The organism is Micromonospora inositola (genome assembly GCF_900090285.1).
In the GTDB taxonomy this organism is placed as follows: Bacteria; Actinomycetota; Actinomycetes; order Mycobacteriales; family Micromonosporaceae; genus Micromonospora; species Micromonospora inositola.
In genome coordinates this window covers 56,214-169,510 of record NZ_LT607754.1, presented here as the reverse complement: position 1 = coordinate 169,510, position 113,297 = coordinate 56,214, and the positions used below count along the sequence as shown (strand labels likewise).

Genomic DNA, 113,297 nt, shown 5'->3' with positions numbered 1-113,297 from the left:
CGGTCGTTGCTCACCCATCGTGCAACATCCTTGTCGGGCCCTGCCTTCCCTGTGTGCCCGCGGGGGACCGAGGTCACACATGGCGTGGAGACAGTGTGCCGTGCACCAAGGGTGCCACGTCAACGATCACAAACGGGCAACCGACCGATCACCATCGAGTGTTGTACGGCTGGTGATCAAAGCGACACGACTGGTTGACGTGTACGGCTCAGTCCAGGTAGTCGCGGAGCACCTGGGAGCGCGACGGGTGCCGCAACTTGGACATGGTCTTGGATTCGATCTGCCGGATCCGTTCCCGGGTCACGCCGTACACCTGGCCGATCTCGTCCAGGGTGCGCGGCTGGCCGTCGGTCAGGCCGAAGCGCAGGCGTACCACGCCCGCCTCACGCTCGGAGAGCGTCTGCAGCACCTGCTGAAGCTGGTCCTGCAGCAGCGAGAACGAGACCGCGTCCACCGCGACCACGGCCTCCGAGTCCTCGATGAAGTCGCCGAGCTGGCTGTCACCCTCGTCACCGATGGTCTGGTCGAGCGAGATGGGCTCCCGGGCGTACTGCTGGATCTCCAGCACCTTCTCCGGTGTGATGTCCATCTCCTTGGCCAGCTCCTCCGGGGTGGGCTCGCGGCCCAGGTCCTGGAGCAGCTCGCGCTGGATCCGGCCGAGCTTGTTGATCACCTCGACCATGTGCACCGGGATGCGGATGGTGCGGGCCTGGTCGGCCATGGCGCGGGTGATGGCCTGGCGGATCCACCAGGTGGCGTAGGTGGAGAACTTGTAGCCCTTGGTGTAGTCGAACTTCTCGACCGCGCGGATCAGGCCGAGGTTGCCCTCCTGGATCAGGTCCAGGAACGCCATGCCGCGACCCGTGTACCGCTTGGCCAGCGAGACGACCAGCCGGAGGTTCGCCTCCAACAGGTGGTTCTTGGCGCGCTCGCCGTCCCGGGAGATCCAGAGCAGGTCGCGCTGCATCTCGCGGGTGAGCTTCTCCTCGCCCTCGTCGGCGGCGCGCAGCCGCTCGGCGGCGTAGAGGCCGGCCTCGATCCGCTTGGCGAGCTCGACCTCCTGCTCGGCGTTGAGCAGCGGCACCTTGCCGATCTGCTTGAGGTACGCCCGGACGGAGTCGGCGGAGGCGGTCAGCTCGGCGTCCCGGCGCGCCTGCTTGAGCGCCTCGGACTCCTCGTCGTCCCACTCGAAGTCGTTGTCCGTGGCGGAGGCGGCGGCGTCGGTCGCGGCGGCCTGGGCCAGCTCGGCCGGCTCCTCGACCACCACGTCCTCGATCTCGGCGGCCAGCGCCTCCGGGTCGATGTCGCCGTCGGCGCCCTCGCCCTTGGCGTCGGCCTTCGCCGGCTTCGCCGCGGCGGTCTTCGCGGCCACGGTCGCCTTGGTGGCCCGGGTCGCCTTGGTCGCCTTGGCCGGCGCGGCCGCATTGGCGGCCACCTCGGCGGTGGTGCCGGCGGCCTTGCGCGCGGTCGCCTTCCGCGGGGCGGGGGCCGGGGCCTCGTCGGCGGCGGGCGCCTGCTTCGGGGCGGGCGCGGCGGCCTTCTTGGTGGTCTTGGCGGTGGTGGCCCGGGACGCCGGCGTGGCGGAGCGGGCGGCGGCCACCCGACGGCGGGTGCTGGCCGAGCCGTCCACGACCACCGTCACGCCCGCCTCGGAGAGCGCGCGCAGGATCTTCTTGGCCTGGGCCGGGGTCACCTCAGCGGACTCGACGGTGCGCGCGAGCTGGGCCGACGTGAGCTGGCCGCCGGCGCTCTGCGCATGGGCGATCAGGGTGTCGGTGAGCGAGCGAACGTCGGCGCCGGTCTGGCGGGGTTCTGTCACGAATGACCTTCCGGAGGCGAAGAGCGAGCACGGCCGGGTCGTCCGGCGCAGCACGGAACGCCGTGCCGGGCGATGTCGTTGAGGGACCCCCGTGTCCCGGGCCGGCCGGTCGCTGGCGGTCCGTGGCGCGTGGGCAGGGTGAATTGTAACGCCGTCTGCCGCGATCATCCTGCGCCGCACGGCGTACCCGCGATCCGGACCGCCGAATTGGGCGCAGCTGTGGACTTTGTAAGGATGATACCCGCGCGCGACCCGGGAACACCCGGTCGCACGGGAAGGGGACGAACCATGATCCGCTCGGCGCCGCCGACGCAGGAACTGCTGGAGATCGCGATCGATGTCGCCCGGGACGCGGCCGCCACCGCCCACCGGATGCGGGCCGAGGGGGTTTCGGTCGCCGCGACCAAGAGCACGGTCACCGACGTGGTCACCGCCGCCGACCGGGCGGTGGAGCGGCAGGTGCTCGACGCCCTGCGCAAACTCCGCCCGGACGACGCGGTGCTCGGCGAGGAGTACGGCGCCGGGGACACCGGGCCGGTCGAGCCGGCCGGCGTGCGCTGGATCGTCGACCCGATCGACGGCACCGTGAACTACCTGTACGGGCTGCCCTACTGCGCGGTCTCCCTCGCCGCCGAGGTGGCCGGCGAGGTGGTCGCCGGCGTGGTCCGCAACGTGGCCACCGGCGAGGAGTGGACCGCCACCACGGGCGGCGGCGCCTGGCGGGACGGCGAGCGGCTGCGCTGCTCCACCGAGACCGACCTGGGCCAGGCGCTGGTCGCCACGGGGTTCGGTTACGACCCCGGCCGCCGGGCGCACCAGGCCCGGGTGGTCGCCGAGCTGATCCCGCACGTCCGGGACATCCGTCGGATGGGGGCGGCGGCGCTGGACCTCTGCCTGGCCGCCGAAGGTCGCGTCGACGCCTACTACGAGAAGGGGCTGGCCGCCTGGGACCAGGCGGCGGGCGGGCTGGTCGCCACCGAGGCGGGACTGCGGGTCGCCGGGCTGGACGGCCGACCCGCCGGCCCCGACCTGGTCATCGCCGCGCCGCCGGCGCTCTTCGCGCCGCTGCACACCCGGCTGGCCGCCCTGGACGCGTCCGGCGGCCCCTGACCCCGCCGGCCCCCGCCTCCCGCGGTGACCGCGGGTGGGTTACTTGCCCACCGGCATCGGGCAGGAGCCGGGGGGCGCCACCGGCGAGCCGAGGTCGCCGAGGGACTGGTTGACCTCGGTCGTGGTGGCCAGTTGCTGGAAGCCGTTGCCCAGGACCACGTCGACCGTGTCGTCCTTGCGGTTCGGGTCGTACTTCTGGTCGGCGTTGTCGAGGAAATAGGCCCGCAACAAGTGCGCGGAGCCGACGCCCTTCGGTCCGAAGCGGAGCACGGCGACGTCGTCGACGCCCTTCGGCGCGTTGCCCTCCTTCTTGACCTGGAACTTGCGGTTGCGGAAGTCGTCCGCCACGCTGCCGGCCAGCCCCGGCTCGTCGGTGGCGTTGTAGACGTTGATCTTCACGTCCTTCGGCTCGCGCAGGGTGACGTCGGCCAGCGGCCAGCCGTCGGGGCAACCCTCCGCGGTGCCCACCTTGCCCTGGCTGTCGCGTACCACGGCGACGACGACGAAGACCAGGGCGAGGACCGCCAGCAGACCGACGACAACGAGTGCTCGCACTCGCGCAAAACTCATCTGGGCGCTCCCGGATGTGTTGGGTGGCGGCGGCCGCTGGCGGTCGGGCCGCCCCGCCGGCCGTCGAGTACGCCGCTGAGGTTAACGGTTGTCCGGCCGTCGCGTGGAAACAGCCCGACATACCGGCGCGCCATCCGGGAACCGGGTAGTACTACCCCTATCTTCGTGTCGCCTGAGTCACATTGGGAACAACTTCGGGTGCAGGGGCGTACATCTCTGCCGCGAGGGCGGTATACATGCCTCGCCCAAAGGGGGGGTAAGGTTCCGCGCTCGCTGGGGGAGTTTCTCTGGCGGACTTGGCCCACCGGTCGTCGGGTCGGGTGACCGACCCAAATGGTGGCCGACCAGTGGAACCGAAACAGCGTCGTCCGGCGTTACAACCGGAAGCGACCATATCGATATGGGAGAGTGAAACCGATGGCCACCGACTACGACGCCCCGCGTCGCGACGAGGTCGACCTCGGCGAGGACAGCCTCGAAGAGCTCAAGGCGCGGCGGGTCGACTCACAGTCGGGCGCTGTGGACGTCGACGAGGCCGAAGTGGCCGAGAGCTTCGAGCTGCCCGGCGCCGATCTGGCCGACGAGGAGCTCACGGTCAAGGTGCTACCGATGCAGCAGGACGAGTTCCGGTGCGCCCGCTGCTTCCTGGTCCACCACCGCAGCCAGCTGGCGGTCGAGCGCAACGGCGAGCTGATCTGCCGCGAGTGCGTCTGATCTGGACGCGTGTCACCGGCGGCGGCCTCCTCGACGGGGCCGCCGCTGTTCGAGCCGCCGTGCGGTGACGGCGGAAAGCTGCTTGACTCGGATCGGACGGTTTCCACAGCCGGGGGGACTCGGGAGGTCGGACGGGTGAGCGAGCGCAACGAACGGGCCAGCGGACCCGACGCCGACGGCACGGGTGGGCGTGCCGGTGGTGACGTCGACCGGCCGGATGCCGGGACGCCGGCACCCGGGAGCGACGACGGCGACCAGCTCGGCGCGACCGTGGCGGCGCTCACCGCGGACGACCTCGCGCCGGCGAAGCGGCGGCAGCTGCTCACCCGCCTGGTCGGTCAGGCGCGCGCCCGCGGGCTCGCCGACCTGTTCAAGCCGAAGGCCGCCGTCCGCTGGATGGCGGACACCGTCGCCGAGGTCGCCCCGCACGTGCCGATCCGTGACCTGGCCACCCTGCGCCGGCACTTCCCCGGCCTGGACGACGAGGAACTGGCCGACCGGTTGGTGCGCAACGCCGCCCGGGCCACCGCCGGGGTCGGCGCGGCCGGCGGAGGGGTCGCCGCGGTCGAGTGGGCGGTCACCCCGACCCTGCTCTCCGCGCCCGTGCTGCTCGCCGCCGAGACGGTCACCGTGGTGGCGATCGAGCTGAAGCTGATCGGGGAGCTGCACGAGGTCCACGGCGTACCGCTGCCCACCGGCGGCACCCAGCGCGCCGTCGCGCTGGTGCAGTCCTGGGCCGGCCAGCGGGGGATCAACCCGATGATGCCGGGGGTCGGGGTGAGCGCGGCGCTCGGCACCGCCGCCCGCAAGGAGCTGCGGGACACCCTGCTCAAGCGCTTCGGCCGCAACCTCACCACGCTCGGGCCGTTCCTCACCGGGGCCGCGGTCGCCAGCTACCTCAACCGCCGGTCCACCCGGAACCTGGCCGAACAGCTCCGCCGGGACCTGCGCAAGCAGGGGCGGGAGCTGCCCGGTTCACGGCCCGCGCTGCCCTGAGCCACGGTTTCGGGCGGGGCGACGCGGCTCAGGCGGCGTCGCGGGCGGCCATGATCGCCGCGGCCAGCTCCACCGGGTGCCGGGAGCTGACCACCCAGAACGGGGTCGGGTCGGCCGGGTCGTCCAGCACCACCTGGACCGCGCCGCCGACCCAGGGCCGCTGCACGACGAAGGCGAGCGGGTCGGACCCCACGCCGAGCACCTCGCGGCGGCCGGCGGCGTCCAGCGGGACGGCGTCGGCGACGAACCGCACCGGCAGGCGGGCGTCGTCCACCCGCAGCTCGCCGTCTCCGACGGCGACCCGGATCCGGCCCAGCCACCACAGCGCGGCCACCGTCGCCGGCAGCAGCAGCACGAAGGGCAGCCAGGCGCGCAGCCCGGCGGCGCCCATCCACAGCTCGGTGGCGAGCAGCCCGGCCAGGCCGAGCGCGGCCAGCCAGTACCACCAGGGCAGGCCGAGCCGCTCGGCGTACGCCGGGGGCGCCGCCGACGGGGCCGGGGCGGGCGACGGGGATGGCGACAGGCTCACAGTCCGAGGGTACGGCGCACGACCGGCCCGCCAACCGGCAGGATGGCAGGGTCACCCGAGGACCGGACGGAAGAGGAAGACCGTGACAGACGTCGTACCCGTGCCCGTACGGCAGCTCGACCCCGAGCTGCCGCTGCCGACGTACGCCCATCCCGGCGACGCCGGCGCGGACCTGGTGGCGGCCGCGGACGTCGAGCTGCCGCCCGGCGGGCGGGCCCTGGTCCCGACCGGGGTGGCGCTCGCGCTGCCGGAGGGGTACGTCGGGCTGGTCCATCCCCGGTCGGGGCTGGCGGCCAGGCTCGGCGTGACGGTGCTGAACGCGCCCGGTACGGTCGACGCCGGCTACCGGGGTGAGATCATGGTCAACCTGATCAATCATGATCGGGACGTGCCGGCGAAGATCAGCCGTGGCGACCGGATCGCGCAGCTCGTCGTGCAGCGGGTGGCGCGGGCCGAGTTCCAGCCGGTGGCGGAGCTGCCCGCGTCCCGGCGCGGTTCCGGCGGGCACGGGTCGACCGGCGGGCACGCCGGGCTGGTCCCGGCCCCGGCGGGCGCCGACGGGCGGCGGGAATCGCCGAACCTGGCGGGCGGGCGGACAGAAGAGGTGGCAGGGTGAGTGCGAACAGCGGAGGGTGGGCGCAGTGATCTTCTCCCGAAAGCGGGCCGGTGGCGCGCGGCACGCGCGTGACGAGCGGACCACCGAGGTCCTCGACTCCTACGACGCCGAGGAGTCGACCCCCGCGGCGCCGTCCCGGGGCCCGTACGACGTCTCCGAGGCGCCCGACATGCCCCGGCTGGACCTGGGCAGCCTGCAGATCCCGGCGGTGCCCGAGGTCGAGGTCCGCGTGCAGGCCGACCCCCAGGGCGTGATCCAGCAGGTCGTGCTCGTGCACGGGGAGAACGCCCTGCAACTCGGCGTCTTCGCGGCGCCCCGCTCCGAGGGTATCTGGGACGAGGTGCGCGAGGAGATCCGGCAGTCGCTGATCAACGACGGCGCCGCCGCCCGCGACGTCGAGGGGGAGTACGGCACCGAGCTGCACGCCCGGGTCCGCACCCCGGACGGGCCGACCGACCTGCGCTTCGTCGGCATCGACGGGCCGCGCTGGATGGTCCGCGGCGTCTACCAGGGCGCGGCCGCCACCGATCCGACCGCGGCCGGCCCGCTGGCGATCTGCCTCGACGGCCTGGTGGTCGACCGGGGGCACGAGGCGAAGCCGGTCCGCGAGCCGCTGCCGCTGCGGCTGCCCCGCGAAATGGCCGAGCAGGCCACCCAGGAGAACCCCGCACCCGGCCAGCGCGAGGCCTGAGACAGTCACCCCGGGCCCGGTCCCGCCGGCTTCCGCCGGCGGCGCCGGGCCCGATGTGTGTGCCGGCCGCCGCTGCCGTACGCCGGGAAGGTGCCCCGCCGACGCCGACGCCGGCTCCGCCGCGCCGCCGGATCGGCGTACGCTGGCGGGACGGTTCCGGCATCCCGGGGTCGGGCCAGCGCCGGCGCGGACCGGCCAGCGTGGAGAGGGTGACGCGGAGGTCATGACGACCGACGAGGGTCGGGTGTCGCTGCGGCGCATCCTGCAACGGCTCACCGCGAGCGAGGCCGAGATCGAGGCGCAGGAGCTGCGCCGGGAGAGCGCCGAGTCGGGCGGCACGCCGGCCCGGCAGTGCCTGCGGGGCCAGGTGGTCTCCGTCGCCGGACGGCTCCGGACGGTGGTCTACACGCCGCGGACGAACCTGCCGACGCTGGAGGCGGACCTCTACGACGGCAGCGACGTGGTCACCCTGGTTTGGCTGGGCCGCCGGCACATCGCCGGCATCGAGCCGGGCCGGCATCTGACCGCCCGCGGCCGGATGGCCGTCCGGGACGACCGCAAGGTGATCTACAACCCGTACTACGAGCTGGAGTCGCCGAAGTGACGACCGGACCGCACCGGACCACCGAGCCGGACACCGGGCCGCCGGACGACGAACGGCTGCCCAGCCTCGCCGAGCAGATGGCCGACCAGCTCGGCGGCTGGCGTGGCCTGGTCGAGTCGAGCATCCCCGTGGTGGTCTTCGTGATCGCCAACGTGGTGGGCGAACTGCGCCCCGCGGTCGTCGCCTCGGTGGCGGTGGGGCTGCTCATCGCCGGCCTGCGGCTGGCCCAGCGCCGGCCGGTCCGGCACGCCGTCAACGGGCTCTTCGGCATCGCGGTCGGCGCGGCCATCGCCTGGCGCACCGGCGACGAGCGGGACTTCTACCTTCCCGGCATCCTCTACGGCATCGGCTACGGGCTCGCCCTGCTGCTCTCGGCGGCGATCCGGCAGCCGCTGGTGGGCTGGATCTGGTCGGTGCTGGTCGCCAAGGGGCGCTCCGAATGGCGGGACGACCCGCGGCTGGTGCGCACCTTCACCCAGCTCACCGTGCTCTGGGGCGTGGTCTGGCTGGCCAAGGTGGGCGTGCAGGCCGGGCTCTACCTGGCCCATCAGGACACCGCGCTGGGCGTGGCCCGGCTGGCGCTGGGCTACCCGCCGTACGCGCTGCTGCTGCTCATCACGGTCTGGACGGTGCGCCGGGTGACCCGGGAGACCGCGCCGGAGCCGCTGCCCGGCGCCTGAGCGCCGCCGGCCGCCCGGGGCGGCCGGCGGTGACCGGGTCGGGTCAGCCGGTGCCGCGGGTGCGCTCGACGCTGTCCGCGCCGAGGATCACCGCGCGGACCTCGTCCTCCACCTGGGCGGTGCACACGAAAATCAACTCGTCGCCGGCCTCGATCGGGTCGTCCGGGCTCGGCACCAGCACCCGCTTGCCGCGCAGGATCGCCACCAGGGCGGCGTCCCGGGGCAGCGGCACGGCGTGGATCGGCTGGCCGACGTACGGCGCGGTGGGCGGCAGCGTGATCTCGACCAGGTTCGCCTCGCCCTGCCGGAAGGTCATCAGCCGGACCAGGTCGCCGACCGTGACCGCCTCCTCGACCAGGGCGGCCATCACCCGCGGCTTGCTCACCGCGACGTCGACGCCCCACTGGTCGGTGAAGAGCCACTCGTTCTCGGCGCGGTTGACCCGGGCGACCACCCGGGGGACCGCGAACTCGGTCTTGGCCAGCAGCGAGACCACCAGGTTGACCTTGTCGTCGCCGGTGGCGGCGACCACCACGTCGCAGCCGGCGACGTTGGCCTCCTCCAGGCTGGCCAGCTCGCAGGCGTCGGCGAGCACCCACTCGGCGGCCGGCACGCGGTCCGGGCGGAGCATCTTGGGCTGCCGCTCGATCAGCATCACCTGGTGGCCGTTCTCGATCAGCTCCTGGGCGATCGACCGGCCGACGTTGCCGGCGCCGGCGATGGCGATGCGCATGCTCAGTGCCCTCCTTCCGGCGGCGTCGCCGCCGCCGTCGTGACCGACCCCATGATGTCGTCGGTCACCAGCATGAAGACCTGGTCGCCCTCCTGCACCACGGTGGAGGCGGTGGGCAGCGTGCCGATCCCGAAGCGGATCAGGTACGCCACCCGGGCTCCGGCGGACTCCTCCAGCTCCCGCAGCGGCCGGCCGATCCACTCCTTGTGCACCGGCACCTCGACGATCGACACGGTGCTGGTCGGGTCCCGGAAGATCTCGACGTTCCCCTCGGGGACCAGGTGCCGCAGCATCCGGTCGGCGGTCCACCGGACGGTGGCCACGGTGGGGATGCCGAGCCGCTCGTACACCTGCGCCCGGCGCTGGTCGTAGATGCGGGCGGCGACCCGGGAGACGCCGAAGGTCTCCCGCGCCAGCCGGGCCGAGATGATGTTGGAGTTGTCGCCGCTGGAGACGGCCGCGAAGGCGTCCGCCCGCTCGATGCCGGCCTGGCGCAGCACCTCGCCGTCGAAGCCGGCGCCGGTGACGGTGATGCCGCCGAAGTCGGGGCCGAGGCGGCGGAACGCGTCCGCGTCCTGGTCGATCACCGCCACCGAGTGCCCCCGGGACTCCAGGCTGTGGGCCAGGGTCGACCCGACCCGGCCGCAGCCCATGATCACGACATGCACGGTGTCCGCTCCTCCCACGGTGCCGCCCGTCGGGCCCGTCGTCTGCGAGCCTGCCACGTCCCCGCCGCGAGCGGGGGACCGACCGTACCGCGCCGGCGCGCGAGAGGTTGATCAGGCACCCCCGACGGCCGACGCGGGTTGGTCGTACCCTTAGCGCTTGTGGCCAGTCCCACCTCGCTGCTGAAGCGACTCCTCGTCGGTCGACCGTTCCGGTCCGACCGGCTCCAGCACACCCTCCTCCCCAAGCGCATCGCGCTGCCGGTCTTCGCCTCCGACGCGCTCTCCAGCGTCGCGTACGCGCCCGACGAGATCCTGCTGACGCTCTCCATCGCGGGCGCGTCGGCGTATCTGTTCTCGCCGTGGATCGCGCTCGCGGTCGTCGTGGTGATGCTCACCGTGGTGGCCAGCTACCGGCAGAACGTGCACGCCTACCCCTCCGGCGGCGGGGACTACGAGGTGGCGACGGTCAACCTCGGGCCCCGGGCCGGGTTGGCGGTGGGCAGCGCACTGCTGGTCGACTACGTGCTCACCGTCGCCGTGTCGGTCTCCTCGGGCGTGGCCAACCTCGGCTCGGTGGTGCCCTTCGTGGGCGCCCACAAGGTGATGATCGCGGTCCTCGCGGTGACGGTGCTGACCGCGATCAACCTGCGCGGGCTGCGCGAGTCGGGGACCGCCTTCGCGATCCCCACCTACGGCTTCATCATCGTGATGGTCGGGATGATCCTCACCGGGCTGATCCGGGTCTTCGTGCTCGGCGACGACCTGCGCGCCCCCAGCGCCGACCTGGTGATCCGTCCGGAGCACAGCGTGGCCGGCTTCGCGCTGGTCTTCCTGCTGCTGCGCACCTTCTCCTCCGGCTGCGCGGCGCTCACCGGTGTGGAGGCCATCTCCAACGGGGTGCCCGCGTTCAAGGCGCCGAAGAGCCGCAACGCGGCCACCACCCTGCTGCTGCTCGGCACCATCGCGGTGAGCATGCTGGTCGGCATCATCTGGCTGTCCCGGCTGACCGGCCTCCAGTTCGTCGAGGACCCGTCACAGATCGTCTCCGGGCCCGACGGGTACGTGCAGAAGACTGTCACCACCCAGCTGGGCGAGACGGTCTTCGGCTCCGGTTCGGCGCTGCTCTTCGTCGTCGCCGGGATGACCGCGCTGATCCTCTTCCTGGCCGCGAACACCGCGTTCAACGGCTTCCCGGTGCTCGGCTCGATCCTGGCCCAGGACCGCTACCTGCCCCGCCAGTTCCACACCCGGGGCGACCGGCTGGCCTTCTCCAACGGCATCGTCTTCCTCGCCCTCTTCGCGATCGTGCTGATCATCGGATTCCAGGCCGAGGTGACCCGGCTGATCCAGCTCTACATCGTGGGCGTCTTCGTCTCGTTCACGCTCTCCCAGGCCGGCATGATCCGGCACTGGAACCGGTACCTGCGCACCGAGCGGGACCCGGAGGCGCGCCGCCGCATGATCCGCTCCCGGGCCATCAACGGCTTCGGCATGGCGATGACCGGCACCGTGCTGGTCATCGTGCTGATCACCAAGTTCCTGCTCGGCGCCTGGATCGCGATCGCCGCGATGGCGGTGATCTACCTGCTGATGCTGGCCATCCGCCGACACTACGACCGGGTCGCCGCCGAATTGGAGCCGACCGAGGCGCGGGGGGTGCTGCCCGCCCGCAACCACGCCATCGTGCTGGTCAGCAAGCTGCACCAGCCCACCCTGCGGGCCATCGCGTACGCCCGGGCGACCCGGCCGGACACGCTCACCGCGGTCACCGTGAACGTGGACGAGAAGGACACCCGCCAACTCCAGGAGGAGTGGGAGCGGCGGGAGCTGCCCGTGCCGCTGACCGTGGTCGACTCGCCGTACCGGGAGATCACCCGGCCGATCCTCAACTTCGTGGCCTCCACCCGCCGGGAGTCGCCGCGCGACGTGGTCACCGTGTTCATCCCCGAGTACGTGGTCGGCCGCTGGTGGGAGAACCTGCTGCACAACCAGAGCGCGCTGCGGCTCAAGGGTCGGCTGCTCTTCGAACCGGGCGTGATGGTGACCAGCGTGCCGTGGCAGCTCGCCTCGACCGCCAGCAAGAACCTGGACCGGCTGGACGCCACGCTCAGCCGCGGGCCGGCGCGCGGGCCGCGGGTCGTCCCGCGCAGCACCCTCCCGCCGAGCGTCCCGCCGGTGGTCTCCGCCTCGCCCGGCGAGAGCGGCCCGGCCGGGGAGCGCCCGTGACGGCGGCGGCCGGCCGGACCGGCGCCCGGGACGCCACCGACGGCCGGCACGTCGACGAGATCGTCGGCGGGCGGCGGGGGCTGGAGGAGGCCGAGCGGGTCGAGCTGACCGTGGACGCGGTCGCCCCGGGCGGGCACTGCGTGGCCCGGTTCGACGGCCAGGTGGTCTTCGTGCGGCACGCGCTGCCCGGCGAGCGGGTGGTGGCCGAGGTGACCGAGCTGCACCGGGGCTTCGCCCGGGCCGACGCGGTGGAGGTCCTCGACGCCTCCCCGGACCGCGTCGAGCCGCCCTGCCCGTACGCGAAGCCGGGCCGCTGCGGCGGCTGCGACCTGCAGCACGTGGCGCCCGGCGCGCAGCTGGACTGGAAGACCGCCGTGGTGCGGGAGCAGCTCACCCGGCTGGGCGGACTCACCGACGCCGAGGTCGACGGGCTCGCCGTCCGGGTCGAGGCGCTGCCCGGCGGGCTGCTGGGCTGGCGCTCCCGGGTCCGGTACGCGGTCGACGGCGCCGGCCGGGCCGGGCTGCTCAAGCACCGGTCGCACGAGGTGGTGCCGATCGACCGCTGCCTGATCGCCCACCCGGCGATCCAGGAGCTGCCGGTGCTCACCCCCAGCGGCGCCCGCTGGCCGGACGCGGACGCCGTCGAGACGGTCGCCTCCACCGGCGGCGACGTCAGCGTGGTGGCGGTGGCCGAGGGGGTCCCGACACCGGTCAGCGGACCGGCCGTGGTGCGGGAGGTGGCCGCCGGGCGGGACTGGTCGCTGCCGGCGTCCGGCTTCTGGCAGGTGCACCCGGCCGCGGCGGACACCCTGGTCGGGGCGGTCCTCGACCTGCTCGACCCGCGCCCCGGCGAGACCGCCTGGGACCTGTACGGCGGCGCCGGGCTCTTCGCCGCGGCCCTGGCCGGCCGGGTCGGCGACGCCCGGGTCACCCTGGTCGAGTCCTCCGCGGAGGGCGTGGCCGCGGCCCGGGAGAACCTGGCCGACCTGCCCCGGGTGGAGGTGGTCGCGGCCCGGGTGGAGACCGCGCTGGCCCGCCGCCGGGTCACCGGCCCGGTCGACGTGGTGGTGCTCGACCCGCCGCGCTCCGGCGCGGGCGCCCAGGTGGTGCGGGACGTGGTGGCCGGTCGTCCGCGGGCGGTGGCGTACGTCGCCTGCGACCCGGCCGCCTTCGCCCGGGACGTGCGCACCTTCACCGGCCTGGGCTGGCGGCTGGCCGCGCTGCGCGGCTTCGACCTGTTCCCGATGACCCAGCACGTCGAGCTGGTCGGTCTGCTCCTGCCGCCGCCCCGCTAACCTGGCCCGATGAAGATCGTCGGGCTGATGTCGGGGACGTCGTACGACGGGGTGGACGTGGCCGCGGCCGAGTTCACCCGCGACGGGGAGACCCTGCGGCTGCGGCCGCTCGGCACGGCCAGCCTGGACTACGACGACGGGCTGCGGGCCGAGATCGGCGCGCTGCTGCCGTCCGGCGGCACCACCATCGAGGCGGTCTGCCGGCTGGACAACCGGCTCGGTGACGTCTTCGCCGAGGCGGCGGCGGCCGGCGCGGAGCTGGCCGGCGGCGCGGCCGACGCGGTGGTCTCCCCCGGGCAGACCGTCTTCCACTGGGTCGAGGCGGGCCGGGCCCGGGGCACGCTCCAGCTCGGCGCGCCGGCCCGGGTGGCCGCGCGGGTCGGCGTGCCGGTCCTGTCCGACCTGCGGTCGGCGGACGTCGCGGCGGGCGGGCAGGGCGCGCCGCTGGTGCCGGCCTTCGACGCGCTGCTGCTCGACCCGGCGGCCGGGCCGCGGGCCGCGCTCAACCTCGGCGGTATCGCCAACCTCACCGTGGTCGCGCCCGGCGCGCCCGTCCTCGGGTACGACGTGGGCCCGGCCAACGCGCTGATCGACGCGGCCGCCCGCCGCCTCCTCGGCCGCCCCTGCGACCTCGACGGGGCCCGCGCGGCGGCCGGCCGGGTGCACCCGGGGCTGCTGGAGCTGCTGCTCGCGGAGCCCTACTACGCCGCGGCCCCGCCCAAGTCGACCGGCAAGGAGCTGTTCCACGCCGGCTACCTGGACGGCAAGCTGGCCGCGCTGGGCGCGCCGGTGGCCGCCGACGACGTGCTGGCCACGCTGACCGAGCTGACCGCCCGGACGGTGGCCGCCGAGTGCGACCGGCTTGAGGTCACCGAGGTGTTCGCCGCCGGCGGGGGCGTGCGCAATCCCACACTCCGGGGCCGCCTCGCCGCGCTCGGCGCCGGCCGCTGGCGGCTGCGCACCACCGACGAGCTGGGCGTCCCGGCGCAGGCCAAGGAGGCGTACGCGTTCGCCCTGCTCGGCTGGCTCTCCTGGCACGGCCTGCCCGGCGCGATCCCGTCGGTGACCGGGGCGCGGCGGGCCGCCGTGCTCGGCTCGTGGACCCCGGCCGGGCCGGCGTACGCCGCCGTCCCGGCGGAGCCGCCGCGCCGGCTGCTGATCACCGGCTGACGCCGACCACCGGCCTGAGCTGGGCATACCCGCCTCGACCTGCGGGGATCTCGGGCCGAGCTGCGGGCTGTCGGCTGGCCGATAGACTCTTCCGTCATGAGTGTTGAAGAGGGCACGGCCAACCACGGTCGGCTGCTGGGCGCCGTCCGCGGTCCGCAGGACGTGAAGCGGATGACCGCCGAGCAGCTGGACATCCTCGCCGCCGAGATCCGTGACTTCCTGATCGCCAAGGTCTCTCGTACCGGCGGGCACGTCGGTCCGAACCTGGGCGTGGTGGAGCTGACCCTGGCCATGCACCGGGTCTTCGACTCCCCGCGGGACCGGCTCCTGTTCGACACCGGCCACCAGGCCTACGTGCACAAGATCCTCACCGGCCGCCAGGACGGCTTCGACAAGCTCCGCCAGCGCGGTGGCCTCTCCGGCTACCCGAGCCAGGCGGAGAGCGAGCACGACCTGATCGAGAACTCGCACGCCTCCACCGCCCTGTCGTACGCGGACGGGCTGGCCAAGGCGTACGCGCTGCGGGGCGAGCAGCGCAGCGTGGTCGCCCTGGTCGGCGACGGCGCGCTGACCGGCGGCATGTGCTGGGAGGCGCTGAACAACATCGCCACCGCCGGCAACCCCCTCGTCATCGTGGTCAACGACAACGGCCGGTCGTACTCGCCGACCATCGGCGGCCTCGCCGACCACCTCTCCTCGCTGCGGCTCAACCCCGGCTATGAGAAGGTCCTCGACACCGTCAAGGACGCCCTCGGCTCCACCCCGCTGGTCGGCAAGCCGATGTACGAGGTCCTGCACGCGGTCAAGAAGGGCATCAAGGACGCGGTCGCCCCGCAAGCCATGTTCGAGGACCTCGGCATCAAGTACGTCGGCCCGGTCGACGGGCACGACATCGCCGCGGTCGAGTCGGCGCTGCGCGCCGCGAAGAACTTCGGCGGCCCGGTGATAGTGCACGCGGTGACCCGCAAGGGCTACGGCTACCGCCCGGCCGAGGAGGACGAGGCCGACTGCCTGCACGGCCCGAGCGCGTTCGACGCGGAGACCGGCAAGCTGCTCGCCGTCCCGTCGGTGAAGTGGACCAACGTCTTCGCCGACGAGCTGGTCGCGATCGCCGACGAGCGTCCCGACGTGGTGGGCATCACCGCGGCGATGGCTGAGCCGACCGGCATCGCCACCCTCGCCCGCAAGCACCCGCACCGGGTCTACGACGTGGGCATCGCCGAGCAGCACGCCGCCACCTCGGCGGCCGGCCTGGCCATGGGCGGCCTGCACCCGGTGGTGGCGGTCTACGCCACCTTCCTCAACCGGGCCTTCGACCAGGTCCTGCTGGATGTGGCGATGCACAGGCTGCCGGTGACCTTCGTGCTGGACCGCGCCGGCATCACCGGCCCGGACGGGCCGAGCCACTACGGCATCTGGGACATGTCCGTCTTCGGCGTGGTGCCCGGCCTGCGGATCGCCGCCCCCCGCGACGCCGGCAGCCTCCGCGAGGAGCTGCGCGAGGCGATCGCCGTGGACGACGGCCCGACCATCCTCCGCTTCCCGACCGGCACCGTCGCCGCCGACCTGCCCGCCGTCCGCCGGGTCGGCACCGTCGACGTGCTCGCCGAGTCGGCCCGCACCGACGTGCTGCTGGTCGCCGTCGGCTCCTTCGCGCAGCTGGGCATGGAGGTGGCCGTCCGGGTCGCCGAGCAGGGCTACGGGGTGACCGTGGTCGACCCGCGCTGGGTCCGCCCGGTCCCGGCCGAGCTGGTCGAGCTGGCCGCCGGCCACCGGCTCGTGGTCACCGTCGAGGACGGCGTCCGGGTCGGCGGCGTCGGCGACGCCCTCGCCCAGGCGATGCGGGACGCCGACGTCCGGGTGCCGCTGCGCGACCTGGGCGTGCCGGCCGACTGGCACCCGCACGGCACCCGTGCGCAGATCCTCGCCGACCTGCGGCTGACCGCGCAGGACGTGGCCCGGGACGTCACCGGCTGGATCTCCGGCCTCGACGCCCAGCCCGGGGAGACGGTCCAGCCCGACGAGGCGGCCGCCAAGAACTGACGCCGCACGACGAACGGGCGGCCCGAGCACACTCGGGCCGCCCGTTCGTCGTTCCGGTCAGCGCCCGCCCACGGACCGGTACCAGGTCTTCTCGGTGCCGGCCAGGCTGAACGTCTGCTTCGTCGCCGGCTGCGGCGCCACCATCAGGCCCGGCCGGTCCACCAGGCGTGCCGTGCCAGGCGGCGCCGCGAACGAGGCGTCCCGGGTCGCCCGCCAGCTCAGCACCGCCAGCGGCTGCCCCGGCATCGGCAGCAGGTACGCCTGGAGCGTGCTGGCGCGGTCGGCGGGGGAGACCACCGGCGTCCCGCCGTCGGCCGGGCGGTAGACCACCGCGGTCATCGTGCCGGTGGCGCTCTCCCAGCTCAGCTGCTCCAGGTCCGCCGGCTCGCCGCCACCGAGGGCGACCTCGCCCAGGGAGCGGACGGCGAGCTTCGCCATCGGCCACGACTCCGGTACGGAGCGTGGGGCGTCCCGGTCGCCGATCCGGCGGGGGATGCTGCCGAACGGGCCCCGCTCGCCGGCGAGCGCGCAGGTGTCCAGCCCGGTCACGGCCCGCCGGCCGGCGCCGGTCTCGTCCCGGACCAGCGGGTACCGGGGGTCGGCGGTGGCCGTACCGAGGTCGAGCACGCGGTCCGCGGCCCGGCCGCGCGGCAGCGACCGGGTGGGCCGCAGGGTCGCGGTCAGCTCCACCGCCCGGCAGGCCGGCACGGCGACCGGCCCGGTGAGGCCGTCGGCGGTGGGCAGCGCCCGCCCGGCCGGGCCGAGCAGCCGCTCGACCCGGGCCGAAGTCAGGTAGCGCCGCCCGTCGGCGAGCTGGACCGGCAGCACATCCGAGTAGACCAGGTAGCCCGGGTCGGTGTACTCGGTGGCGTGGCGGACCGTCCACCGGTCGCCGTCCCGGGTGAGCTGCAGCAACCAGGACGCGCTCTCGCCGGGCACGTCCGCGGCGACCAGGGCCAGCGGCGTCCCGTCCACCTGGCCGGAGAAGAGGATGCCCGACGAGGGCAGGTGCACCCGGTCGTCGACCGGCGAACGCCAGTCGCGTACCGCCGCGGTGACCGCCGCCGTCGTGCCGGCGTCGCCGGCCAGGCTGCCGCGCGGCGGCCAGACCGCCAGCGACCCGTCGAGGGTGTCGTAGCCGACCGGCAGCGTCGTCGGCCCCCGGTCGGCGACCGGACCGCAGCCGGTCACGGTCACGAGCAGCAGGGTCAGCAGTGCGGTGGCCTTCGTGCCGCGCCGGCGGACTGAAGCCACCTGTACGCCCCCGATCGCGTCGCCGTCGTGTTTTCGAAGCCACATGGTACGAGATGTCCGGTCGGTGTACCGCGCCCGCCTCACCCCGGTCCGGGCACCACTGCGGACAGTGCCGTTCATTTCGTACCGGTTTCCCGCTCGGGTAGACTCCGCCGACTGTGACGTCTGCCGAGACCCGTGTCGACTCCCCACCGGACGCCGACGCCCCGACCGGCTCACCGCGCGTCACGGACGCCGGCCAGGTCACCGACGCCGACCGTGCCCGCGAGCCCGGCCGCCCGGCCGCCCGGCGGCGCTGGCGGTGGACGCCCCGCCGGCAGGACCTCGCGGTGCACGGCGTCTTCCTGCTCGCCGCGGTCTGGGTGACCAGCCGGATCTGGGCGGATCCGGCCGGTCGGGTCGCCTCGCTCTACAGCAGCGACCCGGCGCAGGTGCAGTTCTTCCTCGCCCACTCGGTGCGGGTGGTGCTGCACGGCGAGTTCCCGTTCTACACCGACCAGTTCAACTATCCCGACGGGGTCAACCTGATGGCGAACACCGCCATCCTGGCGCTCGGCATCCCGATGGTGCCGGTGACCCTCCTCTTCGGACCGGCCGTCTCCTTCGTGACGCTGGTGACACTCGGTCTCGCCGGCACCGCCGCCGCCTGGTACCACGTGCTCTCCCGGCACATCGTGCGGACCCGGCTGGCCGCGGCGGTGGGCGGCTGGTTCTGCGGGTTCTCGCCGGCGATGCTCGCGCACGCCAACTGGCACCCCAACATCATCTCCCAGTTCCTGCTGCCGTTCATCGTCTGGCGGGTGCTGGTGCTGACCCGCGCCACCCGCCCGGTCCGCGACGGCGCGCTGCTCGCCCTGCTGGTCACCGTGCAGGCGTTCATCAACGAGGAGATCCTGCTCTTCACCGCGCTGGCCTGCGGCGTCTTCCTGCTCGCCGTGCTCGCCCAGCGGCACGGCCGCTGGTCGGCCGCGTGGCGCCCGCTCGCCACCGGGCTGGCGGTCTGTGCGGTGCTGGCCGGGGCGCTGCTGGCGTACCCGCTGTGGGTGCAGTTCGCCGGGCCGATGGCGTACCACGGGCTCAGCGACACGGTCCGCGACTACGGCAACGACATCGCCGCGTTCTTCGCCCCCGGCTCGCCCTCCCTGGGCGGCAACGAGCGGGCCAACGTCAACCTCGCGCCGAACTACTCGGAGGAGAACGCCTTCTTCGGCTGGAGCCTGTCGCTGCTGGCCGTCGGCATCGTGGCCTGGCTGCGGCGCGAGGTGGTGGTCCGGGCGCTCGCGGTGACCGGGCTGTTCTTCGCGGTGCTCTCCCTCGGCGAGCGGGTGTCCTGGTGGGACCGGGACCTGGCCACCGGCCCGTGGGAGCTGCTCGTCCGGCTGCCGCTGCTCGACGCGGTGGTGCCCACCCGGTTCGGCCTGATCACCACCGTGGTGATCGGGGTGCTGCTGGCCCTGGCGGTCGAGCGGGCCTGGTCGCTGCGGACGGCCGACCGGCGGACCGTGCGCACGCTGACCGTCGCCGGCCTGGTCCTCGCCCTGCTGCCGATCGCGCCGATGCCGTTGCAGGTCACCACCCGCCCGGCGGTGCCCCGGTTCATCACCGCCGACCGCTGGCGCGACTACGTCGGCCCGGACCAGACCCTGGTGCCGGTGCCGGTGCCGAGCATGGGCAACACCCACGCGATGCGCTGGGCCGCCAGCACCAACCTGGACTTCAAGATCCCCGGTGGCTACTTCCTCGCCCCACGCAACGGCGTGACCGGCGACCCGGGCCGATTCGGTGGGCGGCCGAGCGGCATCGGCGACCTGCTCGAGGAGGTGGCCACCACCGGCCGTACGCCGAAGCTGGACGACCGGCAGCGCCGTCGCTGCCTGGACGAGCTGCGGCACTGGCGGGCCGCCGTCGTGGTGCTGCCGCTGGACCAGCAGAACGCCGAGCCGCTGCGGCGTACCGTCGAGCAGCTGGTCGGCCCCGGCCGGCAGGAGTTGGACGTGTGGTTGTGGGACGTCCGGACACTGACCGCCCCGTCGGCCTGACCACCGCCCCGCCGGCCGCCGTCCCGCCCGACGCCGCCCCGGCGGGCCGGCCCCGCCGCCGCGCGCCGCGCGGCGTCGACGTGCTGGTGCTCGCCGGCTACCTCGGGCTGGCCGTGCTGCTCACCGGCGGGCAGTGGGGCCGCCCGGAACGGCTCTTCCACCAGGCCGGCGACCAGATGCTCTTCGAGTGGATGCTGGCCCGGGCCGCGCGGGCGGTGACCGGCGCGGAGAACCCGCTGTACAGCACGGCCCTGAACGCCCCGGACGGGGTCAACCTGATGGCCAACACCTCGGTGCTCGGGCTGGGCGTGCCGCTGACCCCGGTGACCCTGCTGTTCGGCTCCCAGGCGGCCTTCCTGGTGGCCGTGGTCTGCTGCCTGGCCGGCACCGCCACCGCCTGGTACGCCCTGCTGGCCCGCCGGCTGGTCCGCTCCCGGGTCGCGGCGGCGGTGGGCGGGCTGTTCTGCGGCTTCGCCCCCGGGATGGTCTCGCAGGCCGGGGCGCACCTGCACATGGCCGCCCAGTTCCTGGTCCCGGTGATCCTCGGGCTGGTCTTCCGGCCCGCCGCCGACCGGGTGCGACGGGACGGGGTGCTGCTCGGGCTGGCGGTGGCGTACCAGGTCTTCCTCGGCGAGGAGGTGCTGGTCTTCCTCGCCCTCGCCGCCGGGGTCCTCGCCGCGGCGTACGCGCTGGCCGATCCGGGGGGCGCGCGGCGGCGGGCGCCCGCGCTGCTCGGCCGGCTCGGCATCGGCGCGCTGGTGGCGGGGGTGCTGCTGGCGTACCCGCTGTGGTTCCAGTTCCACGGTCCCGGCCACTATGCCGGGATGCCCTTCTTCGCGCAGGGCTTCCGCCTCGACGCGGCCTCGTTCACCGCCGCCGCCCGGCAGACCGTCGCCGGGGACGACCACTCGGCGGGGCTGCTGTCGCCGAACCCGACCGAGGAGAACTCCTTCTTCGGGCCGGTCCTGCCGCTGCTGGCCGTGCTGGTGGTGGTCCGGCTGTGGCGGCGGCCCCTGGTCCGCGCGCTGGCCGGTTGCGGCCTGCTCTTCGCCCTGCTCTCCCTCGGCACCGGCATCCGGGTCGACCACCACGAGACCGGGCTGCCCGGGCCGTACCGGCTGGTCAGCGGGGTGCCGCTGCTCGACCTGGTGGTGCCCGCCCGGTTCGCGCTGGTCTGCGTGCCGGTGCTGGGGGTGCTGCTCGCCCTCGCCCTGGACCGGGCGTCCGAACACCGTGTCGGGCGGGCGTGGCGGCTGCTCTGCACCGGGGCGGTGGCCGCCGCGCTGCTGCCGCTCGCCCCGACGCCGATCCGTACCGTGCCCGCCGGGCTGGTGCCGGCGTTCGTGGCCGACGGCGGCTGGCGGGCGTACGTGCCGCCGGGGCGGACGCTGGTGCCGGTGCCGCCGGTGACCGGGGCGGGGGTCAGCCCGGCCATGTTCTGGTCGGCCCGGACCGGGCTGGCCTTCACCGCGCCGGGCGGCTACTTCATCGGCCCGGCGAGCGCGGCCGACCCGACCGCGCACTGGGGCGCGCCGGACAACCCGACCTCGGTGCTGCTGCGCCGGGCCGCGGAGAGCGGCCAGGCGCCGCCGGTCGGCGACGCGGACCGGCGCCAGGCGGTAGAGGACCTGCGCCACTGGCGGGCCGCCGTCCTGGTGCAGGCCGGCTCGTCGCCGACCGATCCGGTCCGCGCGACGCTGGACGGCCTCGTCGGCCCCGGCCGCGACGTGCCCGGCGCCCACATCTGGGACGTCCGCCCCCTGGTCGGCTGACCCGGGCCGCCGGCTGCCCCGGGCCGCCGCGGCCGGTGGCCGTCACACCAGGCCGCGGACGTCCCAGAGCCAGACGTCGTCGACCCGCTGCGGCGGGCCGAGCAGGGCGGTCATCAGCTCGCGCAGGACGGGCTCGCGCGGGTTCGCGCCGAGCACCACCACCGAGGCCTTCCAGAAGCGCAGGTCCTCGACCGCCTGGCGACGGTTCTCCGCGGTGAGCGGCGGCACCCTGCCGGCGTCCATGGTGGCGTAGATCAGGGTGCTGGTCGGCCGGTTCGGCGCCCCGAAGACGCCCTCGCCCTGCTCGTTCGGGCCGATGAAGTAGCCACCGGGGATCGGGAACTGCTGCCCGGTCAGGGCGCTCCAGCGCAGCGTGGGCAGGCCGTGCACGTTGCTCGGGACGGGCACCGGCACCAGCGTCCGGCCGGCCGGGACGTACGGGCGCCAGCCGCCGGCCGTGATGAAGTGCGGCGGCGGGTCGACGTGCTGGGCGGGCAGCGGCCGGGGGAAGAGCGGCAGCACCGCGAGCGTGATCGCGGCGTACCCGATCGGGCGCAGCCACCGGCGCCGCGGCCCGACGGCCGGCGATTGCGCGGCGCCGGACTCGGCGGCGGTGCGCGGGGCCGGCACCGGCGGGCGGCCGTCGCCGGCGAGGGCGTTCCAGGCCAGCGCCAGCAGCACCCCGACCGCGGCGGCCACCACCAGGGAGAGCCGGGTCGGCATCATCATCTCGACCAGCGGCAGGTCGTCCGGGACGTACGCCCAGGGCCCGTCGATCGCGGTCTCCACCCCGTCGAACCGCACCTTCGGGCCGATCGCCGCGACGCTGAAGACCACCACCAGCACGGCGAGGATCCGGGCGGCGAGCGAGCGGCGGACCAGCAGCGCCAGGGCGACCAGCGCGACCAGCACCAGCGGCCAGCCGAACCAGGTGTTCTGCTCGGTCAGCCCGATGGTCCGCTCCACCGCCTCGTCGCCGGCGACGGTGTCCCGGGCGAAGGTGACGAACGCGGCAAGGTCCTCGCCCCAGCTGTGGAAGACGCCGCCCTGCAGGCCCCGGTAGGACTGCGGCCCGTTGAACTGGAACCAGATCGGGTACGCGGCCAGCAGCAGGGCGAGCCCGGCGCCGACGCCGCCGGCGGCGAGGAACGCGCCGGCCCGCGCCCACGCCGCCCGCGGTCGCTGCGCCACGTACGCGGCCACCACCACGAGGCAGGCCAGCGCGGTGAGCAGCAGCATCTCCTCGTTGATGAAGATCTGGTACGCGACCAGCACGCCGAGCGCGATCCCGTTGCGCCACCACCGGCCCGGCTCGCCGAGGCGCAGCACCCGCACCACGATCAGCGGGAGCAGGAAGTTGGAGACGAAGTTCGGCTGCCCGTTGGCGTGGTGCACGATGCCGGGCGCGAAACCGAGGAACGCGCCGCCGACGAAGGCCGCGCCCCGGGAGCGGACCAGGTGCCGCGACAGCATCCAGTACGACGTGCCGGCCGTCGCGGCGAGCGCCCCGCCCAGGTAGAGCGCGTACATCACCTGGGGGCCGAGGAGCAGGGTGAGCGGCGCCAGCGGCAGGGTGACCCCGAGCAGCGAGGTGTTCGCCATCATGTTCACGCCGTCGGGCGCGTTCTGCCGGGCGGTGAAGAGCGGGTTCTCCAGGTGCCGCACCGAGTAGGCGCCGTGCGCGAAGAGCCACTCGAACCAGCTGTGGTCGGTCGGCAGGTGCGACGACACCCGGTGCTGGACGTCCACCCAGTAGTTGAGGCAGACGAAAACGCCGAGCAACGCATAGGCTCCGATGGCCAGCACGTCGGCGCGGGCCGGCCGGCGTCGGGGCCGGCGCGGCGGGTCGGCCACGACGGGCTCGACCGCGACGGACGCGGAGTTCAACGAGGGGTCTACCACCGGCACGGCCACGACGGGCCATCGTACAGGCGGCGCGGCGTCGCCCCGGCCGGGCCGGTGCGTCCCGGCGGGCGCCGTCCGGGGGGGTGGGCGGGGGAGGGGTGGCCGTGACCGTCATCGATCTGGGTGAGCGTCGCGACGACCCGGCGCCGGCGCCGTCGACCCGACCGCCCCGGCCCGCCGCGCGGCCGTACCGGATCCTGGCGGTGCTGGCGGTCGCCCTGCTCACGCTCGCCGGCGGCGTTCCGGCGGCCGGCCGTCCGGCCGCCGCCGTGCCGGCCCGCCCCGGCGCCGAGGCCTTCCTCGTCGGCGACCGCCTCTACCTGGTCGAGCCGCCCGACCTGGACCGGAACGAGGGGCGGCAGCTCGTCGCATACCGGATCCCGGCGCACGGTCCGCCCACCCGGCTGTGGCGCAGCTCGCTTCCGGTGGGCAGTGGCGACATCGTCGGGCTGCTGAACCGGGCCGGGTCGGTGCTGCTCACCGGCCCGGTGGGCGGCACCGACGGCACCTACCGGACGTTCACCGTGGACGCCCGGACCGGCGCGCCCGGCTGGCAGCAGCCCGGCGTGGCGGTCGAGGCGGGAGACGGGGTGCTCATCCAGACCGTCGACGCGGTGGGGCAGGGCACGATCCGCCGGGTCGACGTGCCGTCCGGGCGGGCACTGTGGTGGGTGCCGACGCCGCCGGGCGGCGCCGACCTGCGCTACGGCCCGGCCGGGGCTGACCGGGTCGTGCTGGCGCCGGCCTCCGGCGAGGTCGAGGTGCGCGACGCGGTCTCCGGTGCCCGGCTGGTCACCCGCAACATCCGTCCCGGTGAGCTGCCCAACTGGCAGCGGACGGCGGTGGTCGACGACCTGCTGCTGGTGATCCGGGACAACGGCGCCACGGTCACCGGTTACGGCCTGGACCGCCTGGACCGGCGCTGGACCACCCGGCTCTCCCTGGTCGGCTACCTGAGCCCCTGCGGCGCTCTGCTCTGTGCGTACCAGCAGATCGGCGGGATGTGGGCGCTCGACCCGGCGACCGGCGCCATCCGATGGCGTGACGAGCATTCGCGGGCGGTGCTGCGGGTGAACGCCGGCCGGTTCCTGGTGACCACGGCCGACCCCGCTGGGGCCTCCCGGTACGCGGTGGTCGAGGCGGCGACCGGTCACCGGCTGGCCGACCTGGGCAGCTGGGAGCTGGCGAACTGGGCCGACCCGGACGTCCCGCTGATCGGCAGCCGGCGGGGCCCGGACGGGCGGCTGGTCGTGGCCGAGCTGGACCTGGTCGCCGCCCGGGCCCGGGTGATCGGCGCGCTGCCCGGCCTGCTCGGCGACTGCCGGGTCGGCGCGGGCGTGCTCGCCTGCCGGCGGGCCGACGGCGGGTTCGGGCTGTGGCGGTTGCCGTGAGCCCGGTCATCGAGCTGGGCGAGCTGCGGCACGGCGACGAGACCGAGCCGCCGCCCGACCCGCGCCGTCCCCCCTCCCGGTCGGCACGCGTCGCGGCGCTGCTCTGCGCCGCGCTGCTCGTGCTGGCCGGCTCGGCCCCCGCCCCGGGCCGGCGGCCGTCCGTGGCGGTGCCCGCCCCGCAGGGCGCCGGCTTCCTGGTGCTCGCCGACCGGCTGGTGGTCGCCGACGGGCCGGGCACGGTGGGCCGGGCGGGTCGGCTGGTGACCGGGCACCGGCTGCCCGGCGGGGAGCCGCTGTGGCGGTTCGTCCTCCCCACCGGCGACCACGCGCTCGGCCTCACCACGGTGGCCGGCGCGGTGCTGGTGATCAGCAGCCCCGCCGGGGCCGGCGACCCCGCCTCCACCTTGCTGGACCCGGACACCGGGGCGGTGCGCTGGCGGCAGCCCGGCTACCCGGTCCGGACGGAGTCCGGCGGCGTGCTCTTCGAGACGCCCCGGGCGGACGGGACGGGCACCGTGCGGGCGGTCGACCCGGTGTCGGGCCGGTCCCGGTGGTCGTTGCCGCTGCCCGGCAACGGGCTCGCGTACGAGGTCGGCGACCGGGGTGTGACGCGGGTGGTGCTGGTCACCGCCGCCGGCCGGGTGGAGGTCCACGACGCCGGCTCGGGGGCGCTGCTGCGTGCCGGGCGGGTGCCGCCGGCCGCCGACGGGGTGTCGTACCGGGTCACCCAGGTCGTCGGTGACCTGCTGCTGCTCGACGGGGCGCCGGGCACGGTCACCGCGTACGGCCTGGACCGGCTGGACCGGCGCTGGAGCATGCCGGTCGGCCCGTCGGCCGAGACCTGGTTCGCCGACTGTGCCGGGTCGATCTGCCTGCGCGACCGGGGCCTCGGAGTGCGGGCCGTCGACCCGGCCACCGGGCGTCTGCTCTGGACCGACGACCGCTGGCTGGGGATCGATCCGGTCGACGGTCGGCTCCTCGCCAGCGCCCCGGCCGTCGGCCTGGAGATGGACCTGTCGGTGGTCGACCCACGCACCGGCGGCACCCTCGCCCGGCTGGGCCGCTGGCGGCTGAGCGGCGGGGCCCGGTACGAGCCCGCGCTGCTCGGGCTCCGCCGGCTCGGCGAGGACCGCACCCTGGTCGCCGAGCTGGACGTCCCGGCCGGACAGGCCCGGATCCGGGCCGTGCTGCCGGGCTCGTGGGACGACTGCGCGGCCGCGGCCGCCGCCCTGGTCTGCCTGCGGCCCTCCGGCGGCCTGGTCGTCTGGCCGGACGGCCGCTGATCAGCGGTTCACCAGTTGGCCTGCGCGGGGGTGGGCGGCAGCGGCACCGACGCCGGCCGGATCACGTACGCCACGCCGCCGCTGCCGCCCAGCCAGGCGGCCTGGAACCGGTCCCGGTCCACGGTCCTGCGCACCCCGTCGTCGGTGGCGGCATACGGGTCGTTGAGCACCGGGTCACCGGTCTCCGTGAAGCCGACCAGCACCATCAGGTGGCCGTTGGTGTCGTAGTCGAGCCCGGGGATCTCCCCGCGCCGGAACCGCGCCGAGACGACCAGCGGCACCCCGGCCGCGACGAAGAGCTCGGCCTCGGCGAGGGAGCGCAACCGGGTGACGAACGCGTCCACCCCGTGCAGCCCCGCATACGCCGTGTTGAACGGCCAGTTCCCCGCGCCCGCGTAGGCGTGGTCGTAGCAGCCCCGGGCGGCGTGCACCACGACCGGCCGGGGGCCGGGCGGGGTCACCCAGGCGTACCGGTCCGGGGTCGGGCCGGCGCCCCAGAAGTCCAGCACCATCGACACGCTGGTGGGGCTGCACCAGGAGTCCCCACCGCCGCCCCAGCGGGTCTCCCCGCCGGCGTGCAGCCGCTGCGCGTACCGGGGCACGTCGAGCACCCGCCCCCGGGCCGCGCCGACGGCCGCGGAGGCCGCCGGCTGGTCGGGCGCGTTCCACTCCTCGGCCGAGGCCACCGCCCCGAGGGTACGCAGCACCGGGCCGGCCGCGACGTCGGTCCGGCGGAACAGGGTGACCCGCGCCTGCCAGCCGGTGATCGCCGAGCGCAGGGCGCCCATCGTGTCGACCTTCGCCCAGGCCTCGTCCTGGGTCTGGCCCGGCACCGAGGTGCGGTGGATCGTCGTGTCGTCGGCGGCCCAGCGGCCCAGCACGTACCAGTCGGTGGACGGCGAGCCCGCGTCCCAGCCGCGCAGCTCGATCTGGAGCCAGCCGCCCTCCGGGCTGTCCCCGGTCCAGGACGGGACGATCTCGTCGACGCCGAAGCCGGCCCACACCACCGGCGCGGTCCAGGTCGCCAGGTCGTACCGGTCGGTGCGGCCGGTGTGCGGGTCGGTGTGGTCGAGCTGCCCGATCGGCGCCCCGACAGCCAGGCCGCCCGGGACAGCGACCACGCCCTCGGCGGTGCCCAGGTCGAGGTCGGCCGGCAGGCGGAAGCACCGGTACGCCACGTTCCGCCCAGCTGTTCCGGTCATGGCAGCTCCTCCGCTCGTCGCCGGCCGCCGCGCCCGGAGCGTGGCGGTAGGTGCCGGGAAGCATCGCGTACCCGAAGGTTTTCTGCAACGACGGCGAGGGACGCTGGTTTGGTGGCCGGCACTAGGTTGTCGGGAGGTCACGAGGCGAGGAGGCCGGGATGCGGGTGCTGGTGGTGGAGGACGAGCGCAACCTCGCCGACGCGATCGCGCGGGGGCTGCGCAAGCGCGGCATGGCGGTGGACGTCGCCTACGACGGCAGCACCGGTCACGAGGCCGCCTTAGTCACCCGGTACGACGTGGTGATCCTCGACCGCGACCTGCCCGGCGTGCACGGCGACCGGATCTGCGCAGACCTGGCCGCCTCCGGCACCCTGACCCGGGTGCTGATGCTCACCGCCAGCGGCACCGTCGCCGACAAGGTCGAAGGGCTCCAGCTCGGGGCAGACGACTACCTGCCCAAGCCGTTCGCCTTCGACGAGCTGGTGGCCCGGGTGCAGGCGCTCGGCCGGCGGGCCACCCCGGCCGCCCCGCCGGTGCTGGAGGTCGCCGACCTGGTGCTCGACCCGGCCCGCCGGGTGGTCACCCGCGGTGGGGCGCCGGTCGACCTGACCAACAAGGAGTTCGGCGTCCTCGCCGAGCTGCTCAAGGCCCGCGGCGCGGTGGTCTCCAGCGAGGAGCTGCTGGAACGGGTCTGGGACGCGAACACCGACCCGTTCACCACGATCGTCCGGGTCACCGTGATGACGCTGCGCAAGAAGCTCGGCGACCCGCCGCTGATCGAGACGGTGGTGGGCGCCGGCTACCGCACCGCCGAGGTTGCGCCGTGAGTCGGCTGCGTCCCACGCTGCGGCTGCGGCTCACCCTGCTCAACGGGGTGCTGCTGGTGGGCGCCGGGGCGATCCTGGTGCTGCTCGCCTGGCTGCTGGTCCGCGACGCGCTGCGCCCGACCGACGAGCTGCTGCCCGGGACCACGGTGGTCCTCGCCGACGGCCGCACCCTCGACGCCGGGCAGTGGCAGCGGGAGCTGGTCGACGCCGCGTCGCGGGAGCTGCTGGTCAAGGGCCTGGTGGCCCTGCTGGCGATCAGCGTGGTCGGGGTCGCCGGGGCGTGGTTGGTGGCCGGCCGGGCGCTGCGCCCGCTGCACCAGGTCACCGCGACCGCCCAGCGCCTCGGCGAGGCCACCCTCGACCAGCGGATCGGCTGGTCCGGGGCGGACGACGAGGTGGCCGAGCTGGCGAAGACGTTCGACGCGATGCTGGACCGGATCGCCGCCGCGTTCGAGGCGCAGAAGCGCTTCGTCGCCAACGCCTCGCACGAGCTGCGTACCCCGCTCGCGGTGATGCGGACCGAGATCGACGTGACGCTCAGCGACGACGAGGCGGACACCACCGAGTACCGCCGGATGGCCAGCGTGGTGCGGGACGCCTCCGAGCGGGCCAACGGCCTGGTCGACGCCCTGCTGGTGCTGGCCCGCAGCGAGGCCCAGACCGGCCGCCGGCTGGGCCGCCGGGCCGAGTGCGACCTCGCCGTCGGCACCGCCAACGCGCTCTCCGCGGTCGCCCGCGAGGTGGAACGGATCGGCCTGCGGGTGCAGACCTCGCTGCGCCCGGCGCCGGTGGTCGGCGACCCGGGGCTGCTCGACCGGCTCGCCGGCAACCTGATCGAGAACGCGGTCCGGTACAACCACCTGCACGGCCGGATCTGGGTGCGCACCGGCAGCGACGGGCAGCGGTCCTGGCTGGTGGTGGGGAACACCGGCTTCGAGGTCGCCCAGGCCGACGTGCCGGGGCTGTTCGAGCCGTTCCGGCGCGGCGGCCAGGAGCGGACCGGGGCGCGCGGCTCCGGCCTCGGGCTCTCCATCGTCCGCGCGGTGTGCGACGCGCACGGCGGCGCGGTCACGGTGGTCGCCCAGCCGGGCGGCGGCCTGGAGGTCACCGTCACCCTGCCGTCGGCCGACGTCCCCTGCCCGAACTGACCGGGCCGCCGTTCGGCGTCAGCGGGACCGGCCCGGTCCCGTGCTGGGACCGGGCCGGCATCACGGGGTTGTGCCCCGGGCTCGGGCGGTGACATGATCAGCCGCGTCAGCCCGACGCGCGGAAAGGGGGTGCGGTCGATGTCCACCACGAACAGTCCCGCGCCCCGCCCCGGTCACCGCTGACAGCATCCACTTCCGCGGGGCGCACACTCCACACCAGGAGGAAGCACCGTGAGTGCGCTGATCCACTGCGTCACCGTCGAGTCCGACGACCCGTACACCCTGGCCAGCTGGTGGGCGGGGGTGCTCGACCGCCGGCTGCACGACGACGACCACCCGGGTGACCCCGAGGCGGTCCTGGTCGCGCCCGGCGGCCACGGCCCCGACCTGCTCTTCGTCGAGGTCGGGGAGCGGCACGGCAAGGGCGCGTTCCATGTCGACCTGCAACCGGCCGACCGGACCCGGGACGCCGAGGTCGAGCGGCTGCTCGGGTTCGGCGCCGCACTGGTCGCCGACCGCCGTCGGCCGGACGGCACCGGCTGGGTGGTGCTCGCCGACCCCGAGGGCAACGAGTTCTGCGTCTGCCGCAGCCCGGCGGAACGGTCCGCCTCGGCGTAACGCCGGCACGTGGACGGGCCCCCTCCGCCACGGCGGAGGGGGCCCGGACCAGCGGTGCCGAGGGCGGTCAGCCCTTCTGCTCGATCTGCCCGCGCATGGTGACGAACTGCGACTTCAGGTCGTCGGCGGACTTGAAGTAGAGGATGATCATGCCGAGGCTGCCGCGGTCCGCCCAGACGCAGACCCCCACCGGGACGTCGTCGGCCTTGCCGTCGCCGCACTTGGCCTCGCCGCCCAGCGGGCCGGCGTCCACCGTGCTGAAGGTGGCCACCCCGAGCTCGGTGGAGAGGTCCTTGGTGGCGTTGTCCAGCTCCTTCTTCGGGTCGGCCATCACACCCGAGGCGCCGGCGATCATGACCAGGTCCTTCTTTGCCGGGTTGCCGTAGTACCCGCCGACAGTGCTGGTGGCGTCCGGGACGTCCTTCTTCATCTCCGAGGTCATCTCCTCGGCGGCGGCCTGCAGCTGCGGCTCGGTCACCTTGGGCCGGCCGGCCAGCGTCGTGGGCGCGACCACACGGGTCTTGGTGGCGTCCACCACGTCGCCGACCTTGTCCTTGGCGGCGAAGAAGAGGACCGCGCCGCCGCCCAGGCAGAGCACCACCACGACGGCCAGGGTGATGAGCAGGATCCGGCCCACGTTCGACTTCTTCGGCGGCGGGCCGGCCGGAGCACCGTAGGCCGGTTGGCCGCTCTCCAGGTAGGAGCCGTACTGAGGGCCGGGCTGCTGCGGCGGGTAGTCGCCGCCGTACTGGGGGCCGGGCTGCTGCTGCGGCGGATAGCCACCGCCGTACTGGGGGCCGGGCTGCTGCGGCGGGTAGTCGCCGCCGTACTGGGGGCCGGGCTGCTGCGGCGGGTAGTCGCCGCCGTACTGCGGGCCGGGCTGCTGCGACGGGTAGCCGCCGGGCTGCTGCGGCGGCGGGTAGGAACCGGGATACGGATTGGACGGCGGCTGCGACATCGGTCAGCTCCAGGTGAAGTTCGGGCCGCGTGATCGTAGCCAGCCCGACCGACATGCCGCTGTCCGCCCCGCGTCGACGTGACGAAACCGCCGCCGGGTCGTGACCGGGCCGGCCGGCGGGCCATACCAGGCCCGGGTCGGCACGCCGTCACCCTGGAAGGTCCGGCCGCCGCACCCCGGCCCGTGAGGTCGGCCCGAGGTCGGCGCGCCGTCGGGCCGGAAGGGCCCTGCCGGAAATGACGATCGCGGTGGCCGGCCCGCCCGGGAGGGAAGGTCGGCCACCGCGATCGCGGGGGAGCGGGGGTGGGTCAGGCGCGGAGGCTGGCGACCCCGCGCGGCAGGAACCGCCGGCCGGTGACCCGCTCGGAGGTGCCGGTCCGGTCCAGGTACGGCGTGACGCCGCCCAGGTGGAACGGCCAGCCGGCGCCGAGGATCATGCACAGGTCGATGTCCTGCGCCTCGGCGACGACGCCCTCGTCGAGCATCAGCCGGATCTCCTGCGCCAGCGCGTCCAGCGCGTTCTGGCGTACCTGCTCGGCGGTCAGCGGCTGGTCGCCGACCACGAGCAGCTTGGCGACGTCCTCGTTGACCTGGTCGTCGACCACGATCGGCTGGCCGGAGTCGGCGATCCGCTTGAGGTTCTCGCTGACCTTGAAGCGGTCCGGGAACGCGGCGTGCAGGGTGCCGCCCACGTGGTACGCCACGGCCGGGCCGACCAGCTGGAGCAGGGCGAGCGGACGCATCGGCAGGCCCAGCGGGTCCAGGGCGCTGTTCGCCACGTCCAGCGGGGTGCCCTGGTCGACGGCGGCGAAGACGGTGCCGAGGAACCGGGTGAGCAGCCGGTTGACGACGAACGCCGGGGCGTCCTTCACCAGCACCGAGGACTTCCTCAGCTGCTTGCCGACCGCGAAGGCGGTCGCGAGCGTGACGTCGTCGGTCCGCTCGCCGCGGACGATCTCCAGCAGCGGCAGCACGGCGACCGGATTGAAGAAGTGGAAGCCGACCACCCGTTCCGGGTGCTCCAGCTCCTCGGCCATCGCGGTGATCGACAGCGACGAGGTGTTCGTCGCCAGCACGGCCTCCGGCTTGACGATCTTCTCCAGCTCGGCCCAGACCTGCTTCTTGACGTTCAGGTCCTCGAAGACCGCCTCGATGACGAAGTCGGCGTCGGCGAAGACGGACTTGTCGACCGAGCCGCTGACCAGGCCGTACAGCTTGGCGGCGGTGCCCTTGTCCATCCGGCCCTTGCTCACGGCCTTCTCGATCTGGGTGTGCACGTAGCCGACGCCCTTGTCCACCCGCGACTGGTCCAGGTCGGTCATCACGACCGGCACCTGGAGGCGGCGGGCGAGAAGCAGCGCGAGCTGGCTGGCCATCAGGCCGGCGCCGACGATGCCCGCCTTGGTGACCGGGCGGGCCAGGCCCTTGTCCGGCGCGCCGGCCGGCCGCTTGGCCCGCCGCTGCACCAGGTCGAAGGCGTACAGGCCGCTGCGCAGCTCCTCGGAGAAGACCAGGTCCGCCAGGGCCTCGTCCTCGGCGGCCGTGCCGGTGGCGAAGTCGGCGTCCTTGGCGGTCTCCAGCAGGTCCAGCGCCTTGTACGCGGCCGGAACCGCGCCGTGCAGCCGCTGGTCGAGGGTCTGCCGGGCGAAGTAGAGCACGCCCGCCCACATGTCCTTGTCGACCTCGGGCCGGGTCACGGTGACCTCGCCGCGGACCACGCCGGCGGCCCACTCCAGGGACCGCTCCAGGAAGTCCGCCGGCTCCAGCAGCACGTCCGCGATGCCCATCTCGGCGGCCTGCTTCGGCTTGAGCATCTTGTTCTGCATCAGCGGGTTCTGGATGATCACCTGGGTGGCGGCCGGGATGCCGATCAGGTTCGGCAGCAGCTGGGTGCCGCCCCAGCCGGGGACCAGGCCGAGGGAGACCTCGGGCAGGGCCAGGGCCGCCGCGCCACCGGAGAGCGTCCGGTAGTGGCAGTGCAGGGCCAGCTCCAGGCCGCCGCCCATCGCCGCGCCGTTGACGAAGGCGAAGGTGGGGATCTCGCTGTCCTTGAGCCGGGCGAAGACCCGGTGGCCGAGCCGGCCGATCTCCAGCGCCTGCGTGCGGTCGGCGAGCGCCGGCAGGCCGACGATGTCCGCGCCCACGCAGAAGATGTACGGCTTGCCGGTGACCGCGATGAACGCCGGGTTCGCCGCCAGGGCGGCGGTGATCGCCTCGTCCAGGCTGGTCAGGCCGGCCGGGCCGAAGGTGTTCGGCTTGGTGTGGTCGAAGCCGTTGTCCAGCGTGATCAGGGCGGCCGGCCGGTCCAGGCCCGGCACGTTCACCTGGCGCAGCAGCGCCTTGGTGACGACCTCGTTCGGTGCGGCGAGCGCGCTCACTTGTTGCCACCCTCCCAGTGCGGGTTCTCCCAGATCACGGTGCCGCCCATGCCGATGCCGATGCACATGGCGGTGAGGCCGTAGCGGACCTCGGGGTGCTCGGCGAACTGCCGGGCGAGCTGGGTCATCAGCCGCACACCGGAGGACGCGAGCGGGTGACCGATGGCGATCGCGCCACCCCACGGGTTGACCCGCGGGTCGTCGTCGGCGATGCCGAAGTGGTCGAGGAAGGCGAGCACCTGCACGGCGAACGCCTCGTTCAGCTCGAACAGGCCGATGTCGTCGATGGTCAGGCCGGCGATGCGCAGCGCCTTCTCGGTCGACGGGATCGGGCCGACGCCCATCACCTCGGGCTCGACGCCGACGAAGCCGAACGACACCAGCCGCATGGCGACCGGGAGGCCCAGCTCGCGGGCGACGTCCTCGGAGGCGAGCAGGCTGGCCGTGGCGCCGTCGTTCAGGCCGGCCGCGTTGCCCGCGGTGACCTTGCCGTGCGGGCGGAACGGGGTCTTCAGGCTGGCCAGCTTCTCCAGGGAGGTGTCCCGGGGAGCCTCGTCCACGGTGGCCAGGCCCCAGCCGTTCTCCTCGTCGCGGATGGCGACCGGCACCAGGTCGTCCTGGAGCTTGCCGTTGGCGTACGCCTTGGCGGTCTTCTGCTGCGAGGCGAGCGCGAACGCGTCGGTGCGCTCCTTGGTGATGTGCGGGACCCGGTCGTGCAGGTTCTCCGCGGTGGCGCCCATGACCAGGGCGGACGGGTCCACCAGCTTCTCCGCGATGATCCGCGGGTTGGGGTCGACGCCCTCACCCATCGGGTGGCGGCCCATGTGCTCGACGCCGCCGGCGATGGCGATGTCGTACGCGCCCATGGCGATGCCGCTGGCGACGGTGGTGACGGCGGTCATCGCGCCGGCGCACATCCGGTCGATCGCGAAGCCGGGGACCGTCTTGGGCAGGCCGGCCAGCAGGGCGGCGGTGCGGCCGATGGTCAGGCCCTGGTCGCCGATCTGGGTGGTGGCGGCGATGGCGACCTCCTCGACCCGCTCCGGCGGCAGCTGCGGGTTGCGCCGCAGCAGCTCACGGATGCAGCGGATCACCAGGTCGTCGGCGCGGGTGTTGGCGTACATGCCACCCGCCTTGCCGAACGGGGTACGGACGCCGTCGACGAAGACGACATCTCGAACTTCACGGGGCACTTGAGCCTCCTAGCCGGCACTGGCATTTCCCTCGGATGCTACTCGTCAGTAACCAACCCCGACAGCGCCCCCCGTGTGGCCCACCCCACACGCCGCGCGCCCACGCCGCGAGGGGTCAGGAGGCGGGGGTGGGGCCTGAGAGGGCCTCGGTGAGGGCTGGGAGGAGGAGGGTGATCTGCCATTCGCGGGCGTTGAAGCCGCGGAGGGTCTCCGCGACCGTGTCGTCGGTGATCTCCTCCGGGGGCTGCCAGGCGAGGCGGCGGATCGAGTCGGGGGCGATCAGGTTCTCCGCGGGCAGGTTGTGCTCGCCGGCGATCCGGACCACCACCTCCCGGCTGCGGGCCAGCCGACCGGCGGCCACCGGGTCACGCTCGGCCCAGCGGTGCGGCGGTGGCGGACCCTCCACCGTCGGGGCCACCGGCAGCGCGTCCTCTGGCAGCTGGCGGGCGTCGTCCAGGGCCGCCAGCCAGGTACGGGCCAGCCGGCGCACCGAGCGGCCGCCGAAGCCGGGGAGGGTGAGAAGGGTCTTCTCGTCCTTCGGGTCCAGCTCGGCGGCGGCCACGATGGCCGAGTCGGGCAGCACCCGGCCCGGGGCGGCGTCCCGCCGGGCGGCGATCTGGTCCCGGGCGTACCAGAGGGAGCGGACCCGGGCCTGCGCCCGCGCGCCCCGGACCCGGTGGATGCCGGAGGTACGCCGCCAGGGCTCGGCGCGGACCCGCGGCGGACGGGCGCCGGTGCGGACCAGCGCCGCGAACTCCTCCGCCGCCCAGGCCGACTTGCCCTGCCGGCGCAGCTCCTCGTCGAGGGTGTCCCGCAGGTCGACCAGCATCTCCACGTCCAGCGCCGCGTACGTCAGCCAGGACTCCGGCAACGGCCGGCTGGACCAGTCCGCCGCCGAGTGGTGCTTCTCCAGGGTGTAGCCGAGCAGCTGCTCGGTCAGCGCGGCCAGGCCGACCCGCTCGAAGCCGGCCAGCCGGGCGGCCAGCTCGGTGTCGAAGAGCCGCCGGGGACGCAGGCCCACCTCGGCCAGGCAGGCCAGGTCCTGGCTGGCGGCGTGCAGCACCCACTCGGCCTCGCCGATCACCGCGTCCAGGGCGGCCAGATCGGGCAGCGGCAGCGGGTCGATCAGCGCCGTGCCGGAGCCGGCCCGGCGCAGCTGCACCAGGTAGGCACGCTGGCTGTACCGGTAGCCCGAGGCGCGTTCGGCGTCCAGGGCCACCGGTCCGTTGCCCGCCGCGAAGCGCGCCACGACCTCGTCGAGCTCGCTCGGGGTGGCCACCGGCGCGGGCGTGCCCTCGCGTGGCGCGATCAGCGGTACGGGCCCGCCGTTGGTGGGTTCGGCCCCCGAGTCCGCCGGCTCCGGCGCGGCCGGTGACGGGTGCTGGGCTGCCTCTCCCGTACGGCTTTCGGCGGGCCGACGGCGCAGGGGTGGTTCGTCGGTCACCTGACAACCCTAGTGCGCTACCGGATCCGGTGTGCGCAGCCGGTCGGGTGCGTGTCGACGAGCTGGCCGTCGGGTGTCGTGGCGGGGTCGGGTGGCGCCGACGTGGCAGGGTCGGACATCGGGGGAGACAAACCGCGTTCGCGCAGGTACGGTCCATCGAGCCGCCGAGGGACCGAGGGCCTGGGCCGCCTCGCGGCACGGCGTCTACGGGGAGGACGTGGCGATCATGACGGCTGGGTACGGGTCAGGCGACGGGACGCCGGGACACGGCGCCGACGAGGCCGCCGAGGGCGACCGCGCGGAGCGTCCCGAGGCGGGCCGGCCGGGCCCGCTGCCGCCGCGCTTCGAGCCGCACCGACCGGCCGTTCCCGGCTACCCGGCGGCCGTACCCGGTCCGCCGACCCCGGCCGCCGCCTTTCCTCCCGCGCCCACCGTCCCACCGGCCGCCGGGTTCGGGCCGGCCGTGCCCGCGTCGGACACCGGCCTGGCGGGTCCGGGGCAGTCGACCGTGCCCGGGCCCCGGGCCAGTTGGTCCCCGCCGCCGAACGGCGGCCAGTGGGGCAGTCCGACCGGTTCCGGCTCCACCGTGCCGGGGGCCGTGCGCGGGCCGGGCGGGTGGAGCCCCACCGAGCCCGCGCCGGAGCAGCCGTCCCGCGCTCAGCCGGCGTTTCCGGGCGCGTCCACCGGGCAGCCGACCGTCGGACTCGGCCATGCCGTGGGGCAGCCGGTCTCCGGACCGACGTACCCGGACGGGCCGGCCGTCCCAGGGCCGGCGTACCCGAGTGGGCAGCTCGTGTCCGGGCCCGCGTATCCGGGTGGGCAGCTCGTGTCCGGGCCCGCGTATCCGGGTGGGCCGGCCGGGTGGCCGGTCCCCGCGGCCGGGCCCGACCGGCGGCGCCGGCTGCCCTTGGTGGCGCTCGCGCTAGCGGTGGTGCTGGCCCTCGTCGCCGGCGTGCAGGCGTACCAGCTGCACCGGCTGGACGGCCGGCTCGCCGCCACCGACCGCCGGTTGGCCGAGGCGCAGCGCGCCGACGGCACCCGGCTGGACGGCCTCGACAAGCGCGCGGAGGTGCTGGAGAAGCAGGCCGGCGCGGCGTTCAACCCGGAGGCCGTGGCCAGCGCCGTGCTGCCCAGCGTGTTCCGGGTCCGGGCCGGCCAGTTCACCGGTACGGCGTTCGCGATCGGCAAGCCGGCCGCCGGCGGCGCCACCACGCTGCTCACCAACTTCCACGTGGTGGAGGCGGTGTTCGACGGCGGCGGCCGGAAGGTCTTCCTGGAGCGGACCGATCAGCGCTTCGAGGCCACCATCGTCAAGGTCGACAAGGCCAAGGACATCGCCCAGCTGCGGACCACCGCCAAGTTCACCGGCCTGGTCGCCGCCGGCACGCCGGTCAAGGCCGGGCAGCAGATCGTCGTGGTCGGCGCCCCGCTGGGCCTGCAGGACAGCGTGACCACCGGCGTGGTGAGCGCCTTCCGCAAGGACGAGGACGGTTCCGGTCCGGTCATCCAGTTCGACGCGCCGATCAACCCCGGCAACTCGGGCGGCCCGGTGATCAACGGCTCGAAGGAGGTCGTCGGCATCGCCACCGCGAAGGCCCGGGACGCCGAGGGAATCGGCCTCGCGGTGCCGATCAGGACCGCCTGCGACACCTTCAAGCTCTGCTGACCGAAGACCGGCCGAGCGATCGGCCTCGCCGGCCGGCCGGGCGGCCTTGACCGCACCCCGCACCGTCGAACCTGTGGCGGCCGACGACGTCGGCCCTCGACCCGCAGACCCCGGCCCTTCGGGGCCACCCCACGGGGGAACAGCAATCCGGAGGAAGAAAACATGTCCCAGCCACCTACCGGCCCGGAGGGCCACCCGCGGGCCTACCCGCCCCAGCCGCCGGCCGGCGGCGTCTACGGCAACCCGTACGGCGCCGGCCAGCCCGCACCCCAGCAGTACGGCCCGGCCCAGCCGGACCCGACTCTGCCGCAGCCCGTCCAGCCCGCGTCCGCCCCGCCGGCGCCCGGCCAGTACGCGCCGGGCTCCGCCCCGGTGTCGGGCCCGACGTACCCGCAGCCGTTCTCGGCGCCGCCGATGTCCGCCCCGCCGGTCTCCGGCCCGGGCTTCGGCCAGCCGATGTCCGCTCCGCCCGGCTCGGTCCCGCCCTACGGCGCCCCCGCCGGGGGTGCCGGCAAGGGTCGCACCACGCTGATCCTCGCCGTCGTCGCGGGGCTGCTCTTCGTCCTGGGCGGCGTGATGACCGGCCTGTTCGTCACCAAGAACAGCGAGCTGAACCGTACCGAGAAGAAGCTCTCCGCCCAGGTCAGCGAGCGGGACGGCACCATCGCGGCGAACAAGCAGGAGATGGAGAAGCTCAAGACCGACCTGCAGTCCGTGCGGGACAAGCTGGCCGACACCGAGCAGGACCTGACCGGCACCAAGAACGACCGGGACGAGCAGGCCCGGCAGAAGAAGGTCATCGCCACCTGCCTGGACAAGCTGACCCAGGCGATGGCCGCCGCGTCGGCCGGCAACCGGGCCGCCTTCGAGAAGGCCAGCAAGGGCCTGGACAAGATCTGCGACGAGGCCGAGAACTACCTCTGAACCGCGGACCGGGCGTCGATCATGGGGTTGTGGTAACCGCCGAACGGGGCGGAGCGCCAGGAACCAGGCACCACAACTCCATGATCGACCCGGGGAGACCTCGGGGGAGTCAGGAGGCGCCGGCGGGGCGGCGGGACGGCAGGGCCGTCACGCCGGGTGGCGGGAGACCGGCCGTCGAGGCCAGCAGGGCGCACCAGCCGAGCAGGTGCGCGGCCAGGTCGACGCCGAGCGGCGTCCAGGAGGCGCGGATCTCGATGTCGCCCGCCGCGGGCGGCCCGGCCAGCTCCCCGAACCGGGTCGACAGGGTCTGGGTGACCGTGCCGCCGATCGCCCGGTGCCGGGCGTGCTGCGCGTCCAGCGCGTCGGTCAGCCACGTCCAGCCCACCCCGGGCAGCAGCGGGTCGGCGGCGAGATCCACCTCCAGCTCGGCGGTCACGTAGGTGACCAGCCGCAGGGTGCCCTGCCACGCCTCGTGCCCGGCCGGGTCGTGCAGCAGGATCAACCGCCCGGTGGCCACCTCGTCGCCGTCGCGCAGCACCGCGGCGGAGAGCGCGAACGCGTACGGGGCCAGGCGCTGGGGTGCGCCGACCTCCTCCAGCACGATCTCCGGCCGGGGGGTGACCGACCGCAGTCCGGCGACCGCGCGGGCGAAGGTTTCCGGGAGCGCGATCGGGGGGGCCATGCCGGCAGCCTATTCCGCCGCCCGCCCGGTCGTCCGGACGGCGCGCCGAGGGGCGCGGTCACGATCATCCGCGGCCGGCGGCTCGGGGCGCCGCCCCTCGCGGGCCCGGTCACAAAAGGTGACGGTGACCGCTGGGGTCGCCCGGGCCCGTGGCACGATTGCCGCGATGACCACCGAGACCACGGGCACTGCCGCCCGAGACGGAGAACCCCGCCGCGGCGGGCCGGCCGACTCGCCCTTCGTCCGGGCCTGCCGCCGGGAACCTGGCCCGCACACCCCGGTCTGGTTCATGCGCCAGGCCGGCCGGTCGCTGCCGGAGTACCGCGAAATCCGGGCCAGCGTGGCGATGCTGGAGTCCTGCCGCCGCCCCGAGCTGGTCGCCGAGATCACCCTCCAGCCGGTCCGCCGGCACGGGGTGGACGCGGCGATCCTGTTCAGCGACATCGTGGTCCCGGTGGCCGCGGCCGGGGTCGACCTGGACATCGTGGCCGGCACCGGGCCGGTGGTGGCCGAGCCGGTGCGCACCGCCGAGGACGTCGAACGGATCCGCCCGATCACCCGGGACGACGTGTCCTACGTGGACGAGGCCGTCCGGCTGCTCGTGGCGGAGCTGGGCGACACCCCGCTGATCGGTTTCGCCGGCGCCCCGTTCACCCTGGCCAGCTACCTGGTCGAGGGCGGCCCGTCGCGGACCCACGCCAAGACCAAGGCCCTGATGTACGGCGAGCCGGAGCTCTGGCACGCCCTCTGTGGCCGGCTGGCCGAGGTGACCCTCGCCTTCCTCCGGGTGCAGGTCGACGCCGGGGTCTCCGCGGTGCAGCTCTTCGACTCGTGGGCCGGCGCGCTGTCGGAGGCCGACTACCGCCGCTACGTGCTGCCGCACTCCACCGCCGTGCTCTCCGGGCTGGCCGACGCGGGCGTGCCGCGGATCCACTTCGGGGTGGGCACCGGCGAGCTGCTCGGCGCGATGGGCGAGGCCGGCGCGGACGTGGTCGGCGTGGACTGGCGTACCCCGCTCGACGCCGCGACCCGCCGGATCGGCCCGGACAAGGCCGTCCAGGGCAACCTCGACCCGTGCGTGCTGTTCGCCCCCTGGCCGGTGGTGGAGGCCGAGGTGCGGCGGATCCTCGACCAGGGGCGGGCCGCCCCCGGTCACGTGTTCAACCTCGGCCACGGCGTGCTGCCGGAGACCGACCCCGACGTGCTGACCCGGGTGGTCGCGCTGGTGCACGACCTCTCCGCGCGGCCGGTCGAGCAGGGGAGATGACCGTGCGGCAACCGTGGCGGGTGGCGGTCGTCGGTGGCGGGATCACCGGGCTGGCCGCCGCCGTCCGGTTGCGCGACCACGCCCCCGCCGGCACCGAGATCACCGTGTACGAGCAGTCCGGCGCCCTCGGCGGCAAGCTGCGCACCGGCGAGCTGGCCGGGCAGGCCGTCGAGTTCGGCGCGGAGTCGTTCCTGATGCGCGACCCGACCGGCGCGGAGTCCGCCGCCGTCAGCCTGATCCGCCGGCTCGGGCTGGCCGACGCCGTCGTCCACCCCACCGTGGGGCAGGCCGCGCTCGCCGTGGACGGCGGGCTGCGCCCCGTCCCGGGCGGGACCCTGGTCGGCGTACCGGGGGACCTGGCGAAGGTGGCGCCGGTGGCGACGCCGGCCGCGGACGCCGACCGCGACGGCGGCCGGCCGCTGCTCGGGCCGGACGAGGACGTGGCGGTCGGCGCGCTGGTCCGCGAACGCCTCGGTGACCAGGTGGTGGACCGGCTGGTCGACCCGATGCTCGGCGGCGTGTACGCCGGCCGGGCCGACGACCTGTCCCTGGTCACCACCATGCCGGCGCTGGCCCGGGCGGCCCGGGTCGAGCACACCCTGGTCGGCGCGGTCCGGGCGGCCCAGGCCGCCGCGCCACGCGCCCCCGGCGCGCCGGTCTTCGGCACCCTGGCCGGCGGGCTGAGCACCCTGGTCGAGGCGGCGGCGCGACAGAGTGGCGCGACGATCCGCCGGGACGCGGCGGTGCGCGAACTGCACCCGACGGCGACCGGCTGGCGGCTGGTGGTCGGCCCCACCCGCGCCCCGGAGCTGGTCGAGGCCGATGCGGTGGTGCTCGCGGTGCCGGCCCGGCGGGCCGCCCGGCTGCTCGGTGGCCCGGCGCCCGAGGTGGCCACGGCCGTCGGCGGGCTCGACTACGCCAGCGTCGCACTGGTCACCATTGCCCTGCCCGAGCCCCAGCTGCCCGAACTCTCCGGGTTCCTGGTACCGGCCACCGAGGGGCTGCTGATCAAGGCATCCACCTTCTTCACCACCAAGTGGGGTCATCTGCGCCGGGCCGACGGGCTCGCCCTGGTCCGCGCCTCGGTCGGCCGGTACGGCGACGAGACGTCGCTGCAGCTCACCGACGACGACCTGGTCGTCACCGTGCACCGGGAGCTGTCCAAGGTGCTGGGCACCCCGCTGCCCGCCCCGGTCGCCGGCCACGTGCAGCGGTGGGGCGGGGCCCTGCCGCAGTACGCCCCCGGCCATCTCGACCGGGTGGCCGCGGCCCGGACGGCGCTGCGCGCCGCCCACCCCACGCTGGTCCTGGCCGGCGCCGGCTACGACGGCGTCGGCATCCCGGTCTGCGTCCGCTCCGGCGAAACCGCGGCCGAGGAGATCATCACTGCCCTGAGAGGATCGGGTTCATGACCGAGCAGACCAACGCGGCCCGGCTCAAGGAGCTGAACGCCACCGTCCGTTACACCATGTGGTCGGTGTACCGGGCCACCAGCCCGCTCCCGTCGTTGCGGGAGAACGTCATCGACGAGGTCGAGGCCCTCTTCGAGGAGCTGGCCGGCAAGGACGTGACGATCCGCGGCACGTACGACGTCGCCGGCCTGCGCGCCGACGCCGACCTGCTGATCTGGTGGCACTCCTCGTCCAGCGACGCGCTGCAGGACGCGTACCTGCGGTTCCGGCGGACCACGCTGGGCCGGGCGCTCACCCCGGTCTGGTCGCAGATGGCGCTGCACCGGCCGGCGGAGTTCAACAAGAGCCACATCCCGGCGTTCCTCGCCAACGAGGAGCCCCGGGCGTACCTCTGCGTCTACCCGTTCGTCCGCTCCTACGAGTGGTACCTGCTGCCGGACGCCGAGCGGCGGGAGATGCTCGCCGAGCACGGCGGGCTGGCCCGCGGCTACCCGGACGTGCGGGCGAACACCGTCGCCTCGTTCGCCCTGGGTGACTACGAGTGGATGCTCGCCTTCGAGGCCGACGAGCTGCACCGGATGGTCGACCTGATGCGCGACCTGCGGGCCTCCGGCGCGCGGCGGCACGTCCGGGAGGAGATCCCCTTCTACACCGGCCGGCGGCGGCCGATCGCCGACATCGTCACCTGCCTGGTCTGACCGGCGACGTGGAACGGGCCCCGGAGAATGCTCTCCGGGGCCCGTCGCCGTTGGCGCGTCAGCGCACGTAGACCGGACTGTCGACGATCACCCGGGGGCGACCCGAGGTGCCCACCGCCACGATCTTGATGGTGTGCCGGGCGCTGCCGGTCCAGCTCTTCGCCCAGACGATCCGGCGGTACTGGGTGCTGCTGGACCTCAGGTCCACCGTGGTGGCCTTGACGCCGTCGACCCAGATCTCCGCCTGGCCCGAGGTCGAGGTCCTCGTGGCGACGAAGGCGACCGAGCGGCCGGTGAAGACCCAGGAGAGCGACGCCCTGGCGGCGGTCGCGGTCAGCGCCGACCCGCCCAGGTAGTTGCTGCTGGTGTACGTCGACCAGGTGCCGGTCCGGGTGGCCTTGGTCTCCGGGATGAAGACCGGGGTCCAGGCCGCCGAGGAGGCGGCGGTGTTCCCCGACCAGTCCGCGGCCTTCATCGACCAGGTGGTGGTGACGCCCGGCTTGGTGGTGGTGCCGTAGGCGCCGCTGGCGGCGAACGTGCCGGTCGTCGGGGCGGTCAACGAGACCGACCGGACGGCGACGTTGTCCGCCGAGCGCCAGTTCAGGGTGACCGGCACGACCGAGCTGCTCACCCCGCCGGTGCGCAGGGAGAGGGTGGGCCCCTGCGGGAAGGTCGGCGCGGTGCTGTCGGCGATCACCGACTGGGTGGGGGTCGCCGCGGTACGGCCGAGGACGTGCACGCCGCGGACCTGGACGGTGTGCGAGCCGGGGGCCACGGTGAGGGCCGCCGACCGGGCCGTGCCGGCGGTCGTCGCCACCACCGCGCCGTCCAGCAGGACCTCGAAGCGCGAGATCAGGGTGCTCGGCGTGCTCACCGACCAGGACGCGGTGAACGTGTTCTTCGTGTAGTACGTGGTGCCGTTCTTCGTGCCGGTCAGGCCGGTCAGGGCCAGGCCGTACACACTGGCGGCCTTGCTGCGGAGGACCGCCAGCTGGCCGTAGAGGGCGTCACCTGGACACTCGGTGGCCACCGCGTCGCGGTGCCCGGAGATCCGGTTGAAGACCACCTGCTGGCCCAGGTGGTATTTGCCCTCCACCCCCGAGGTCAGGGTGACCTTGCCGAGCGGGTCGTTGCCGTACTGGCCGAGCTTGTACGCGGCGACGTGCGCGACGGCGTCCTGCACCACGGTGGGGATGCCGGTGCTGATGTAGGTGCCGAGCACGGCGATCGCGGCGTTGTCGGTGTTGAAGCCGTAGGTGTGCGCCCCGGTCACCGGCTTGTCGATGCCGCCCTTGCGGCCCTCGAAGACGACTCCGCACTTGTCGACGAGGAAGTTGTAGCCGATGTCGTTCCAGCCGTTGCTCTTGACGTGGTAGACCTCGATGCCCCGGACGATGGCGGCCGAGTCGGCGCAGCTGTAACTGTTGGTGCCGGCGGTGTGGTGCACGAAGAACGCCTTGACCGTCGTTCCGTACGTCGGCTGGTCGGTGACGATCGACTCGTCGGCCTTCCACTCCGCCCGGGTGACCACCTTCGGCGTGGGGACCGGGTTCGCGGGCGCGGTGGTGGGGGGCGCGGTGGTGGTGGGCGCCGGGGCCGCGGTGGTGGTCGGCGCGGGCGCGGTGGTCGCCGCCGGTGGCGCGGTGGTGTCGGTCGGCGCCGGGGCGGTGGTCTCGGCCGGCGCGGTCGTGGTCGGCGGATCGGCCGGCGTCGGGTCGGTTGGCGCGGTGTCGGTGGGCGCCGGGTCGGTCGCGGTGGGCTCGAGCGCCCGCACCTCGGCGACCGGCTGGAGGCGCTCCGGCCGGACGTGTCCGGCGCCGGCGGCGCCGGCTTTGCGGCGCTTCGTCTGGCCCGGGTCGACCAGCTCCAGGCGCAGCCCGGCGGGGAGCTGGTCGCTGGTGCCGCCGGCAGCGCTGGCCCGCACCTCGACTCCGTCGGACGGGCCGACCCAGAGCGGGTCCGTGCCGCCGCGCGCCTTGCCGGCGGTCGCCTCGGCACCCGGCTCCGGACCGAAGTGGTTGTCGAGCTCCAGCGGCCGCCAGCCGGACCACTTGCCGTCCACCGCGTGCGTGCGGACGTCGATCGTGCCCTTGAAGTCGACCTTGGGGTTCGCCCAGGTGACACCGACCATGGCGAACCGGTCGGTGTCCCGCCTCGGGATCGTCACCTCGCGGCCGTTCGCGGCCGGGAAGGCCACGGTGTGCAGCGCCGTGCTGACCGGCTCGTCCCCGGCGCTCCACCCGGCGAGGTCCTCGCCGAAGCCGGCAGCGGCCAGGCTCGCCGTGCCGGCCACGGCGGTCGCGACTATCGCGGCGCCGATGCCGGCGGTCCGGCGGTTCCAGCGGATCCCCGTAAATCTCACAGCTGAGTCCCTCCGAATGATCTCACTGGAGGGCTCAGCGTAATCAATGTCCCGGGCGTTACCCCGCCGGGTCGACGCGCGCCACGACGGCGGGGCGGGTCAGGCGTGGCGGCGCATCGGGGTGTGCGGGATGCCGTCCTCGACGTAGTCGGCGCCGCTGACCGTGAAGCCGTGTCCGGCGTAGAAGTCGACCAGGTGGGTCTGCGCCTCCAGCACGCACGGCCGCTCGCCCACCTGGGCGAGCGCCTCGGTCATCAGCCGTCCGGCCAGGCCACCGCCGCGCGCCGTCGGCGCCACCACGACCCGGCCGATCCGCGCCACGCCGCCCGGGTCGGCCAGGATCCGCAGGTACGCCACGACGTCGCCGTCCCGGGTCAGCCAGAGGTGCCGGGTGCCCGGCTCGACGTCCCGGCCGTCCAGCTCCGGGTACGGGCACGCCTGCTCCACCACGAACACGTCGATGCGCAGCCGGAGCAGGTCGTGGAAGGTGCGGGCGTCCAGGTCGGCGAAGGTGGCGACCCGGACCTCGACAGGCTGCGACGGCATCCCGCGATGGTAGGCGGTCCCTCGCGGGCCGCCCTCCGGCGGAGGGCGATCACGCCCGGCCGCCGGCCCATGCCCGGTCGCCCCCGGTGGCCCCTGGCCGCCCGTCGGCGGAAACATCGCGGTGAGCGGTATACCTGAGAGTCATAAATATGCCCCTCAGGTATATCGGCTGCCGGCCAGGTGCCGGGCGGACGGGGCCGCACCGCCGGCCGGCGCGGGTGGACCGGACCCGCCGGTCAGGCGGGGCGGGCGCCGACCGCGTCCCGGATCTCGGCGCCCTCCGTGCCTTCCACGGCGCGGGCGCAGTGTGCGCAGCAGAAGAAGCGGCCAGAGACCTCGACGCCGTGACCGACGATCTTGATCTGGCAGTGCTCGCAGATCGGCGCCATCTTGTGGATCGCGCACTCGAAGCAGTCGAAGGTGTGCACGTCCCCGCTGACCGTGCGCACCTCGAACGCCATCCAGTAGTCGTTACCGCAGACCTCGCAGGTAGCCATTCCAAAACCCCCCGATACGGACACGTCACACCAGCGTCGAGCAACGGACACGTCCGGGCAACCGGAACCGGCGAACCTGATCCGGCTCGACGGCGAGTCGTCCCCGGCGTGTCGCGCGTTGGGCCTGGTGACAGCCTCGAACCCCGGAGGACCATGTGATCAAGCGCAGCAAGCTCTTCGGCAACCAGACCCGGGTCACCTTCTGCCTGCCCCGGGACACCCCGCCCGGCACCGTCAGCGTCGTCGGCTGCTTCAACGACTGGCAGCCCGGCCGGCACGAGCTGGTGACCCGCCGCGACGGCAGCCGTACGGTGACCGTCCGGCTCGGCCCCGGCGAGTACCGCTTCCGCTACCTCGCCACCGGGGGCGTCTGGCTCGACGACGAGTCCGCCGACCAGGTGGACGCCCAGGGCAGCACCCTCCTGCTCTGAGCGGTGCCGGGTCAGCCTTCCTTCGGCTCCAGCCGGATGGAGAGCGAGTTCACGCAGTGCCGGGTGTCCTTCGGGGTGAAACCCTCGCCCTCGAAGACGTGGCCCAGGTGGCTGTCGCACCGGGCGCAACGGATCTCCGTACGGAGCATGCCGAGGGTGCGGTCCGGGATCTCCTTCACCGCGCCGGGGATGGCGTCGTCGAAGCTCGGCCAGCCGCAGTGCGAGTCGAACTTGGCGTCGCTGCGGAACAGCTCCAGGCCGCAGGCCCGGCAGTGGTAGACGCCGGCGGTCTTGGTGTCGACGTACTCGCCGGTCCACGGCCGCTCGGTGCCGGCCTCGCGGAGCACGTGGAACTCCTCGGGGCTCAGCCGGACCCGCCACTCTTCCTCGGTGCGGGGCACTTCGCTCTCGTCAAGACTCACCGCTCAACGGTACGCCGGGCGTCAGTGCCATCGCATATGGTCGCGCAATGGGTGGCACCAAGGCAGCGGCGGCGGAAATCCAGGTGGCCGGGCACACCGTACGGCTGAGCAGTCCGGACCGGGTGATCTTCCCGCAGCGCGGGTTCACCAAGGCGGACGTGTTCGGCTACTACCTCTCGGTCGGTGACGGGATCATGCGGGCGCTGCGGGACCGCCCGACGACGCTGCAGCGCTTCCCGGAGGGCATCGAGGGGGAGATGTTCTTCCAGAAGCGGGTGCCGGCCCGGGGCGTACCGCCGTGGGTGCGGACCGCGGAGATCAGCTTCCCCAGCGGCCGGACGGCCGCGGAGCTCTGCCCCGCGGACCTGGCGCACGTCGCGTGGGCCGCGCAGATGGGCACCGTGGTGTTCCACCCGTGGCCGGTGCGCGCCGCCGACGTGGACCGCCCCGACGAGCTGCGGATCGACCTCGACCCGCAGCCAGGCACCGACTTCGCCGACGCGGCCACCGCCGCCGGCGAACTCCGGGCGCTGCTGGCCGAGCTGGGCGCCACCGGCTGGCCGAAGACCTCCGGCGGCCGGGGCGTGCACGTCTACCTGCGGATCCACCCCCGGTGGACGTTCACCGAGGTGCGCCGGGCCACCATCGCGCTGGCCCGGGAGCTGGAACGCCGCCGCCCGGAGCTGATCACCACCGCCTGGTGGAAGGAGCAGCGCGGCAGCCGGGTGTTCGTGGACTACAACCAGATGGCCCGGGACCGGACGATCGCCTGCGCGTACTCGCTGCGGGCCAACGCTCGGGCCACCGTCTCCACCCCGGTCGACTGGGACGAGCTGCCCGAGGTCGACCCGGACGACTTCCACCTGGGCACCGTGCCGGCCCGGCTCGCCGAGCGGGGCGACCCGCACGCCGGCATCGACGACGCTCCGTGGGACATCACCCCGCTGCTGGAGTGGGCCGAGCGGGACGCCGCCGCCGGCCAGGGCGACCTGCCGTACCCGCCGGACCACCCGAAGATGCCCGGCGAGCCCAAGCGGGTGCAGCCCTCCAAGGACCGCGACCGGCCCCGGGACTGACCGACCCCGCCGCCCCGGTAACGATCATGTAACGGGCGCGAACCTTTCCGGCGCCCCGACCGGTCTTCCTGGTCGTCGGCCCGTCGGGGGCCCCGGGAGGCGTCGGAATGAAACTGGTGTGGAGGCGGGCCGTCGAGGCGCGCGGGCTGCTGCTCGCCGCCGCGGTCGCGGCCCTGGTGGCGGTCGCGCTGGTCACCGGTCTCTCCGACTACAACCGCCGAGCGGTGGAGGCCGGTCAGCGGGCGTTGCTCGCCGGTGCCCCCTTGGAGGAGCGCAGCATCCTGGTGAGCGGCTCCGGCGGCAAGGACGCCGCCGAGCTGGCGGCCCGGGACCGGGCGCTCCGCGCGGGATTCGCCGCTGGTCTCGGCGGTGCTCCGGTCACGGTCACCGGCGCCCGGTACGGCGGTGGCCGGGAGCTGACCGGCGACCTTGGCCCCCGGGTCCGGACCGACGACGACCCCATCTTCGCCAACCTCGCAACCCTGGACGATCTGCCGGCGCACGCCGAACTCGCCAGCGGCGCCTGGCCGTCGGCCGGGGCGAAGCCGCTGCAGGTGACACTGCCGGAGAAGGTCGCCGGCGCGCTGGGAATGACCGTCGGCGAGCGGGTGCCGATGCTCGACCGCAGCACCGAGCGGGCCAGCGAGGTGGTGCTCGTCGGGACGTGGCGGCCGCGTGACCCGGCCGAGCCGTACTGGCGGTTGGCGCCCGGGGTGGGGACGGACGCCGCAGCGACGTCCGACACCTCGTACGGGCCGTTCGTGCTGGACGCGGCGGACTTCGCCGCGACCTTCCCGCGTTCGGTCTCCGCATGGTGGGTGGTCGAGCCGGATCTCACGGCGGCGGCGCGGAACGGCCGGCTGCTCGACGTCCGGCAGGCGTTCACCGACGCCGTCACTCAGGTGCCCGAGGCGGCCGGGCTCGGCTCCTCCGTCCAGGTCGTAACCGCCATGGACCGGCTGCTCAGCCGGATCGCCCGGGCCGACCTGGTGGGGCGTTCCGCACTGGCCACCCCGGTGCTGCTGATCGTGGTCCTCGGCGGGTACGCGCTGGTGCTGGTCGCCGCGCTGCTGCACGAGGACCGGCGGAACCAGACCGCCCTGCTGCGGGCGCGGGGTGCCGCACGCAGGCAGTTGGCCGGCCTCGCCGCCCGGGAGGCAACCCTCGTCGTCCTGCCGGCCGCCGTGCTCGGGCCGCTGCTCGCCGGTGAGGCGTTGCGGCACGTGGGCGGCAATCCGACCGGCCCCGCACTCACCGCCGGCAGCCCGACGCTGCTCTGGGCGGCCGCGTTGGTCACCGCCGCCGGCTGTCTGGTCGCGATGGTTGCCCCGACGTTGCGCGGGGCCGGGACGTACGTGGCCGACCTGGCGGCCCGGTCCCGACCGGACCGGTCCGCCACCCTGCAGCGGGCCAGCCTCGACCTGGTGCTGGTCGCGTTCGCGGTGCTGGCCTGGACGCAGCTGCGGCAGTATTCCTCGCCGGTGACCGGCGCCGCCGGACGGCTCGGGGTGGACCCGCTGCTGGTCGCCGCGCCGACGCTCGGCGTGCTCGCCGGCGCGGTGGTGGCGCTGCGGCTGCTCCCACCCGCAACCCGGTTCGCCGAACGCTTTGTCGACCGGAAGTTGTGGACGGCGACCATCTTCGGCATGTGGCAGGCGGGTCGCCGCCCGCACGCCGGGCCGGTGCTGCTGCTCGCCCTCGCCGTCGGCGGCAGCACCCTGGCCTGGTCGCTGGTCGCCACGGGCGAGCGCTCCCTGGTCGACCAGGCAAACCACGCCGTCGGCGCCGACCTGCGGCTCACCGAGCGCGACGGAGTCGCCCCGGTCGGCCGGGCCGCGGAGCTCAGGGCGCTGCCGGGGGCGGAGCGGGCACTGCCGGCCTGGCGGGACGAGATCCGGGTCGGCCGCTCCGACCTGCCCGCCACCGTGGTGAGCCTCGACGTGGCGGCTGCGGCGCAGGTGGTGCGGCTCGACGATCGGCTGGCCGACGAGCCGGTGCCGGCGCTGTTCGACCGGCTGGTCCGGGCGCGGAGCGCGCCGGCCGGGGTCGAGCTGCCCGCCGACACCAGATCGATCACCGGCACCGTCCGGACCCCGGTGCGCGACGCCGTGTCGCCGCACCAGATCGCCGTGTCGATGCTGTTGACCCGGGCGGACGGGCTGGCCTTCCGGCTGCCGGTCGCAAGCACGGGCAGCGACGGCCGACCGGCGCCGTTCACCGTGAAACTGCCCGAGGCTGGGCCTCTGCGGCTGGCGGGATTCGAGGCCGACGGCGGTGACGTGGCGGGCACGGCGTACCGGCTGGAGGTGACCGACCTGCGACTGGTCGGGGCCGACGGGGCGGCGCAACCGGCGCGGCTCGGCGACGGGTGGCTGGCGACCAACGGTGAACCGACCGGCAAGCTGACCGTCTCGGCGACGGCCACCGGGTTGTCGGCCGAGAACGAGGTCACCTTCCTGCCCGGCGGCCAGTTCGCGTACCAGGAATCCTCCCGCTTCGTCGTGGTGCCGGCCGGCGACAACCGGTCGGTGCCGGCGCTGATGACTCCCCGGGTACGTGAGGCGCTGAGCCTGCGCACCGGGGACACCGTCACCCTCTCGCTCTCCGGCGTGTCGCTGCCGGTCATGCTGATCGGCGAGATGGCCGCGGTGCCGGCCACCACCGGAGAGGGCGTGCTGCTGGACCTGCCCGCAGCGACGGACTGGCTGATCCGGGACCGAGGCACCGTCCGGCCGGTGCAGGAGTGGTGGCTGGGCACCGACGACGGTGGACACGCCGCGGCGGCCCGCGCGGCGGCGGACCTCCACGGTGCCACCGTGCTGGACCGGCGGGAGCTGGCCGAACGCGCCGCAGAAGACCCGTACTGGCGGGGCGCCCGCACCGGTCTGCTCGCCGCCGCGCTCGGTGCGGTGCTACTGGCCCTCGTCGGGTTGATCGTCGATGTCTGGGCGACGGCCCGGCACCGATTGGGGGAGTTCGCCGTGCTGCACACGCTCGGCGCCGCCCCCCGGCTGCTGACCCGGGCGCTGCTGGCCGAGCAGACGTTCCTGGCCGGGCTTGGGGTCGGGGTCGGGCTGCTGCTGGGCGCCGCAGTGGGCGTGACGATGGCCCCGCTGGTCATCCTCACCCCGTCGGCCAGCCGGCCGGTGCCCGAGGCGGCCTTCGTGCTGCCCTGGGCGCCGATCGGGCTGACCGCGCTCGGCCTGTTGCTGGCGGCGCTGGCCTTCAGCGCGTTCATCGCCCTCGGCATCCGGCAGCGGGTGGCGGCGGCGCAGCTGCGGATTGGGGGAGACCGGTGACCGGGTGGAGCAGAGCGACGACCACGAGCGGGGAGGCGGCGAGATGAGCATCGGCGCGGCCGCCCGGCGGATCCGGGCGTACGGCGGACGGTTCCTGCTGCTCGCGGCGCTGACGATGATCGTCATGCTGTTGATCAGCGGGATGCCACGGGTCGTGAACTGGCGCACGGATCAGGGCCTGCGGACGTTGCTGGCCAGCCAACCGGCCGAGAAGCGGGACCTGACGTACACGACCTCCGATCCGGTCTTCAGCGCCGGAAACGGCACGTCGTTGATGGACGCGTTCGAGGCGGACCTGCCGAGGAAGCAGGCCGAGATGCCGCCGGACGTGCGGAGGCTGGTCGACCAGCGGTGGTTCACCGCGGAGACCGACCCCGGCCGCGTCGGGGGCCCGGATCTGGCGGCGAAGAACCTCCTGGTCGACCTCGGTCTACGGAACATGCCGGGGATCGCGGAGGCCGGCACCCTGACCGAGGGGCGCTGGCCCGACCCGGGGGCGCGGGCCGATCAGCCGGTGCAGGTGGCGCTGGCCGCCGAGGTTGCCCGCAAGCTGAACCTGCGGGTCGGCAGCCGGCTGACTCTCGCCAGGACACCACCGGCTGAGGGCGGCGCGGCCTACCCGCCGGAGATGGCGGAGGCCATCCCGGATCCCGTACCGATCTCCGTGGTGGGCGTGTTCGAGCCGCGCGAGCCCGCGGACGGCATCTGGCAGGGCCTGCCCCCGATACTGCGCGTGGTCGAGCCGCAGAAGGACGGTCAGCCGTTCATCGCCCTCGGGGTCGTCGACCGCGCGGCGATGGACCGCCTCTCCGACCTCGGCTGGGGCCTGCGGTTCGGTTGGCGCTACCGGTTGGTCGCCGACGGCATCGATGCTCGTGACGTACCCGGGCTCATCGACAGCTTTCAGCGGATGGGTCAGCGGGCGCAGGGCTTCACCTTCGTCCAGGGCCTCGACCTTCCGCTACGGGAGTTCATGGCGGCGGTGGCCGCCGCCCGCACCGTCCTCGCGGTGATCGCGACCGGCGTACTGGCGACCCTGGCCGGGCTGGTCGTGCTGGCCACCGGCCTGACCGTCCGCCGGCGCCGGACCGAGTTCACCCTGCTGCGTGCCCGGGGCGGCGCGGCCACCAGCGGAGCCCGCCGCAGCCTCACCGAGTCGCTGCTCGTGGTGCTGCCCGCCGCGGCGTTCGGCTGGCTCCTCGGAAACTTGGCCCCGGGGGCGCCCGGGAACACCGCGGCGACCGCGCTGGTCGCGGCGATCCTGGCCACGCTGGCGCTACCGGTGGCGACGCTCGCCGCGCCGACCGGAGTCGCCGGGCGCCGTGACCTGATCAAGCTGCGCCCCTCCGCGCGACGGATCACCGTGGAGGCGGGCCTGCTGCTGCTCGCCGGGCTCGCGGTCGTGCTGCTGCGCCGCCGCGGCCTCATTCTCGGCGAGATCGATCCGCTGCTCGTCGCCGTCCCGGTGCTGCTCGCCGTCGCCGCGGCTGTGCTGGCCGTACGGCTCTACCCGTGGCCGCTGCGGCTGCTCAGCCGGCTCGCCGCCCGGGCCCGGGGCAGCGTCGCCTTTCTGGGCACCGCCCGTGCCGGCCGCGCCATGGTCACCACCCCGCTGGTGGTCGTGGTGCTGGCCATCGCGACCGCGGCGTTCTGCGCGGTCGTCGCGGCCGGCATCGAAACGAGCCGAGACGGGGCGGCCAGCCGGCAGGTGCCCGCCGATGCGTTGATCCGGGGAGAACGGATCGCGCCGGAGACCGGCGCCGAGCTGGAACGGCTGCCCGGGGTGCGAGCGGCCGCTCCGGTGCTGCAGGAGGCGGGTGAGCGCCTCGCATCGGACGCGATCGGAAGGGACGCCCGACTCGGCGAGGTCAACGTGCTGCTGGTCGACGGGCCGGCGATGGCCCGGGTGGTCCGGGAGTCCGAAGTCGGCGTGACCGTGCCTGCGGTGCTGCTCGCCCCCGGCGGGCAGCCGGGCCCGCTGCCCGCGGTGGTCTCCCCGGCCGTGGCCGCCGATCTGGCTGCCGCCGGCCTGGACCGCTCCGCGTTCGTGGCCGTGCAGGGCCAGCGGTACGAGTTCCGGGTGGCCGAGCAGGCGGACAGCTTCCCGATGCTCCGGGCGGAGAGCGGCCGGTTCGTCATCCTGCCCTGGCAGTCTCTGCCCCGGCGGGACACTGCTGCCGTGCCGACCGGCTTCCTGGTCGCCGGCGACGACCTCGACGTCGGGGAGCTGCGAGGGGTGGGCAACGAGGGCCAGCGCCGCTTCCAGAAGGGTGGAACTGTCACTGGGGGCGATCCGCCGCGCGAGGTGGAGGTCCGCACCTGGGCGGAGACCCGCCGGCAGTTGGGCGAGGGCAGCGCGAACGGCGTTCTGGTCTTCGGCTTCGTCGCCGGCGCCGCCGGCGGGACGGTGCTGGGTCTGCTGGCGATCGCGTTCGTGGTGCTGGCCGGCGCCCGGGCCCGCGGTCAGGTGCTGTCCCGGCTGCGCACCCTGGGCCTGTCCCGCCGGCAGTGGCGGGGACTGCTGCTGGTGGAGCTGGGCCCGTTGGTCGGCGTGGCGGTGCTCACCGGCGCGCTGGTCGGGGCGCTGCTGCCGCTACTGCTCACCCCGGTGCTCGGCCTGTCGACCTTCACCAGCGGCGCCCCCGTCCGGGTGGCGTTCGAGCCCCGCCTGGTCGCCGCGATCGTCGCGCTGGGGGCGGTCGCCCTCGGCTTCGCGGTCGCCGTCGAGGCCCTGAACAACCGCCGGCTGCGCCTCGGCGAGGTGCTCCGGCTCGGAGAGGAGAGCTGATGACCGCTACCGCACAGAGCCCCGTCGCCCTTGACCTGGCCGCCCTGCAGCGCCAGGCCGCCCAGCGTGCCGCCGAGCGGGCCGGTGGCCAGGACCGGTTGCGCGGGCACATCGTGTGTGACGGCCTGGTCCGCATCTTCAAGACCGAGGGGGTGGAGGTGGTCGCCCTCCAGGGCCTCGACCTGGTCATCGACCGGGGCGAGCTGGTGGCGATCGTGGGCGCCTCCGGCTCCGGCAAGTCGACCCTGCTGAACATCCTCTCCGGGCTCGACACCCCGACCGCTGGCATCGCCCGGGTGGCGGAGTACGACCTGCTCAACCTCTCCGCCCGACGGCAGCTGAGCTACCGACGAGAGATGGTCGGCTTCGTCTGGCAACAGACCGGCCGCAACCTGCTGCCGTACCTGACCGCGCAGGAGAATGTCGAGTTGCCGATGCAGCTGGCGGGTCGCGGCGGTGGCCGCCGGGCCCGGCGGGAACGCGCTCGCGAGCTGCTCGACCTGGTCGGTGTCGGCTACTGCGCGGACCGGAAGCCCAGCCAGATGAGTGGCGGCGAGCAGCAGCGCTGCGCAGTGGCCGTGGCGGTGGCCAACGACCCGGAGGTGCTCTTCGCCGACGAGCCCACCGGCGAGCTGGACGAGGCGACCGGCGCGCAGGTCTTCGCCGCGCTGCGGACCATCAACGCCGAGCTGGGCGTGACCATCGTGGTGGTCACCCACGACCAGGCGGTGGCCGGCCAGGTCCGCCGGACCGTCGCGATCCGCGACGGCCGGACCGCCTCCGAGGTACGTCGCACCGCCCGGATCGCCGCGGACGGCAGCACCGAGCTGGTCAGCGAGGAGTACGCGGTGCTCGACCGGACCGGTCGGATGCAGCTGCCGGCGGCCTTCGTCGACGCGCTGGTCCTGCGCGACCGGGTCCGGCTCAACCTGGAACCCGACCACGTCGAGGTGCGGCCCGGCGACCGGGCGCACGCCGAACGGAGTGAGGCATGACCGAGCAACTGTCCCCGGTGCCGGCCCGCACGGCCACCACCGACGAGGTGGTCCGGGTCGACGGGGTGAGCCGCACCTTCGGCCGGGGCGAGCACGCCGTGCACGCCGTCCGGGACGTGTCGTTCTCCGCCGGGCGGGGTGAGCTGGTCGCGGTGCGGGGCCGCTCCGGCGCCGGCAAGACCACCCTGCTCAACCTGGTCGGTGGGCTGGACCGGCCGGACTCGGGCCGGGTGCGGGTGGCCGGGCACGACGTGACGGCCGCCGGTGAGCGGGAGCTGCTGCGGCTGCGCCGGGGGACGGTCGGCTTCGTGTTCCAGACCTTCGGGCTGGTGCCGATCCTGTCCGCGGCGGAGAACGTCGGCGTGCCGCTGCGGCTGGCCCGGGTGCCGGCGGCCGAGCGGGAGCAGCGGGTCGCGGTGCTGCTGGAGCTCGTGGGCCTCGGCGGGCACGCCGCGCAGCGCCCGTACGAGCTGTCCGGCGGGCAGCAGCAGCGGGTGGCGGTGGCCCGCGCCCTGGCGAACGAGCCGGACCTGTTGATCGCCGACGAGCCGACCGGCCAGCTCGACTCCGAGACCGGTCGGTCCATCATGGACCTGCTGCGGGCCGTGGTGCACGCCCGCGGCATGACCGCGCTGGTGGCCACCCACGACCCGGCGCTGATCGAGATGGCCGACCGCATCCTCACCCTCCGCGACGGCCGCCTGGTCGACGACTGACGGCCGCCGCCGGGCTGGTGCTGTCCCGGCGGCCCCCGGGTGCGGGCACGCCGCGCTCCCGGCCGGTCGGTGCCCTTCGCACTGCCTATGAAGCTGATGTCGTAAACGAATCGGCGGCGCTGCCGCGGGCGGGGCGACTGTGCGAAGGCGGGCGGCCGCGTGGCGGCGACCTCCGTGCGGCCGCCGGTCAGTCGCGGCAGCGGCGGCGGTGGTAGGCGGCGGTGACCGCGAGCAGCAGCGGCCCCCAGAGCAGCAGCGGGGCGTAGCAGGCCACCAGCAGCGCGAAGCCGGCCGGGGTGAGGCTCAGGTCATTGCCGTGGACGAGGACGCCCCAGGCCGCGTACCCCCAGATCAGGGTGACCGCGACGGCGCCGGCGGTGGCCGCCGTGACCGCGAGCGGCGGCGGCACCCGCCGGTCGCCGACCACGGGCAGCCAGCGGGGGAGGACCCCGCCCCACGGCCGGACCAGGCCGAGCGCGAGCAGGGCGAGGGCCTCGGAGACCAGGCTCAGCGAGACGATGTAGATGCTCTCCCACCCGTGCGGGCGGAGCGGCGCGCCGTGCTCGGAGGCGCCGAGCGGCACCCCGGCGACCAGGGCGATCCGCCACAGCCCGGACGGCAGGGTGACCACCGGGACCAGGTGGGCGACGCGGACCGCCCAGGCGGGCGCGGGCCGCCCGTCCCGCGGGTGGCTGACGGAGCTGGTCGGCGTCGCGGTGAGCATGGCGGTTCCCCGTTCCCTCGGCTGCCTCTCCAGGCTGGTCGCGGGCGGACCGGCAGCCATCCCGAGCGGCGGGGAGTCAGCTCCCCGAGCTGGGGGAGGGCCGGTCGAGGTCAGAGCGGCAGCTTCATCCCCTCGTGGCTGGCCACGAAGCCCAGGTTGCGGTAGAAGCGGTGCGCGTCGGCCCGGGTCTTGTCGGTGGTGAGCTGCACCAGCGCGCAGCCGCGCTGCCGGGCCTGGTCGATGGCCCAGGCCATCATCTCCCGGCCGAGCCCACGGCCGCGCAGGTCCGACCGCACCCGCACCGACTCGATCAGCGAACGCTCCGCGCCGTGCCGGCCCAGCCCCGGGATGTACGTGATCTGCATGCAGCCGAGCAGTTCGCCTCCGGCGTCCGCGACGACCAGGTGGTTGCGCGGGTCGGCGTCGATCTCGGCGAACGCCTTCTCGTACGCGTCGTCGACCTCGGTGAAGTCGCGGGCCTTGCCCAGTACGTCGTCGGCGAGCAGGGCGATGACGGCGGGCAGTTCGGCCCGGATGGCGTCCCGGAAGATCACGTCGGTCATACCGGCAGCCTGACACAGCGACACCGGCCGATGTGCGGGCCTGGGTTGCCGGCACTGGGCAGCATGTGCGCCATGGAGCTCCTGCTGCTGCCGTTCCGGTGGATCTACCGGGGTCTCGTCTGGTTCGCCAACTCGCCGCGGACGCTGATCATGTCGTACCTGCTGATGATCGTGGTGGCAGGGGTGCTTTACAGCCACGCGGAGCGCAAGAGCGCCGCCGACTCGGTCTGGTGGGCGGTGGTCACCGCCTCCACCGTCGGGTACGGCGACATCTCGCCCACCACCACCGAGGGGCGGGTCCTCGCCGCGCTGCTCATCTCCACCATGGTGCTGCTGGTCATCCCGCTGATCACCGCGCACTTCGCCAGCCGGCTGATCGTCGACGACGACGCCTTCGAACACGACGAGCAGGAGGAGCTCAAGGCCGACGTGCGCCGGCTGCGCGCGCTGATCGAGGAGCTGGCCGCCCGGCAGGGCATCGAGGTGCCCGAGCCGGAGCGCCGCGAGCCGCTCAACGCGCCGGGCAGCGCAGCCCCGCTCTGGGAACGGTCAGCGAGATCAGGTAGGCGTCGACGGCGGCGGTGACACAGGCGGTCTGCGGGTAGGCGGTGTGCCCCTCGCCCTCCCAGGTCAGCACCCGGCCGACGCCGAGCATCGAGGCCAGCGCGGCGGTCTGCTCGTACGGCGTGGCCGGGTCGCCGGTCGTGCCGACCACCACGATCGGCGGCGCGCCGACCGCCTTGCCGGTCGGGTACGGGTCCCGCCCGCCGGGCCACTCCACGCAGCCCAGCATGCCCACCGCCAGGGCCGGCCCGAAGAGCGGGTACTTCTCCCGCCACTGCGACTGCAGCTGACGGATCCGCTCCCGGGTGGGCTTCTCGGTCTCGTCGGCGCAGTTCACCGCGAGGTTGGCGTCGAAGAGGTTGGAGTAGTGCCCGTCGTCCTCGCGGCCCGCGTACGCGTCGGCGAGCTTGAACACCTCGGCCGGGTCGCCGCCCTGGAGCCGGTCGATCGCCCGGGCCAGCTCCTGCCATCCGGACTCCGTGTAGAGCGAGGAGATGACCGCGTAGAAGACCCAGCCCGAGGTGGCCTCCCGCCCGCCGGCGCCGCGGACCGGGGAGACCTTCGCCTTGTCGATCGCCGAGATGACCGCGGCCCGGGCGTCCGGCGCGATCGGGCAGCGGCCGGCGTTGGCGCCGCACCACCGGGCGAAGTTGTCGAACGCCCGCTCGAAGCCCTTCGCCTGGCTCTCCGACCCGGCGATCAGCTGCTGCCGCGGGTCCACCGCGCCGTCGAGCACCAGGGCGCGGACCCGGTCCGGGTAGAGCTGGGCGTAGGTCGCGCCGAGCAGGGTGCCGTACGAATAGCCCAGGTAGGTGAGCTTCTCGTCGCCGACCGCCGCCCGGACCGCGTCCATGTCCCGGGCCGCCTGCTCGGTGCCGTAGAGCGGAAGCTGGTCGCCGTACTTGTCGCCGCAGCGCTGCCCGATCCGCTTGTTGAGCGCGACGAAGCCGTCGAAGGCCGCCTGGCTCTCCGGGTCGGGGTCGTAGCCGAAGCTGGCGTCCAGGTCGGCGTCGGGGATGCACTTGACCGGGCTGGACCGGGCCACCCCGCGCGGGTCGAAGCCGACGATGTCGAAGCGGTCGGTCACCGTGGCCGGCAGCCCGCCGAACGCGGAGCCGAAGGAGAGGTAGACGGCGGTGTCCACACCGGACGCGCCGGGCCCCCCCGGATTGACCACCAGCGACCCGATCCGGTCGTGCTGCTTGTTCGACCGGATCCGCAGCAGCGCGATCTCGAAGGTCTCTCCGCTGCCCGGTCCGGCGGTCGCGCCGGTCGGGGCGCCGCTGCCCCAGTTGCTCGGCACGAGGATCCGGGCGCACTCGTAGCGCATGCCCGGGGCACCCCGGCCGACCAGCTCGTCGGGCACCTCCGGGCAGGTACGCCAGGTCGGCGCGCTGCCGGGGGCGGCCGCCTCGCCCTGACCCTCGGTCCGTGGGGCGAACGCCGGCAGTGTGCACCCGGCGGCGACCACCACCGCCGCGGCGAACCCGGCCAGGGTCAGGCGGACCCGGCGGATCCGGTCGGAGAAGCGGGTCACGTGGGAGCCTTCCGTGATCGTGTCGACGGCCAGGCTACGCCGGGCCCGGTGCGCTGCCGACGGTCGCCGCCGGATCCCCGCGCAGCACCTGGTCCACGTCGTAGCGGATCGGGCGCTCCAGCTGGTCGTAGCGGCAGGAGCGGGGATCGCGGTCGGGCCGCCAGCGGACGAACTGGGCGGTGTGCCGCAGCCGGTCGCCCTCCATCGCGTCGTAGCCGACCTCGACCACCAGCTCCGGGCGCAGCGGCTCCCACTCGAGGTTCTTCGTGCCGGTCCACCGGCTCACCCCGCCGGGGATGCGCTGGCCCCGCTCGTGGTCGCCGTGCACCCACGGGTGGTCGCCGGCCACGTCCCGATACGGCTCCAGCTCGGTCAGCAGCTCCTTGCGGCGGGCCGCGGTGAACGAGGAGCTGACCCCGATGTGGTGCAGCACGCCCGCGTCGTCGTAGAGGCCGAGCAGCAGCGAGCCGACCACGGGACCGGACTTGTGCCAGCGGAAGCCGGCCACCACGGCGTCGGCGGTGCGGGCGTGCTTGACCTTGAACATCAGCCGTTTGCCCGGCTCGTACCGCAGGTCGGCCGGCTTGACGATCAGGCCGTCGAGCCCGGCGCCCTCGAAGACGTCGAACCAGCGGCGGGCCGTCTCCGGGTCGGTGGTCACCTGGGTGACGTGCACCGGCGGGTGGACCTTGGCCAGCGCCTGCTCCAGCCGGGCCCGGCGATGCGGATAGGGCTGGTCGAGGAGCGACTCGTCGTCGATCGCCAGCAGGTCGAAGGCGACGAAGTCGGCCGGGGTGGTCTCGGCGAGCAGCTTGACCCGGGAGGCCGCCGGGTGGATCCGCTGGGCGAGCAGCTCGAAGTCGAGCCGCGGCTGGCCGCCCGGCCCGTCGCGCCGGATCACGATCAGCTCGCCGTCGACCGCGCACCGGTCCGGCAGCTGGGCGCGCGCCTGCTCGACCACCTCCGGGAAGTAGCGGGTCATCGTCTTGCCGCCGCGGCTGGCCAGCTCGACCTCGTCACCGTCCCGGAAGATGATGCAGCGGAATCCGTCCCACTTCGGCTCGTACGTCAGGCCGGGGGCGGTGGGGAGCTGGGGCACGCTCTTGGCCAGCATCGGCTCGACCGGCGGATTGATCGGCAGGTCCACGGCGACCAGTCAATCAGACGGGACCGACAGCCGTGCGGCAGATCACCGCCGGTGCGGGGCGGCGTGTCCCCGGTCGGGCCCGTTCGTCACCCGCGGGCGGATGATGAAACCGCAGGTCAGAGCTAGGTTCGCCGGGTGCGGGAGTGGGTGTGCGGCTGCTGCGGGCGCTGGCGGGTCAGCGTGGAGCTGATCCGGGGGCGGTACCGCTACCGGCTGGCGCACCGCTACCGGCCCGAGTTCGGCGGCGGCGCGAACGTCGTCGGCGAGGTCGCCACGGTGGCCGAGCTGGAGGAACTGCTGCGCCGGCACGCCCCGGTCGGCCTGGCCGACCTGCGCGAGGCCGCCTGAGCCCCGCGCCGGGAGGCCCACCCGCGCCGGCCGTACGCTGGCGGGGTCCGAGTCGACCATGGGGGTGCGTGCGATGCCGGAGCTGACCTACCCGGACGTGGGCGCCACCCGCGAGGGTCCGCTGCCGCCCGGCTGGCGGCACGTCCGGCACCGGGTCCCGCTGCCGGACGGCTGTTTCCGCGCCGCGGGGGACGCCGTGCTCGGCTGGCGGCTGCACCGGGCGGCCGGCATCCGGATCGAGGCCGACGCGCCGCGGGCCGCCCCCGGCGTCCGGGTCGTCTCCGGCGTGGGCGTCGGGCCGCTGCGGCTCGCCGCGCCCTGCGCGGTGGTCTGGGCCGCCGACGACGAGCGGCGGGCCGGCTTCGGATACGGCACGCTGCCCGGTCACCCGGCGCGCGGCGAGGAGGCCTTCGTGGTCACCCGGGACTCCTCCGGCGCGGTCTGGTTCGAGGTACGCGCCTTCAGCCGCCCGGACCGCTGGTTCATGCGCGCCGCCGGCCCGGCCGGCCGGGCCTTCCAGGGCGGGTACGCCTGGTGGCTCGGCCGTACCCTGCGCCGCCTCTGCGCTGACGGCTGACGCCCGCCGCACGTCCCAGGGGATGGGTGGGGTCAGAAGCGGGCGAAGGAGCGGATCGGGGCGCGCGGGCCGTAGCGCGGGGCGTGCACACCGCTCGCCTCCAGCAGCAGGCAGACCCGCCCCCGGTGGCCGCGAAACGGCTCCAGCAGCGCCAGCATCCGGGCGTCGTCCCCGCGCGGCTCACCCGCCAGGGCCCAGGTCACCGTGTTCGGGATGTGGTAGTCGCCGACGCTGACCGCGTCCGGGTCGCCGTACGCGATCCGCACCACCTCGGCGGCGGTCCACGGGCCGATGCCGGGGATCGCGGTCAGCCGGCGGGTGGCCTCCTCGGCGTCCGCGCAGCGCTCCAGGCGGTCGGCGGCGGCGGCCGCACGGCGTAGCGTCTCGGCCCGCCGCTGTTCCACCCCGAACGGGTGGAAGACCCAGTACGGGGTGGCGGCCACCGCGGCCGGCTCCGGAGGCAGCAGCAGTGGCTGCACGGGCCCCGGCGCCGGCTCGCGGAAGTGCCGCACCGTGGCCGCGTACGCCCGGTAGGCCTCCTTGCCGGTGACCTTCTGCTCGAAGACGGCCCGCAGCAGCCGGGGGAAGACCTGACCGGTGGCGGGCATCCGCAGCCCGCCGTGCTGGGCGGCCAGCCGGGCCACCACCGGGTGCGCGGCGGCGAGGTCGGCGAAGCCGGTGAGGTCGTCGCGGAGCCCGGCCACCGCGTCCGCCCGGTCGACCACCCAGCCGGCCCCCGGTCCGTACCCCTCGGCGACCAGCTCGCCGGCGGTCGGCCGCAGCGTGAGCGTGGCCGGGCCGTCCGGGGTGCGGGTGGCCCACCAGAAGGTGCCGGCGGCGATCCGGGCGCACGGGTCGTACGGGCTGAAGGTGAGCGCCCGGACCGAGGCGGCCAGTCGGTAGCCGGCCGGCGGGCGCAGCGTCCGGCGGGCGGCGGGGAGCGTCACCCCGCCACTCTGCCACGCCGCCGCCCGGTGACGGGCGACACCGCCGCCCGCACCGCTCCGAGGTCCGGGGAAGTCGCGGCGCCGGCCCGGGGCGCTGCCGGTACGCCGGCGTCCAGGTACACGACGATGGCCGGCCGCGCCCTCCCCGGCTGCGACCGGCCACCGTGTCCGTGCGGTGCGGGATCAGTACGAGTACCCCGAGCTGCCGCCGTCGGAGCTGCCCGAGTCACCCGAGGCGGGCGGGGCGACCGCCTTCGGGGTCCCGCTGGGCAGGCAGGTCAGGTTCTTCTTGCCGTTCTGGTCGACCACGAACCAGGTGCCGCCGACGGCCTGGCCCTTCCACTGGCCGGGCTTCTTGTCGCCGATGTAGCGGTAGACCGGCCAGCCGCCGATGGTGATCTGCCGGGTGCCGTCCTGCCGGGTGACGGTGCCGACCTTGTCGTCGGAGACGCCCTGGAGCTGCGCGTTGCCGTCGGTCAGCGCGGGCGGCCAGACCTGGGCGCACTTGTCCACGCAGTTCGACGACGGCGGGTCGGCGGAGTCCTTGTCGAAGCGGTAGAGGATCCAGCCGTCCTGGTCCATCACGACGTTGCCCATCCGGGGCACCTTCTTGCCGACCAGCTGGTCGGTGAGCCGGACGTCCGCCGGGGGTGCCTTCTCGGTGGCGGAGGCCTCGGGTTCGGCCGCCGCGGTGGGTTCGGCCGCGGCGACGGCGACCGGCTCGGCCGCGCTCGAGTTCGCCCCGTCGTAACCCGCGGGAGCGCAGGCCGTTAGTGCGACCATCGCGCTCGCGACGATGACGGTCGTCCGCTTCAGGTGTGCCACGTGCCCTCCTCATTCTTGGCAGTTCACCGGGTAGTACGGGTGGTTCGCTGTCAAGGTTGAAGGGGAAAGGGTGCTCCATTTCACAGTGGACCGGTTGAACCGATCCGGGTTCCGGCACGTGGGGGAGCACGTCGGGTCCGGCCCGCCGGGCACGCCGAAGCGGCGCCGGGCGCTGTCGCTGCCCGGCGCCGCTGTGCTGCGGATCAGAGGTCGGCCACCGTCACCAGTGGGCTGGCGACCCCGTTGACGTCGACCGACTGCACCTGGATCTTCGCGATGTCGTCCTGCGTGGCCGAGGTGGACGCGGTCAGCTCCAGCGGGAGCTGGTTGGTGCTCGTCCCGTAGCCGCCGCCCGGCACCGACCAGGTCGAGACCACCTCGCTGGTGGAGTTCTTCCGGATGATCACCAGCCGGCAGGTGCGCGGTCCCGGCAGCTTGGTGAGCCGGACGAACACCTGCGTGCCGTACTCCTTGGAGTCGAGGAACATCGTGGTCTTCACCCCGGTGCCCGGGTCGGTGGCGTCGTGCTGCTCGCCGTCCACCGGGGTCCCCCCGAACCCGTCCCCGGAGTTCGTCGGCTCGGGCGACGGCGGGCCGGTGACCGGCGCGGTCAGGGTCGGCTCTGCCTGCGGGATCCGGTCGCCGTCGCCACCGCCCAGGACACCGGCGATGCCGACTCCGCTGAGGCCGCCGAAGACCACCACCGCCGCCGCCGTGGCGAGGAGCCGCCGGAACCGGGTACGCCTGCGATGCTGCCGCACCGCCACCAGCGTCCGGTCCAGCAGGGCCGGGTCGGTCTGGGTCTGTTCCAGCGCGGCCATCGTCTCGCCGTCGATGCCGGCGAGCATCCCCACCACGGGAACCATGGTCTCCAGCTCCGCGGCGCACGCCCAGCAGGCGGCGAGGTGCTCCTCGAACCGTTCGGCGTCCTGCTGGTCGAGCACGCCGAGCGCGTACGCGGCCACGTCCATGTGGTCTGCCCGGCTCATTCCGTCACCCCCCTTTCCTGCAGAGCCGTGCGCAGCGCGCGCAGCGCGTAGTAGACGCGCGACTTGGCGGTGCCGAGCGGAAGGCCCAGCTCCTCGGCCGCCTCCGGCACCGTCCGGCCCCGGAAGTACGTCGCCACCAGGATCTCCCGGTGCGACTGGCTCAGGGTACGCAGCGCGTCGGCGACCGTCATCGTGCGCAGCACCCGGTCCGTGCTGTCCGCCTCGGCGAACGCGGTCAGATCCCGGTCGTAGGTCTCCGCCGGGCGGGCCTGCTCGCTGCGATGCTCGTCGATGGCGATCCGCCGGGCCACGGTGACCAGCCACGGGCGCAGCGACCCCTGGCCCTGCGTGCCCAGCCGGTGCGCGTTGCGCCAGGCCCGCAGCAGCGTCTCCTGGACGATGTCCTCGGCGCGCTGCCGGTCGCCGCCGGTCAGCCGCATCACGAACATCAGCAGCGGACCGGCGTGTTCCGCGTAGAGCAGCCGGACCAGCTGGTCGGAGTGGCTGGCCTCAGGGGACGCCGCCGCCTGGTGGCGCCCGGGCGCCGGTCGCGGCGTCACCGGGTCATTCTGGCGATCGGTGGGGCGTGCGTCGACCCCACGGCCCGTCCTCGACGCACGGGACTTGGGCTGCGCCCGGGCGAACATCCACTCGGGCCGCTCGCCGTGCCAACCGGCCGCCACCGCATGCATGCAGACCTCCGGGTGTCCAATGACATCAGCCGGCCCCCCACGGGCATGGCCGCCCGGTGATACGGAGCGACCCCGCCCAGCGGATCAACGGCGCACGGAAAAAATTCCGGGCGGTGGTGGGGTGGAGGCGGTGGCGTCCGCGTCGCGCACCACGCCGGCGCCGCCGGCGAACCGGTCCAGGTCCTCGCCGGCCAGCACCCGGCCGGGGAACCAGTCGCCGGCGGCCCGCCGGGTCAGCTCCGGCACAGGCGGCTCGACCCGGCCGGCCACCAGCACCAGGTTGCCGTAGCGCCGCCCGCGCAACACCGCCGCGTCGCCGACCAGGCAGGCCCGGGGCAGCACCGAGCGGACCGTGGCGACCTGGGCCCGGGCGTGCCGCAGCGGCGGGCCGTCGGCGATGTTGGCCAGGTACCAGCCGTCCGGCCGAAGCACCCGGGCCACCTCGCCGGCGTACTCCACCGAGGTCAGGTGGGCCGGGGTGCGGGCGCCGGCGAAGACGTCCGCGACCACCACGTCGTAGCTGGCGTCCCGGCTGGCGGTCAGGGTGGCCCGGGCGTCGGCCACCCGGACCCGGAGCCGGGGATCGGTGGGCCAGGGCAGCGCCCGCCGGACCAGTTCGACCAGGGCGCCGTCCACTTCGGACACCCGCTGGGTCGAGCCGGGCCGGGTCGCGGTGACGTACCGGGGCAGGGTCAGCGCGCCGCCGCCGAGGTGCAGCACCCGCAGCGGGTTGCCGGGCGGGGCGATCAGGTCCAGCGCGGCGGCCAGCCGCCGGACGTACTCGAACTCCAGGTGGGTCGGGTCGGTGAGGTCCACATGCGACTGCGGCGCGCCGTCGAGGAGCAACGTCCACGAGCCCGGCCGGTCCGGATCCGGCAGCAGCTCGGCCTGCCCGGTGTCGACCTGCTCGACCACCCGGTCGGCGTCGCGTCGGCGGCCCATCAGCGCGGGATCCCGCGGGCCGCCGCGATCAGCACCCGGTGCAGCAGGCGGGCGTCGCCCAGCAGCCCGCGCAGCCGGCGCTCCAATCCGGCGATGGGGACGAGGTTCTGCGGCGCGCGCGGGTCCTTGTACGGGGTGGAGGCGAACCGGGGCAGGGTGACCAGGGAGAGGTCGGCCAGGCCGATCGCCTCCGCCTCGGTCAGCTCGGCGGAGCACTCCATCCGCACGATGCCGGCCCAGGGCGCGCCGGCCGCCACCGGCAGCCGCAGGTACCACGAGTAGCCGCCCCAGGCGGTGCCGAGCCGGAACACCGGGGAGCGCTGGCCCGGGGCCAGCCCGGTCACCACCGCGGTCAGCCGGGCGTCCAGGTACTGGCTGTGCTGGGTCTTGATGTAGCCCAGCGTGCGCGGCAGCTGCCGGCGGCTGCGCAGCGGACCGTCCACCACCAGCAGGTCACCGTCGACCCGGGCGGCGTCGGAGACCGCCACCTCCAGCGCGGTCAGCGGGCCCTGCACCGCCGCCGGGAGCTTGCTCAGCTCACCGGTGCCGCCGACCCGGTGCACCGGGTAGTGGATCCGGCCGGCCACCACGTCCTGGGCGGACGGGCTGGCGGTGAAGAGGCCCCGGCCGACGCGGGCGCCGGCCAGCTCCGCCGCGCCGCGCTCCAGGTCGCAGCGGACCACCCCGGCCGCGTACGAGGCGGCGATGCCGGGGAACGACCCGCCGTCGTCCTCGGCCGTCCAGACGCTGGCGTCGATCCGGCGTACCCCGTCGACGAGCAGCACCACGTCCGGGGCGGGCAGGTCCCGGCGGGCCCCGATCGCCCGCCAGTCCGTCGCCGGCAGCTCCACGTCCGGGTCGACCTGCGCGCTGCTCGGCGCCGCCGGGCCGCCGGCCGACGCCTCGAACGAGGCACCGTACGCCGGGTCCCAGGCGTCGACGAAGAACCGGGCCTCGCTCACAGCGCCGCCCTTTCGTTCGCGACTGCGGGGCTCCGCTGCGCTGCACTCCTCGCGCTCACAGGGCCGCCCTTTCGTTCGCGACTGCGGGGCTCCGCTGCGCTGCACTCCTCGCGCTCACAGGGCCGCCCTTTCGTTCGCGACTGCGGGGCTCCGCTGCGCTGCACTCCTCGCGCTCACAGGGCCGCCCTTTCGTTCGCGACTGCGGGGCTCCGCTGCGCTGCACTCCTCGCGCTCACAGGCCGGTCCGTTCGACGCGGGCCGTGCGGGCGTCCTTGCGGACCTCGTAGCGGACCGGGATCCGCTCCGCGAGGGCCGGCACATGGGTGACCACGCCGACCATCCGGTCGCCGCGGGCGGCCAGGCTCTCCAGGGTCGCCGCGACGGTGTCCAGGGTGGCCGCGTCCAGCGTGCCGAAGCCCTCGTCGAGGACGATCGACTCCAGGCTGGCCGCGGTGGTCGACATCCCGGCCAGCTGCTCGGACAGCGCCAGCGCCAGCGCGAGCGAGGCCTGGAACGTCTCCCCGCCGGAGAGGGTGCGCACACCCCGCCGCAGCCCGGCGTCGTGGTGGTCGACCACGAAGAACTCGCCCTTGTCGTGCACCAGGTCGTACTGGCCGCCGGAGAGTTCCCGCAGGATCCGCGACGCGCCGTCGACCAGCAGGTCCAACGCCTCGGCCAGCAGCCAGCGCTCGAAGTTGTTGGCCCGCAGGTGCCCGGCCAGGGCCCGGGCGACCCGGGCCTCCCGCTCGTGGCCGGCCCGCTGCTCGCGCAGCTCGACGGCCTGCTCGCGCCGCTCGACCAGCCGGCGCAGCTCGGCCTCGGCGCGCTCCACCGCCACCGCGGCGGCCCGGTCCGGGTCGTCGGCGACGGCCAGGCCGGCGGCGGTGAAGAGGGCGGCGATGCGGTCCTCCACCTCGGCCGCCGCCGCCCGGGCCGCGGCGACCGAGTCGACCAGTCCGCCGCGGTCGGCCCGCCGCCGGTCGGCCTCCCCGCCGGCCCACCCGGCCAGGGCGGCCCACGCGGCGGCCACGTCGTCGCGGTCGGCGGCCGGCGGCCCGAACCGGGCGAGCCGGTCCCGGGCTGTGTCGAAGTCGCGCCACGCCCGGCGCAGCCGCTCCTCGGCGCCGTCCAGCGCGCCCCGGGCCCGCCGGGCGGCGTCCCGTCCGGCGCGCACCGCGGTCGCCGCCTCCTCCAGTGCCCGGCGCAGCCGGGCGTGCTCGTCCAAGGCCGCCCGCAGCGCGGCCGGCGCGGCGGCGGCGGCGAGCTGGTCGTCCAGCTCGACCAGCCGGGCCCGCAGCTGGTCGTGCTCGGCGTGGGCGCGCAGCAGCATCCGGTCCAGGTCGCGGGCGGCCGCGTCGTGCTCCTGCACCGGCCGCTTCGCCGCCTCGCTGGCGGCCCGGGCCGCCTTCCCCGCGGCGGTGGCCCGGGCCACCGCCGAACCGGCCGGCACCGCCGGCACCCGGGGCACCACCTGCTCGCAGACCGGGCAGGGCCCGCCGTCGACCAGGTGCGCTCGCAGCGCCACGGCCTGGTCGGTGGCCTTGGCCTCCTCGTGCGCCCGGAACGCCGCCTCCAGCTCCGCGTCCGCCCGCTCGGCCGCGGCCCGTGCCTCGGCCAGGGCCCGCGCCGCCGCGTCGTGTTCGGCCTGCGCCGCGTTCACCGCCGCCCGGACCGTGTCCGCCTCGGCGGTCAGCCGGTCCCGGTCGGCGTGCGCCTTCAGCAGCAGGCGCAGCGCGCTCTCGTCGCCGGCCGCGGTCAGCTCGCCGCGCAGCTTCTCCTCCCGCTCCTCGGCGAGCGCCACCGCGGCGACCTCCTCGTCGGCCGCGGCCCGCGCCGTGGTCACCGCCCGGGCCAGCTCGGCGATCCCGTCCGGCGCCCGCACCCCGGCCAGCACGGCCAGCTCCGCGTCGAGCGCGGCGAGCGCCGCCGCCACCTCCCGCGCCGTGGCCCGCGCCCCCTCCAGCTCCGGTACGGCCGTCGCCACCGCCCCGGCCAGCTCCCGCATCCGGTCGACCTGCGCCTGCGCCCCGGCCACCGTCTCGTCGTCGACGGCGGCGAGCCCGGCGAGCATCCGGTCCACGGCCTCCAGCTTCGCCTCGGCCTGCCCGGCGCGTTCGGTGGCCTTCTTCTGCACCTCCTCGTAGACGCCGAGGCCGAGCAGGTTGACCAGGATCTGCTGCCGGGTGGCGGGCTTGGCGTGCAGGAAGTCGGCGAACTGCCCCTGCGGCAGCACCACGCAGGAGGTGAACTGCTCGTACGGCAGCCCGACCGCCTCGAGGACCGCGTCCTCCATCTCGGCGGGGGTGCCGGCGACCACCTCGCCGAGGTCGTCCGGGCTGAGCCCGGTGTCGAGCTTGGTCACGTCGAAGCCGGCGGGCATGAGCTGCAACCCGGCGTTGGCGGTCTTGACCGCGCCCCGGCCGTCCCGGCGGACCACCCGGGTGGCGACGTACCGGTCGCCGGCGGACTCGAAGACCAGCCGGACCCGGGCCTCGGTGGCCGACGGGGCGAGCGCGTTGGCCAGGCCCCGGGTCCCGCCCCACCGCGGCACGGTGCCGTAGAGGGCGAAGCAGATCGCGTCGAGCACCGTGGACTTGCCGGAGCCGGTCGGCCCGACCAGCACGAAGAAGTCGGCGTCGGTGAAGTCGACGGTGGTCTCCTCGCGGAAGACGGTGAAGCCCGCCATGTCCAGCCGGATCGGGCGCATCAGCGGTCGACCTCCTCGAGGAGCTCGTCGAAGAGCTCCTGGACGCCCTCGTCGGCGTGCCCGCGGCTGCCCAGGTAGTCGGCGAAGAGCTCGCGCGGCGACCGGCCGGCCCGCTGGGCGGTGCGGGTGCCGCTGCCGGGCGCCGGGACCAGCTCCGGGTCGATCCGGATCTCCAGCGCGCCGGGAAGCAGCTCCTGCACCTCCTCGCGCAGCCCGGCGCGGGGCTGCTCGCGGACGTAGACCCGCAGCCAGCCCTCCGGCGCCTCGATCTCCGCGAGCTGGGCCAGGGTGCCCCGCACGGTGCGCAGCGGGGTCGCCCCCGGCACCGGCACCTCCCGGATCCGGGCGGCGGTCCGGGCGGTCACCTCGACGATGGTCACCGAGCCGACGTTCTCCTGCTCGCCGAAGTCGACCGCCAGCGGGCTGCCGCTGTAGCGCACCGGGCAGGGGCCGATGACCCGCTGGGAGCGGTGCAGGTGACCGAGCGCCACGTAGTGCGCGGTGCCCGGGAAGACGGTGGCTGGCACGGCGTACCCGAGGACGGTGTGCGCGTCCCGCTCGCCGCCGCCGGTGCTCGCCCCGACCACGGTCAGGTGGGCGGTGACCAGGTGCACCCGGTCGGGCTCGGTGAAGCCCTCGGTGAGCCGGGCGAGCACCCGGCCGAGGTGGTCGGCGTACGTCTGGTTGGCCTCGGCGGCGGTCAGCTCGTACATCTCCACCGCGCGGACGGCGTACCGCTGGGAGAGGAAGGGCAGCGCGGCGAGCTGCCAGCGCTCCCCGTCGGCGGTGACGCCGTCGATGATGTGCTCGGCCGGATTGTCCCGGACGCCGCCGCGCAGGGTGATGCCGGCCGCCTCGGCCCAGGGGCGCAGCGCGTCCAGGGCCTGCCCGTTGTCGTGGTTGCCGCCGATCGCCACCACGTCCGCGCCGGTGCGCCTCAGCGCGGTCAGCGCCCGGGTCACCAGCCGGGTCGCCTCCGGGGTGGGCGCGGCGGTGTCGTACAGGTCGCCGGCCACGATGACCAGGTCGGGGCGCTCGGCCCGGGCGATCTCGATCACCTGGGCCAGCACCTGCTTGTGCTCCTCGGCCCGGGACCGTCCCTTGAGGACCTTGCCGACGTGCCAGTCGGAGGTGTGCAGGATCTTCACAGTGCTGGCCTTTCGTTCGCGACTGCGGGGCTCCGCTTCGCTGCACTCCTCGCGCTCACCGGTGGACCGCCTCAGAACGGGATGTCGTCGTCGGTGGCGGCGCCGGAGCCGACCACGGCGAACGGGTCGGCCGACTGGGTGATCGAACGCAGCGTCTCCGACGGCGCCCGGCCGGCCTCGGAGACCCGGGTCGCCCAGGCCGGGAAGGGGAACTCCAAACAGAGCGGGACCGGGATGTCCGGCTGGTTGACGAACATGGTGCCGGGCTTGGCCAGCAGGGCCCGCTGCCGCTGGGCCGGCGGGAGGAAGCCGTACTCGGGGCGGGACGCCTCGGCCGGGTCGAGCCGGCCGACCACCCGGATCGCCGAGTTGGTCACGATCCGGCGCTCCACCTCGCTCGCCGTCTGCTGGGCGCCGACCAGGATCACCCCGAGCGAGCGGCCCCGCTCGGCGATGTCCAGCAGCACCTCCTTGATCGGGGAGGAGCCCTCGCGGGGGGCGTACTTGTTCAGCTCGTCGAGGACGACGAAGAGCAGCGGCTTGGCCGTGCCGGCCTTCTCCTTGCGCTCGAACTCGCTCTTCAGCGTCACGCCGACCACGAAGCGCTGCGCCCGGTCGGGGAGATTGTGCAGGTCGACGACGGTGACCTGGGCGCTCTCGGCGGTGTTGATCGAGTGCGGGCGGCGGGTGGCCAGGTCACCCCGGAGCAGCCGGCCCAGGTCCTTCTTGCTGCCGATCAGCCGGCGGGCGAACGCGTTGACGGTGCCGAGCCCGACCGCGCTGCCCGCCCACTCGGACCGGGTCTCGTCGTCGTTGAGCTGCTCGACGATGTGGTCGACCAGGTCGGCGTACGACCCCAGCCGGACGCCGTCCAGGCTGACCCCGCCGTCGGCGGGCTGGGCGTACCGGGCCAGGTGGGCGGCCACCGAGTGGACCACCATCGTGTACTGCTGGCGCTCGTCGTCGGCATCGGCGAAGACGTACGGCAGGAGCCGGTCGGCGCAGAACTCGGCGAGTGTCCAGTAGAAGCTGTCGACGCCGGTGAGCCGGCTGCTCACGTCCGGCGTGCCGGAGGAGTCGCCGACCCGGGGCGGCGCGTACACCCGCACGTCGGGGAAGGCGCCGGCGTCCAGCCCGAGCTTCGCGTACCCGGCCCGGGTGGCGTCGTCGAGCCGGGTGTTGGGGTGGTCGAGGAAGAGCAGGTCCTCGCCCTTGACGTTGAAGATCAGCGCCTTGGCGTTGACCGCGTCGCCGCCGAGCACCCCGGAGCGGAAGACCGAGTAGAGCAGGAAGGTGGCGAAGCTGGTCTTGGTGGCCACCCCGGAGATGCCGGAGATGGAGACGTGCGCGCCGCGGGTGCCGTCGAGGAAGTCGGCGTTGAGGTAGACCGGCACGCCGTCGCGGCCCATGCCCATCGGGATGCGCCGTTCCATCCGGTCGAAGTGCAAAGCCCGGGCCCGGGCGTCGCCCTCGGCCCGGTGCACGACCGCCCCCGGGGTGGGCGGCACGTAGAACTCGGGGTCGACCCGGGTGGTGGTGATCTCCGCGGCCTCCTGCACCTGGGCGGGCAGCGTCCCGTCGGCGATGGCGAATACGTCGGAGTCGAACTGCGCGCCCTCATGCCGGGCGCGGACCTGGGTGACCACGCCGGCGATGGTCACCGGCTCCCGGTCGGGCAGCTCGCGGCGGGTGACCACCACGTCGTCGAGCTGGAGGTAGCTGCCGGGGGCGACGGCGGTCCAGAACGTCAGCGGGGTGGCGTCGGCGGTGCCGAGCACCCGGCCGACCCCGTCGCCGGGGCCGTCGAGCGGGTCGTCGGTCATCGGCGGACTCCGGTCAGCTGGTCGTCTCGGTCGCGGCACACGTGGTGCATCCTGCCCGAGGGATGCGACAGGTTGCCACGCGACGCGGCGGACGCCACCCGAGGTCCTCCGCGCCCCTCGCGCACCGGGGTCGGCCAACCACACCGCGTGTCGGCGGCGACGCGATTCCCGCCCCGGCCGGGCGTCATCCGCGAGATCCTGCAGGGGGCCGGGGGGAGCGGGGAGCGGACGTGGGATCGACACGGGGCCGGACGGTCGCACTGCTCGTCCTCGCCGGGCTGCCGGCGGTGGTCGAGGAGGTGGTGCTGGTCGCCGTCGGGCTGCACGCCGCCCGCGGGCTCGCCCCGCAGGTCACCGCCGTCTGGCCGTACGACTCGTACCACGACCTGCGTTGGCTGCTGGTCTACCACGACTCGTGGCTCACGTTCGTGCTCGGGCTGCTCGGCGTCACCCTGGCCCGGGGGCTGCTCTCCGCCGGGCTGACCGCGCTGGCCTGGCCCGAGGGGACACCGCGCCCCTCCCGGGGCCGGCTGATGCGACGCAACCTGGAGGTCGCGGCGCTGGCCATGCTGGTCATCTCGCCGTGGGCCGCGCTCTCCGTCGCCTTCTCCGCGGTGGCGCTCTCCTGGTACCTGTTCGCCTCGCTGGGCCCGATGCTGGTGCTCGCCCCCTTCCTCGTACGGGCCGGGGCCGTGGCCAACTGGTGGCGGGGGTTGCCGACAATCGAGGTGTTCGGCTGGTCGGCGCTGAACTTCGTGCTGCTGACCCTGGCCGGCGCGCTGATCTCCAGCACCCCCGGCTGGTGGACGGTCGGGGTGGCCGGCCTGGCCGGGGTGGCGAACGGGCTGCTCTGGCAACGGAGCGTGGCCGCCGCGGCGCTGCCGGCCCGGATCCGCTGGCCGCGGGTGCCGGTCGCCCCGATCGCCATCGTCCTCACCATGGCGGGGGCGGTCTGGGCCCCGTCGCTGATCGGGATCGCCGCCCCCGGGCCGGGGATATGGCGGCCGCCGGTCCTCACCGAACGGCTGCCCGACCGGGTCAACCACGCGGTGATCGTCCTCGACGGGCACGACTCGCAGTGGGACGGGGAACCACCCGCCGACCCGCGGGTCGAGCACTTCTCCTACCAGGGGCTGGACGCGGGTGGTCGGCCCCTGCCGTACCCGCCGGCGGCGACCCACCGGTCGCTCGACTCCAGCAGCGTCCTGCTCGCCGCCCAGGTGGACGCGCTGCACCGGCGTACCGGCCGGCCGGTGGCGCTGGTCGGGCAGAGCGAGGGCGCCATGGTGGTCCGGACCTACCTGGAGAAGTTGCTGTTGCCCCCTGGCCCGGTGACCGCGGCGGTGATGTTCAGCCCGCTGGTCCAGGCCGGGCGGACCTACTACCCGCCCCCGGGGCACCAGGGCTGGGGGGTCGCGGCGGGCTGGGAGCTGCGCGCCCTGTTCTGGCTGGCGAGCCTGCCCAATCCGGTGAAGGACGACCCCGACGAGCCGTTCGTGCGCTCGGTGCTGAGCGGCGCGCCGTTCTACCGCAACCGCACGCTCTGCCCGGTGCCGGGCGTCCGGATGATCGCCTTCCTGCCCACGGTCAGCGCCGCCGAGGCGCCGCCGGGGGAGTACAGCCGCATCCCGGTCTACCAGCAGCCCGCGTTCCATGGCGGCCTGATCGGCCAGCGGATGGTGGAGGACCGGGTGATCGCGTTCCTGGCCGGCGAGCAGGTCGACCAGCCCCGCCGGGAGTACGGCCTGCTCCAGCGGCTGGGCGCCGCCTGGCAGGCGCCGCCGTTGGCGCTGTCGCTCAACCCGGTGTGGTCGGCGAGCCGGGAGGGGGACCCGGCGAGGACCGGCCGGGTCTGCGAGGCGCGCTGAGCCGATCCGGCCCGGGCGGGGCCGGCGTGCGGCCGCGGACGGCGCGCCGGTAGCGGAGGAGCAGTCGGACGGCCGCCAGGTCGAGCGCGACCACCAGGACGGCCCGGATCGGCGCGTACGGCAGGAGCGCCAGCTCGACGGCGACCGCCAGTACGGCGCAGCAGATCGCGAGCGGAACCGTTCCGGGTCGCCCGGTGAGCACCAGCAGCCCGGCGAGCGTTGCCGCGGCCCCGATGGCGACGTGCAGCCATGCCCAGCCGGTGATGTCGACCCGGTACACGCCCTGCGCGGTCTCCACGGCGAACGCGTCGCGCGCCGTGTGCGCCCAGGCGGAGAGCACGTCCACCAGTCCGGCGCCGGTCAGCAGTCCGGCGGCGAGCAGCGGGCGGCCATGCCCGGCCGCCCTGGCGTCGCCTACCCCTGCGGATCCCATCGTCCCAGGTTAAGGCCCCTGCGGCCGGGTCCCGGGCGAACAGCCGGATGCCCACAGTGGTGAACGGGATGCGAAAAGTTGTGGAAAAAATCTTGGTCGCAGGTCGTGACAGGGAAGGGCGGCTTGACGCAAAAATATGCAACAACGCATCGAGGATCTTCCAAACGTCGATCCCTGTGCGCCGTCGCGCCCTGCCACCCGCGGGGTCGCGACTGATCCGTCGTCCACCACCGGCGGGTCACCGGTCAGTCGGCACCCCCCCGACTGGCAGTCCTAGTGAAGGTAGGAACTTCATGCGTCGTACCACTCTCCTGAGCGGCCTCGCCACGGCCGCTCTCCTGGCGGCCGCCGCCACCGTGCCGACCGCGGCCGCCGCCGCGCCCGCCACCTCCGCCGACGCGTTCACCCGCGCGGTGGCCCAGCTCAAGGCCCACCCGGGCAGCGCGCTCGTCGCCGACGGGCAGAGCTTCACGCTCAAGAACACGAGCACCGACGCCGACGGCACCGAGCACGTCCGGCTCAACCGCTACCAGGACGGTCTGCCGGTCCTGGGCGGAGACACGGTCGTGCACGCACCTCGGCAAGGGCAACACCTGGCGGGGTGCCAGCCAGAGCCTCGCCGCGGCCCCCGCCCGGGGCGCCAAGGCGAAGATCAGCGCGGCGGCCGCGGGCCGGGCCGCGCTGGGCTCCTCGACCGCCGCCGCCCGCCGGGTCGACGGCAGCCAGCTGGTCCACGACGCCGACGCCGCCGGCACCACCCTGGCGTACGAGGTCGTCGTGGGTGGCGCGTACGCCGACGGCACCCCCAGCGAGCTGCACGTGCTGGTCGACGCCGCCAGCGGCAGGGTCCGCGACTCGTGGGAGGGCGTGCAGCGCGAAGGCACCGGCAACACCTTCCACTCCGGCTCGGTGACCGTGGGCAGCACCCTCTCCGGCGGCACCTACCAGCTCGCCGACGCCACCCGGGGCGGCCACCGGACGTACGACCTGAACGGTGGCACCAGCGGCACCGGCACCCTGGTCACCAACACCGGCAACGTCTTCGGCGACGGCACCCTGGCCAACCGGCAGACCGCCGCCGCCGACGCCGCCTACGGCGCCCAGGAGACCTGGGACTACTACAAGACCACCTTCGGCCGGAACGGCATCCGCAACGACGGGGTGGGCGCGTACAGCCGGGTGCACTACAGCACCAACTACGCCAACGCGTTCTGGAGCGACTCCTGCTTCTGCATGACCTACGGTGACGGCGGCTCCGGCTGGTACCCGCTGACCTCGCTGGACGTCGCCGGGCACGAGATGAGCCACGGCGTCACCAGCAACACCGCCGGCCTGCGCTACAGCGGTGAGTCCGGCGGCCTGAACGAGGCCACCAGCGACATCTTCGGCACCCTGGTCGAGTTCTACGCGGCCAACAGCAAGGACCCGGGTGACTACCTGATCGGGGAGAAGCTGCGCACCAGCGGCGCGCCGCTGCGCTACATGGACAAGCCGTCCAAGGACGGCGCCTCCGCCGACTGCTGGAGCAGCTCGGTGGGCCGGCTGGACGTGCACTACTCCTCCGGCGTGGCGAACCACTTCTTCTACCTGCTCGCCGTCGGCAGCGGCTCGTCGTCGTACGGCAACAGCCCGACCTGCAACGGCAGCACCGTCGCCGGCATCGGCAACGCGAGGGCCGGCGCGATCTGGTACCGGGCGCTGACCACCTACATGACCTCGCGGACCAGCTACGCCGGTGCCCGCACCGCGACCCTGTCGGCCGCCAAGGACCTGTACGGCGCCGGCAGCGCCGAGTACAACACGGTCGCCGCCGCCTGGTCGGCCGTGAGCGTCAACTGACCGCCTGATCCGGCGTCGGCGGCCCTCCTCCACCGCCGACGCCGGACGACGGCGCCACCGATCACGGGCGCGGGTCCGCCACCCGGCGTGCCCGCGCCCGTCCGCGTGGGCGGAGAAGGGTTGTCCGCGTACCGCCGGGTGGTCGGCGGACGAGGCCGGCGGCCGGCGCGGCGGCCGCGTTGCGCGGACGCGGACCTGCGGCGTCTGGTCGCCGCCCTCGCCGCCCTCGGCGCCATCGATCAGGCGGCCGGTGCGGCGCCGGCCGGCGGTCGGTCGTCGTCCCGGGCGTAGCGCAGCATCAGGACGCCATCGTCGGCGGCCAGCACGTGGCGCAGCGGCAGCCGGCGGGGCGCGCTGGCGTCCCCGGCGGTGATCCGACCGGGGCCGGCCCCGGCGAGCAGCGGCGCGACGGTCAGGCAGAGCTCGTCGACCAGGTCGGCGGCGGTGAGCGCGCCGAAGAGGTGCGGGCCGCCCTCGCAGAGCAGCTGGCCCAGCCCGCGGCGGCGCAGCTCGGCCAGGCCCGCGGCGAGGTCCACCCGGTCGTCGCCGCAGCACACGAGGTCGGCGACGTCGGTCAGCCCGGGCGGCGGCTCGGCGGCGGCCCGGGTGAGCACGAGCGGCCGAACCGGCGCGTCGGCGAAGGCGGCCTGGTCCGGGTCGAGGTCGAGCGAGCCGGAGACCACCACCAGCGTCGGGTATTCGGCCAGGCCGTGCTCCCGGCGCCAGGCCCGGCGCGGCTCGCTCAGCCGGACCGCCCGGTAGCCCTCGTGCCGGAGCGTGCCGGCGGCCACGACGAGGCCGTCGCAGAGCATCCGGAGCAGCCCGAAGACCCGCTTGTCCGGCTCGCCGGAGAGGCCTTCGGAGTAGCCGTCCAGGGTGACCGCGCCGTCGGCGCTGGTCACGAAGTTGACCCGCAGGTGCGGACGGCCGGCGGGGCCGTAGAGCGCGGCCAGCTCGGGGTCGGTCAGCGGCCCGGCGGCGGGCGCGGGCCAGATCCGGGAAATCGCCGTTCCGCTCATTCGCTGGCCGGACCGGTGACCGGAGGGGTGGGTCGGGGGGTACGGTGCTGGCAGTCGCACCACTTCCGGCCCGGACAGTCGTCGTGCCGTCGCTCTCGGCACGCTCGGCAGATCATGCTGGCAGCCTATGCCGAGGGAGGATGGGACACCGATGCCGCGTCAGATCTTCCAGCTCGCGATCTCCCTGGCCGGGGTCCGGCCGCCGGTGTGGCGGCGGGTGCTCGTCCCCGGTGGGTACACCCTGGACCGCGTGCACCGGGTGGTGCAGCACGCGATGGGCTGGCGGGACTGTCACCTGCACTCGTTCGAGATCGACGGGCTCCAGTACGGCGAGCCGGACCCGGACGGCGAGCTGGCGGTCCGCGACGAGCTGGACGTCCGGCTGGACGCGGTGGTCGGCAAGGGCAGCCGGTTCCACTACACGTACGACTTCGGCGACTGGTGGGAGCACGACCTGCTGGTGGAGGACGCCTGCACGGCGGACCCGGACGAGCGGTACCCGTCCTGCCTCCAGGGGGAGCGGGCCTGTCCGCCGGAGGACGTCGGCGGTCCGTCCGGGTACGCCGTCCTGCTTGCCGCGCTGACCGATCCGGCCCAGCCCGAGCACCGCGCGATGCGGGAGTGGGCGGGCGCGGGCTTCGACCCGGACGCCTTCGACGCCGCCCGCGCCACCACCCTGCTGCGCCGCCTCTGCTGATCCGGGCCCTCCCATGGACTATTGACACCCCTGACACCGCCCGGCAATCTCATGGGAACGCTCCCGCGAGTGCAGACCCTCGCCGGTACGTTGATCGCCACCCTGCCCCTGTTCATCGTGTTCGTTCTGTTCGGCCGCCAGATCATCGGCGGAATCATGGAAGGCGCCGTCAAGTCGTGAGCAACCCCGCCAGCCCGCCCGCCGCCGGCGTCCTCGACCAGGGCCCGGAACTCACCTTCCCGCCCGGTTTCCGGTGGGGCGCGGCGACCGCCGCGTACCAGATCGAGGGCGCGGCGACCGAGGGCGGCCGTACCCCGTCGATCTGGGACACGTTCAGCCACACCGAGGGCCGGACGGTGGGCGGGCACACCGGCGACGTGGCCTGCGACCACTACCACCGGATGCCGGACGACGTCCGGCTGATGGCCGAGCTGGGGCTGAAGTCGTACCGGTTCTCGGTCTCCTGGCCCCGGGTCCAGCCGGGCGGCACGGGGGCGGCCAACCAGGCGGGCCTGGACTTCTACCGGCGGCTGGTCGACGAGCTGCTGGCCCACGACATCGAGCCCTGGCTGACCCTCTACCACTGGGACCTGCCGCAGCCGCTGGAGGACGCCGGCGGCTGGCCGGCCCGGGACACCGCCGCCCGGTTCGCCGACTACGCCCAGCTCGTCGCGGACGCCCTCGGCGACCGGGTGCGGTACTGGACCACGCTCAACGAGCCGTGGTGCTCGGCGTTCCTCGGCTACGGCTCCGGCGTGCACGCGCCGGGCCGCTCCGACGGCGGTGACGCGGTCCGGGCCGGGCACCACCTGATGCTCGGCCACGGCCTCGCGGTGGAGGCGCTGCGGGCGTCCCGGCCCGACGCCCAGCTCGGCATCACGCTCAACCTCTACCCGGTCACCCCGGCCACCGACGCGGCCGGGGACGTCGACGCCGCGCGGCGGATCGACGGGCTGGCGAACCGGTTCTTCCTCGACCCGGTGCTGCGCGGGTCGTACCCCGCGGACCTGACCGCCGACCTGCGCCAGATCAGCGACTTCGGGCACGTCCAGGACGGCGATCTGAAGATCATCTCCAGCCCGCTGGACGTGGTGGGGATCAACTACTACAGCCGGCACGTCGTCGCCGCCCCGATCGAGGAGGCGGAGCCGGCGGCGTACTGGCGGTCGCCGTCGTGCTGGCCGGGCAGCGAGGACGTCCGGTTCGTCACCCGAGGCGTCCCGGTCACCGACATGGACTGGGAGATCGACGCCCCCGGCCTGGTCGAGACGCTGGAGCGGGTCCACCGCGACTACACCGACCTGCCGCTCTACATCACCGAGAACGGCTCCGCCTTCGTCGACGCGGTGGTCGACGGCCGGGTCGACGACCCCGACCGGCTGGCGTACTTCGACGCGCACCTGCGCGCCGCGCGCGCCGCGATCAGCGCCGGGGTGCCCCTGAAGGGCTACTTCGCCTGGTCACTGATGGACAACTTCGAATGGGCGTGGGGGTACACCAAGCGCTTCGGCATGGTCCACGTCGACTACGACAGCCAGGCCCGGATCCCCAAGTCCAGCGCCAGGTGGTACGCCGAGGTGATCCGACGGAACGGTCTGGCCGCACAATAGGCTTGGCCAGCCAGTAACGGGCGGCCCGGCACCGTCGCCGTGCCAGGTGCCGGGCCCGTCCGATGTCGGAGGAGCAGACGATGACAACGCAGCGCACGCGGTCGCTCGGGCGCCCGACCCTCGACGCGGTCGCGGCCCGTGCCGGCGTCGGGCGCGGCACGGTCTCCCGCGTGGTCAACGGCTCGCCCCAGGTCAGCCCGGAGGCCCGGGCCGCCGTCCAACAGGCGATCGCCGAGCTGGGGTACGTGCCGAACCGCGCCGCCCGGGCGCTGGTGACCCAGCGGACCGACTCGGTGGCGCTGGTGGTCTCCGAGTCCGGCGAGCGGGTCTTCACCGAGCCGTTCTTCGCCAGCATCGTCCGTGGCGTCAGCTCCGGGCTGCTGGAGACCCCGATGCAGCTCTGGCTGGCCATGGTGCAGTCGCCGATCGAACGGGAACGGGTCGAGCACCACCTGACCAACCAGCACGTCGACGGCGTCCTGCTGCTCTCGCTGCACGACTCCGACCCGCTGCCCACCCTGCTGGAGGAGCGTGGCCTGCCCACCGTGCTCGGCGGTCGGCCGGCCCGGATGCTGCACCCCAGGGTCCAGCCGGCCTGGTTCGTCGACGTGGACAACGTCGGCGGCGCCCGGCAGGCGGTGGAGCACCTCTTCGCGCGGGGGCGGCGCCGCATCGCCACCATCGCCGGGCCGCAGGACATGGGCGCCGGCCTGGCCCGGTTGTCCGGCTACCGGGAGGCCGTCCGGGCCGCGGGCGCCAGCGTCAACCCGGACCTGATCGCGTACGGGGACTTCAGCGAGGGCAGCGGCACCGCCTGCATGCGGCGGCTGCTGGAGGTCTGCCCCGACCTGGACGCGGTCTTCGCCGCCTCCGACCTGATGGCGTTCGGCGCCCTCCGTGCGCTCCGCGAGGCCGGCCGCCGGGTGCCCGAGGACGTGGCCGTGATCGGCTTCGACGACGCGCCCATCGCGCGGCAGGCCGAACCCCCGCTGACCACCGTCTTCCAACCGGTGGAGGAGATGGGCCGCCAGATGGCCCGCCTCCTGGTCTCCCGGACCCGCGGCGACGAGGTGCCCTCCCCGCACGTCCTACTCGACACCAAGCTCATCCACCGCGCCTCCGCCTGACCCGTCGGGACGGCTCACCCGAGGTCGGTTACTTTTCGCGGACTTCGTGCAGGCCGTGCTCGACCAGCGGCGCCACCATGTCACCGATCCGGTCGAAGCCGCCGCCGAGCGTCTGCCCAAGGGTGTGCCGGTAGTGGATCCCCTCGCAGATCACCGCCAGCTTGAAACAGCCGAGCGCCACGTGCCAGTGCAGCGGGCCCACGTCCACGTCGCTGCGGCCGGCGTACCGGTCGATCAGTTCGGCGCCGGTGGGGAAGCCGGCGCGTGGCCCGATCCCGTCGGCGACCGGGTTGCCCTCGGCGAGTTCGCTGTCGCCCAGCACGCTCCAGTAGGTCAGCAGCAGCCCCAGGTCCGCGAGGGGATCGCCGAGGGTTGCCATCTCCCAGTCCAGCACCGCCCGGACCGTGACCGGGTCGACCTTGGCGAGGAGATTGTCCAGCCGGTAGTCGCCGTGCACGATGCGTCCCGCGTTGGCGCCCTCCGGCACGGTGTCGGCGAGCGCGTCGCGCAGCTCGTCGATGCCGGGCAGCTCGCGGCTGCGGGAGCGGTCGAGCTGGCCGGCCCAGCGGCGTACCTGCCGGCCCAGGTAGCCCTCGGGACGGCCGAAGTCGGCCAGCCCCACGGCGGCCGGCTCGACCATGTGCAGCGCGGCCAGGGTGTCCATCATCGCCATGGCCAGGTCGCGCCGCTGCCCGGCGGTGAGCGGGTCGGTCTGCGCCCGGGTCCGGTAGACCTCGCCGTCGACCTTCTCCATCAGGTAGAACGGCGCGCCGATCACCTCATCGTCGGCGCAGAGCAGCAGCGCCTCCGGGACGGGGACGTCGGTCGGCGCCAGCGCCGAGATCACCCGGTGCTCACGGGCCATGTCGTGCGCGGTGGCCAGCACGTGCCCGAGCGGGGGCCGGCGCAGCACCATCTCGCGCCCGCCGGCGCGCACCAGGTACGTCAGGTTGGACTTGCCGCCGGCGATCAGCCGCGCCGACAGCGGGCCGGCGGCCAGCTCGGGCCGCCGTTCGGCCAGGTACGCGGCGAGCCGGTCGAGATCGAGGCCCTTGGGGGACCGGTCGGACGCCGAGCCGGTCGGGGTCTGGGCAGGGTCGACGGCCGGTTCGGTCATCCGAATAGTTGATGGCAGCTCAGCTTTCTTGTCAAGGTCGGATTTTCCGCCGGGACATGCCGCTGCAACAGGGGCGAAATGGTCACCCGGCAGGCTGGTGCCCAGCCTGCCGGCCGCCACGGCCGGCCCGCCGAGCGGAGGGACCAGACATGTTGCTGAGAGTTCGGGTGACCCTGCCGGACCGACCCGGGACGCTCGGCCAGGTGGCCCGCACGCTCGGCGTGTCCGGCGCCGACATCGTCCAGGTGGTGGTGCTGGAGCGGCTCGGCGGCCGGGCGGTCGACGACTTCACGGTGGTCTGGCCGGGGGCGGCGCGGGTGGAACGTCTCCTCGCCGGCCTGGCCGCGATCCCCGGCGTCAAGGTGGACGGGGTGTGGCGGGCGATCGGGGCGCCGACCACCACCGGCCAGGACGCCGAACTGCTCGCCCAGGTCGCCGCGAACCCGACCGACGGGGTGGCCACCCTGGTGGACGCGGTGCCCGGGCTGCTCGCCGCCGACTGGGCGGCGGCCGCCGTCGTACCGCTGGACTGGGCCTCGCGCCGCGGCGGGGCCGGCGAGGCGACGGTCGGGCACGCGAGCTGGCGGGCGCCGGAACCGCCGCGGCTGCCGGAGGTGACCCCGTTGCGGGCCCGCTCGACGACCACCGCGGACGGCGACCACTACGCGGTCGCGCCGTTCGGTCGGGCCGGCCTCGTGCTGGTGGTGGCGCGCGACCGCACCGAGCCCCTCGCGGCCGCCGCGTTCCACTCCACCGAGGTGGACCGGCTGGCCCAGCTGGTCCGGGCCAGCGCGGTGATCCTCGGCGACCGACTCGACCTGGTCGGCGCGCCACCCGTGACCAGCGTCACCTGACCGGTTCCCGCCGTGTCACCCCCGGGCAACGGCGGCGCAACAGCGGACCGGCAGGGTCGGGTGGTGAGGAAGGGAGCAGACATGACGCTGTGGCGGATCCGAGCCACCGTGGACGACCGACCGGGGTACCTGTCGGTCCTCACGGCGAGCCTCGCGTTGCGCGGGGTCAACATCCTCACCGTGCAGGTGCACACCACCGAGGTGGGCGCCGTCGACGATTTCCTCGTCGACGCGCCCGACCAGCTGAACGACGCGGACCTGCTGGCCGCGGTCGAGCGGGGGCGGGGACGGGACTGCTGGGTGGCGCGCAGCGAGGCGCGCGGCCTGGCCGACCAGCCCACCCGGGTCCTCGGCCTGGCCACCCGGCTGGTCCGCGACCCGGACGCGACCGGGGAGGCACTGCGCACCCTGCTCGGCGCGGACGCGGTGACCTGGCGGCCAGTGCCGGTCGGCGGCCGGCCCGGGATCGGCGCGGCGGCGATGCTGCTCGCCGACCCGACCGGCGGGTCGTTCGAGCTGCGCCGGGCCGCGCCGAGCTTCACCCCGGCGGAGTACGCCCGGGCGCAGGCGCTGGTCGAGCTGGCCGCCACGGTGGCCCGACGGGCGACGGACCAGGTCACCCTGCTGCTGCCCGACGGGGCGGAGCTGCTGGTCCGGCCGGCGACCGTGGACGACCTGCCGGGTGTGGTGGAGCTGCACGGGGCCTGCTCGGCGCGCAGCCGGCAGCGCCGGTACCTGGGCGGCGCGGCGTGCCCACCGGCGGCCCGGCTGCGCCGGCTGCTCGAACCGGCCCGGGGGGTAACCCTCCTCGCCACGCGGCCCGGCTCCGCCGGGGAGGCGGAGGCGGTCGTCGCGATGGCGAACCTGCTGGCGGAGGGGGACGAGGCCGAGGTGGCGCTGCTGGTCCGGGACGGCTGGCAGCGGCGTGGCCTCGGCACCGCCCTGCTCCGTCGCCTGGTCGGGCACGCCGAGCGGGCCGGATACGCGGCCCTGGTGCTGCACGTCCAGGCGGAGAACGCGCCGATGCTGCGGACCCTGGCCCGGCTGGGCCGGCCGACCGCGGTGGAGCGGGACGGTTCCCTGCTGACCGCGACGGTGCCGCTGGTGGCCGGCGTGACCAGCCCGGCGCGGTCCGGGTGAGCTGAATGGAGCGTCGGCGGCGGGCGGTGCGCCCGGCGCCGGCGGGATGGCCGACCTCCGGTGCGGAGGCGGTGAAACGGCAGGGCCCCCGGTGCGGGGGCCCTGCCCATGTCCGGTGTCAGGTGGCGGGGTAGCTGCTGTATTCGGGGAAGTTGCCGTAGAGCCGGCCGTCCCCGCCGACGGTGACCGCGTGGACGAGCAGGTCGCCGCCGACGAAGGCGCCCTTCCAGGAGGCGCCCCGGCCGCCGAACGGTTCGTCCCGGTCGCCGCGGGAGCGAGGCTTGTTGATGCCCACCTTGAAGGCCTGGAGGTCGACCGCGAGCTTCGCCGCCTCGTCGGTGTCGTCGCAGGCCAGCGACGCCACGAGCGCGCCGTTGGAGGCGTTCATCGCGGCCAGCAGCTCGTCGGTGGTGTCCACCACGACGATGGTGTCGACCGGGCCGAACGGCTCGGCGTGCATCAGCCGGGACCGCCCGGGCGGGGCGAGCAGCACCGCCGGGGCGACGTACGCCGAGGTGTCCTGCCCGTCGAGGAAGGGCGCGCCGTCCAGTTTGCCGCGGTGCAGCGGCACCGCGCCGCCGCGTACCGCCTCGTCGACCTTGCGGCGCAGTTCCTCGGCCTTGGCGGCGCTGATCAGCGGGCCGAAGTCCAGCTCGGGCAGCGGATCGCCGGCCGACCGGTCGGCGTCGACGGCGAGCGGGTGTCCGAACCGGACGGAGCGGACCACCGGCAGGTACATGTCGAGGAACTCGTCGACCAGGTCGCGCTGGACCACGAACCGGGGGTACGCGGTGCAGCGCTGCTTGCCGTACTCGAAGCCCTTCTTCAGGTGCGCGGCGAGCATGTCCCACTGGGAGAAGTCCCAGATGCCCCAGGCGTTGAGGCCCTCCTGCTCGATGAAGTGGCGCTTGTCGGAGTCGAGCAGCGCGGCGGCGACCTTGCCGCCGTTGGAGCGGCCGCCGACGAAGGCGACCGCGCCGATCTCCGGCGCCCGTACGAGGACCTCGGAGAGCTCCTCGCCGCCGCCGGAGACGAGCGTGGCGGGGAGTCCGGCGCGGCGCATCAGGGCGTGCGCGACGGTGAGGCAGACCGCGCCGCCCTGGGACGGGGTCTTGGCGATGACCGCGTTCCCGGCGAGCAGCTGCACGAGCTCGGCGTGCACCAGCACGCTCATCGGGTAGTTCCAGGAGGCGATGTTGCTGACCGGGCCCGGCAGCGGCTCCCGGCCGTCGGCGAGCATCCGGTCGATCTCGCCGACGTACCAGCGGACGCCGTCCAGGGCGCGGTCGACGTCGGCGCAGGCCAGCCGCCACGGCTTGCCGATCTCCCAGACCAGCAGCAGGGCGAGCAGGTCGCGGTGCGCGGTGAGCGCGTCCAGGGCGTCGGTGACCCGGGCCTTGCGATCGGCGAGCGGGGTCTGCGCCCACTCCCGGTGCGCGGCGGCGGCGTGGGCGACCGCCGCGCGCGCCGAGTCGGCGTCGAGCCGGGCCAGGTTGACCAGGACGGTGTTGTCGACCGGGGTGCGGACCGGGCTGGGTGCCCCGACCGCGCGCCAGTCGCCCTCGACCAGGTTGTGCAGCGTGGTGACGCCGTCGGCCGGCGCCCCGAAGGCCTCCGGCGCGGCGGCCACCGCGCGGGCGAGGGTGTCGGACCAGGCGGTGCCGTCGGCGAGTCTGAGAGCCATCGCGATCTCCTCAGGGTGGACCGGGGGAGCGGCGGCGTCGATGGCACCGCTGGTGTCGCGTACTGTCCCGCGTCCTGGAGCGCGGCGGCAACCGTACGCTCGTATGCCAGGACACCAGGCCCGCCGCCCGGCGCCGTTCGTGGAGTCTCGCGACCGTCGAACACCGGCTCCGACCTGGGGGTACGCCTCAAACTAATAGAAAACTATCGATGATGTGATCCATCTCCGGGCGCCGTCGACCGGGTTACCCGTCAGTACGGATCAACACCGCATCCGGTTCAACGGCCGTGTCCGGTCCGGACGTCGCGGGGTGGAAAAGCCGGACCGGCCGCCGGACGGAGGTCCGACGGCCGGCCGTCTGCCGACGCGGGGGTCAGCTGGTGAAGGTGATCTTGCCGCGGCGACGGCGGAGCACCATCAGCGCGACGCCCCCACCGATCAGCGCGAGGCCGGTCAATGCGGTGCTGGTCGCGGCCACGCCGGTGATCGGCAGGCTGCCGCCGTTGCCGCCACCGCTGCCGCCGCCCGCCGAGCCCGACGGGTGCGCGGACGGGTTGTCGGACCCGCCCGGGGTCGGGGACTCCTCACCCGGCGTGGACGGGGTCGGCGACGGCGACCCGCCCGACTTGCACGGCTGGAGCCAGAACACCTTGTGCTTCTCGGTCCACTGCGGGTGGTTCTGGCGGTCGACCGTGAGCTTGATGTGGTAGCCCTGCTTCGGGTGCGCCATCGCCTCGGTGAGATTGAGGTCGGCGGCGGAGAACCGGAAGACCTCGTCCGGGTCGCGCTTGTACGAGCCGCCCGTGGCCGGGTCGTTGCTGACCAGCACGTTCTCGACGCGCTTGACCTCGTGGAAGTCCGGGGCGGACGGCGGCCACGCCTCGAAGATCAGGCTTGCCCGCTCGTCCTTGTCGAAGTTGAAGAACTCGACCTGGAACTCGCAGGTGACGTGCGGCTCGTTCCGGTTGTCCAGCTGGTACGCGGGCCCGTCGATCTTGACAGTGCCGTTCGCGCCGCCCGGGTCGGTGGCCAAGGCGGGACTACCGAGAGCGAGGCAGGCCGTGGCGGCGGCTGCGGTGAGGGCCGCGCGCGCGACGTGCCGACGCTGTGGCATGTGGATCCTCCGAACTTGGAAAATGGAGACGGCACATGTTCGCATGAACCGATCACCGGGTCGACACCGGAGACATCGGACGATCGGTCTGAGCTTTGCCCACGTGGCGGCCGCCAACCTGCGCACGCCGATTTCTTCGTCGATGCACCGCGTGTCGATGTAACGCTGGTGATCAGTGCGACGCTGCGGCCTGCCGAGCTTCTGCCGACTTCTCCGCTCTGCACGAACGGCTGACACGGCTTGCAGTGGCACCCGCACAACCCGGGCCGACCGCCTTCACCCTCAACGGCGTCCCCCTCGGCGTCGTCGGCCGGTCGCCGGTCGCCCCGACCGGCACCCATCCATCGCCCGGCTGACTAGGCTCGACCCGTGCGGGCCCGGGGGCGCAGTGACACCGTGCTCTTCGTCGTCTACGACGGGGTGCGGCTGCTCGACGTCACCGGGCCGCTGGAGGTGCTCACCGTGGCCAACGAGCACGGCGGTTCGTACCGGCCGCTGCTCGCCTCGCCCGACGGACGGGACGTGGTGAGCAGCGCCGGCGCCCGGCTCGGCGCCGACCTGGCGCTGCCCGACGTGGCCGGCCCGGTAGGCACCCTGGTCGTGCCCGGCGCGCCGGACTGGCAGGCCGCCGCGGGGGACCAGGCGCTGCTGGACCAGATCCGCCGGCTCGCCGCCGAGTCCGGCCGCACCGCCTCCGTCTGCGCAGGCGCGTTCCCGCTCGCCGCCGCCGGCCTCCTGGACGGCCGCCGGGTCACCACGCACTGGGACCTCGCCGACGAACTCGCCGCGGAGTTCCCGACACTCACCGTCGACCCCGACCCGATCTTCATCGTCGACGGCCGGATCATCACGTCGGCCGGGATCACCGCCGGCATCGACCTGACCCTGGCGCTGGTCGAGGCGGACCTCGGCCCGGAGACGGCCCGCGCGGTGGCCCGGCACCTGGTGGTCTTCATGCAGCGCCCCGGCGGCCAGTCCCAGTTCAGCGTCCGGACCAACACCGCGAGCACCCGCAACGACCTGCTGCGCCGGGTGCTGGACACGGTGGCCGCGGACCCGGGCCGGCCGTACGACCTGGCCGGTCTGGCGGCGCTGGCCGGGGTGAGCGTGCGGCACCTGGGCCGGTTGTTCCGCACCGAGCTGGGCATCACGCCGGCGGTGTACCTCGACCGGGTCCGGATCGAGGCGGCGCAGGACCTGCTGGAGCGGGGCGACGACACCCTCGACGTGGTGGCCCGCCGGGTCGGCTTCGGCTCGCCGGAGACGATGCGTCGGGCCTTCCTCCGCGAACTCGGCGTCACCCCCGGCGCCTACCGCTCCCGTTTCCGCACCACCGGCATCAGCCCCACCCCCTGAACGCCGACCGGGACCTGTCGTGGCCGGCGGGGGAGCGGGCCGGACGACAGGTCCCGGATCGACGCCGGGGGCGACCGGGGTCAGCGACGCAGGGCGGCGACGGGCTCCGGGGCTTCGGCCGCGACGGTGTCGCGCTGGCGCAGGGCGACCAGGCCGGCGGCGGCCAGGAGCGCGACGGAGAGCCAGAGCCCCACCGCGACACCACCGGAGTCCGACAGCGCGCCCGAGATCAGCGGGCCGACCCCCTGACCGATCGAGAAGGCCACGGTCAGCAGGGCGATGCCGGCGGTCCAGCCGCCGGCCCGCAGGGCCCGCCGGGCGAGCACGGTGGCCGCCGTCGGGCCGGCCATGAACGAGCTGCCGAAGACCGCCGCCGACACCAGCGCCGCGGGCAGCCCGGCCGGCAGCAGCAGCACCGGCAGCACGCCGACCAGCACCAGCACCGAGACCAGCGCGGGCGCCCGGCCGCCGGGCAGCCGCCCGATCACCCGCCCCCACACCGTCAGCGTGGCGACCGCCGAGGCGAGACCGAGCACCACGAAGAAGGTGGCGATGCCCGAGGTGCCGAGACCCTGGTCGCGCAGGAGCGCGATGACGAAGGTCATGTAGCTGACGTAGCCGGCGCCGAACAGGACGTACCAGGCGAACGTCGGAGCGAGCCGGGCCAGGTCCGCGCGGGGCAGCCCGGCACCGGGCGTCGCGGCCGCCGCCGGGACCCACCGGACGGCGAGCAGGGCCGGCCCGACCGCGAGCACGGCCACCACGCCGAGCAGCAGCCACCCGGCCCGCCACCCGGCGTCCCCGGCCACCGCGAGCGCCGCCGGCACCAGCAGTCCGGAGAGCACCACGCCGATGCCCACCCCGGCCATGTAGAGGGCGACCAGCAGCGCGGCCCGGCGCTGGCCACCGCCGGTGGCGACCCGGGCGGCGAGCGCCGAACCGAGCACGAAGGAGACCGCCGTGGCCAGCCCGCCGACGAACCGCAGCAGGCTCAGCACCGGATAGTCCGCGGTGGTCGCGGTGAGCAGCAGGGCGAGCGCGCTGACGGCGAGGGCGCCCGCGAAGGCGGCCCGGTCGCCGAGCCGGCGGGCCCAGAGCACCGCCGTCCCGGCGCCGATCACGTAGCCGGCGGCGTTCGCCGTGTTCAGGCCGCCGGCCTGGGCGTACGTCCAGTGCAGGTCGCCGCGCATGGCGGGCAGCAGCAGGGCGTACGCGAAGCGGGTGAAGCCGAGCGCGACGACCGGGCCGGCGGCCAGGCCGAGCGCGATCAACGTCTCGCGTCGGCGTGGATTCGGGGACATCGTTCCTCCTCTGTCGGCGGGCTCGTCGGCCCGCTGGCAGATGGAACGGGGAGGGGTCGGGGGGTGATGGCCGTCCGGACGGACAGGCGACCCTCGGATCGGGACATCACCCGCCCCGGGTGTTTCGTCCGGAATGCGGGCTACTCAGCCAGTTCGTCCGCGAGGAGGTCCATCAGGAGGGCGTCGTGCCAGCGGCCGTCGGCGCCGCGCTCGTACCGGCGCAAGATGCCGACCGGGCGGAAACCCACCTTCGCGTACGCGCGGATCGCCGCGGTGTTCGCCGCCGCCGGGTCGATGGTGAACCGGTGGTGGCCGTGCTCGTCGACCAGGTGCCGGGCCAGGGTGCGGATGGCGTCCCCACCGAGGCCCGTGCCGCGGACCGCCGGGTCGAGGAAAATGTCCATCGCGGCGTGGCGGTAGTCCGGGTCGGGCTCGGCGTACCACTGGATCGCGCCGACCACCCGGCCGTCGTGCTCGATGGCGTACACGGTCAGGTCGTCGTCGGCCAGGTCGGCGCGGACGGCCTCGGCCAGGTCGGCGCCGCCGCGCCACCAGTGGCGGACCTCCGGGGTGGACCGGATCGCCGCGAGGACCGGCACGTCCGCGTCCGTCGCCGGTCGCAGCGTCACCGCCCGCCCCCGCAGCACGGCCTCAGCCCCAGGTCTCGCCGTGCTCGACACAGACCGCCGACCAGCCGACCGGCAGCACCTGCACCTTCATCCGGCGCCGGCAGCGCGCGCAGTAGCGCGGCGGCTCCAGCGCCCGGGCCGCCGCGCACGCCTGGTGCGGACCCGCCGCGGCGGACTCACCGCAGCGGTCGCACCAGATCGCCACCGGCGCCGAACCCCCGCCGCGCGTCGCCGCGTCCGTCACCGTCGGCCTCACAGCGTCGCGGAGAGCGCCTTGACCGGCATCTTCAGGTCGTCCAGCAGCGCGAGGTCGTCGGTCGCCGGCCGGCCCAGGGTGGTCAGGTAGTTGCCGACGATCACCGCGTTGATGCCGCCCAGCAGGCCGTCCCGGGTGCCCAGGTCGCCGAGGGTGATCTCGCGGCCGCCCGCGTACCGGAGGATGGTCCGCGGCATGGCCAGCCGGAACGCGGCGATGGCCCGCAGCGCGTCCTTCCCCTCCACCACCGGGCGGTCGCCCAGCGGGGTGCCCGGGCGCGGGTTGAGGAAGTTCAGCGGGACCTCGTGCGGGTCCAGCTCGGCGAGCTGCGCGGCGAACTCGGCGCGCTGCTCGACGGTCTCGCCGAGGCCGAGGATGCCGCCGCAGCAGACCTCCATGCCGGACTCCCGGACCATCTTCAGCGTCTCCCAGCGCTCCTCCCAGGAGTGCGTGGTGACCACGTTCGGGAAGTAGGAGCGGCAGGTCTCCAGGTTGTGGTTGTAGCGGTGCACGCCCATCTCGACCAGCTCGTCGACCTGCTCCTGGGTGAGCATGCCCAGCGACGCGGCGACCTGGATGTCGACCTCCGCCTTGATGGCGGCGACGCCCTCGCGCATCTGCTTCATCAGCCGGGCGTCCGGGCCGCGCACGGCGGCCACGATGCAGAACTCCGTCGCCCCGGTCTTCGCGGTCTGCTTCGCCGCCTCGACCAGCGACGGGATGTCCAGCCAGACCGAGCGGACCGGCGAGGTGAACAGCCCCGACTGCGAGCAGAAGTGGCAGTCCTCCGGGCAGCCGCCGGTCTTCAGCGAGACGATGCCCTCGACCTCGACCTCCGGGCCGCACCAGCGCATCCGCACCTCATGGGCGAGCTGGAGAGCGGCGGGAACGTCTTCGTCGGGCAGGTTCAGCACGGCGAGGACACCGGCCTCGTCGAGGCCGACGCCGTTCTCCAGCACCTGGGTCCGGGCCTGGTCGAGGATCTCTGGCATGGCTCGTACCCTACAAGGCCGCCGGACGGGGGAGAACGGCCCAGGCCCGGCGTTCGATCCGGGCACCAGCGGCGTCCGAGCAGCCCCGGCGGGGCGGCCCACGCCACGCCGGGGCCGGTCGGACGGGTGGTAACTTCGCCCGGCGGGAGCGCCGGTGGGCGCGGCGGACGAGGGGAGTGACGGTGGCGGACTGGCTGGCGGCGCTCGACCGCCGCGCCGAGCTACGGGCCAGGGCGGGACTCACCCGCACCCTGCGCCCCCGCGCCGCCGGCGACGCCGTGGTCGACCTGGCCGGCAACGACTACCTCGGCCTGGCCACCCACCCCGAGGTCACCGCCGCGGCCGCGCGGGCGCTGTCCGGGTACGGGCTGGGGGCCACCGGGTCGCGCCTGGTGCGCGGCTCCACCGACGCCCACCACGCCCTCGAGGACACCCTCGCCGACTGGCTCGGCACCGATCGGGCGCTGGTCTTCTCCTCCGGTTACCTGGCCAACCTCGCCGCCGTCCGGGGCGTCGTTCAGCCGCGTACGCTACTCGTCTCCGACGCCCACAACCACGCCTCGCTGATCGACGGCTGCCGGATCTCCGGCGCGGAGACCGTGGTGACCCCGCACGCCGACATCGACGCGGTGGCCGCCGCGCTGGCCGCCGCCCCCGGCCGGCCGGCCGTGGTGGTCACCGAGTCGGTCTTCTCCGTCGACGGCGACCTGGCCCCGCTGGCCGCGCTGCACGCGGTCGCCCGGCGGCACGGCGCGCTGCTGCTGGTCGACGACGCGCACGCGCTCGGCGTGACCGGCCCGGCCGGTGCCGGCGGAGTGGCCGCCGCGGGCCTGTCCGGCGAGCCGGACGTGGTGGTCACCGCCACCCTGTCGAAGGCGCTCGGCGGCGCGGGCGGGGTGGTCGCCGGCCCGGCCGAGTTCGTCCGCCACCTGGTGGAGACGGGCCGGACGTTCATCTTCGACACCGCGCTGCCCCCGGCGGTGGCCGCCGGGGTCGCCGCCGCCGCGCGGCTGGCCCGCGCCGGCGACGACCTCCGCGCCGAGCTGGCCGACCGGGCCGCGCTCGCGGTGCGGCGGCTCGGCGCCGCCGGGCTGACCGTCTCCGCCCCCGACGCGGCGGTGGTCTCGGTGACCGCCCCGAGCCCGGAGGCGGCGACCGCCTGGGCGGCGGACTGCCGCGACCGCGGGGTCGCGGTGGGCTGCTTCCGGCCGCCGTCCACCCCGGACAGCCGCTCCCGGCTCCGGCTGACCATCAGCGCCGGGGTGGCCCGGGCGGACTACGAACGGGCTTTGGACGTCATCGTGGAGTGTGCGCCCGTGAGCGCGAGGAGTGAGCCGGTTTTGCGAGCCCCGCAGTCGCGAACCGAGGTGGCGCGATGACGGATGGTGCGTGGCGCGGGCCGGTGCTGGTGACCGGCACGGACACCGAGGTGGGCAAGACCGTGGTGACCGCGGCGATCGCGGCGGCGGCGCAGGCCGCCGGGCTGCGGGTGGCCGTGATCAAGCCCGGCCAGACCGGTACCGCCACCGGCGAGCCCGGCGACGTCGACTCGGTGACCCGGCTGGCCGCTCCGCTGACCGGCCGGACCCTGGCCAGCTACCCGGACCCGCTCGCCCCGCTCGCTGCCGCCCGGGTCGCCGAGCTGGAGCCGCTGGAGCTGTACGCGGCGGTCGACGCGGTCCGCGAGGAGGCCGACAAGCACGACCTGGTGCTCGTCGAGGGGGCCGGCGGGCTGCTCGTACCGATGGGGCTGCGGCCCTCGGGTGAGCCCTGGACGGTGGCCGACCTGGCGGTGTCGCTGGGCGCCCCGGCCGTGGTGGTGGCCCGCGCCGGGCTCGGCACGCTGAACCACACCGCGCTCACCCTGGAGGCGTTGGAGCGTCGGGCCGTCCCGGCCGGGGTGGTGATCGGCGCCTGGCCGGCCACCCCGGAGCTGGTGCACTGGACCAACCTGACCGACCTGGTGCCGAACCTGCTCGGCGCCCTGCCCGACGGGGCGGGCGGCATGGACCCGGGGGTCTTCCGCCGCTCCGCGCCCGGCTGGCTCACCCCCGCGCTGCACGGGGTGCTGGACGACTGGCGTACCTGGGCCGAGGACATCAGCTGACCCTTCAGGAGTACGCCGCCACGGTCTCCAGGATCTCGTACGGCGGCTGCCGGCGCCGGTCCTGGTAGGGGCGCAGCGGCGCGGTGGCGCCCCGGTGCGTGGCGCCGCCCTCCCAGTCCTGGAAGGCGGCCAGGCTGGTCCACTCGCTCATCACCACGAAGCTCGCCGGGTCGACGGCGGAGCGCAGCAGCTGGTTGCCGAGCAGCCCGGTCTGCTGCATCTCGCTCATCAGGTGACTGGAGACCAGGACGGTCCGCCCCTCGGCGGCCAGCGTGCGGGTCAACCGCCGGATCCAGCGCACCCCGTCGGGATCCAACCCGTTGACCGGTTCGTCGAAGAGCAGCACGGGCGGGTCGCCGAGCAGCGCACCGGCGATGCCGAGCCGTTGCGCCATGCCGAGGGAGAGCGAGCGTCCCGGCTTGTCCGCGGCGCGTCCGTCCAGACCGGCCAGGCCGAGCACCTCGTCGACCCGGCGCGGCGGGATGCCGTTGCTGCGGGCCATGGCCCGCAGGTGCGCCCGGCCGGACCGGGCCGGGTGCACGCCTGTCGCGTCCAGCAGCGCCCCCACCTCGTGCAACGGGTGTCGCAGCGCCCGGTACGGCCGCCCGTCGACCAGGGCCTCGCCGGCGGTCGGTCGGTCCAGGCCGAGGACCATCCGCATGGTGGTGGACTTGCCGGCGCCGTTCGGGCCGAGGAAGCCGGTCACCCGCCCGGGCGCGATGTCGACGGTCAGGTCGTCGACCGCGGTCGTCCCCCCGAACCGTTTCGTCAACCCACGTAGTGTGATCATGCGCCGACGGTACGAACCGGACCGGCCACCCCGCCGCTGCCGATCGCCGTCAACCGACCCCGACTTTCGTCAGGGCCGCCGTCCCACGCCGTACCTCGCGCGCCGCCGCCGGAGTTCCCGCCGGTCGGCCGCTCGGGCCGGAGCGGTCAGGCGCGGCGGACGACGAACGCGTCCGGCATCCGGAAGGTCAGGTTGTCCGGGCACCACGGCGGCCGGACCACGGTCACCCCGTCGAGCAGCGGGGCCGCCTCGGCGACCACTACCGCCGCCTCCATCCGGGCCAGTTGGGCCCCCACACAGCGGTGCGCGCCCGCCCCGAAGGCCAGGTGCCGGCGGGAACCGGGCTGTCCCGGCCGGAACTCGGCCGGGGCGGCCACCACCTCGGGGTCCCGGCCCGCCCGGGCCAGCCACGCCACGATGCTGGTGCCCGCCGGCACCGCCGTCCCGCCCAGCGTGGTGTCCACCGCGGCCACCCGCCGCCAGGTGACGATCGGCGGCTCCAGCCGCAGCCCCTCCTCGACCACGTCGGCGACGGCGACCTCGCCGGCGCGCAGCCCCGCGCGTACCTCCGGTTCGCCGGTCAGCCGGTGCAGCAGCAGGGTGAGGAACTGCGAGGTGGTCTCCTGGCCGGCGACCAGCAGGAAGAACAGCGCGCCCACCACCACGTCGGGGGAGTGCCCGGCGGCGCGAAGCCGGGCGGCCAGCCCCCCGCCGGTGGCGGCGAACGCCCGGAGCACGGTGTGGAACCGGCCGACCTCGGTGGCGAGCGCCCGCTGCCGCTCGGCGTCCAGCGGCGCCCAGAACAGCTCCAGCGCGGCCCGGGCGAACTCCTTGACCGCACCGACCGGGGCGTCCGGCAGTTCCACGAGCCGGGCCAGCACCAGCAGCGGCAGGTCGGCGGCGAGTTCGGCGTACAGGTCGACCACCCGGCCCGCGTCGAGGGCGGCGGCGAGTCGGTCCACCCGTTTTCGGACCAGCGCCGTCAGCCAGGGCTGCTGCGCCGCCACCCGGGTGGGGTGCAGCGCGTCGGCGACGATGCCGCGGATCTCCGGGTGGCTGGCGCCGGAGTTGTTGGCGAGGGTCGGCGGCAGCCGGAACCGGTGCCCGGCCAGCACCCGCAGCGCGGCCACCGGCATCGGGGTCACCGCGTCGAGGGCGTTGTCCGGCCGGAACGTGACGGGGTCGGTGAGCACCCGCCGGACCAGCGCGTGCCGGGTGACCACCAGGTGACCGACGCCGACGTGGTCGACCACGGTCGCCACGTCCGGCCACCGCCGGTCGACGGACTCCCCCCAGCCCCGGAACAGCACGCCGCCACGCTAGCGGCCGGCTCCCGGCGGCGCCGGGTCCAGCTCCCACACGGTGGTGTGCTTCACCCGTACGCTCTCCAGCGCCTCCGGCACCGGCACGTCGTACGCGGCCAGCTCGCGGAAGCGTTCGCGGGGCAGGAACGCCCGCCCGGGGTCGCCGACCAGCACCCGGGCCCCGGACCGGGCGGCCCGGAGCAGGAAGCGCAGCATCCGCCGGGCCATCGCCTCGCTGTAGAAGACATCGCCGGCGAGCACCACCTCGGCGTCACCGGCATCCCCGTCGAGGATGTCGCCGAACTCGGCGTCGACGCGTACCCCGTTTGCCTCGGCGTTGAGCGCGACGGCCGCGACGGCCCGCTCGTCGACCTCGACGGCGCGGACGGACGCCGCGCCGGCGCGGGCGGCGGCGATGGCGACCAGGCCGGAGCCGGAGGCGAGGTCGAGCACCCGGCGGCCGGCGACCAGCTCGGGGTGGTCGGTGACGTAGCGGGCCAGTCCCTGGCCGCCGGCCCAGGCGAAGGCCCAGAACGGTGGGGGCTGGGCGCTGCGGAACTCGCCCTCGGTCAGCTCCCACAGGCCGATCGGCTCGTCGGCCTGGTGCAGCCGCACCTCGGGGACGAACGGGACCGGCGCGAGCCGGGCGTGCAGCCGGACGAAGGCCGCGGACAGGTCGGACACCCGGTGATTCTGCCCCGGCCGGGATTCCGGGCGTGTCGCGGGGCGGGCGTGACCGGTTCACCACCGTCCGTGAAATCGGGCCCCGCGCTTGGCGGTCGGTGCGAACACGCCCGTCTACCGGCTTACCCGGGCCGCTCATAGCGTTGCCAGGTGGACGCGACCGACGGGAGGACGAGGCGGTGGTGAGCGTGTGGCGGAACGCGCTGCGGACCGGGGTGGTGCTGGCCTGTCTGTCGGGGGCGGGTCTGGGTGCGGCCGTGCCGGCGCGGGCGGCGGCCGGCTTCGCCACCGAGCTGAGCGGGCTGCCGGACGAGTTCACCGCCGGCAACGGGGTGGAGACGGTCTCCGCGGTGGTCTCCCGCTCGGACGGTGGTGGCTGCGTCAAGGTGCGCTGGTCGATGGTGCTCGGCGTGCAGGGGCTGCGGTTGGACCAGGTGAAGGTGGACCGGGTGGAGGACAGCGGCTCCTTCCCGCTGGAGATCCGGACCGAGGGGGACGTGGCCCGGCTGACCGACCGTCAGCTTGACCCGGGGATCCTCTGCCCCGGGCGGACGGTCACCGCCCGCTACCGGGTGGCCTTCGCCGAGGACGTCAGCCGGGGGCGGGTGAGCTTCGCCGCCGAGGCGTACGACGAGAACCTGCGCCTGCTCGCCCGGCAGACGGCGACGCGGCAGGTGATCGGGGAGGAGGTCGAGGCGACGCCGAGCGAGACGGGGAGCTCCGCCGCGCCGAGCGAACCGGCCGCCTCGGAGCCGGCGGCGGACGATCCCGGCGAGGAGGCGACGCCGAGCGACGAGGCGGTGGCGGAGTTGCCGCCGCCGGGTGCGGCGGGCCGGCCGGTGGCGCAGTCCGGTGGTTTCGGGGTGGTGCAGGGGGCCTTCCTCCTCGGTGGCCTGCTCCTCTTCCTCGGCGCGGGCCTGCTGTTGCGGCTGCGGCACCTGATGCGTCCGGACGGGAACGCGGCGGCCGAGGGCGATCCGCGCCTGGCCTTCGAGCGTCCGCGGGCGCGGCGGTGGCGGTAGGGGCCGCCGATCGGGGGTGGCCGGGGCCGGGACGGGAACCTCCCGGCCCCGGTGCGTACCGAGAACCCTCGACCTGCCACCCAGGTTCCTAGGAAGCTCTGGAAGGGTGGGCCGAGCCTCCCGGGGAGGCCGGCGGCCACCACCGCGCGGGACGCGCCGGGGGACCCCCCGATTTGGCAACCGTTCCCGGCCTCGGCTAAAGTTCTCATCCGTCACCGGAAACACCGGGGACACGCGGACGTAGCGCAGCTGGTAGCGCATCACCTTGCCAAGGTGAGGGTCGCGGGTTCGAATCCCGTCGTCCGCTCGGAGCTGCCGCCAGGCATGTCGGGGGCAACCTCGGTGGAGTGGCCGAGAGGCGAGGCAACGGCCTGCAAAGCCGTGTACACGGGTTCAAATCCCGTCTCCACCTCGGCAGTTGACGAGGGCGATTGGCGCAGTGGGAGCGCGCTTCCTTGACACGGAAGAGGTCACTGGTTCAAACCCAGTATCGCCCACCAGTTGGATGATCAGAACGGCTCGTCACCGGACAACGGTGACGAGCCGTTCTGTTTCTCCCGGCCCGCCCGCTCACCCCGCGGCGGTCAGCAGCGCCTCCGCGACCGGCGTCCGACCGCTCAGCAGCGACCGGCCCGCCCGGTGCGTCACCACCAGGCCCGCCGCGCGCAGCGCGGCGAGGTGCTGTGACACGCCCGCGGGGGACATGCCGGTCCGCCGGGCCAGCTCGGTGGTCGACCGCGGCGCGTCCAGCTCGGCGAGCAGCCGGGCCCGCCCCCGGCCGAGCACGGCGCCCAGGGCGTCCGGCGCCGCCGGCGGGCACTCCCACAGCGCGCCGAGGCCCCGGGCGGGGTACGCCAGCTGCGGTACGTCGCCCGCCGCGATGCTGAGCACGGACGGCCAGACGAAGACCGACGGGACCAGGACCAGCCCGCTACCCTCCGGCACGTCCGGCGCGGCGCAGTGCCGCTGGCTGATCAGCAGGGCGTCGCCCTCCCAGCGGACCCGCTCGTGCAGGTCGTTCAGTAGCCCGGCGGCGCCCTCCTCGGCCAGCCGGCGGGCCCGGCGGAACACCTCCGCGTCGAGCAGCGCCCGGATCCGGGGCCACTCGGCGGCCAGGGCCAGCCGCCAGTACGTGCCGATCTCCTCGGCCAGCCGGCGCAGCCCGTCCGCCGGGTCGGCGTACAGGCCTTCCAGCGCCGGCGGCCGGTCCCCGGGGTAGAGGTCGAGCTGGGCGCGCACCGTGTCGGGCGGGGTGGCCCGCAGCGCGGACAGCTCCTGCCCCAGGTCGGGGGTCAGGCCGGCGGGTGGCGGGGTGAGGAAGTCGGCCAGGTAGCCCGGTGCCCGCGGTACCAGCTGCCAGAGCAGGCCGCCGTCGGCGCCGACCAGCCCGGCCTCGATCAGCCGTGGCCGGACCCGGTTGACCCAGGGCAGGTGGATTGCGTGGTCGCCGGGGTCGCGGAGCACCCGCACGCTGGCGACGACCTCCCAGAGGCAGGAGAGCGCGAAGCGGAGCCGGGCGACCGCGCCCGCGGACAGGCCGATGGCGACCACCCGGCCTCCCTCCGTTTCAGCTGGGGCTGAAACATTACGCCCGGTGGCGGTGCGGACCCAGACTGGCCGGGTGAACGATCACCACACCCGAGCCCTGCACTTCCGTTCCCTGCACGTCCCCGGCGAGCCGCTGGTCCTGGTCAACGCCTGGGACGTGGCGAGCGCCCGGATCGTCGCGGCCGCCGGCGCCCGCGCGGTCGCCACCACCAGCGCCGGGGTCGCCTGGAGCCTCGGCGCGCCCGACGGCGACGCTCTCGGCCGCGACGCGGCCGTCGACCTGGTCCGCCGGGTCGTCGCCGGGGTGCCGCTGCCGGTCACGGCCGACATCGAGTCCGGGTACGGCGACACCGCCGACGAGGTCGCCGCGACCGTACGCGCGGTGGTGGCGGCGGGCGCCGTCGGCGTGAACGTCGAGGACGCCCGCCACGATGGGGGCGCGCCGCTGCGCGAGGTGGCGGACCAGTGCGCCCGGCTGTCCGCCGTGCGGAAGGCGGCGGACCACGCCGGCGTGCCGCTGTACGTCAACGCCCGGATCGACACGTTCCTGCGCGGCGCCGGCGGCGTCGACGAGACGGTGGCCCGGGCCCACGCCTACCTGGCGGCCGGCGCGGACGGCGTGTTCGTGCCGGGGGCGGTCGACCCGGAGACGGTGACCGCCCTGGTCGCGGCCATCCCGGCCCCACTGAACGTGCTGGTCGGGCCGGGCGCCCCGGCGGTGCCGGAGCTGGCCCGCCTCGGGGTGGCCCGGATCAGCCTCGGCTCCTCGGTCGCCGAGGCCGCGTACGCGGTGGCCCGCCGGGCCGCCGAGGAGACGCTCGGCGCCGGGACGTACGACGCGCTCGCCGGCGCGTTCGACTACGGCGCGCTGAACGACCTGATGCGCGGCTGAAGCCGGGACACGAAGGGGTGCCGGCCGCGTCGGCCGGCACCCCTTCGTGCGCGTGCGTGGTGACCGTGACCGATCAGCTCCGTCGGCCCCGGTTCGGTCGGGTCACAGCGGCGGGCCGACGTCCCGGCGCTCCTCGACCCGCCGGTACTCCACCGGCTCGGCCGGGGTGACCACCTCGCGGCGGCGACCCCAGACCAGGGTCGTCATGATGAGGCCGAGGACGCCGGCCGCCATCAGGATCCAGCCGACGACGTCGAGGTTGACGCCACCGATGCTGGCGTCCAACGCGAACGTGAGGATCGCGCCGACCGCGATCAGGAAGATGCTGGTACCGATTCCCACGACAGCCTCCTTCAGGGGACGTGGTGTGCTGTCGAGAGCAGTCAGTACCCAGGTGGTGAGCAGCGCAACCACCGGGGGGTCGGCCGCTCGAAGAACCGCCCGCGCCCGGGTCGGCGCCAGGTCCGTGACGGCGAGCGTGCCGGCCGGCGGGTCGGCGTTGCGCCGGGCCAGCCGGCGGCGGAGCTCATCCTCCGGCGGGTCGAGTACGCAGAGCCGGCGCCCTGGATGCCGCAGGTCAGGAAGAGCGTCGCCAGGTCCGCCCACGCTACCGACGCACGGCCCGGGGGCCTGCCCTACGGCGATCTTGCGATCGGGTACAGTTCTCCCCGTCGCCGACGCAAGCCGGCGGCACGCGGACGTAGCGCAGCTGGTAGCGCATCACCTTGCCAAGGTGAGGGTCGCGGGTTCGAATCCCGTCGTCCGCTCGCGATCCGCCCCCTCGCGGGGCCGACCGCCGCCGGTGCTGGTCTCTCCACCCGGCGGGCGCGCGGGCGATTGGCGCAGTGGGAGCGCGCTTCCTTGACACGGAAGAGGTCACTGGTTCAAACCCAGTATCGCCCACCAGCAAAGACGGCCTGTCCAGGCGATGGACAGGCCGTCTTTCGTCGGACCGGACGGCGGGCGGGAACGATGCCTCCGGTGGCCCTCGGGCCCTGTGCGGATCCCTCGTCGACGCCGCCAACGGCACAACCTGAACCAGGACGCCGGGGTGCCCTGCACCCCGGCGACCAGGCCCTGGGCCGGTCCGTCCGGCCGGTCTGATTCTTTGGTCGCCCCCAGCGCTGACGTTGGTCACGGTCCGTGCGGCGGTCGCGGTTCTTCTGCGGTACGTGGAAATGCCGCTGGCCGGCACCCCGTGTCTCGGGGTGCCGGCCAGCGGCTTGTTGCCCTTGTTCGCTTGGGTCAGCTGTTCCAGTTGGCGGCGACGATGTCGGCGGCCTGCTGCTCCCACTGGGCGTAGGCGTCCGGGTAGGCCGACACCTGCACCGTCTGGGCGGCCTCGGTCAGCGGCATGTCCTGCCAGCCGTCGACCTGCTTGAGACCCTTCTCGAAGGCCAGGGTCGCGTACTCGGGGTCGGTGATCTGCTTCGGCGTGCCCCAACCCGAGGAGGGGCGCTGCTGGAACAGGCCCAGCGAGTCGTGGTCGTTGGCGTCACCCAGGTGACCCAGGTTCTCCAGCTTCGACTCCTGCAGGCTGGTCGCGATCGAGATGACCGCGGCCCGCTCCGGCAGACCCGCCTTCTTCGTCGCCGCGATGATCGCCTTGGCGTTGCCGGTCTGCTCAGCGTTCAGGGTGATCTTCGACTGCGCGCCCTGCACACCATGCGGAATCAGCTTGCCCTTGTCCACGCCCGGCTTGTCGGCCTGCACAGCGACCGGCTTGCCGGCCACCGGGGTGGCGTCGGCGTGCGCGGCGACCGGACCGGCGAACACGCCACCGGTGAAAGCCAGACCAGCAATGCCCAGAACGCTCTTACGCATGATCGTGTTCATGGTGAAGCTCCATTCGGGGGTCGGCGTCACCGCCGAGGGGGGCCGGCACGTGCGCAAGCACCGTCAGGCGCTCAAAAACTGCAAGGGGGAAAGTCTCTGCCCGGTCCGGCCGCGGGGCGGGGCCTCTTCGCAGCGCCGGGACCATGTGTAACGACCGCCGGCCCGCCATCATTCCGGGGCCCGTCCACCAACCCGTCGAGCGGGCCAGGTACTCGGTCGTACGGGAGATGTAACGACCACGGCCCGGCCACGATTCCGGCTGGGGGATGCCGCCGGTCACACCCAACCCGACATCCGGGTACAGACCCCGCAGCCGGCCCGCCCCGGTCGCCCACCCGCGCTCGGACAACCGGACACCCCGACCAGGGTGCGGGTCCGGCGCCGGGCGTTCTGCCCACGGCAGATCCGCTCACCGTGAACATCCCTCCCGGTAACCCCGGAGCCTCGGCAGGCTGGACGCATGAGACTGCTGGTGCTGGGCGGAACGGGATTCGTGGGTGGGGCCACCGTGGCCGAGGCGGTACGCCGCGGCTGGTCGGTGACGGTGTTCAACCGGGGGTTGCACGGCGACGTGCAGGCGGGTGTACACCGGTTGCGGGGTGACCGGACCGCGCCGGGCGGGCTGGCGGCGCTGGCCGGCGGCGAGTGGGACCTGGTGGTGGACACCTGGGACGGCGCGCCCCGGGCGGTGGGGGAGGCCGCGCGGGCGCTGGTCGATTCGACGCCTCACTACGTCTACGTGTCCAGCGGTTCCGTCTACGCCGAACCCGTCGAACCCGGCTCGGACGAGGACGCGCCGACCGTCGAGGCGGCCGCCGACGCGGTGGACGGCGACTACGCGCAGCTGAAGGCCGGCGGTGAGCGGGCCGCGGTGGAGGTCTTCGGTGACCGGGCGTTGCTGGCGCGGGCCGGGCTGATCCTCGGTCCGGGGGAGGATATCGGCCGGCTGCCCTGGTGGCTGAGCCGGATCGCGCGTGGCGGCGAAGTGCTGGCGCCCGGGCCGCGCGAGCTGCCCCTGCAGTACGTGGACGTGCGCGACCTGGCGGCGTGGCTGCTGGACCGGGGTGCGGAGGGCGTCGGCGGGGCGTACAACGTGGTCAGTCGAACGGGGCACGCGACGATGGGTGAGCTGCTCGACGCGGCCGTCGCGATGATCGCCTCGGGCGCGGTGCTGCGCTGGACGGACCCGGAGCCGATTCTCGCCGCCGGCGTGGTGCCCTGGAACGACCTGCCGATCTGGATCCCGCTCGGCCACGAGTACCGCTGGTTGCAGGAACGCGACGTGACCCGGGCGTATGCGGCGGGGCTGGTCTGCCGTCCGGTGGCCGAGACGGTCGCCGACACCTGGCGCTGGCTGCGGGAGGTGGGGCGGGTCCCGCCGCGGGCGGGCCGACCGGCGCGGGCGGCGGTGGGCCTGGATCCGCAGCGGGAGGCGGCCCTGCTGGCCGCGGTGGCGGGCCGCGTCATGCCGGCCTGACCGGTCACCGCGCCCGGGCTCCCGTGGCCGGAGCGGGACCGCCGCGGTCGGGGTCAGGCCGGCACCACCGGCAGGTCGAGCACCTCGTCAACGGAGCGGCGCGGGGTGGTGACGCCGGGCTGCCCGTACCCGATCCGCATCACCATCTGCGGCGTGCCGAACCGGCCGAGCGACAGCCGCAGCGCCTCCCGCGCCCCCGGCACCTCGATCGGCTGGGAGATCATCGACACGCTCAGCCCGGCGTCAGTGGCGGTGAGCAGCACCCGCTGCAGGGCCTGCCCGGCGATGATCTGGTCGGTGGCCGTGTTTCCCGCCGAGCCGAGCACCGCGACCAGGGGCTCCGACTCGAAGTCCCGCCCCGGCGCCCGGTTGCGCCCGCCGAAGCCGCGCTGCGGCAGCAGGTCCTGCGGTTCGCTCCGCGGACCGCCGGCGGCGACCGGCACCCCGTCGGGGGAGGGCTCCGAGCGGATCCACGCGCACCGCTCGGCCACGTACGCGGCGTCGCGTTCGAGCACCCGGTGGGCGCTGCGGGCGATCTCGGCGAACGCGTTGACCGCGCTGGTGCCGATCACCAGCTCCAGCCAGGACTGTTCGGCGCGGGCCGCCTCGCTGAGCCGCCAACGGGCGTCGGCGGGGACCGGGTCGGGCCAGAACGGCGCGCGGTTGCTGAACCGGCGGCCGATGGCCGCGTGCAGGCTCTGCTCGGTCGGGGTGGGGCGGCGCGGCAGGTCCGGGACCAGCCGGGCCACCACGTCCGGCTCCGCCGGGCACGGGCGCAGCCGGACCGTGGCCGGCGTGCCGGCCACCGCGAGGGCCAGCCGCAGGTTGAACAGCGCCGCTCCGCAGGCGATCCGGGCGCCCCAGCCGCTGGGGTCGGTGGCGGGGAGCCGGCGCAGCGGGTCGACGGAGAGTTCGATCCCGCCGTCGCGCAGCCGGAACCGCCACGGCTGGGTGTTGTGCAGGGACGGCGCCCGGACCGCGTCGGAGGCGGCGGCGCTCAACTGCTCGACGGTGAAGCCGGTGTCCATGGTTGTGCTCCTTCCGTGGCAGGCCGTGCCACCCCCGTTTGGTTCCCTCCCACGGTGCGTCAACCAGGGGTTTTGCGAGCAGGGCCGGAGGTCCCCTCCTCGGTGGGCCCGTCTGCCCGCCGTGGCGCGGTCGCGGTAGGGACCTTTGGCCCGTGTGCAGCGGAGCGCCGGCGGGGTAGAAAAGACGGATGATCCGGGTGTTCCTGCTCGACGACCATGAGGTCGTCCGTCGTGGCCTTGCCGACCTGCTGCAGAGCAGCGGCGACATCGAGGTGGTGGGCGAGTCCGGCTCCGCCCAGGAGGCGGCCCGCCGCATCCCCGCGCTGCGCCCCGACGTGGCGATCCTCGACGCTCGACTGCCCGACGGCAACGGCATCGACGTGTGCCGGGACGTCCGGGCGGTGGACTCCTCGATCAAGGGGCTGATCCTCACCTCGTACGAGGACGACGAGGCGCTCTTCGCCGCCATCATGGCGGGCGCCGCCGGGTACGTGCTCAAGCAGATCCGCGGCACCGACCTGGTGGACGCGGTGCGCCGGGTGGCGGCCGGGCAGTCGCTGCTCGACCCGGCGATCACCACCCGGGTGCTGGAGCGGATCCGCAACGGCGTCGAGCAGCCCCGCGAGCTGAAGACCCTCACCGAGCAGGAGCGGCGGATCCTGGAGTACGTGGCCGAGGGGCTCACCAACCGGGAGATCGCCGGCAAGATGTTCCTGGCCGAGAAGACCGTGAAGAACTACGTCTCCAGCGTGCTGGCCAAGCTCGGCCTGGAACGGCGTACCCAGGCCGCGGTGCTCGCCACCCGGCTGCTCGGCAAGGCCCACTGAGCCGGCCCGGCCCCCGCCGGGACGCCCCGGTCAGTCGCGCAGCGGGACGCTCCAGCGCACCTCGGTCCCGTGCGGGATCACCCGGCTGAGCTGGAAGTCGCCGCCGAGGCGTTCCGCCCGCTCGCGGAGGTTGACCAGGCCGCTGCGCGCCACCTCCGGGTCGCAGCCGACGCCGTCGTCGGTGACCGTCACGCTCACCCAGCCGGCGTCGACCGTGACCGCCACCGCCACCCGTTCGGCGTGCGCGTGGCGCACCGCGTTGGAGAGCGCCTCGCGGAGGACGGCGGTGAGTTCGGGGCGCAGCGCGTCCGGGACGGCGCTGTCGATGGGGCCGGTCAGCTCCAGATCGGGCCGGTAACCGAGGGACTCGGCGGCCACCTCGATCGCCTCGCGGATCTCTGTGCGCAGGGCGGCGCTCATCGGGGTGCGCAGCTCGAAGATGGTGCGGCGGATGTCTCGGATGGTGGCATCCAGGTCGTCGACGGCCGCGTTGATCCGCTTGGCCACCTCCGGCCGGGCGTTCATCGGGGCGGCGCTCTGCAGCTGCAGGCCGGTGGCGAAGAGGCGCTGGATCACCACGTCGTGCAGGTCCCGGGCGATCCGCTCGCGGTCCTCCAGGACCACCAGCAGCTCCCGTTCCTCCTGGCCTCTGGCCCGCTCCATGGCCAGCGCCGCCTGGCCCGCGAAGCTGCCCAGCAGCGCGACGTCGTCCTCGGCGGCCCGGCCGCTGTCCGGCCGGTGCGCGATCACCAGCAGGCCGTGCAGGGTGTCCGCCGCGGCTAGGGGAGAGACCACCGCCGGCCCGGCGACCACCGGAGTCGGCCAGGGCGCCGCCTGGGCGAGATTGTCCAGCAGCTCGTGCCGGCGCTCGGTGACCGAGCCGGCGAAGCTGGTCTCCGCGGCGGGCAGCACCCCGCCCACCAGCTCCCCGGCCGGGTCGTCGGCACCGTCGACCACCTCGACCGTGAACTGGTCCTCGTCCTCGTCGTAGAGCAGCACCAGCGCCAGCTCCGCCTCGGCGACCTCGCGGGCGCGGCGGGCCACCAGGGTCAGCGCGTCGGTCCGCCGGACCTCGCCGAGCAGCACCGAGGTGATCTCGGCGGTCGCGGCCAGCCAGCGTTCCCGCCGGTGGGCGAGGGCGTAGAGGCGGGCGTTCTCGATCGCCACGCCGGCCGCGGCGGCCAGCGCCACCACGATCTCCTCGTCGTCCTCGGTGAACTCCGCCGCGCCCTGCTTCTCCGCCAGGTAGAGGTTGCCGAAGACGTGCTCGCGGATGCGGACCGGCACGCCGAGGAAGCTGTGCATCGGCGGGTGGTGCTCCGGGAAGCCGTACGACTTGGGATGCTGGGTGATGTCCGGCATTCGTACCGGGCGGGGTTCGTCGATGAGCAGGCCGAGCACGCCCCGACCGTGCGGCAGGTCGCCGATCTTGGCGTGCAGCTCGTCGCTGATCCCGTGGATGATGAAGTCGTGCAGCAGCCGGTCGGGGCCGATCACGCCGAGCGCGCCGTACTTCGCGCCGACCAGCTCGCACGCCGACCGCACGATCCGCTGCAGGGTGCTGTGCAGGTCGAGGTCGGAGCCGATGCCGACCACCGCGTCGAGCAGGGCGCGCAGCCGCTCCCGGCTGGTCACCACGTCGCCGACCCGGTCAAGCATCTCCTGGAGCAGCTCGTCGAGGCGGACCCGGGACAGCGGGCTCAGGCCCAGCGACGGGGTCAGATGATCCGGCCGGGGGGTCGGTGCGGTGGCCACCGGGCGATGTTATCGCCCGGTGCCGGTGCGGGACGAGGGCCCGTTACGACAGCTGGTCGCGTACCGCCGAGGTGTCGACGGTCTGCGCGGCGTCGAGCCGCGGGGTGTGCGGCGGCCCGGCGTGCGTCGGGTCCGCGATCCCCAGCCGCAGCGCGAGGTACGGGAAGCCGAGTCCGGACAGCAGCTGGCGCAGTACCTGCCGGGTGCCCTCGACCTCGACCACTCCGCTGAGCGGGACCAGCGATACCCCGAGCCGGGTGGCGGTCAGCCAGGCGGCGGAGAGCCCTTCGCCGGCCCGCAGCCAGCTGTCCGGCTCGTCCTCGGTACCCCAGAGGATCCCGTAGGCGGCGGCCCGGTCGTGCCCCGGGCTGACCGGCAGGCTGCCGGGGCGCCCGAAGTCGCGGGCCGGGACGGTGGTCTGCGGCGCCTGCTCGGGCAGCACCTCGGGCGGCAGTCCGGTGCCGGTGCCGGCCCGGCTGGTCCAGTACGCCAGCTCCTCGCGCAGCTGCGGGTCCTCCGCCTCGACCTCGGCGGCGTGCTGCGCCGCGGTGGCCAGCTGGAGCTTCTGGTCGTCGTCGAGCAGTTGCAGGTTCACGCCTTCCTGGGTGGCCGCCCGGTCGATCTCGCCGAGGGCCGCCGTCGGCACCGGCTCCTCGCTGACCGGTCGACGGTCGGTGTGCCGGACCTGCATGCACTGCACCAGGTGCATCGCTTCCGGGTCCGCCCCGGTGTGCCGGAACCCGGTCAACCGGGCCAGCAGGTCCGGCTGGGCGGGGTCGGGGAGCCGCTCCACCACCGGCGTCCAGCCCTCGGCGGCGAGCGCCACCCGGGCGTGGTGCAGCGCGGTGCCGCAGCTGATCGCCAGCAGCCGGCCCTCCGGGTCGGTGGCGGCGAGCTGGCGGTCCCGGGCCATCCGCAGCTCCAGCGAGTCGGGAAGGACGGTCCAGCGCCACGGCTGGGTGTTGTGCACCGAGGGCGCGTGGCTCGCCGTTCCGGCGGCCTCCGCGAGGGCGGTGGTCAGCGGGCGGTCCGTAGCCGGCGTCTCGTGGCTCATCGTCACGACCTTTCCGTTTCTTCCCCTCGTGCCCGACCCTGTCGGGCCGGGGGCGGGGCGGGGTTGCCTCTTCATCCTCGGGCGTCGGGCGACCGGTCGCACGGGTACGCAGGCCCCCGCCACCGGGCCCTTCGACCCGCCGCAAGACCCGCGTCGCCCGTCCCGGCCGGGCCGGTCGTTGAGACGATCCGCCAGGTGGGAGCCGAACCGGGCGAGTGCGTCCCGGTGCAACCGGCGTTCCCTGACGGCGAGGCACCGGCGGCAGTGCGGTCGCTGGTCCGGGTCAGCGTTCGCGGACCACCGCGACCGGGCAGTGCGCGTGGTGGAGCAGCTGCTGGCTCACCGAGCCGAGCAGCATCCCGCGCAGCCCGCCCCGACCGCGGCTGCCCACCACCACGAGCTGCGCCTCGCGGCTCGCGTCGACCAGCAGGGCGGCCGGGTTGCCCGGCGACACCCGCAGGTCGACCTCGACGTCCGGGAAGGTCTCCCGCCACCGGGCCAGCTCGTCCTCGGCCGCCGCCCGTTCGGTGGCGGTCGCCTCCTCCGGGTCGAGGCCCGGCGGCACCCGCCGCTCGCCGGGCGGCTCCCACGCCCGGATCACCCGCACCGGCACGTCCCGCTGCTCCGCCCGCTCGACCGCGAAGCCGAGCGCCAGCAGCGACGACTCCGAGCCGTCCACGCCGACCACCACCGGTCCGGAGGTGGCGGCCTGGCCGTCCCGGACCACCACCACCGGACAGTGCGCGTGGGCGGTGACGGACACCGCGGTGGAGCCGGCCAGCAGGCCGCCGAATCCGCCGTGCCCGCGGCTGCCGAGGACCAGCATCCCGGCCTCGGTGGAGCGTTCATGCAACACCAGGGCGGGCGGGCCGTCGAAGACCTCGCCGTGCACGGCGTGCCCGGGCCGCTCGGCGGCGGCGTCCGCCGCCGCCTTGCGGACCAACTCCTCGACCTGCCGCCGGGCGTGCTCGTCCGGCCAGGCGCCGGGCGCCAGCCCGGGACCGATCCAACCGGCCACCGTCAGCCATTCGAAGACGTACGCCAGGCGGACCGGCCGGCCCGAGCGCCCCGCCTCGTCCAGGGCCCAGTTCAGGGCGACCGTGGCGTCCGCGGAGCCGTCGTAGCCGACCAGTATCTCGTCGCCGCTCACCGGACCGACCTCCGCTCGCCGCTGAGCCCGCTCACTGACCGCTCCGCAGGCCGGGTTCGGTCTCGCGGATCCAGCGCCACTCGGCGACCCGGGGGTCGTCCTCGCCGTACCGCCGGGTGTAGTCGCGGCAGGCCTGCCGGGCGTCGACCATGTCCTGACGAAGGTGGGCGGCGCGCGAGGCGAGCCCGGGCACCCGGTCGATGACGTCGATGACGAGGTGGAAGCGGTCCAGGTCGTTGAGCATCACCATGTCGAACGGCGTGGTGGTGGTGCCCTCCTCCTTGTAGCCGCGCACGTGCAGGTTGTCGTGGTTGGTCCGGCGGTAGGTGAGCCGGTGGATCAGCCACGGATAGCCGTGGTACGCGAAGATGATCTGCCGGTCGCGGGTGAAGATGGTGTCGAACTCGCTGTCCGGCAGGCCGTGCGGGTGCTCCGAGGGCGGCTGGAGGCGCATCAGGTCGACCACGTTGACCACCCGCACCTTCAGCTGGGGCAGGTGCTGGCGGAGCAGGTCGGCCGCGGCGAGGGTCTCCAGTGTCGGCACATCGCCGGCGCAGGCGAGCACCACGTCCGGCTCGGTGCCCTGGTCGGTGCTGGCCCAGTCCCAGATGCCCAGGCCCCGCCTGGCGTGCTGGATGGCCTCGTCCATGCTCAGCCAGTTCGGCGCCGGCTGCTTGCCGGCCACCACGACGTTGATGTAGTGCAGGCTGCGCAGGCAGTGGTCCATGGTGGAGAGCAGGGTGTTGGTGTCCGGCGGGAGGTAGACCCGGACCACCTCGGCCTTCTTGTTGACCACGTGGTCGATGAAGCCCGGGTCCTGGTGCGAGAAGCCGTTGTGGTCCTGCTGCCACACGTGGCTGGAGAGCAGGTAGTTGAGCGAGGCCAGCGGCTGCCGCCACTGGATGCCGCGGGTCACCTTCAGCCACTTGGCGTGCTGGTTGACCATCGAGTCGACGATGTGGATGAACGCCTCGTAGCTGGTGAAGATGCCGTGCCGGCCGGTCAGCAGGTAGCCCTCCAGCCAGCCCTGGCAGAGGTGCTCGGAGAGCACCTCCATCACCCGGCCGTCCGGGGAGAGGTGGTCGTCGCCGGGGATCGTGTTGCCGACGAACGCCCGGTCGGTGACCTCGAAGGCGGCGCCCAGCCGGTTGGAGGCGACCTCGTCGGGGCCGAACAGGCGGAAGTTCTGCGGGTTGGCGGTGATCACGTCGCGGACCCATTGGCCAAGCACGCCGGTGGAGCCGACCATGGGCTCGCCCGGCTGCTTGACGTCGACCGCGTAGGCGCGGAAGTCCGGCAGGTCCAGGTCGCGCAGCACCTGGCCGCCGTTGGTGACCGGGTTGGCGCTCATCCGCCGGTTCCCCCTCGGAGGCAGCGAGGTCAGCTCGGCGACCGGGGCGCCGGTGGCGTCGAAGAGCTCCTCCGGCCGGTAGCTGCGCAGCCAGCGCTCCAGCTCGGCCAGGGCCTCCGGATCCTTCCGCACCCCGTCGATGGGCACCTGGTGGGCGCGGAAGGTCCCCTCGACCTGCTTGCCGTGGACCTCCCGCGGGCCGGTCCAGCCCTTCGGCGTATGGAGGATGATCATCGGCCAGCGGGGGCGCGTGGCATCGCCGCCGGAGCGGGCCCGGCGCTGGATCTCGGTGATCTCGTCGACCGCCCGGTCGAGGGTGGCGGCGAGGCTCTGGTGCACCTCGCTGGCGTCGTCGCCGGAGACGACGTACGGCTGGTAGCCGTAGCCGCGCATCAGACCGAGGAGGTCGTCGGTCGGGATCCGTTCCAGCACCGTCGGGCTGGCGATCTTGTAGCCGTTGAGGTGCAGGATGGGCAGCACCGCGCCGTCGCGGGCCGGGTTGAGGAAGACGTTGGAGAGCCAGCTGCCGGCGAGCGGGCCGGTCTCCGCCTCGCCGTCGCCGATCACGCAGGCGACCAGCAGGTCCGGGTTGTCGAACGCGGCGCCGTACGCGTGGCTGAGCGCGTACCCGAGCTCGCCGCCCTCGTGGATCGAACCCGGCACCTCCGGCGCCACGTGGCTGGGGATGCCGCCGGGGAAGGAGAACTGGCGGAACAGCCGCTGCATGCCCACCTCGTCCCGGCTGACCGAGTGGTACAGCTCGCTGTAGGTGCCCTCCAGCCAGGTGTTGGCCACCACGGCGGGCCCGCCGTGGCCCGGCCCGGTGACGAACATGGCGGACAGGTCCCGGTCGACGATGACCCGGTTGAGGTGCGCGTAGAGCAGGTTGAGGCCCGGGCTGGTGCCCCAGTGGCCGAGCAGTCGCGGCTTGACGTGTTCGGGCTTCAGCGGCTCGCGGAGCAGCGGGTTGTCGAGCAGGTAGATCTGCCCGACGGTCAGGTAGTTCGCCGCTCGCCAGTAGGCGTCAAGCCGGCGCAGCTCGTCTTCGGTCAGTGGGCTGTGCAGGTCGAGAGCGGTGTCCATGCTGCGTTAGCCTCTCGCGGCTCGGGGTCTTGTGCCACCCGAAGGCGGGGATCCGCCCCGGGCCCGTCCAGCTTCGCCCCCGGGCCGGGTGTGCGATCAGGGTCGTTGGTCCCGGGACCGGAGGGCGTCATGTCCCGACCGGCGGCGCGGGCTCCAGTCCACGGACGACGATCACCGGGGCCGGCGCGTGGTAGAGCAGGGTCTGGCTGACCGCGCCGAGCATGCCCCGCCACGGTTCGTCGCCGCGCGCGCCGACCAGCGCCAACTGCGCGGACCGGGACTGTTCGACCAGGACGGTGCCGGGGTCGCCGCGGACGGTGTGGCACTCCGCGGCCACGGACGGGTACCGCTCGGCGTGCCGGGCCACGGTCGCGGCGAGCACGTCGTCTCCGTCGTCCGGCCGGCCGGGCTCGACCACCCGTACGGCGAGCAGTCGGGCCGCGCGGCGCTCGGCGGTGTCGAAGGCGAAATCGAGGGCGGCCTGGGAGCTCGGCGAGCCGTCCACTCCGATCAGCACCGGTCCCTTCGGCGCCGGTTCGGCGCGGCCGACGAGCACCGGGCAGCCGGCCCGGGCGGCGAGTTGCACGGCCGGTGCGTCGGCCGGTACGCAGTCCGGGCAATCGGCCATCCCGCCGTCACCGAGCGCCACCATGAACGCCGATTCCGAGGCGCGGATCAGGGCCTCCACCGGGCGGCCCTCGACGATCTCGCCGCTCACCGGGACCGCCGGCTCGACCTCGCCGACGACCTGGCCGGCCCGTTCGAGCAGGTCCTCCGCCGCGGCGCGTGACTCGGCCACCGACGGCGCCTTCAGCGCAGCGGCCCAGTTGAAGGCGTGCAGCAGGTGCAGCGGGCGGCCGTGGGTGGCGGCCTCGCCGGCGGCCTCCCGAACCACCTGGAGGTCCTCGTCCGACGACCCGACGCCGACCACGACGGCCCCATGGGTGGGTGCGGCCATCCCGCCTCACCTCCCCGGCGCCGGGTAGGGCACGACCACGCTCTCCTCACCCACGGTAGTCGGGGCCGTGCCCACCCGGGGCGGGATCGCTCAGCGCGGGGAAACCCTGTCAATCAGGGTTGACAGAACCAGTGCGTCAACGTAAGTTGACACCATGAGTCAGGCAACGGAACTCGCGGCGGCCGCGGGCAGCACCGACCCGAAGGTCGGGCTCCGCGCCGTGCTCGCCCTGCGCCGGCTGCTCGAACGGCTGGAGGTGGTCCAGGTGGACAACGCCCGTCGACAGGGCTGGTCCTGGCAGGAGATCGCCGACGCGCTCGAGGTCAGCCGGCAGGCGGTCCACAAGAAGCACGCCGGGCGACCGGCGGTCCGAGGCAGCTGGGAGGCGTGATGTTCGAACGGTTCACCGACCGCGCCCGCGACGTCGTCCGTCGCGCGGTGGACGAGGCCCGGGCCGAGGGGCAGCGCCCCGTCGGCACCGAGCACCTGCTGCTCGGCGTCCTCGCCGACGACGGGAACCTGGCCGTGCGCGTCCTCACCGACCTCGGCGTCCCCGCCGACGACCTGCGGGCCGCCGTCGCGCGGCACGTGGCGCACGGTGGCGTCGGGCTCGGCGACGCCGACGCGGCCGCGCTGCGGGAGATCGGCATCGACCTGGCCGCCATCGTGGCCCGGATCGAGGAGTCCTTCGGCCCTGACGCGCTGCGCGAGGCGGTGCCCGCCCCGCGTCGCCGCTGGGGCCGCCGGCGGTACGTCGGTGGCCCGTTCTCCCCGCGGTCGAAGAAGGTGCTGGAGCTGGCGCTGCGGGAGGCGATCCGGCTGCGGCACCATCACATCGGCACCGAGCACATCCTGCTCGGCCTGCTCCGCGAGGGGAACGGGCTGGCCGCGCTCGTCCTCGCCGAGGCCGGCGTCGACCTCGACGACCTGCGTCGGCGGGTGGAGACGGCGCTGCGGACGGCGGCCTGATTCTCGCCTGGGACCGGTTGGACGAGGCTGAGGCGCTGGTCGTCCCCGACGGTCCCGCGACCGCTTTCGACCGTCACCCCGGAGCCCGTACGCACTGCGAGCGGTCCCGGTGACCGATTCTGAAACCTTTCCGCCGTGCGCGCATCATCACCGTGCGCCGAGTCGCCGCCCGACCGGAGTTGCTGCACACTGGCGCCGTGGAGAGCGGACAGCACAAGCCGACTGCAGGTGACACCGGGCCGCGCTCGGCCGTGGTGGTCAACCCGGTCAAGGT

100 protein-coding genes, 5 tRNA genes and 2 pseudogenes (1 of these 107 only partly in view) are annotated in these 113,297 nt (G+C 74.6%); 56 read left to right on the top strand and 51 right to left on the bottom strand.

The features are described from left to right. Positions 1–208: 208 nt before the first annotated feature. Entirely contained in the window at positions 209–1,819 is a 1,611-nt protein-coding gene (locus GA0070613_RS00770; protein WP_089010495.1) for an RNA polymerase sigma factor, read from the bottom strand. A gap of 288 nt (positions 1,820–2,107) precedes the next feature. Here GA0070613_RS00770 and GA0070613_RS00765 point away from each other — a divergent pair, with 288 nt between their 5' ends. Continuing rightward, a complete protein-coding gene (locus GA0070613_RS00765; RefSeq protein ID WP_089010494.1) occupies positions 2,108–2,929 on the top strand; it encodes an inositol monophosphatase family protein in 822 nt (273 codons plus the stop codon). A 39-nt stretch (positions 2,930–2,968) separates the two neighbouring features. Here GA0070613_RS00765 and GA0070613_RS00760 read toward each other — a convergent pair whose 3' ends face one another. After that, a complete protein-coding gene (locus tag GA0070613_RS00760; RefSeq protein WP_172875944.1) occupies positions 2,969–3,484 on the bottom strand; it encodes a LytR C-terminal domain-containing protein in 516 nt (171 codons plus the stop codon). Positions 3,485–3,916: 432 nt separating this feature from the next. Here GA0070613_RS00760 and GA0070613_RS00755 point away from each other — a divergent pair, with 432 nt between their 5' ends. Then, positions 3,917–4,213 carry a DUF4193 domain-containing protein gene (locus GA0070613_RS00755; protein WP_007075406.1) on the top strand — a complete coding sequence of 99 codons (297 nt, stop codon included), beginning with the start codon at positions 3,917–3,919 and terminating at the stop codon, positions 4,211–4,213. A 270-nt stretch (positions 4,214–4,483) separates the two neighbouring features. Then, positions 4,484–5,209: a hypothetical protein gene (locus GA0070613_RS00750; RefSeq protein ID WP_089015664.1), complete on the top strand. Its 726-nt coding sequence runs from the start codon at positions 4,484–4,486 to the stop codon at positions 5,207–5,209. Positions 5,210–5,237: 28 nt separating this feature from the next. Here the strand turns inward: GA0070613_RS00750 and GA0070613_RS00745 are convergent, their stop codons facing one another. After that, positions 5,238–5,732, bottom strand: a complete 495-nt coding sequence (locus tag GA0070613_RS00745; protein ID WP_089015663.1) for a DUF3093 domain-containing protein — start codon at positions 5,730–5,732, stop codon at positions 5,238–5,240. 88 nt (positions 5,733–5,820) lie between these two features. On the opposite strand from GA0070613_RS00745, the gene dut reads away from it, so the two are divergent. From dut to GA0070613_RS00725, 4 genes are all read left to right on the top strand, one after another. Continuing rightward, positions 5,821–6,354 carry a dUTP diphosphatase gene (gene dut, locus GA0070613_RS00740; protein ID WP_089010492.1) on the top strand — a complete coding sequence of 178 codons (534 nt, stop codon included), beginning with the start codon at positions 5,821–5,823 and terminating at the stop codon, positions 6,352–6,354. 25 nt (positions 6,355–6,379) lie between these two features. Then, the gene (locus GA0070613_RS00735) at positions 6,380–7,045 is read left to right on the top strand and encodes a DUF3710 domain-containing protein (protein WP_089010491.1); all 666 of its coding nucleotides are present in this window, start codon (positions 6,380–6,382) and stop codon (positions 7,043–7,045) included. Positions 7,046–7,268: 223 nt separating this feature from the next. Then, the gene (locus tag GA0070613_RS00730; RefSeq protein ID WP_089010490.1) at positions 7,269–7,649 is read left to right on the top strand and encodes an OB-fold nucleic acid binding domain-containing protein; all 381 of its coding nucleotides are present in this window, start codon (positions 7,269–7,271) and stop codon (positions 7,647–7,649) included. Further along, entirely contained in the window at positions 7,646–8,329 is a 684-nt protein-coding gene (locus tag GA0070613_RS00725) for a DUF3159 domain-containing protein (protein WP_089010489.1), read from the top strand. The genes GA0070613_RS00730 and GA0070613_RS00725 overlap by 4 nt, the downstream gene beginning before the upstream one ends. A gap of 43 nt (positions 8,330–8,372) precedes the next feature. Here the strand turns inward: GA0070613_RS00725 and GA0070613_RS00720 are convergent, their stop codons facing one another. Next, positions 8,373–9,062, bottom strand: a complete 690-nt coding sequence (locus GA0070613_RS00720; RefSeq protein WP_089010488.1) for a potassium channel family protein — start codon at positions 9,060–9,062, stop codon at positions 8,373–8,375. A gap of 2 nt (positions 9,063–9,064) precedes the next feature. Continuing rightward, entirely contained in the window at positions 9,065–9,730 is a 666-nt protein-coding gene (locus tag GA0070613_RS00715; RefSeq protein ID WP_089010487.1) for a potassium channel family protein, read from the bottom strand. A 159-nt stretch (positions 9,731–9,889) separates the two neighbouring features. On the opposite strand from GA0070613_RS00715, the gene GA0070613_RS00710 reads away from it, so the two are divergent. The 4 genes from GA0070613_RS00710 (at position 9,890) to dxs (ending at position 16,464) form a co-directional block, all read left to right on the top strand. Further along, positions 9,890–11,956 carry an APC family permease gene (locus GA0070613_RS00710; protein WP_089010486.1) on the top strand — a complete coding sequence of 689 codons (2,067 nt, stop codon included), beginning with the start codon at positions 9,890–9,892 and terminating at the stop codon, positions 11,954–11,956. Positions 11,957–12,015: 59 nt separating this feature from the next. Beyond that, complete coding sequence (locus tag GA0070613_RS00705) at positions 12,016–13,251, top strand: class I SAM-dependent RNA methyltransferase (protein WP_089015662.1); 1,236 nt, start codon at positions 12,016–12,018, stop codon at positions 13,249–13,251. A 9-nt stretch (positions 13,252–13,260) separates the two neighbouring features. Further along, entirely contained in the window at positions 13,261–14,421 is a 1,161-nt protein-coding gene (locus GA0070613_RS00700; RefSeq protein WP_089010485.1) for an anhydro-N-acetylmuramic acid kinase, read from the top strand. 96 nt (positions 14,422–14,517) lie between these two features. Beyond that, the gene (dxs, locus tag GA0070613_RS00695; RefSeq protein WP_089010484.1) at positions 14,518–16,464 is read left to right on the top strand and encodes a 1-deoxy-D-xylulose-5-phosphate synthase; all 1,947 of its coding nucleotides are present in this window, start codon (positions 14,518–14,520) and stop codon (positions 16,462–16,464) included. Between the two features lie 57 nt (positions 16,465–16,521). Here dxs and GA0070613_RS00690 read toward each other — a convergent pair whose 3' ends face one another. Next, the gene (locus GA0070613_RS00690; RefSeq protein ID WP_089015661.1) at positions 16,522–17,718 is read right to left on the bottom strand and encodes a hypothetical protein; all 1,197 of its coding nucleotides are present in this window, start codon (positions 17,716–17,718) and stop codon (positions 16,522–16,524) included. A 158-nt stretch (positions 17,719–17,876) separates the two neighbouring features. Here GA0070613_RS00690 and GA0070613_RS00685 point away from each other — a divergent pair, with 158 nt between their 5' ends. Continuing rightward, a complete protein-coding gene (locus GA0070613_RS00685) occupies positions 17,877–19,757 on the top strand; it encodes a glycosyltransferase family protein (protein ID WP_089010483.1) in 1,881 nt (626 codons plus the stop codon). Further along, positions 19,715–21,529: a hypothetical protein gene (locus GA0070613_RS00680; protein WP_089010482.1), complete on the top strand. Its 1,815-nt coding sequence runs from the start codon at positions 19,715–19,717 to the stop codon at positions 21,527–21,529. The genes GA0070613_RS00685 and GA0070613_RS00680 overlap by 43 nt, the downstream gene beginning before the upstream one ends. A gap of 42 nt (positions 21,530–21,571) precedes the next feature. On the opposite strand, the gene GA0070613_RS00675 is transcribed toward GA0070613_RS00680, so the two are convergent. Then, positions 21,572–23,437: a hypothetical protein gene (locus GA0070613_RS00675; RefSeq protein WP_408631028.1), complete on the bottom strand. Its 1,866-nt coding sequence runs from the start codon at positions 23,435–23,437 to the stop codon at positions 21,572–21,574. 101 nt (positions 23,438–23,538) lie between these two features. Between GA0070613_RS00675 and GA0070613_RS00670 the strand changes: the two genes are divergently transcribed. Together GA0070613_RS00670 and GA0070613_RS00665 are read left to right on the top strand one after the other, a co-directional pair. Next, positions 23,539–24,825, top strand: a complete 1,287-nt coding sequence (locus tag GA0070613_RS00670) for an outer membrane protein assembly factor BamB family protein (protein WP_157746236.1) — start codon at positions 23,539–23,541, stop codon at positions 24,823–24,825. Beyond that, positions 24,810–26,108, top strand: coding sequence for an outer membrane protein assembly factor BamB family protein (locus GA0070613_RS00665; RefSeq protein WP_231929619.1), 1,299 nt, complete (start codon positions 24,810–24,812; stop codon positions 26,106–26,108). The genes GA0070613_RS00670 and GA0070613_RS00665 overlap by 16 nt, the downstream gene beginning before the upstream one ends. A gap of 8 nt (positions 26,109–26,116) precedes the next feature. Here GA0070613_RS00665 and GA0070613_RS00660 read toward each other — a convergent pair whose 3' ends face one another. After that, positions 26,117–27,310, bottom strand: a complete 1,194-nt coding sequence (locus tag GA0070613_RS00660; RefSeq protein ID WP_231929618.1) for a C39 family peptidase — start codon at positions 27,308–27,310, stop codon at positions 26,117–26,119. Positions 27,311–27,468: 158 nt separating this feature from the next. On the opposite strand from GA0070613_RS00660, the gene GA0070613_RS00655 reads away from it, so the two are divergent. The 3 genes from GA0070613_RS00655 to GA0070613_RS00645 all read left to right on the top strand — a co-directional run bounded on the left by GA0070613_RS00655 (position 27,469) and on the right by GA0070613_RS00645 (position 29,903). Further along, on the top strand, positions 27,469–28,137 hold the full coding sequence (locus GA0070613_RS00655) for a response regulator transcription factor (RefSeq protein WP_089010479.1): 669 nt from the start codon (positions 27,469–27,471) through the stop codon (positions 28,135–28,137). A 5-nt stretch (positions 28,138–28,142) separates the two neighbouring features. Continuing rightward, positions 28,143–29,285 (top strand): sensor histidine kinase, encoded by a 1,143-nt coding sequence (locus GA0070613_RS00650; protein WP_089015659.1) that lies wholly within the window; start codon positions 28,143–28,145, stop codon positions 29,283–29,285. Between the two features lie 231 nt (positions 29,286–29,516). Continuing rightward, complete coding sequence (locus tag GA0070613_RS00645; protein WP_089010478.1) at positions 29,517–29,903, top strand: VOC family protein; 387 nt, start codon at positions 29,517–29,519, stop codon at positions 29,901–29,903. Between the two features lie 67 nt (positions 29,904–29,970). Here GA0070613_RS00645 and GA0070613_RS00640 read toward each other — a convergent pair whose 3' ends face one another. The 4 genes from GA0070613_RS00640 to GA0070613_RS00625 form a co-directional block, all read right to left on the bottom strand. Beyond that, complete coding sequence (locus GA0070613_RS00640; RefSeq protein ID WP_089010477.1) at positions 29,971–30,861, bottom strand: hypothetical protein; 891 nt, start codon at positions 30,859–30,861, stop codon at positions 29,971–29,973. Positions 30,862–31,169: 308 nt separating this feature from the next. Beyond that, the gene (locus GA0070613_RS00635; RefSeq protein WP_089010476.1) at positions 31,170–33,239 is read right to left on the bottom strand and encodes a 3-hydroxyacyl-CoA dehydrogenase NAD-binding domain-containing protein; all 2,070 of its coding nucleotides are present in this window, start codon (positions 33,237–33,239) and stop codon (positions 31,170–31,172) included. Further along, the gene (locus GA0070613_RS00630; RefSeq protein WP_089010475.1) at positions 33,236–34,432 is read right to left on the bottom strand and encodes a thiolase family protein; all 1,197 of its coding nucleotides are present in this window, start codon (positions 34,430–34,432) and stop codon (positions 33,236–33,238) included. The genes GA0070613_RS00635 and GA0070613_RS00630 overlap by 4 nt, the downstream gene beginning before the upstream one ends. A gap of 115 nt (positions 34,433–34,547) precedes the next feature. After that, complete coding sequence (locus tag GA0070613_RS00625) at positions 34,548–35,876, bottom strand: ribonuclease D (protein WP_089010474.1); 1,329 nt, start codon at positions 35,874–35,876, stop codon at positions 34,548–34,550. Positions 35,877–36,102: 226 nt separating this feature from the next. Here GA0070613_RS00625 and GA0070613_RS00620 point away from each other — a divergent pair, with 226 nt between their 5' ends. Beyond that, entirely contained in the window at positions 36,103–37,542 is a 1,440-nt protein-coding gene (locus GA0070613_RS00620; protein WP_089015658.1) for a trypsin-like peptidase domain-containing protein, read from the top strand. A 162-nt stretch (positions 37,543–37,704) separates the two neighbouring features. Beyond that, the gene (locus GA0070613_RS00615; protein ID WP_089010473.1) at positions 37,705–38,466 is read left to right on the top strand and encodes a hypothetical protein; all 762 of its coding nucleotides are present in this window, start codon (positions 37,705–37,707) and stop codon (positions 38,464–38,466) included. 109 nt (positions 38,467–38,575) lie between these two features. Here GA0070613_RS00615 and GA0070613_RS00610 read toward each other — a convergent pair whose 3' ends face one another. Next, entirely contained in the window at positions 38,576–39,148 is a 573-nt protein-coding gene (locus GA0070613_RS00610; protein ID WP_089010472.1) for a DUF3000 domain-containing protein, read from the bottom strand. 166 nt (positions 39,149–39,314) lie between these two features. On the opposite strand from GA0070613_RS00610, the gene hemE reads away from it, so the two are divergent. Genes hemE through hemQ form a run of 3 tightly spaced genes read left to right on the top strand, consistent with a single transcriptional unit; the run spans position 39,315 to position 42,525 of the window. After that, entirely contained in the window at positions 39,315–40,415 is a 1,101-nt protein-coding gene (gene hemE / locus GA0070613_RS00605; protein ID WP_089010471.1) for a uroporphyrinogen decarboxylase, read from the top strand. Positions 40,416–40,417: 2 nt separating this feature from the next. Further along, complete coding sequence (gene hemG / locus GA0070613_RS00600) at positions 40,418–41,827, top strand: protoporphyrinogen oxidase (RefSeq protein WP_089015657.1); 1,410 nt, start codon at positions 40,418–40,420, stop codon at positions 41,825–41,827. Next, complete coding sequence (hemQ, locus tag GA0070613_RS00595; protein ID WP_089010470.1) at positions 41,824–42,525, top strand: hydrogen peroxide-dependent heme synthase; 702 nt, start codon at positions 41,824–41,826, stop codon at positions 42,523–42,525. Before hemG ends, hemQ begins: the two co-directional genes overlap by 4 nt. A gap of 58 nt (positions 42,526–42,583) precedes the next feature. Here the strand turns inward: hemQ and GA0070613_RS00590 are convergent, their stop codons facing one another. The 3 genes from GA0070613_RS00590 to GA0070613_RS00580 form a co-directional block, all read right to left on the bottom strand. Beyond that, positions 42,584–44,887 (bottom strand): N-acetylmuramoyl-L-alanine amidase, encoded by a 2,304-nt coding sequence (locus tag GA0070613_RS00590; RefSeq protein WP_089010469.1) that lies wholly within the window; start codon positions 44,885–44,887, stop codon positions 42,584–42,586. A 99-nt stretch (positions 44,888–44,986) separates the two neighbouring features. Beyond that, positions 44,987–45,433: a GNAT family N-acetyltransferase gene (locus GA0070613_RS00585; RefSeq protein ID WP_089010468.1), complete on the bottom strand. Its 447-nt coding sequence runs from the start codon at positions 45,431–45,433 to the stop codon at positions 44,987–44,989. Positions 45,434–45,669: 236 nt separating this feature from the next. Beyond that, positions 45,670–45,930 carry a Prokaryotic metallothionein gene (locus tag GA0070613_RS00580; protein WP_089010467.1) on the bottom strand — a complete coding sequence of 87 codons (261 nt, stop codon included), beginning with the start codon at positions 45,928–45,930 and terminating at the stop codon, positions 45,670–45,672. Positions 45,931–46,085: 155 nt separating this feature from the next. Between GA0070613_RS00580 and GA0070613_RS00575 the strand changes: the two genes are divergently transcribed. Then, entirely contained in the window at positions 46,086–46,361 is a 276-nt protein-coding gene (locus GA0070613_RS00575; RefSeq protein WP_089010466.1) for an isoamylase early set domain-containing protein, read from the top strand. 11 nt (positions 46,362–46,372) lie between these two features. On the opposite strand, the gene msrB is transcribed toward GA0070613_RS00575, so the two are convergent. Further along, positions 46,373–46,783: a peptide-methionine (R)-S-oxide reductase MsrB gene (gene msrB, locus GA0070613_RS00570; protein ID WP_089010465.1), complete on the bottom strand. Its 411-nt coding sequence runs from the start codon at positions 46,781–46,783 to the stop codon at positions 46,373–46,375. 47 nt (positions 46,784–46,830) lie between these two features. Between msrB and ligD the strand changes: the two genes are divergently transcribed. The 5 genes from ligD to GA0070613_RS00545 all read left to right on the top strand — a co-directional run bounded on the left by ligD (position 46,831) and on the right by GA0070613_RS00545 (position 55,657). Further along, entirely contained in the window at positions 46,831–47,859 is a 1,029-nt protein-coding gene (ligD, locus tag GA0070613_RS00565; protein ID WP_089010464.1) for a non-homologous end-joining DNA ligase, read from the top strand. 107 nt (positions 47,860–47,966) lie between these two features. Then, positions 47,967–51,158 (top strand): FtsX-like permease family protein, encoded by a 3,192-nt coding sequence (locus GA0070613_RS00560; protein ID WP_089010463.1) that lies wholly within the window; start codon positions 47,967–47,969, stop codon positions 51,156–51,158. A 4-nt stretch (positions 51,159–51,162) separates the two neighbouring features. Beyond that, positions 51,163–53,946, top strand: coding sequence for an FtsX-like permease family protein (locus tag GA0070613_RS00555; protein ID WP_231929617.1), 2,784 nt, complete (start codon positions 51,163–51,165; stop codon positions 53,944–53,946). Beyond that, positions 53,946–54,941: an ABC transporter ATP-binding protein gene (locus GA0070613_RS00550; protein WP_089010462.1), complete on the top strand. Its 996-nt coding sequence runs from the start codon at positions 53,946–53,948 to the stop codon at positions 54,939–54,941. Before GA0070613_RS00555 ends, GA0070613_RS00550 begins: the two co-directional genes overlap by 1 nt. Further along, positions 54,938–55,657: an ABC transporter ATP-binding protein gene (locus GA0070613_RS00545; protein ID WP_089010461.1), complete on the top strand. Its 720-nt coding sequence runs from the start codon at positions 54,938–54,940 to the stop codon at positions 55,655–55,657. The genes GA0070613_RS00550 and GA0070613_RS00545 overlap by 4 nt, the downstream gene beginning before the upstream one ends. Before the next feature lie 187 nt (positions 55,658–55,844). On the opposite strand, the gene GA0070613_RS00540 is transcribed toward GA0070613_RS00545, so the two are convergent. Beyond that, on the bottom strand, positions 55,845–56,381 hold the full coding sequence (locus tag GA0070613_RS00540) for a hypothetical protein (RefSeq protein ID WP_089010460.1): 537 nt from the start codon (positions 56,379–56,381) through the stop codon (positions 55,845–55,847). 110 nt (positions 56,382–56,491) lie between these two features. Further along, positions 56,492–56,944, bottom strand: a complete 453-nt coding sequence (locus tag GA0070613_RS00535) for a GNAT family N-acetyltransferase (RefSeq protein ID WP_089010459.1) — start codon at positions 56,942–56,944, stop codon at positions 56,492–56,494. A gap of 72 nt (positions 56,945–57,016) precedes the next feature. Between GA0070613_RS00535 and GA0070613_RS00530 the strand changes: the two genes are divergently transcribed. After that, positions 57,017–57,529 (top strand): potassium channel family protein, encoded by a 513-nt coding sequence (locus tag GA0070613_RS00530; protein WP_089015655.1) that lies wholly within the window; start codon positions 57,017–57,019, stop codon positions 57,527–57,529. On the opposite strand, the gene GA0070613_RS00525 is transcribed toward GA0070613_RS00530, so the two are convergent. Next, a complete protein-coding gene (locus tag GA0070613_RS00525; protein ID WP_231929909.1) occupies positions 57,456–59,024 on the bottom strand; it encodes an alpha/beta hydrolase in 1,569 nt (522 codons plus the stop codon). The two genes, GA0070613_RS00530 and GA0070613_RS00525, sit on opposite strands and share 74 nt — an antisense overlap. Before the next feature lie 55 nt (positions 59,025–59,079). Next, positions 59,080–60,192, bottom strand: coding sequence for an ATP-dependent DNA ligase (locus GA0070613_RS00520; RefSeq protein ID WP_089010457.1), 1,113 nt, complete (start codon positions 60,190–60,192; stop codon positions 59,080–59,082). A 135-nt stretch (positions 60,193–60,327) separates the two neighbouring features. On the opposite strand from GA0070613_RS00520, the gene GA0070613_RS00515 reads away from it, so the two are divergent. Further along, the gene (locus GA0070613_RS00515; RefSeq protein WP_089010456.1) at positions 60,328–60,540 is read left to right on the top strand and encodes a hypothetical protein; all 213 of its coding nucleotides are present in this window, start codon (positions 60,328–60,330) and stop codon (positions 60,538–60,540) included. A gap of 73 nt (positions 60,541–60,613) precedes the next feature. Continuing rightward, positions 60,614–61,117, top strand: a complete 504-nt coding sequence (locus GA0070613_RS00510; RefSeq protein WP_089010455.1) for a DUF1990 family protein — start codon at positions 60,614–60,616, stop codon at positions 61,115–61,117. 32 nt (positions 61,118–61,149) lie between these two features. Here the strand turns inward: GA0070613_RS00510 and GA0070613_RS00505 are convergent, their stop codons facing one another. From GA0070613_RS00505 to GA0070613_RS00465, 9 genes are all read right to left on the bottom strand, one after another. Further along, positions 61,150–62,064, bottom strand: coding sequence for a DNA-3-methyladenine glycosylase family protein (locus tag GA0070613_RS00505; protein ID WP_089010454.1), 915 nt, complete (start codon positions 62,062–62,064; stop codon positions 61,150–61,152). A 183-nt stretch (positions 62,065–62,247) separates the two neighbouring features. Beyond that, entirely contained in the window at positions 62,248–62,889 is a 642-nt protein-coding gene (locus tag GA0070613_RS00500; RefSeq protein ID WP_089010453.1) for a hypothetical protein, read from the bottom strand. 203 nt (positions 62,890–63,092) lie between these two features. Then, on the bottom strand, positions 63,093–63,878 hold the full coding sequence (locus GA0070613_RS00495) for an anti-sigma factor family protein (RefSeq protein WP_089010452.1): 786 nt from the start codon (positions 63,876–63,878) through the stop codon (positions 63,093–63,095). Beyond that, positions 63,875–64,570, bottom strand: a complete 696-nt coding sequence (locus GA0070613_RS00490; RefSeq protein WP_089010451.1) for a sigma-70 family RNA polymerase sigma factor — start codon at positions 64,568–64,570, stop codon at positions 63,875–63,877. Before GA0070613_RS00490 ends, GA0070613_RS00495 begins: the two co-directional genes overlap by 4 nt. A gap of 84 nt (positions 64,571–64,654) precedes the next feature. After that, a complete protein-coding gene (locus GA0070613_RS00485; RefSeq protein ID WP_089010450.1) occupies positions 64,655–65,512 on the bottom strand; it encodes a spermidine synthase in 858 nt (285 codons plus the stop codon). Further along, positions 65,512–66,474 carry a hypothetical protein gene (locus tag GA0070613_RS00480; protein ID WP_089010449.1) on the bottom strand — a complete coding sequence of 321 codons (963 nt, stop codon included), beginning with the start codon at positions 66,472–66,474 and terminating at the stop codon, positions 65,512–65,514. The genes GA0070613_RS00485 and GA0070613_RS00480 overlap by 1 nt, the downstream gene beginning before the upstream one ends. Positions 66,475–66,706: 232 nt before the next feature. Continuing rightward, positions 66,707–69,181 (bottom strand): AAA family ATPase, encoded by a 2,475-nt coding sequence (locus tag GA0070613_RS00475; protein WP_089010448.1) that lies wholly within the window; start codon positions 69,179–69,181, stop codon positions 66,707–66,709. Beyond that, positions 69,181–70,329 (bottom strand): exonuclease SbcCD subunit D, encoded by a 1,149-nt coding sequence (locus tag GA0070613_RS00470; protein ID WP_089010447.1) that lies wholly within the window; start codon positions 70,327–70,329, stop codon positions 69,181–69,183. Before GA0070613_RS00470 ends, GA0070613_RS00475 begins: the two co-directional genes overlap by 1 nt. Before the next feature lie 71 nt (positions 70,330–70,400). Then, the gene (locus GA0070613_RS00465) at positions 70,401–72,152 is read right to left on the bottom strand and encodes an ATP-binding protein (RefSeq protein ID WP_089010446.1); all 1,752 of its coding nucleotides are present in this window, start codon (positions 72,150–72,152) and stop codon (positions 70,401–70,403) included. 230 nt (positions 72,153–72,382) lie between these two features. On the opposite strand from GA0070613_RS00465, the gene GA0070613_RS00460 reads away from it, so the two are divergent. Continuing rightward, positions 72,383–74,020 carry a lipase family protein gene (locus GA0070613_RS00460; protein WP_089010445.1) on the top strand — a complete coding sequence of 546 codons (1,638 nt, stop codon included), beginning with the start codon at positions 72,383–72,385 and terminating at the stop codon, positions 74,018–74,020. Here the strand turns inward: GA0070613_RS00460 and GA0070613_RS00455 are convergent. After that, positions 73,950–74,453, bottom strand: coding sequence for a DUF7144 family membrane protein (locus GA0070613_RS00455; protein ID WP_089010444.1), 504 nt, complete (start codon positions 74,451–74,453; stop codon positions 73,950–73,952). The two genes, GA0070613_RS00460 and GA0070613_RS00455, sit on opposite strands and share 71 nt — an antisense overlap. Before the next feature lie 47 nt (positions 74,454–74,500). On the opposite strand from GA0070613_RS00455, the pseudogene GA0070613_RS34270 reads away from it, so the two are divergent. Both GA0070613_RS34270 and GA0070613_RS00450 read left to right on the top strand, forming a co-directional pair. Beyond that, positions 74,501–75,031, top strand: a pseudogene (locus GA0070613_RS34270) (hypothetical protein); the annotation flags it as partial. Positions 75,032–75,230: 199 nt separating this feature from the next. After that, entirely contained in the window at positions 75,231–76,292 is a 1,062-nt protein-coding gene (locus tag GA0070613_RS00450; RefSeq protein ID WP_197699028.1) for a M4 family metallopeptidase, read from the top strand. A gap of 239 nt (positions 76,293–76,531) precedes the next feature. Here the strand turns inward: GA0070613_RS00450 and GA0070613_RS00445 are convergent, their stop codons facing one another. Then, a complete protein-coding gene (locus tag GA0070613_RS00445) occupies positions 76,532–77,311 on the bottom strand; it encodes a pyrimidine reductase family protein (RefSeq protein WP_089010443.1) in 780 nt (259 codons plus the stop codon). Between the two features lie 151 nt (positions 77,312–77,462). On the opposite strand from GA0070613_RS00445, the gene GA0070613_RS00440 reads away from it, so the two are divergent. The 4 genes and pseudogenes from GA0070613_RS00440 (at position 77,463) to GA0070613_RS00430 (ending at position 80,745) form a co-directional block, all read left to right on the top strand. Continuing rightward, the gene (locus GA0070613_RS00440) at positions 77,463–78,008 is read left to right on the top strand and encodes a plasmid pRiA4b ORF-3 family protein (RefSeq protein WP_089010442.1); all 546 of its coding nucleotides are present in this window, start codon (positions 77,463–77,465) and stop codon (positions 78,006–78,008) included. Between the two features lie 72 nt (positions 78,009–78,080). Then, positions 78,081–78,188 (top strand): annotated as a pseudogene (locus tag GA0070613_RS31820) (carbohydrate ABC transporter permease); the annotation flags it as partial. Next, positions 78,185–79,618: a GH1 family beta-glucosidase gene (locus GA0070613_RS00435; protein ID WP_089010441.1), complete on the top strand. Its 1,434-nt coding sequence runs from the start codon at positions 78,185–78,187 to the stop codon at positions 79,616–79,618. The pseudogene GA0070613_RS31820 and the gene GA0070613_RS00435, both read left to right, overlap by 4 nt. 80 nt (positions 79,619–79,698) lie before the next feature. Continuing rightward, positions 79,699–80,745 carry a LacI family DNA-binding transcriptional regulator gene (locus GA0070613_RS00430; RefSeq protein ID WP_089015654.1) on the top strand — a complete coding sequence of 349 codons (1,047 nt, stop codon included), beginning with the start codon at positions 79,699–79,701 and terminating at the stop codon, positions 80,743–80,745. Between the two features lie 28 nt (positions 80,746–80,773). Here GA0070613_RS00430 and GA0070613_RS00425 read toward each other — a convergent pair whose 3' ends face one another. After that, positions 80,774–81,862 carry a phosphotransferase family protein gene (locus GA0070613_RS00425; protein ID WP_089010440.1) on the bottom strand — a complete coding sequence of 363 codons (1,089 nt, stop codon included), beginning with the start codon at positions 81,860–81,862 and terminating at the stop codon, positions 80,774–80,776. A gap of 149 nt (positions 81,863–82,011) precedes the next feature. Here GA0070613_RS00425 and GA0070613_RS00420 point away from each other — a divergent pair, with 149 nt between their 5' ends. Together GA0070613_RS00420 and GA0070613_RS00415 are read left to right on the top strand one after the other, a co-directional pair. Continuing rightward, the gene (locus GA0070613_RS00420; protein WP_089010439.1) at positions 82,012–82,716 is read left to right on the top strand and encodes an ACT domain-containing protein; all 705 of its coding nucleotides are present in this window, start codon (positions 82,012–82,014) and stop codon (positions 82,714–82,716) included. An 81-nt stretch (positions 82,717–82,797) separates the two neighbouring features. Beyond that, complete coding sequence (locus GA0070613_RS00415) at positions 82,798–83,856, top strand: GNAT family N-acetyltransferase (RefSeq protein WP_089010438.1); 1,059 nt, start codon at positions 82,798–82,800, stop codon at positions 83,854–83,856. A gap of 118 nt (positions 83,857–83,974) precedes the next feature. On the opposite strand, the gene GA0070613_RS00410 is transcribed toward GA0070613_RS00415, so the two are convergent. Both GA0070613_RS00410 and GA0070613_RS00405 read right to left on the bottom strand, forming a co-directional pair. Beyond that, positions 83,975–85,540, bottom strand: a complete 1,566-nt coding sequence (locus GA0070613_RS00410; RefSeq protein ID WP_089010437.1) for an aldehyde dehydrogenase family protein — start codon at positions 85,538–85,540, stop codon at positions 83,975–83,977. Between the two features lie 373 nt (positions 85,541–85,913). Next, positions 85,914–86,654 (bottom strand): hypothetical protein, encoded by a 741-nt coding sequence (locus GA0070613_RS00405; protein ID WP_089010436.1) that lies wholly within the window; start codon positions 86,652–86,654, stop codon positions 85,914–85,916. 369 nt (positions 86,655–87,023) lie between these two features. Between GA0070613_RS00405 and GA0070613_RS00400 the strand changes: the two genes are divergently transcribed. Beyond that, complete coding sequence (locus tag GA0070613_RS00400; protein ID WP_231929616.1) at positions 87,024–88,010, top strand: GlxA family transcriptional regulator; 987 nt, start codon at positions 87,024–87,026, stop codon at positions 88,008–88,010. An 80-nt stretch (positions 88,011–88,090) separates the two neighbouring features. Here the strand turns inward: GA0070613_RS00400 and GA0070613_RS00395 are convergent, their stop codons facing one another. The 4 genes from GA0070613_RS00395 to bioB form a co-directional block, all read right to left on the bottom strand. Next, positions 88,091–89,311 carry a YbfB/YjiJ family MFS transporter gene (locus GA0070613_RS00395; RefSeq protein ID WP_089010435.1) on the bottom strand — a complete coding sequence of 407 codons (1,221 nt, stop codon included), beginning with the start codon at positions 89,309–89,311 and terminating at the stop codon, positions 88,091–88,093. A gap of 140 nt (positions 89,312–89,451) precedes the next feature. Further along, a complete protein-coding gene (locus GA0070613_RS00390; RefSeq protein ID WP_089010434.1) occupies positions 89,452–89,958 on the bottom strand; it encodes a GNAT family N-acetyltransferase in 507 nt (168 codons plus the stop codon). 4 nt (positions 89,959–89,962) lie between these two features. Further along, positions 89,963–90,184, bottom strand: coding sequence for a biotin synthase auxiliary protein BsaP (gene bsaP, locus GA0070613_RS00385; protein WP_089015652.1), 222 nt, complete (start codon positions 90,182–90,184; stop codon positions 89,963–89,965). 8 nt (positions 90,185–90,192) lie between these two features. Further along, a complete protein-coding gene (bioB, locus tag GA0070613_RS00380; protein ID WP_089010433.1) occupies positions 90,193–91,188 on the bottom strand; it encodes a biotin synthase BioB in 996 nt (331 codons plus the stop codon). Positions 91,189–91,370: 182 nt separating this feature from the next. On the opposite strand from bioB, the gene GA0070613_RS00375 reads away from it, so the two are divergent. Together GA0070613_RS00375 and bioD are read left to right on the top strand one after the other, a co-directional pair. Then, complete coding sequence (locus GA0070613_RS00375) at positions 91,371–92,567, top strand: 8-amino-7-oxononanoate synthase (protein ID WP_231929615.1); 1,197 nt, start codon at positions 91,371–91,373, stop codon at positions 92,565–92,567. Beyond that, the gene (bioD, locus tag GA0070613_RS00370; RefSeq protein ID WP_089010432.1) at positions 92,564–93,295 is read left to right on the top strand and encodes a dethiobiotin synthase; all 732 of its coding nucleotides are present in this window, start codon (positions 92,564–92,566) and stop codon (positions 93,293–93,295) included. The genes GA0070613_RS00375 and bioD overlap by 4 nt, the downstream gene beginning before the upstream one ends. Positions 93,296–93,299: 4 nt before the next feature. Here bioD and GA0070613_RS00365 read toward each other — a convergent pair whose 3' ends face one another. The 3 genes from GA0070613_RS00365 to GA0070613_RS00355 form a co-directional block, all read right to left on the bottom strand. Further along, positions 93,300–94,085, bottom strand: coding sequence for an ATP-binding cassette domain-containing protein (locus GA0070613_RS00365; RefSeq protein ID WP_089010431.1), 786 nt, complete (start codon positions 94,083–94,085; stop codon positions 93,300–93,302). A gap of 146 nt (positions 94,086–94,231) precedes the next feature. Further along, positions 94,232–95,395 carry a cytochrome P450 gene (locus GA0070613_RS00360; RefSeq protein ID WP_089010430.1) on the bottom strand — a complete coding sequence of 388 codons (1,164 nt, stop codon included), beginning with the start codon at positions 95,393–95,395 and terminating at the stop codon, positions 94,232–94,234. Positions 95,396–95,404: 9 nt separating this feature from the next. Further along, positions 95,405–96,073, bottom strand: coding sequence for a class I SAM-dependent methyltransferase (locus tag GA0070613_RS00355; RefSeq protein WP_089010429.1), 669 nt, complete (start codon positions 96,071–96,073; stop codon positions 95,405–95,407). Positions 96,074–96,255: 182 nt separating this feature from the next. Between GA0070613_RS00355 and GA0070613_RS00350 the strand changes: the two genes are divergently transcribed. The 4 genes from GA0070613_RS00350 to GA0070613_RS00335 all read left to right on the top strand — a co-directional run bounded on the left by GA0070613_RS00350 (position 96,256) and on the right by GA0070613_RS00335 (position 97,595). Continuing rightward, entirely contained in the window at positions 96,256–97,095 is an 840-nt protein-coding gene (locus GA0070613_RS00350) for an SPOR domain-containing protein (protein WP_231929614.1), read from the top strand. Between the two features lie 234 nt (positions 97,096–97,329). Next, positions 97,330–97,402: transfer RNA gene (locus GA0070613_RS00345), tRNA-Gly, on the top strand. Positions 97,403–97,436: 34 nt separating this feature from the next. Continuing rightward, positions 97,437–97,507 (top strand) — tRNA-Cys (locus GA0070613_RS00340). A gap of 13 nt (positions 97,508–97,520) precedes the next feature. Beyond that, positions 97,521–97,595: transfer RNA gene (locus GA0070613_RS00335), tRNA-Val, on the top strand. 70 nt (positions 97,596–97,665) lie between these two features. On the opposite strand, the gene GA0070613_RS00330 is transcribed toward GA0070613_RS00335, so the two are convergent. Beyond that, positions 97,666–98,646 (bottom strand): ArsR/SmtB family transcription factor, encoded by a 981-nt coding sequence (locus GA0070613_RS00330; RefSeq protein ID WP_172875728.1) that lies wholly within the window; start codon positions 98,644–98,646, stop codon positions 97,666–97,668. 70 nt (positions 98,647–98,716) lie between these two features. Between GA0070613_RS00330 and GA0070613_RS00325 the strand changes: the two genes are divergently transcribed. After that, entirely contained in the window at positions 98,717–99,535 is an 819-nt protein-coding gene (locus tag GA0070613_RS00325) for an isocitrate lyase/PEP mutase family protein (protein ID WP_089015650.1), read from the top strand. Positions 99,536–99,637: 102 nt separating this feature from the next. Here GA0070613_RS00325 and GA0070613_RS00320 read toward each other — a convergent pair whose 3' ends face one another. Next, the gene (locus GA0070613_RS00320; protein ID WP_089010427.1) at positions 99,638–99,877 is read right to left on the bottom strand and encodes a DUF6458 family protein; all 240 of its coding nucleotides are present in this window, start codon (positions 99,875–99,877) and stop codon (positions 99,638–99,640) included. A gap of 352 nt (positions 99,878–100,229) precedes the next feature. Between GA0070613_RS00320 and GA0070613_RS00315 the strand changes: the two genes are divergently transcribed. Further along, a tRNA-Gly gene (locus GA0070613_RS00315) sits at positions 100,230–100,302 on the top strand. A gap of 64 nt (positions 100,303–100,366) precedes the next feature. Beyond that, positions 100,367–100,441 (top strand) — tRNA-Val (locus GA0070613_RS00310). A gap of 339 nt (positions 100,442–100,780) precedes the next feature. On the opposite strand, the gene GA0070613_RS00305 is transcribed toward GA0070613_RS00310, so the two are convergent. Continuing rightward, positions 100,781–101,371, bottom strand: coding sequence for a hypothetical protein (locus tag GA0070613_RS00305; RefSeq protein WP_089015649.1), 591 nt, complete (start codon positions 101,369–101,371; stop codon positions 100,781–100,783). Positions 101,372–101,831: 460 nt separating this feature from the next. Here GA0070613_RS00305 and GA0070613_RS00300 point away from each other — a divergent pair, with 460 nt between their 5' ends. Further along, entirely contained in the window at positions 101,832–102,848 is a 1,017-nt protein-coding gene (locus tag GA0070613_RS00300) for an NAD-dependent epimerase/dehydratase family protein (RefSeq protein ID WP_089010426.1), read from the top strand. Between the two features lie 53 nt (positions 102,849–102,901). Here the strand turns inward: GA0070613_RS00300 and GA0070613_RS00295 are convergent, their stop codons facing one another. Beyond that, positions 102,902–103,876 carry an Acg family FMN-binding oxidoreductase gene (locus GA0070613_RS00295; RefSeq protein ID WP_089010425.1) on the bottom strand — a complete coding sequence of 325 codons (975 nt, stop codon included), beginning with the start codon at positions 103,874–103,876 and terminating at the stop codon, positions 102,902–102,904. 188 nt (positions 103,877–104,064) lie between these two features. Between GA0070613_RS00295 and GA0070613_RS00290 the strand changes: the two genes are divergently transcribed. Beyond that, positions 104,065–104,703 (top strand): response regulator, encoded by a 639-nt coding sequence (locus GA0070613_RS00290; RefSeq protein WP_089010424.1) that lies wholly within the window; start codon positions 104,065–104,067, stop codon positions 104,701–104,703. Between the two features lie 30 nt (positions 104,704–104,733). Here GA0070613_RS00290 and GA0070613_RS00285 read toward each other — a convergent pair whose 3' ends face one another. From GA0070613_RS00285 to GA0070613_RS00265, 5 genes are all read right to left on the bottom strand, one after another. Then, positions 104,734–106,407 (bottom strand): GAF domain-containing sensor histidine kinase, encoded by a 1,674-nt coding sequence (locus GA0070613_RS00285; protein ID WP_172875941.1) that lies wholly within the window; start codon positions 106,405–106,407, stop codon positions 104,734–104,736. Positions 106,408–106,501: 94 nt separating this feature from the next. Then, positions 106,502–107,512 carry an Acg family FMN-binding oxidoreductase gene (locus tag GA0070613_RS00280; RefSeq protein WP_089010422.1) on the bottom strand — a complete coding sequence of 337 codons (1,011 nt, stop codon included), beginning with the start codon at positions 107,510–107,512 and terminating at the stop codon, positions 106,502–106,504. A 283-nt stretch (positions 107,513–107,795) separates the two neighbouring features. Further along, complete coding sequence (locus tag GA0070613_RS00275; RefSeq protein WP_089010421.1) at positions 107,796–108,662, bottom strand: universal stress protein; 867 nt, start codon at positions 108,660–108,662, stop codon at positions 107,796–107,798. 31 nt (positions 108,663–108,693) lie between these two features. Further along, positions 108,694–111,096 (bottom strand): phosphoketolase family protein, encoded by a 2,403-nt coding sequence (locus GA0070613_RS00270; protein ID WP_089010420.1) that lies wholly within the window; start codon positions 111,094–111,096, stop codon positions 108,694–108,696. Positions 111,097–111,223: 127 nt separating this feature from the next. After that, entirely contained in the window at positions 111,224–112,054 is an 831-nt protein-coding gene (locus GA0070613_RS00265; RefSeq protein ID WP_089010419.1) for a universal stress protein, read from the bottom strand. A gap of 154 nt (positions 112,055–112,208) precedes the next feature. Here GA0070613_RS00265 and GA0070613_RS00260 point away from each other — a divergent pair, with 154 nt between their 5' ends. From GA0070613_RS00260 to GA0070613_RS00250, 3 genes are all read left to right on the top strand, one after another. Beyond that, positions 112,209–112,445 carry an HTH domain-containing protein gene (locus GA0070613_RS00260; protein WP_089010418.1) on the top strand — a complete coding sequence of 79 codons (237 nt, stop codon included), beginning with the start codon at positions 112,209–112,211 and terminating at the stop codon, positions 112,443–112,445. Beyond that, positions 112,445–113,023: a Clp protease N-terminal domain-containing protein gene (locus GA0070613_RS00255; RefSeq protein WP_089010417.1), complete on the top strand. Its 579-nt coding sequence runs from the start codon at positions 112,445–112,447 to the stop codon at positions 113,021–113,023. Before GA0070613_RS00260 ends, GA0070613_RS00255 begins: the two co-directional genes overlap by 1 nt. Before the next feature lie 197 nt (positions 113,024–113,220). Further along, positions 113,221–113,297: the 5' end (the start) of a diacylglycerol/lipid kinase family protein gene (locus GA0070613_RS00250; protein ID WP_089015648.1), read on the top strand. The gene runs 925 nt beyond the window's last position; the window shows 77 of its 1,002 coding nt (coding positions 1–77); the start codon lies at positions 113,221–113,223; the stop codon falls past the right edge of the window.

Excerpts from the sequence above, each read along its gene's own strand:
- GA0070613_RS00765 (WP_089010494.1), top strand. The coding sequence starts at position 2,108 with ATGATCCGCTCGGCGCCGCCGACGCAGGAACTGCTGGAGATCGCGATC.
- GA0070613_RS00755 (WP_007075406.1), top strand. The coding sequence starts at position 3,917 with ATGGCCACCGACTACGACGCCCCGCGTCGCGACGAGGTCGACCTCGGC.
- GA0070613_RS00730 (WP_089010490.1), top strand. The coding sequence starts at position 7,269 with ATGACGACCGACGAGGGTCGGGTGTCGCTGCGGCGCATCCTGCAACGG.
- GA0070613_RS00720 (WP_089010488.1), bottom strand. The coding sequence starts at position 9,062 with ATGCGCATCGCCATCGCCGGCGCCGGCAACGTCGGCCGGTCGATCGCC.
- GA0070613_RS00700 (WP_089010485.1), top strand. The coding sequence starts at position 13,261 with ATGAAGATCGTCGGGCTGATGTCGGGGACGTCGTACGACGGGGTGGAC.
- dxs (WP_089010484.1), top strand. The coding sequence starts at position 14,518 with ATGAGTGTTGAAGAGGGCACGGCCAACCACGGTCGGCTGCTGGGCGCC.
- GA0070613_RS00660 (WP_231929618.1), bottom strand. The coding sequence starts at position 27,310 with ATGACCGGAACAGCTGGGCGGAACGTGGCGTACCGGTGCTTCCGCCTG.
- GA0070613_RS00655 (WP_089010479.1), top strand. The coding sequence starts at position 27,469 with ATGCGGGTGCTGGTGGTGGAGGACGAGCGCAACCTCGCCGACGCGATC.
- GA0070613_RS00640 (WP_089010477.1), bottom strand. The coding sequence starts at position 30,861 with ATGTCGCAGCCGCCGTCCAATCCGTATCCCGGTTCCTACCCGCCGCCG.
- GA0070613_RS00620 (WP_089015658.1), top strand. The coding sequence starts at position 36,103 with ATGACGGCTGGGTACGGGTCAGGCGACGGGACGCCGGGACACGGCGCC.
- GA0070613_RS00615 (WP_089010473.1), top strand. The coding sequence starts at position 37,705 with ATGTCCCAGCCACCTACCGGCCCGGAGGGCCACCCGCGGGCCTACCCG.
- GA0070613_RS00610 (WP_089010472.1), bottom strand. The coding sequence starts at position 39,148 with ATGGCCCCCCCGATCGCGCTCCCGGAAACCTTCGCCCGCGCGGTCGCC.
- hemE (WP_089010471.1), top strand. The coding sequence starts at position 39,315 with ATGACCACCGAGACCACGGGCACTGCCGCCCGAGACGGAGAACCCCGC.
- hemQ (WP_089010470.1), top strand. The coding sequence starts at position 41,824 with ATGACCGAGCAGACCAACGCGGCCCGGCTCAAGGAGCTGAACGCCACC.
- GA0070613_RS00585 (WP_089010468.1), bottom strand. The coding sequence starts at position 45,433 with ATGCCGTCGCAGCCTGTCGAGGTCCGGGTCGCCACCTTCGCCGACCTG.
- GA0070613_RS00580 (WP_089010467.1), bottom strand. The coding sequence starts at position 45,930 with ATGGCTACCTGCGAGGTCTGCGGTAACGACTACTGGATGGCGTTCGAG.
- ligD (WP_089010464.1), top strand. The coding sequence starts at position 46,831 with ATGGGTGGCACCAAGGCAGCGGCGGCGGAAATCCAGGTGGCCGGGCAC.
- GA0070613_RS00560 (WP_089010463.1), top strand. The coding sequence starts at position 47,967 with ATGAAACTGGTGTGGAGGCGGGCCGTCGAGGCGCGCGGGCTGCTGCTC.
- GA0070613_RS00550 (WP_089010462.1), top strand. The coding sequence starts at position 53,946 with ATGACCGCTACCGCACAGAGCCCCGTCGCCCTTGACCTGGCCGCCCTG.
- GA0070613_RS00545 (WP_089010461.1), top strand. The coding sequence starts at position 54,938 with ATGACCGAGCAACTGTCCCCGGTGCCGGCCCGCACGGCCACCACCGAC.
- GA0070613_RS00540 (WP_089010460.1), bottom strand. The coding sequence starts at position 56,381 with ATGCTCACCGCGACGCCGACCAGCTCCGTCAGCCACCCGCGGGACGGG.
- GA0070613_RS00535 (WP_089010459.1), bottom strand. The coding sequence starts at position 56,944 with ATGACCGACGTGATCTTCCGGGACGCCATCCGGGCCGAACTGCCCGCC.
- GA0070613_RS00530 (WP_089015655.1), top strand. The coding sequence starts at position 57,017 with ATGGAGCTCCTGCTGCTGCCGTTCCGGTGGATCTACCGGGGTCTCGTC.
- GA0070613_RS00510 (WP_089010455.1), top strand. The coding sequence starts at position 60,614 with ATGCCGGAGCTGACCTACCCGGACGTGGGCGCCACCCGCGAGGGTCCG.
- GA0070613_RS00495 (WP_089010452.1), bottom strand. The coding sequence starts at position 63,878 with ATGAGCCGGGCAGACCACATGGACGTGGCCGCGTACGCGCTCGGCGTG.
- GA0070613_RS00490 (WP_089010451.1), bottom strand. The coding sequence starts at position 64,570 with ATGCATGCGGTGGCGGCCGGTTGGCACGGCGAGCGGCCCGAGTGGATG.
- GA0070613_RS00485 (WP_089010450.1), bottom strand. The coding sequence starts at position 65,512 with ATGGGCCGCCGACGCGACGCCGACCGGGTGGTCGAGCAGGTCGACACC.
- GA0070613_RS00475 (WP_089010448.1), bottom strand. The coding sequence starts at position 69,181 with ATGCGCCCGATCCGGCTGGACATGGCGGGCTTCACCGTCTTCCGCGAG.
- GA0070613_RS00465 (WP_089010446.1), bottom strand. The coding sequence starts at position 72,152 with ATGACCGACGACCCGCTCGACGGCCCCGGCGACGGGGTCGGCCGGGTG.
- GA0070613_RS00455 (WP_089010444.1), bottom strand. The coding sequence starts at position 74,453 with ATGGGATCCGCAGGGGTAGGCGACGCCAGGGCGGCCGGGCATGGCCGC.
- GA0070613_RS00445 (WP_089010443.1), bottom strand. The coding sequence starts at position 77,311 with ATGAGCGGAACGGCGATTTCCCGGATCTGGCCCGCGCCCGCCGCCGGG.
- GA0070613_RS00440 (WP_089010442.1), top strand. The coding sequence starts at position 77,463 with ATGCCGCGTCAGATCTTCCAGCTCGCGATCTCCCTGGCCGGGGTCCGG.
- GA0070613_RS00430 (WP_089015654.1), top strand. The coding sequence starts at position 79,699 with ATGACAACGCAGCGCACGCGGTCGCTCGGGCGCCCGACCCTCGACGCG.
- GA0070613_RS00425 (WP_089010440.1), bottom strand. The coding sequence starts at position 81,862 with ATGACCGAACCGGCCGTCGACCCTGCCCAGACCCCGACCGGCTCGGCG.
- GA0070613_RS00420 (WP_089010439.1), top strand. The coding sequence starts at position 82,012 with ATGTTGCTGAGAGTTCGGGTGACCCTGCCGGACCGACCCGGGACGCTC.
- GA0070613_RS00415 (WP_089010438.1), top strand. The coding sequence starts at position 82,798 with ATGACGCTGTGGCGGATCCGAGCCACCGTGGACGACCGACCGGGGTAC.
- GA0070613_RS00410 (WP_089010437.1), bottom strand. The coding sequence starts at position 85,540 with ATGGCTCTCAGACTCGCCGACGGCACCGCCTGGTCCGACACCCTCGCC.
- GA0070613_RS00405 (WP_089010436.1), bottom strand. The coding sequence starts at position 86,654 with ATGCCACAGCGTCGGCACGTCGCGCGCGCGGCCCTCACCGCAGCCGCC.
- GA0070613_RS00395 (WP_089010435.1), bottom strand. The coding sequence starts at position 89,311 with ATGTCCCCGAATCCACGCCGACGCGAGACGTTGATCGCGCTCGGCCTG.
- bioB (WP_089010433.1), bottom strand. The coding sequence starts at position 91,188 with ATGCCAGAGATCCTCGACCAGGCCCGGACCCAGGTGCTGGAGAACGGC.
- bioD (WP_089010432.1), top strand. The coding sequence starts at position 92,564 with ATGACGGATGGTGCGTGGCGCGGGCCGGTGCTGGTGACCGGCACGGAC.
- GA0070613_RS00365 (WP_089010431.1), bottom strand. The coding sequence starts at position 94,085 with ATGATCACACTACGTGGGTTGACGAAACGGTTCGGGGGGACGACCGCG.
- GA0070613_RS00305 (WP_089015649.1), bottom strand. The coding sequence starts at position 101,371 with ATGAACACGATCATGCGTAAGAGCGTTCTGGGCATTGCTGGTCTGGCT.
- GA0070613_RS00300 (WP_089010426.1), top strand. The coding sequence starts at position 101,832 with ATGAGACTGCTGGTGCTGGGCGGAACGGGATTCGTGGGTGGGGCCACC.
- GA0070613_RS00295 (WP_089010425.1), bottom strand. The coding sequence starts at position 103,876 with ATGGACACCGGCTTCACCGTCGAGCAGTTGAGCGCCGCCGCCTCCGAC.
- GA0070613_RS00290 (WP_089010424.1), top strand. The coding sequence starts at position 104,065 with ATGATCCGGGTGTTCCTGCTCGACGACCATGAGGTCGTCCGTCGTGGC.
- GA0070613_RS00280 (WP_089010422.1), bottom strand. The coding sequence starts at position 107,512 with ATGAGCCACGAGACGCCGGCTACGGACCGCCCGCTGACCACCGCCCTC.
- GA0070613_RS00270 (WP_089010420.1), bottom strand. The coding sequence starts at position 111,096 with ATGGACACCGCTCTCGACCTGCACAGCCCACTGACCGAAGACGAGCTG.
- GA0070613_RS00265 (WP_089010419.1), bottom strand. The coding sequence starts at position 112,054 with ATGGCCGCACCCACCCATGGGGCCGTCGTGGTCGGCGTCGGGTCGTCG.
- GA0070613_RS00260 (WP_089010418.1), top strand. The coding sequence starts at position 112,209 with ATGAGTCAGGCAACGGAACTCGCGGCGGCCGCGGGCAGCACCGACCCG.
- GA0070613_RS00255 (WP_089010417.1), top strand. The coding sequence starts at position 112,445 with ATGTTCGAACGGTTCACCGACCGCGCCCGCGACGTCGTCCGTCGCGCG.